Origin of the sequence: Nonomuraea mangrovi (genome assembly GCF_042681425.1) — a bacterium.
Classification (GTDB): domain Bacteria; phylum Actinomycetota; class Actinomycetes; order Streptosporangiales; family Streptosporangiaceae; genus Nonomuraea; species Nonomuraea mangrovi.
The window spans coordinates 112,676-228,018 of the sequence record NZ_JBHUFV010000080.1 but is presented as its reverse complement, the minus strand read 5'-3'; the positions used below and the strand labels follow the sequence as shown (position 1 = coordinate 228,018).

General features: G+C 68.9%; 92 protein-coding genes and 2 pseudogenes (2 of these 94 running past the window's edge). 57 read left to right on the top strand and 37 right to left on the bottom strand.

What is annotated here, in order from left to right; genetic code table 11:
* From ACFSKW_RS48415 to ACFSKW_RS48380, 8 genes are all read left to right on the top strand, one after another.
* Window positions 1–478, top strand: the 3' portion of a protein-coding gene (locus tag ACFSKW_RS48415) for a tetratricopeptide repeat protein (RefSeq protein ID WP_379581471.1). 2,252 nt of this gene lie to the left of the window's left edge; only the last 478 of its 2,730 coding nucleotides appear in the window; the start codon falls outside the window, past its left edge; its stop codon occupies window positions 476–478.
* A 482-nt stretch (window positions 479–960) separates the two neighbouring features.
* Window positions 961–1,089: a hypothetical protein gene (locus tag ACFSKW_RS48410; protein ID WP_379581469.1), complete on the top strand. Its 129-nt coding sequence runs from the start codon at window positions 961–963 to the stop codon at window positions 1,087–1,089.
* A gap of 10 nt (window positions 1,090–1,099) precedes the next feature.
* A complete protein-coding gene (locus ACFSKW_RS48405) occupies window positions 1,100–1,573 on the top strand; it encodes an NUDIX hydrolase (protein WP_379581467.1) in 474 nt (157 codons plus the stop codon).
* 536 nt (window positions 1,574–2,109) lie between these two features.
* Window positions 2,110–3,267, top strand: a complete 1,158-nt coding sequence (locus tag ACFSKW_RS48400) for a serine/threonine-protein kinase (RefSeq protein ID WP_379581465.1) — start codon at window positions 2,110–2,112, stop codon at window positions 3,265–3,267.
* A gap of 104 nt (window positions 3,268–3,371) precedes the next feature.
* Window positions 3,372–6,434: an SNF2-related protein gene (locus ACFSKW_RS48395; RefSeq protein WP_379581463.1), complete on the top strand. Its 3,063-nt coding sequence runs from the start codon at window positions 3,372–3,374 to the stop codon at window positions 6,432–6,434.
* Complete coding sequence (locus ACFSKW_RS48390) at window positions 6,431–11,926, top strand: DNA methyltransferase family protein (RefSeq protein WP_379581461.1); 5,496 nt, start codon at window positions 6,431–6,433, stop codon at window positions 11,924–11,926. Before ACFSKW_RS48395 ends, ACFSKW_RS48390 begins: the two co-directional genes overlap by 4 nt.
* A complete protein-coding gene (locus tag ACFSKW_RS48385; protein ID WP_379581459.1) occupies window positions 11,923–18,627 on the top strand; it encodes a DEAD/DEAH box helicase in 6,705 nt (2,234 codons plus the stop codon). The genes ACFSKW_RS48390 and ACFSKW_RS48385 overlap by 4 nt, the downstream gene beginning before the upstream one ends.
* A complete protein-coding gene (locus ACFSKW_RS48380; protein ID WP_379581457.1) occupies window positions 18,624–20,936 on the top strand; it encodes a UvrD-helicase domain-containing protein in 2,313 nt (770 codons plus the stop codon). The genes ACFSKW_RS48385 and ACFSKW_RS48380 overlap by 4 nt, the downstream gene beginning before the upstream one ends.
* Window positions 20,937–20,995: 59 nt before the next feature.
* Here the strand turns inward: ACFSKW_RS48380 and ACFSKW_RS48375 are convergent, their stop codons facing one another.
* Window positions 20,996–22,063 (bottom strand): hypothetical protein, encoded by a 1,068-nt coding sequence (locus ACFSKW_RS48375; protein WP_379581455.1) that lies wholly within the window; start codon window positions 22,061–22,063, stop codon window positions 20,996–20,998.
* A gap of 141 nt (window positions 22,064–22,204) precedes the next feature.
* A complete protein-coding gene (locus ACFSKW_RS48370; protein ID WP_379581453.1) occupies window positions 22,205–22,648 on the bottom strand; it encodes a hypothetical protein in 444 nt (147 codons plus the stop codon).
* A 190-nt stretch (window positions 22,649–22,838) separates the two neighbouring features.
* Here ACFSKW_RS48370 and ACFSKW_RS48365 point away from each other — a divergent pair, with 190 nt between their 5' ends.
* Together ACFSKW_RS48365 and ACFSKW_RS48360 are read left to right on the top strand one after the other, a co-directional pair.
* The gene (locus ACFSKW_RS48365; protein WP_379581451.1) at window positions 22,839–24,431 is read left to right on the top strand and encodes a competence protein CoiA family protein; all 1,593 of its coding nucleotides are present in this window, start codon (window positions 22,839–22,841) and stop codon (window positions 24,429–24,431) included.
* A 609-nt stretch (window positions 24,432–25,040) separates the two neighbouring features.
* Window positions 25,041–25,373 carry a hypothetical protein gene (locus tag ACFSKW_RS48360; protein ID WP_379581449.1) on the top strand — a complete coding sequence of 111 codons (333 nt, stop codon included), beginning with the start codon at window positions 25,041–25,043 and terminating at the stop codon, window positions 25,371–25,373.
* Window positions 25,374–27,318: 1,945 nt separating this feature from the next.
* Here ACFSKW_RS48360 and ACFSKW_RS48355 read toward each other — a convergent pair.
* Both ACFSKW_RS48355 and ACFSKW_RS48350 read right to left on the bottom strand, forming a co-directional pair.
* The gene (locus ACFSKW_RS48355) at window positions 27,319–27,876 is read right to left on the bottom strand and encodes a DUF2637 domain-containing protein (protein ID WP_379581447.1); all 558 of its coding nucleotides are present in this window, start codon (window positions 27,874–27,876) and stop codon (window positions 27,319–27,321) included.
* Between the two features lie 620 nt (window positions 27,877–28,496).
* A complete protein-coding gene (locus tag ACFSKW_RS48350; protein WP_379581445.1) occupies window positions 28,497–29,402 on the bottom strand; it encodes a hypothetical protein in 906 nt (301 codons plus the stop codon).
* 156 nt (window positions 29,403–29,558) lie between these two features.
* On the opposite strand from ACFSKW_RS48350, the gene ACFSKW_RS48345 reads away from it, so the two are divergent.
* On the top strand, window positions 29,559–29,762 hold the full coding sequence (locus ACFSKW_RS48345) for a hypothetical protein (protein WP_379581443.1): 204 nt from the start codon (window positions 29,559–29,561) through the stop codon (window positions 29,760–29,762).
* Window positions 29,763–30,101: 339 nt separating this feature from the next.
* Complete coding sequence (locus ACFSKW_RS48340; RefSeq protein WP_379581441.1) at window positions 30,102–30,692, top strand: hypothetical protein; 591 nt, start codon at window positions 30,102–30,104, stop codon at window positions 30,690–30,692.
* Window positions 30,693–30,963: 271 nt separating this feature from the next.
* On the opposite strand, the gene ACFSKW_RS48335 is transcribed toward ACFSKW_RS48340, so the two are convergent.
* Window positions 30,964–31,851: a phosphorothioated DNA-binding restriction endonuclease gene (locus tag ACFSKW_RS48335; RefSeq protein ID WP_379581439.1), complete on the bottom strand. Its 888-nt coding sequence runs from the start codon at window positions 31,849–31,851 to the stop codon at window positions 30,964–30,966.
* 96 nt (window positions 31,852–31,947) lie between these two features.
* Here ACFSKW_RS48335 and ACFSKW_RS48330 point away from each other — a divergent pair, with 96 nt between their 5' ends.
* Complete coding sequence (locus ACFSKW_RS48330) at window positions 31,948–35,013, top strand: DEAD/DEAH box helicase (RefSeq protein WP_379581437.1); 3,066 nt, start codon at window positions 31,948–31,950, stop codon at window positions 35,011–35,013.
* Window positions 35,014–35,426: 413 nt separating this feature from the next.
* Here ACFSKW_RS48330 and ACFSKW_RS48325 read toward each other — a convergent pair whose 3' ends face one another.
* Entirely contained in the window at window positions 35,427–36,119 is a 693-nt protein-coding gene (locus tag ACFSKW_RS48325) for an NUDIX hydrolase (protein WP_379581435.1), read from the bottom strand.
* Between the two features lie 261 nt (window positions 36,120–36,380).
* Between ACFSKW_RS48325 and ACFSKW_RS48320 the strand changes: the two genes are divergently transcribed.
* On the top strand, window positions 36,381–38,021 hold the full coding sequence (locus ACFSKW_RS48320; RefSeq protein ID WP_379581434.1) for a hypothetical protein: 1,641 nt from the start codon (window positions 36,381–36,383) through the stop codon (window positions 38,019–38,021).
* Complete coding sequence (locus ACFSKW_RS48315) at window positions 38,018–38,908, top strand: 5'-methylthioadenosine/S-adenosylhomocysteine nucleosidase family protein (protein ID WP_379581432.1); 891 nt, start codon at window positions 38,018–38,020, stop codon at window positions 38,906–38,908. The genes ACFSKW_RS48320 and ACFSKW_RS48315 overlap by 4 nt, the downstream gene beginning before the upstream one ends.
* 1 nt (window position 38,909) lies before the next feature.
* Here the strand turns inward: ACFSKW_RS48315 and ACFSKW_RS48310 are convergent, their stop codons facing one another.
* Window positions 38,910–39,443: a hypothetical protein gene (locus tag ACFSKW_RS48310; RefSeq protein ID WP_379581430.1), complete on the bottom strand. Its 534-nt coding sequence runs from the start codon at window positions 39,441–39,443 to the stop codon at window positions 38,910–38,912.
* Between the two features lie 277 nt (window positions 39,444–39,720).
* On the opposite strand from ACFSKW_RS48310, the gene ACFSKW_RS48305 reads away from it, so the two are divergent.
* On the top strand, window positions 39,721–40,680 hold the full coding sequence (locus tag ACFSKW_RS48305; protein ID WP_379581428.1) for a TAXI family TRAP transporter solute-binding subunit: 960 nt from the start codon (window positions 39,721–39,723) through the stop codon (window positions 40,678–40,680).
* A gap of 173 nt (window positions 40,681–40,853) precedes the next feature.
* On the opposite strand, the gene ACFSKW_RS48300 is transcribed toward ACFSKW_RS48305, so the two are convergent.
* A complete protein-coding gene (locus tag ACFSKW_RS48300; protein ID WP_379581426.1) occupies window positions 40,854–42,479 on the bottom strand; it encodes a sensor histidine kinase in 1,626 nt (541 codons plus the stop codon).
* A 6-nt stretch (window positions 42,480–42,485) separates the two neighbouring features.
* Window positions 42,486–43,169, bottom strand: a complete 684-nt coding sequence (locus ACFSKW_RS48295; RefSeq protein WP_379581424.1) for a response regulator transcription factor — start codon at window positions 43,167–43,169, stop codon at window positions 42,486–42,488.
* A 176-nt stretch (window positions 43,170–43,345) separates the two neighbouring features.
* Here ACFSKW_RS48295 and ACFSKW_RS48290 point away from each other — a divergent pair, with 176 nt between their 5' ends.
* From ACFSKW_RS48290 to ACFSKW_RS48260, 7 genes are all read left to right on the top strand, one after another.
* Window positions 43,346–44,383: a tripartite tricarboxylate transporter substrate-binding protein gene (locus ACFSKW_RS48290; RefSeq protein WP_379581422.1), complete on the top strand. Its 1,038-nt coding sequence runs from the start codon at window positions 43,346–43,348 to the stop codon at window positions 44,381–44,383.
* Complete coding sequence (locus ACFSKW_RS48285) at window positions 44,361–44,846, top strand: tripartite tricarboxylate transporter TctB family protein (protein WP_379581420.1); 486 nt, start codon at window positions 44,361–44,363, stop codon at window positions 44,844–44,846. The genes ACFSKW_RS48290 and ACFSKW_RS48285 overlap by 23 nt, the downstream gene beginning before the upstream one ends.
* A gap of 20 nt (window positions 44,847–44,866) precedes the next feature.
* The gene (locus ACFSKW_RS48280; RefSeq protein WP_379581418.1) at window positions 44,867–46,372 is read left to right on the top strand and encodes a tripartite tricarboxylate transporter permease; all 1,506 of its coding nucleotides are present in this window, start codon (window positions 44,867–44,869) and stop codon (window positions 46,370–46,372) included.
* A 52-nt stretch (window positions 46,373–46,424) separates the two neighbouring features.
* Window positions 46,425–47,420 (top strand): NUDIX domain-containing protein, encoded by a 996-nt coding sequence (locus ACFSKW_RS48275; RefSeq protein WP_379581416.1) that lies wholly within the window; start codon window positions 46,425–46,427, stop codon window positions 47,418–47,420.
* A 250-nt stretch (window positions 47,421–47,670) separates the two neighbouring features.
* The gene (locus ACFSKW_RS48270; RefSeq protein WP_379581414.1) at window positions 47,671–48,270 is read left to right on the top strand and encodes a PepSY domain-containing protein; all 600 of its coding nucleotides are present in this window, start codon (window positions 47,671–47,673) and stop codon (window positions 48,268–48,270) included.
* Between the two features lie 371 nt (window positions 48,271–48,641).
* Window positions 48,642–50,321, top strand: coding sequence for a hypothetical protein (locus tag ACFSKW_RS55045; RefSeq protein ID WP_435192418.1), 1,680 nt, complete (start codon window positions 48,642–48,644; stop codon window positions 50,319–50,321).
* Window positions 50,322–50,359: 38 nt separating this feature from the next.
* Window positions 50,360–50,764 carry an HAD family hydrolase gene (locus ACFSKW_RS48260; protein WP_379581412.1) on the top strand — a complete coding sequence of 135 codons (405 nt, stop codon included), beginning with the start codon at window positions 50,360–50,362 and terminating at the stop codon, window positions 50,762–50,764.
* Window positions 50,765–50,940: 176 nt separating this feature from the next.
* Here ACFSKW_RS48260 and ACFSKW_RS48255 read toward each other — a convergent pair whose 3' ends face one another.
* The 5 genes from ACFSKW_RS48255 to ACFSKW_RS48235 are packed head-to-tail and all read right to left on the bottom strand — an operon-like array spanning window position 50,941 to window position 55,615.
* On the bottom strand, window positions 50,941–51,447 hold the full coding sequence (locus ACFSKW_RS48255) for a flavin reductase family protein (RefSeq protein ID WP_379581410.1): 507 nt from the start codon (window positions 51,445–51,447) through the stop codon (window positions 50,941–50,943).
* Window positions 51,444–52,787 (bottom strand): LLM class flavin-dependent oxidoreductase, encoded by a 1,344-nt coding sequence (locus tag ACFSKW_RS48250; protein WP_379581408.1) that lies wholly within the window; start codon window positions 52,785–52,787, stop codon window positions 51,444–51,446. The genes ACFSKW_RS48255 and ACFSKW_RS48250 overlap by 4 nt, the downstream gene beginning before the upstream one ends.
* Window positions 52,784–53,815: an ABC transporter permease gene (locus ACFSKW_RS48245; protein WP_379581406.1), complete on the bottom strand. Its 1,032-nt coding sequence runs from the start codon at window positions 53,813–53,815 to the stop codon at window positions 52,784–52,786. Before ACFSKW_RS48245 ends, ACFSKW_RS48250 begins: the two co-directional genes overlap by 4 nt.
* Window positions 53,808–54,602 (bottom strand): ABC transporter ATP-binding protein, encoded by a 795-nt coding sequence (locus ACFSKW_RS48240; protein WP_379581404.1) that lies wholly within the window; start codon window positions 54,600–54,602, stop codon window positions 53,808–53,810. The genes ACFSKW_RS48245 and ACFSKW_RS48240 overlap by 8 nt, the downstream gene beginning before the upstream one ends.
* On the bottom strand, window positions 54,599–55,615 hold the full coding sequence (locus ACFSKW_RS48235; protein ID WP_379581402.1) for an ABC transporter substrate-binding protein: 1,017 nt from the start codon (window positions 55,613–55,615) through the stop codon (window positions 54,599–54,601). The genes ACFSKW_RS48240 and ACFSKW_RS48235 overlap by 4 nt, the downstream gene beginning before the upstream one ends.
* A 304-nt stretch (window positions 55,616–55,919) precedes the next feature.
* On the opposite strand from ACFSKW_RS48235, the gene ACFSKW_RS48230 reads away from it, so the two are divergent.
* Together ACFSKW_RS48230 and ACFSKW_RS48225 are read left to right on the top strand one after the other, a co-directional pair.
* Window positions 55,920–56,219 (top strand): hypothetical protein, encoded by a 300-nt coding sequence (locus ACFSKW_RS48230; RefSeq protein WP_379581400.1) that lies wholly within the window; start codon window positions 55,920–55,922, stop codon window positions 56,217–56,219.
* A 10-nt stretch (window positions 56,220–56,229) separates the two neighbouring features.
* On the top strand, window positions 56,230–57,180 hold the full coding sequence (locus tag ACFSKW_RS48225) for a sulfotransferase family protein (protein ID WP_379581398.1): 951 nt from the start codon (window positions 56,230–56,232) through the stop codon (window positions 57,178–57,180).
* On the opposite strand, the gene ACFSKW_RS48220 is transcribed toward ACFSKW_RS48225, so the two are convergent.
* A complete protein-coding gene (locus tag ACFSKW_RS48220) occupies window positions 57,181–58,092 on the bottom strand; it encodes a glycoside hydrolase family protein (RefSeq protein ID WP_379581396.1) in 912 nt (303 codons plus the stop codon).
* A 122-nt stretch (window positions 58,093–58,214) separates the two neighbouring features.
* On the opposite strand from ACFSKW_RS48220, the gene ACFSKW_RS48215 reads away from it, so the two are divergent.
* The 5 genes from ACFSKW_RS48215 to ACFSKW_RS48195 all read left to right on the top strand — a co-directional run bounded on the left by ACFSKW_RS48215 (window position 58,215) and on the right by ACFSKW_RS48195 (window position 63,094).
* Window positions 58,215–58,295 (top strand): putative leader peptide, encoded by an 81-nt coding sequence (locus ACFSKW_RS48215; RefSeq protein ID WP_379581480.1) that lies wholly within the window; start codon window positions 58,215–58,217, stop codon window positions 58,293–58,295.
* 61 nt (window positions 58,296–58,356) lie between these two features.
* Entirely contained in the window at window positions 58,357–59,316 is a 960-nt protein-coding gene (locus tag ACFSKW_RS48210; protein ID WP_379581394.1) for a TauD/TfdA dioxygenase family protein, read from the top strand.
* Between the two features lie 132 nt (window positions 59,317–59,448).
* Window positions 59,449–59,583: a hypothetical protein gene (locus tag ACFSKW_RS48205; protein WP_379581392.1), complete on the top strand. Its 135-nt coding sequence runs from the start codon at window positions 59,449–59,451 to the stop codon at window positions 59,581–59,583.
* Window positions 59,583–60,680, top strand: coding sequence for a YeiH family protein (locus ACFSKW_RS48200; protein WP_379581390.1), 1,098 nt, complete (start codon window positions 59,583–59,585; stop codon window positions 60,678–60,680). Before ACFSKW_RS48205 ends, ACFSKW_RS48200 begins: the two co-directional genes overlap by 1 nt.
* A gap of 152 nt (window positions 60,681–60,832) precedes the next feature.
* A complete protein-coding gene (locus tag ACFSKW_RS48195) occupies window positions 60,833–63,094 on the top strand; it encodes an MMPL family transporter (RefSeq protein ID WP_379581388.1) in 2,262 nt (753 codons plus the stop codon).
* Here the strand turns inward: ACFSKW_RS48195 and ACFSKW_RS48190 are convergent.
* The 3 genes and pseudogenes from ACFSKW_RS48190 to ACFSKW_RS48180 all read right to left on the bottom strand — a co-directional run.
* Window positions 63,060–63,785: pseudogene (locus ACFSKW_RS48190) on the bottom strand (SRPBCC domain-containing protein); the annotation flags it as partial. The gene ACFSKW_RS48195 and the pseudogene ACFSKW_RS48190 sit on opposite strands and share 35 nt — an antisense overlap.
* Window positions 63,786–63,789: 4 nt before the next feature.
* The gene (locus ACFSKW_RS48185; protein ID WP_379581386.1) at window positions 63,790–64,347 is read right to left on the bottom strand and encodes a helix-turn-helix domain-containing protein; all 558 of its coding nucleotides are present in this window, start codon (window positions 64,345–64,347) and stop codon (window positions 63,790–63,792) included.
* Between the two features lie 141 nt (window positions 64,348–64,488).
* Window positions 64,489–65,535 (bottom strand): serine hydrolase domain-containing protein, encoded by a 1,047-nt coding sequence (locus tag ACFSKW_RS48180; protein ID WP_379581384.1) that lies wholly within the window; start codon window positions 65,533–65,535, stop codon window positions 64,489–64,491.
* A gap of 215 nt (window positions 65,536–65,750) precedes the next feature.
* Here ACFSKW_RS48180 and ACFSKW_RS48175 point away from each other — a divergent pair, with 215 nt between their 5' ends.
* Both ACFSKW_RS48175 and ACFSKW_RS48170 read left to right on the top strand, forming a co-directional pair.
* Entirely contained in the window at window positions 65,751–66,500 is a 750-nt protein-coding gene (locus ACFSKW_RS48175) for a bestrophin-like domain (RefSeq protein ID WP_379581382.1), read from the top strand.
* A complete protein-coding gene (locus tag ACFSKW_RS48170; RefSeq protein WP_379581380.1) occupies window positions 66,497–67,066 on the top strand; it encodes a hypothetical protein in 570 nt (189 codons plus the stop codon). Before ACFSKW_RS48175 ends, ACFSKW_RS48170 begins: the two co-directional genes overlap by 4 nt.
* On the opposite strand, the gene ACFSKW_RS48165 is transcribed toward ACFSKW_RS48170, so the two are convergent.
* Window positions 67,059–67,976 carry a zinc-binding dehydrogenase gene (locus tag ACFSKW_RS48165; protein ID WP_379581378.1) on the bottom strand — a complete coding sequence of 306 codons (918 nt, stop codon included), beginning with the start codon at window positions 67,974–67,976 and terminating at the stop codon, window positions 67,059–67,061. The genes ACFSKW_RS48170 and ACFSKW_RS48165 overlap by 8 nt on opposite strands.
* A gap of 77 nt (window positions 67,977–68,053) precedes the next feature.
* On the opposite strand from ACFSKW_RS48165, the gene ACFSKW_RS48160 reads away from it, so the two are divergent.
* The 4 genes from ACFSKW_RS48160 to ACFSKW_RS48145 all read left to right on the top strand — a co-directional run bounded on the left by ACFSKW_RS48160 (window position 68,054) and on the right by ACFSKW_RS48145 (window position 74,361).
* Window positions 68,054–69,127, top strand: a complete 1,074-nt coding sequence (locus ACFSKW_RS48160; RefSeq protein ID WP_379581376.1) for a winged helix DNA-binding domain-containing protein — start codon at window positions 68,054–68,056, stop codon at window positions 69,125–69,127.
* A 36-nt stretch (window positions 69,128–69,163) separates the two neighbouring features.
* Window positions 69,164–70,420: an NAD(P)/FAD-dependent oxidoreductase gene (locus ACFSKW_RS48155; RefSeq protein WP_379581374.1), complete on the top strand. Its 1,257-nt coding sequence runs from the start codon at window positions 69,164–69,166 to the stop codon at window positions 70,418–70,420.
* A gap of 74 nt (window positions 70,421–70,494) precedes the next feature.
* Entirely contained in the window at window positions 70,495–71,637 is a 1,143-nt protein-coding gene (locus ACFSKW_RS48150) for an amidohydrolase family protein (RefSeq protein ID WP_379581372.1), read from the top strand.
* 63 nt (window positions 71,638–71,700) lie between these two features.
* A complete protein-coding gene (locus ACFSKW_RS48145) occupies window positions 71,701–74,361 on the top strand; it encodes an AfsR/SARP family transcriptional regulator (RefSeq protein WP_379581370.1) in 2,661 nt (886 codons plus the stop codon).
* On the opposite strand, the gene ACFSKW_RS48140 is transcribed toward ACFSKW_RS48145, so the two are convergent.
* Complete coding sequence (locus ACFSKW_RS48140) at window positions 74,335–75,627, bottom strand: FAD-dependent monooxygenase (protein WP_379581368.1); 1,293 nt, start codon at window positions 75,625–75,627, stop codon at window positions 74,335–74,337. The two genes, ACFSKW_RS48145 and ACFSKW_RS48140, sit on opposite strands and share 27 nt — an antisense overlap.
* A gap of 65 nt (window positions 75,628–75,692) precedes the next feature.
* Here ACFSKW_RS48140 and ACFSKW_RS48135 point away from each other — a divergent pair, with 65 nt between their 5' ends.
* The 3 genes from ACFSKW_RS48135 to ACFSKW_RS48125 all read left to right on the top strand — a co-directional run bounded on the left by ACFSKW_RS48135 (window position 75,693) and on the right by ACFSKW_RS48125 (window position 78,271).
* On the top strand, window positions 75,693–76,190 hold the full coding sequence (locus tag ACFSKW_RS48135) for an isochorismatase family protein (protein WP_379581366.1): 498 nt from the start codon (window positions 75,693–75,695) through the stop codon (window positions 76,188–76,190).
* A 97-nt stretch (window positions 76,191–76,287) separates the two neighbouring features.
* Window positions 76,288–76,965, top strand: coding sequence for a formylglycine-generating enzyme family protein (locus ACFSKW_RS48130; protein WP_379581364.1), 678 nt, complete (start codon window positions 76,288–76,290; stop codon window positions 76,963–76,965).
* 118 nt (window positions 76,966–77,083) lie between these two features.
* Window positions 77,084–78,271 (top strand): alginate lyase family protein, encoded by a 1,188-nt coding sequence (locus ACFSKW_RS48125; RefSeq protein WP_379581362.1) that lies wholly within the window; start codon window positions 77,084–77,086, stop codon window positions 78,269–78,271.
* 155 nt (window positions 78,272–78,426) lie between these two features.
* On the opposite strand, the gene ACFSKW_RS48120 is transcribed toward ACFSKW_RS48125, so the two are convergent.
* The 6 genes from ACFSKW_RS48120 to ACFSKW_RS48095 are packed head-to-tail and all read right to left on the bottom strand — an operon-like array spanning window position 78,427 to window position 81,217.
* Window positions 78,427–78,756, bottom strand: coding sequence for a hypothetical protein (locus ACFSKW_RS48120; RefSeq protein WP_379581361.1), 330 nt, complete (start codon window positions 78,754–78,756; stop codon window positions 78,427–78,429).
* The gene (locus tag ACFSKW_RS48115) at window positions 78,750–79,271 is read right to left on the bottom strand and encodes a hypothetical protein (RefSeq protein ID WP_379581359.1); all 522 of its coding nucleotides are present in this window, start codon (window positions 79,269–79,271) and stop codon (window positions 78,750–78,752) included. Before ACFSKW_RS48115 ends, ACFSKW_RS48120 begins: the two co-directional genes overlap by 7 nt.
* Window positions 79,272–79,325: 54 nt before the next feature.
* A complete protein-coding gene (locus ACFSKW_RS48110) occupies window positions 79,326–79,481 on the bottom strand; it encodes a hypothetical protein (protein WP_379581358.1) in 156 nt (51 codons plus the stop codon).
* Window positions 79,478–80,014: a hypothetical protein gene (locus tag ACFSKW_RS48105; protein ID WP_379581356.1), complete on the bottom strand. Its 537-nt coding sequence runs from the start codon at window positions 80,012–80,014 to the stop codon at window positions 79,478–79,480. Before ACFSKW_RS48105 ends, ACFSKW_RS48110 begins: the two co-directional genes overlap by 4 nt.
* Window positions 80,004–80,519, bottom strand: coding sequence for a hypothetical protein (locus tag ACFSKW_RS48100; RefSeq protein ID WP_379581354.1), 516 nt, complete (start codon window positions 80,517–80,519; stop codon window positions 80,004–80,006). Before ACFSKW_RS48100 ends, ACFSKW_RS48105 begins: the two co-directional genes overlap by 11 nt.
* Window positions 80,516–81,217, bottom strand: a complete 702-nt coding sequence (locus ACFSKW_RS48095; protein WP_379581352.1) for a hypothetical protein — start codon at window positions 81,215–81,217, stop codon at window positions 80,516–80,518. The genes ACFSKW_RS48100 and ACFSKW_RS48095 overlap by 4 nt, the downstream gene beginning before the upstream one ends.
* Before the next feature lie 236 nt (window positions 81,218–81,453).
* Here ACFSKW_RS48095 and ACFSKW_RS48090 point away from each other — a divergent pair, with 236 nt between their 5' ends.
* Complete coding sequence (locus ACFSKW_RS48090) at window positions 81,454–81,987, top strand: hypothetical protein (RefSeq protein WP_379581350.1); 534 nt, start codon at window positions 81,454–81,456, stop codon at window positions 81,985–81,987.
* Window positions 81,988–82,023: 36 nt separating this feature from the next.
* Here the strand turns inward: ACFSKW_RS48090 and ACFSKW_RS48085 are convergent, their stop codons facing one another.
* Window positions 82,024–82,911, bottom strand: coding sequence for a phosphotransferase enzyme family protein (locus ACFSKW_RS48085; protein ID WP_379581348.1), 888 nt, complete (start codon window positions 82,909–82,911; stop codon window positions 82,024–82,026).
* A 222-nt stretch (window positions 82,912–83,133) separates the two neighbouring features.
* Here ACFSKW_RS48085 and ACFSKW_RS48080 point away from each other — a divergent pair, with 222 nt between their 5' ends.
* A complete protein-coding gene (locus ACFSKW_RS48080) occupies window positions 83,134–84,168 on the top strand; it encodes a fatty acid desaturase family protein (RefSeq protein WP_379581346.1) in 1,035 nt (344 codons plus the stop codon).
* Here ACFSKW_RS48080 and ACFSKW_RS48075 read toward each other — a convergent pair.
* Window positions 84,142–84,354: a hypothetical protein gene (locus ACFSKW_RS48075; RefSeq protein WP_379581344.1), complete on the bottom strand. Its 213-nt coding sequence runs from the start codon at window positions 84,352–84,354 to the stop codon at window positions 84,142–84,144. The two genes, ACFSKW_RS48080 and ACFSKW_RS48075, sit on opposite strands and share 27 nt — an antisense overlap.
* Window positions 84,351–85,505, bottom strand: a complete 1,155-nt coding sequence (locus ACFSKW_RS48070) for an MFS transporter (protein WP_379581342.1) — start codon at window positions 85,503–85,505, stop codon at window positions 84,351–84,353. Before ACFSKW_RS48070 ends, ACFSKW_RS48075 begins: the two co-directional genes overlap by 4 nt.
* Window positions 85,506–85,565: 60 nt before the next feature.
* On the opposite strand from ACFSKW_RS48070, the gene ACFSKW_RS48065 reads away from it, so the two are divergent.
* The 8 genes from ACFSKW_RS48065 to ACFSKW_RS48030 all read left to right on the top strand — a co-directional run bounded on the left by ACFSKW_RS48065 (window position 85,566) and on the right by ACFSKW_RS48030 (window position 95,722).
* Window positions 85,566–89,102, top strand: a complete 3,537-nt coding sequence (locus ACFSKW_RS48065) for a nitrate reductase subunit alpha (protein ID WP_379581340.1) — start codon at window positions 85,566–85,568, stop codon at window positions 89,100–89,102.
* On the top strand, window positions 89,102–90,676 hold the full coding sequence (gene narH, locus ACFSKW_RS48060) for a nitrate reductase subunit beta (protein ID WP_379581338.1): 1,575 nt from the start codon (window positions 89,102–89,104) through the stop codon (window positions 90,674–90,676). The genes ACFSKW_RS48065 and narH overlap by 1 nt, the downstream gene beginning before the upstream one ends.
* A complete protein-coding gene (gene narJ / locus ACFSKW_RS48055; protein WP_379581336.1) occupies window positions 90,673–91,227 on the top strand; it encodes a nitrate reductase molybdenum cofactor assembly chaperone in 555 nt (184 codons plus the stop codon). The genes narH and narJ overlap by 4 nt, the downstream gene beginning before the upstream one ends.
* The gene (gene narI, locus ACFSKW_RS48050) at window positions 91,224–91,913 is read left to right on the top strand and encodes a respiratory nitrate reductase subunit gamma (RefSeq protein WP_379581334.1); all 690 of its coding nucleotides are present in this window, start codon (window positions 91,224–91,226) and stop codon (window positions 91,911–91,913) included. The genes narJ and narI overlap by 4 nt, the downstream gene beginning before the upstream one ends.
* The gene (locus ACFSKW_RS48045; RefSeq protein WP_379581333.1) at window positions 91,910–92,995 is read left to right on the top strand and encodes a sensor histidine kinase; all 1,086 of its coding nucleotides are present in this window, start codon (window positions 91,910–91,912) and stop codon (window positions 92,993–92,995) included. The genes narI and ACFSKW_RS48045 overlap by 4 nt, the downstream gene beginning before the upstream one ends.
* Window positions 92,992–93,660, top strand: coding sequence for a response regulator (locus ACFSKW_RS48040; RefSeq protein WP_379581331.1), 669 nt, complete (start codon window positions 92,992–92,994; stop codon window positions 93,658–93,660). Before ACFSKW_RS48045 ends, ACFSKW_RS48040 begins: the two co-directional genes overlap by 4 nt.
* A gap of 64 nt (window positions 93,661–93,724) precedes the next feature.
* Window positions 93,725–94,975, top strand: coding sequence for a cytochrome ubiquinol oxidase subunit I (locus tag ACFSKW_RS48035; protein WP_379581330.1), 1,251 nt, complete (start codon window positions 93,725–93,727; stop codon window positions 94,973–94,975).
* 9 nt (window positions 94,976–94,984) lie between these two features.
* Window positions 94,985–95,722 carry a cytochrome d ubiquinol oxidase subunit II gene (locus tag ACFSKW_RS48030; protein WP_379581328.1) on the top strand — a complete coding sequence of 246 codons (738 nt, stop codon included), beginning with the start codon at window positions 94,985–94,987 and terminating at the stop codon, window positions 95,720–95,722.
* A gap of 169 nt (window positions 95,723–95,891) precedes the next feature.
* Here the strand turns inward: ACFSKW_RS48030 and ACFSKW_RS48025 are convergent, their stop codons facing one another.
* The gene (locus tag ACFSKW_RS48025; RefSeq protein WP_379581326.1) at window positions 95,892–96,608 is read right to left on the bottom strand and encodes an SDR family NAD(P)-dependent oxidoreductase; all 717 of its coding nucleotides are present in this window, start codon (window positions 96,606–96,608) and stop codon (window positions 95,892–95,894) included.
* Between the two features lie 66 nt (window positions 96,609–96,674).
* On the opposite strand from ACFSKW_RS48025, the gene ACFSKW_RS48020 reads away from it, so the two are divergent.
* The gene (locus ACFSKW_RS48020) at window positions 96,675–97,238 is read left to right on the top strand and encodes a TetR/AcrR family transcriptional regulator (protein WP_379581324.1); all 564 of its coding nucleotides are present in this window, start codon (window positions 96,675–96,677) and stop codon (window positions 97,236–97,238) included.
* Here the strand turns inward: ACFSKW_RS48020 and ACFSKW_RS48015 are convergent.
* Window positions 97,225–98,886 carry an alpha-amylase family protein gene (locus ACFSKW_RS48015; RefSeq protein ID WP_379581322.1) on the bottom strand — a complete coding sequence of 554 codons (1,662 nt, stop codon included), beginning with the start codon at window positions 98,884–98,886 and terminating at the stop codon, window positions 97,225–97,227. The genes ACFSKW_RS48020 and ACFSKW_RS48015 overlap by 14 nt on opposite strands.
* Window positions 98,887–98,922: 36 nt before the next feature.
* On the opposite strand from ACFSKW_RS48015, the gene ACFSKW_RS48010 reads away from it, so the two are divergent.
* Together ACFSKW_RS48010 and secD are read left to right on the top strand one after the other, a co-directional pair.
* Window positions 98,923–99,267, top strand: a complete 345-nt coding sequence (locus tag ACFSKW_RS48010; protein ID WP_379581320.1) for a hypothetical protein — start codon at window positions 98,923–98,925, stop codon at window positions 99,265–99,267.
* Between the two features lie 28 nt (window positions 99,268–99,295).
* The gene (gene secD / locus ACFSKW_RS48005) at window positions 99,296–101,506 is read left to right on the top strand and encodes a protein translocase subunit SecD (RefSeq protein ID WP_379581318.1); all 2,211 of its coding nucleotides are present in this window, start codon (window positions 99,296–99,298) and stop codon (window positions 101,504–101,506) included.
* Window positions 101,507–101,556: 50 nt separating this feature from the next.
* Here secD and ACFSKW_RS48000 read toward each other — a convergent pair whose 3' ends face one another.
* A complete protein-coding gene (locus ACFSKW_RS48000; RefSeq protein WP_379581316.1) occupies window positions 101,557–102,318 on the bottom strand; it encodes a tyrosine-protein phosphatase in 762 nt (253 codons plus the stop codon).
* Window positions 102,319–102,475: 157 nt separating this feature from the next.
* On the opposite strand from ACFSKW_RS48000, the gene ACFSKW_RS47995 reads away from it, so the two are divergent.
* Complete coding sequence (locus ACFSKW_RS47995) at window positions 102,476–102,673, top strand: EF-hand domain-containing protein (RefSeq protein WP_379581314.1); 198 nt, start codon at window positions 102,476–102,478, stop codon at window positions 102,671–102,673.
* 68 nt (window positions 102,674–102,741) lie between these two features.
* Complete coding sequence (locus tag ACFSKW_RS47990; protein WP_379581312.1) at window positions 102,742–103,935, top strand: PucR family transcriptional regulator; 1,194 nt, start codon at window positions 102,742–102,744, stop codon at window positions 103,933–103,935.
* On the opposite strand, the gene ccrA is transcribed toward ACFSKW_RS47990, so the two are convergent.
* Window positions 103,901–105,226 (bottom strand): crotonyl-CoA carboxylase/reductase, encoded by a 1,326-nt coding sequence (gene ccrA / locus ACFSKW_RS47985; protein ID WP_379581310.1) that lies wholly within the window; start codon window positions 105,224–105,226, stop codon window positions 103,901–103,903. The genes ACFSKW_RS47990 and ccrA overlap by 35 nt on opposite strands.
* A 170-nt stretch (window positions 105,227–105,396) precedes the next feature.
* On the opposite strand from ccrA, the pseudogene ACFSKW_RS47980 reads away from it, so the two are divergent.
* Window positions 105,397–105,807: pseudogene (locus ACFSKW_RS47980) on the top strand (RNA-guided endonuclease TnpB family protein); the annotation flags it as partial.
* Window positions 105,808–105,932: 125 nt separating this feature from the next.
* On the opposite strand, the gene ACFSKW_RS47975 reads toward ACFSKW_RS47980, so the two are convergent.
* Window positions 105,933–112,052, bottom strand: coding sequence for an SDR family NAD(P)-dependent oxidoreductase (locus tag ACFSKW_RS47975; RefSeq protein ID WP_379581309.1), 6,120 nt, complete (start codon window positions 112,050–112,052; stop codon window positions 105,933–105,935).
* A gap of 227 nt (window positions 112,053–112,279) precedes the next feature.
* On the opposite strand from ACFSKW_RS47975, the gene ACFSKW_RS47970 reads away from it, so the two are divergent.
* On the top strand, window positions 112,280–113,698 hold the full coding sequence (locus ACFSKW_RS47970) for an alpha/beta hydrolase (RefSeq protein WP_379581308.1): 1,419 nt from the start codon (window positions 112,280–112,282) through the stop codon (window positions 113,696–113,698).
* A 10-nt stretch (window positions 113,699–113,708) separates the two neighbouring features.
* A complete protein-coding gene (locus tag ACFSKW_RS47965; RefSeq protein WP_379581307.1) occupies window positions 113,709–114,314 on the top strand; it encodes a TetR family transcriptional regulator in 606 nt (201 codons plus the stop codon).
* Here the strand turns inward: ACFSKW_RS47965 and ACFSKW_RS47960 are convergent.
* The 3 genes in view from ACFSKW_RS47960 to ACFSKW_RS47950 are tightly spaced (at most 40 nt apart) and all read right to left on the bottom strand, a layout consistent with a single transcriptional unit that may run on beyond the window.
* Window positions 114,283–114,576, bottom strand: coding sequence for a DUF6204 family protein (locus tag ACFSKW_RS47960; protein ID WP_379581306.1), 294 nt, complete (start codon window positions 114,574–114,576; stop codon window positions 114,283–114,285). The genes ACFSKW_RS47965 and ACFSKW_RS47960 overlap by 32 nt on opposite strands.
* Entirely contained in the window at window positions 114,558–115,202 is a 645-nt protein-coding gene (locus ACFSKW_RS47955) for a TetR/AcrR family transcriptional regulator (RefSeq protein WP_379581305.1), read from the bottom strand. Before ACFSKW_RS47955 ends, ACFSKW_RS47960 begins: the two co-directional genes overlap by 19 nt.
* Before the next feature lie 40 nt (window positions 115,203–115,242).
* Window positions 115,243–115,343, bottom strand: the 3' portion of a protein-coding gene (locus ACFSKW_RS47950) for a hypothetical protein (protein WP_379581304.1). 1,186 nt of this gene lie beyond the right edge of the window; 101 of the gene's 1,287 nt are visible here — the last part of the coding sequence; its start codon lies beyond the right edge, outside the window; the stop codon is at window positions 115,243–115,245.

Here is a 115,343-nt window from a genome sequence, read left to right as displayed (position 1 = left end):
GCATGAAGCCACGCTGACCGAGCGATCACGATTCCTGGGCCCTGACCACCCCGATACCTTGGCGAGTGGTCATAACCTCGCGCACGCCTACCAAGCTGCAGGCCGGCTGGACGAGGCCATCACGTTGTATGAGGCGACACTCGCAGCGCGGGAGCGACTACTGGACCCTGCACATCCCCACACTCTGACTAACCGCAACAACCTCGCTTACGCCTATTACGATGCCGGGCGCCTCAATGAGGCGATGAAGCTGTTCGAAGCGATGGTCTGCGAGTTTGAGCAGGTCTTGGGTCTCGGTCATCGCGATACTCTGACAAGCCGTCACAACCTTGCAGTCATTTACCAGGCCATAGGACACCTGGACAAGGCAATCCTCCTAGATGAGACAGCTCTGATCGAGTGCGAGCGCATCTTGGGCCCCAACCACACCCTCACGCAAACTGTGCGTGTCCAGCTAGATCGTGCCCGCGGCGGCTGAGGTCATTGAAGCAGCGTCGAATACCCGTGGATCCCGTTGCAGCCGACCTCGGATTTACAGGGGCCAGGTTGCCCCTCGTCGAAAACCCGGCCTGCAGATACCGTCCAACGCTTAGGTAAGCGGGGTGGCAGCCCTACTCCGGAACGAACTACGGGCCGTGCCGCTCAGACAGAGCGGTTGCTCAGCCAAGCTCGCCTGCCGCCCCGGCGTGCTTTATCCACTGGCCCCTTCGAGCACTGCGTGAGAACTGGGTAGCGATGACGGCCCGAGGGAAGACTTCCGTCCGGGCTGCGATTGGCCAGCGCCCATCGCCAGGCCGCTCGGCGAAGATCTCGAAGGTCGCCGCTCATCTCGGTCCCGGCCCTCTGTCCGCGGTGCCGTTGGTGACGTCCGCACGCACCCCGGCCCGCAGAACGCGCCCGCGTCGCTCCGGAAGACTGACCAGCCGGGGAACGTTCCGCGGGGTGCATCAAGGTGTCAGCGTGGCGCGTGACACGGTCCGCAAGGCCATGCGTCAGCTCCGCGAAGAAGGCTTGCTCTACACCGTGCCCAATCTGGGCAGCTTCGTCAGCTTGCCCGATGGCCAGGAGGTCCAGGCCGACGCCGAGTAGGCTCGCGCCCATGGCACGACGGATCGACTTCTACGACGACCCGAACGCCCCCACCCCGAACAGTCTCGTCCCCTCCGTGAACGTCGTGGTCGCCAACGAGGCTGGAGACATTCTCCTGATCAGACGCTCCGACAACGACAACTGGGCCGTCCCAGGCGGGGCCGTCGACCTTGGCGAGTCGATCCCGGTGGCAGCCGTACGGGAGACGCTGGAGGAGACCGGGATCACGTGCGAGATCACCGGCATCGTCGGGACATACACCGATCCGAGGCACGTCATCCTGTACACCAGCAACGGCGAGGTCCGGCAAGAGTTCTCCATCGTTCTCACGGCCCGAGCAGTCGGCGGGAAGCCGACGCCGAGTGACGAGTCACGCGAGGTCAGATGGATTCCAAAGGCCGAGATCGAGCACTACCGGATGGATCGCTCGATGCAGGTGAGGATCGGTCATTACATGCTGGGCAGCAGCCCCTACATCGGATGAACGCCCCGACCACATCAGGGTGTCAAGCATCAACCGAGACTTATGCGTCAGACGTCTGCCCAAGAAGCCGCAGGTCAGCCAGATGATAGTCCGTGTCTAGACCCACCTGATGCTTGACGGTTCGGTCCCAGGACATGCTTGACGACGGTCGGCGTGCAGCCCCGGCGGGACCAGGTACAGGCATTGGGCGGCCTCAGCGACTGGCCTGCTTCGTCCTCGAAGCAGATCCACGCATCGCGACGCCTCGACACATATCTACCTCTTCCAGACTTTTGTTAGCTTATATGGCCGACTGTCCTGAATGCGCTACGCGCGCCTCACTTTGATGTAACACTGAGCAACGAAGGACGCGATGTTAGTGATGCCATTGATGACGCCGCAGAGCAGGAGACCGATCCTTTAGACGCCGTAGTGCTCAACCCAGAGAGAAGGCATTGTGAGTCTATAAACCTCAAATTGGAGCCATTAGTCTTGTCGGGTTGCCCGCATCTTGATCACACAGGCATGGGAGGAGCACGAAGTCGCGAATGACAGGGATGCCTGAGCGGATCGGCCGGTACACCGTGGCCAAGGAACTGGGTTCAGGAGGCATGGGAGAGGTCTACCTGGCGTACACCCCGGGCGGCGATCCGGTGGCGGTGAAGCTGATCCGTAGCGACAAGCTTGACCCCCACACGAGGGCGCGCTTCGAGAAGGAAGCCCTGATAGCACGTACTGTGATCGGCACTAACAGGGTGGCGCGCTTCCTCGACGCGGAACCGTTCGCGGAAAGGCCATGGCTGGCCATGGAGTACGTGGCCGGGCGCACGCTCCTGGCGTGTGTGAACCAGGACGGAGTCCTGCCCTTACCGCTGGTTGCCAGCCTGGGCGTGCTACTTACCGAGGGACTAGACGCGGTACATGCCGCGGGGCTGCTGCACCGCGATCTCAAGCCTCAGAACATCATCATGGGCAAGGAAGGCCCCATGATCATCGACTTCGGCCTCAGCGCTTTCATGGATGCCGCACACGAGTCCCTGTCGCACAGCGGCATGATCATCGGCACCATCCGCTGCATGCCGCCAGAGCAGGCCGGCGGCAACCCGAAGGTAACACCCGCAGCGGATGTGTACGCGCTGGGCACTGTTCTGTTGTATGCGGCGACCCGCCACTATCCGTACGACGGAACAGCCTGGGAAGCCATCGCCATGCAGGTGACTAACCCCGATATCCGCCCTAGCCTGAAGGACGTACCTGAGGCGCTCAAGCCGCTGATCTCCTCCATGCTCGCCCACGCTCCTGAGCAGCGGCCAACGCTTGCCACCGTTGCCGAGGAATGCCAGACGTTGCTGAAGTCCGCTGGTCTGAAACCAGCCAATGCACGGCTCGCGTTGATCGCGCGGACGACGGCCGGAGACGTACCAGACGCGGCCAAGGAGCCGCTGTCTCCATCGTTCGAGAAGCTCCTGGAGGGCCAGGGCAAGATCATGGCATCCGGCCCAGACTCACCTCTAGACGGTCTTCGCTTGCATCCTGAGGTCGATGAAACGGAAACGGAAAATGCGAATCAAGAAGATGAAACGCCCAAAACTGTAGAACCGGACACGATCCCGAAAGCGAACGAGAGACCTCGGTCAGCGGATAGACGTCTGCCGGCATCCAAGCGAATTGCAATCGAGCTGCGGGCAGAGTACGCGGTGGATGCCGAACTGTAACAGCGCGCCACTAGTTCCCAGTGGGACATTGACGGATAAGTGCACGAACGGGCTTGGAGCGGTCCCGTACGGCAAGCGGCGATGAAAGGCGTGTCGTGACCCCTGTGGATGAGGAATCGGAGCAGGCGTTGAGCATTGAGGCGGGAACCGTGCACAGGCGGAGCGTGGCACAAGATGCCGAGGAGCCTGACGGAGTCTCGCCGGAGGAGAAGCTGCCTGCCTCGGGCGGATACGCTCCGGGGACTCAAGTCCAGATCCGCGACGAGTTGTGGCTGGTGCGTAAGTGCACCGGCACCGAGCACGACGGGTGGATGGTCGAGGTCTCGGGGATCTCACCGTTCGTCCGTGGCATGGACGCCGTCTTCTACGACCGGCTGGATGCGATCCAGGAGCTGGATCCTCGCGAGACCAAGCTGGTGCCTGACGACTCGCCGAATCACCGCCGATCCCGGCTCTTCCTCGAAGCGATCATCAGGAAGACGTTCCTCCCACAGACCGAGCACGGGCTGGCACTGACGGACAACTTTCTCATGGACCACCAGGTACACCAGCTGCGGCCGGCGGAGTTGGCGCTGTCGATGAAGAACCCGCAGCCGCGAATCCTGATCGCCGACGTGGTGGGCCTCGGTAAGACCCTGGAGATCGGGGTGCTCCTGGCGGAGCTCATCCGACGGGGACGTGGCGAGCGGATCTTGGTGGTGACTCCGCAGCATGTGCTGGAGCAGTTCCAGCGTGAGCTGTGGACCAGGTTCGGGATCCCGCTGGTGCGCCTGGACTCCACCGGTATCCAACGGGTGCAGCAGGAGATCCCCGCAGGGCGCAATCCGTTCGCGTATTTCAAGCGTGTGATCATTTCCATGGACACGCTCAAGGGCGACGTGTACGCACATCACCTGGAGCACACCGAGTGGGACGCCGTGGTCATCGACGAGTCCCACAACCTTGTCAACCGGGGCACGAAGAACAACGCGCTGGCCCGCCTACTGGCACGCAAGACGGACGCTCTCGTGCTGGCCTCGGCAACCCCGCACAACGGCGACGCTCCCTCGTTCGCAGAACTGATCAGGATGCTGGACGAGGCGGCCATCGCCGACCCACGCCAGTACGAGGTTGAAGACCTTAGCCATCTCTACATCCGTCGTACGAAGACTTCGTCCGAGGTCCGGGAATCGCTCCATGGGGCCTGGGCTGATCGTGGTCCGTCGAAGCCCATCTATGCGGCGGCCACCGAGAAGGAGAAGGCGGTCTTCGAGCAACTGGCCACGCGGTGGATCCCCGCTGATTCGTTGACCCCGTCGGTGAGCGAAATCCCACTCGTCCCGTACCGGATATTGAAGTCGTTCCTGTCCTCGCACAAGGCCCTGCTAGAGACGATCAAGACCAGAATCGGGACCCTCGATGCCCCGCCCCGCAAGGCGCCGCACGGTGAGAAGCGGCACAGCGCAACGCGCGAAGCGGCACGAAAGGCAGAGCGGACCGCGCTGGTTGAGTTGCAGCACCTCGCCGAGCAGATTGAAGATCAGGACTCGGCGAAGTTGGCAGCACTGGTGCAGGAACTCCGCTGCATGGGTGTTGGGCCTGGGTCCGACACCCGTGTGGTGGTGTTCTCGGAGAGCATCCCCACCTCGAAGTGGCTGGCTGAGGCCGTGCCCGCCGCCCTCGGATTCCCGCGAACCGCCAGCCCTGATGAGAAGAAGCCCTGGCTGGGGTTCGGTGGAGCGGTGCTGGTCATGCACGGCGAACTGTCCACCGATCAGGAGCAGCAGACCATCGTCGAGAAATTCGGGCTCCGCGACGACCCTGTACGGATTCTGTTCACCGGCGACGTCGCTTCCGAGGGCGTCAACCTGCATCAGCAGTGTCACCTGCTGATCCATTACGACCTGCCGTGGTCCCTGATCCGTATTGAGCAGCGCAACGGCCGTATCGACCGCTACGGGCAGGAGCAGCCGCCTGAATTCCGCGCGCTGATCCTCACCAGTGACGTCCCCTGGCGCACGGACGAGGAGACACGGCAGTCGCGCACTCTGGATGACCGTCTGGTGGGCGAGAAGCTTCTCAAGCGGGAGGAGGAGGCTCACAAGATCGATGGCTCTGCCGAGGCGGTCACTGGGCTGTATCGGGCAAAGGAGGAAGAGACCCGCCTCACCCTGGACCTGATCGCGGGCCGTACGGTCGAGGAGTCCATCAGGGCATCCCGGCAAGGCGGGACGGCCTTTCTTGCCGGGCTTCTGGGCCAGGTGGGCGCGGCCCACGAGCACCCTGAAGTGGCCCGTGCCGTGGTGCCCAAGCTCTTCCGGTCAACAGAGGACTACTTCGAGGAGGCGCTACGCCAGGTCTGCCGCCCCAATCCTGAGGACGTGCTCAGGCTGCGACGCGACGCCGACGGAACCATCGCCTTCGAGCCACCACCGGATTTGCTGTATCGGCTCAAGGCTCTCCCCAAGTCCTACCTTGACGAGCAGCAGATCATGCCGCGCAAGCCCGACATCCCTGGACGGATGCGCATCACCTTCTCCAAGGAACTGGCCGGCAAGCGTTTGAAGGCGGCGCGAGAGACCACCGCTTCCCAGTGGCCGAATGTTTCGTACGTCACCGACGTCCACCCAGTCTTGGACTGGCTCACCGACAAGGTTCTGGTCGAGATCGGCCGGCACCAGGCCCCCGTGCTCGCCGCCACCGTGGACAGCCCGACGTACCTGGTGCAGGGCATCTACTCCAACGCGCTGGGCAAAGCCACCATCGTCGAATGGATGGCTGTCTCCCGCCTTCCTGATGCCGCCATCGTGGAGACGCTGACCGCAGACGTGTTGCAACGCTACGGCGTTGGCCCGAACATGCCCGGCCGCGCCATGCCCCGAGACCTGCACGGTCTCGATGCGCTCGTGCCTGAGGCGATCGATGCCGCGCGGCGGTATCTCATCGCCCTCAAAGACAAATACGACCGGCAGATCGCCGACACACTCGCCCCTTACCGCAAGCGGGTTTCCGAGTGGCGGCAGGAAGCGCTTTTCGCCAGCACTCGTCCGAAGAAGGCGGAGCTCGACCGGACAGCCGAACGACGACTGAAGCTGGTCAAGTCACTGGAGACGGCAGGCGAGCCGATGCTGCGCCTGGTGGCCGTCCTCGAGCCTCACACCGCCGCTGAAGGAGGCACCGCACGATGAGCACCGACTACGACTCCTTCACCAACCGCGGTGAGTACTTCTCGGCGCACTACTTCGCCGAGCAGCTCGGTGCCGACCTGAAGAAGGGCTTGTTCGCCACCTGGGCACTGCGCGAGAGCGACAAGAACTACCCGCACAAGACCCCGCGCGAGCAGCTACGCACCCTGCGCATCCCCTATCTCACGGAAAAGCTCCGCAGCTACTTCGCCGAGGCTGGCGAGGCCGACGCCGAAGACGAAACCCGCGCTGCCACCTACAACAATCCCGAGTGGTCCAAGCGGCTGGCCGAGTGGCATCAAACGGTCCTGCAGGCCCTCGGATATGACACGACCCCGACCGAGCTCATCGTTCACCGTGCCGGCCGCGACCACACTCTCACTGTCGCCTATCACGGCCACGGCATCATCGCTCTTGACTGCGGCTGGTCCGCTGACAACGACGCCGCCCTCGACGCTGACGGCGCCGGACGCCTGCTGTCGCCTCTGCACGTCTCCACCAGCGAGTCGTACACGTCCGGCCAGGCTCTGACCTCGTGGCTGTTCCAGAGCGAGCTCGGGGAAGAAGGCGGTCCGCACCCGCGCTTCATCCTGCTGCTGTGCGGCGGAGTGATCCTTCTCGCCGACCGCCATGCCTGGAACGAAGGCCGCTATCTCGCCGTCAACCTCGACGGTGCGCTAGAACGCAACGACCGCAGCCAACTGGGCGAGCTTTCCACCATCGCTGCCCTGTTCAGCCTCGACATGCTGCGCCCTGGCGAGAACGACCAAAGCCGTGGGATCGATGCCCTGCTCAAGGCCTCTGGCGACAACGCGGTCGGCGTCTCCGGTGAGCTGCGCTATGGCCTGCAGCGCTCAGTTGAGATCATCGCCAACGACGTCCTGCGACGGATGGCCGAGCCGGGAAACAACGTCACCCCCGCCGACCTCGAGAGCCCCAAGATTCCCTTCGCCAGAGAGCTCACCCGCGAAGCGCTGCGCTACCTGTACCGCATCCTTTTCCTGCTGTACGCGGAAGCTCGTCCCGAACTGGGCATCCTCCCCGCCGACGATGGATCGTACGAGGCCGGCTACTCCATGGCCCGCCTGCGGGAGCTCGTGGCGCGTGAGGAGGAACTCGTCGAAGAGGAGGCCAAGACCGGCTTCCATCTGTACGCGTCCCTCGACGTTTTGTTCAACAAGGTCAACTTCGGCCACCGCCCGTACGGCACGGAGCCCGACGACGATCAGCCTGGTGACGACGAGGAGACGCGCCAGGCCAAAGCCGCCCGCCGCAGCGAGGACCGCGGTCTGCGTTTCGAACCTCTCCGCAGCGAGCTCTTCGAACCGACCGCCATCCGGCTCATCGGCACCGGCATGCTGGACCCGCGCTCCGATGAGGACGATGAACCACGCTGGCTCGACCTGCGCCTGCGCAACGAGGCCCTTCACGAGGTGCTTCGGCTGCTCACCATGAAGAAGGGCAAGCGCGGCGAGCGCGGCGGCTTCATCTCCTACCGGAACCTCGGCATCAACCAGCTCGGCGCCGTCTACGAGGGATTGATGTCCTACACCGGCATCATCGCGAACGAAGAGCTATGCGAAGTGGCCAGGGGCGGCGATCCTGATCAGGGCTCCTGGCTCATCCCCTTGCACAAGCAGGACCAGTACCCCGACAAGACCCTCGTTCACTACAACGAGGCGGACGCGCGCAAGGGCTTGCGCGGTCCCAAGAAGTACGACAAGGGCTCCTTCGTCTACCGGCTTGCCGGCCGTGCGCGAGAAACCTCCGCCTCGTACTACACCCCGGAGTCCCTGACCAAAGTTACCGTCGAGCTCACCCTCAAGAACCGTCTTGACCAGGAGCGAGACGAGAACGGCGAGGTCATCGAAACGCGGGCGTCGGAGCTGCTGAAGTACAAGATCTGCGAACCGGCGCTTGGCTCAGGCGCGTTCCTCAACGAGGCCATCAATCAGGTCGCAGACGAATATCTGCGCCGCCGCCAGAAAGAACTTGGCATCACCATCCCGACGGCCGATGCCATCACCGAAAAGCAGAGGGTCAAGGCGTACATCGCTCTGCACAACGCCTATGGGGTCGACCTGAACGCCACCGGTGTCGAGTTGGCCGAGGTGTCGTTGTGGCTCAACACCATGCACCCTGGCATGCAAGCGCCATGGTTCGGCCTGCACCTGCGCCGCGGCAACTCACTGATCGGCGCTCGCCGCGCGGTCTACGCGGGCGACGATGTCGCGGACAAGGAGAAGACGTGGCTGAAGGCCAAAAGCGGCCTCTCACCGACGCCGTTGCCTTTCTCGCAGGACGGCGAGCCGCCGTCACTGCCCGACGACGCCGTCCACCAGTTCCTGCTGCCGAACCCTGGCTGGGCCGCAGTCGCAGGCTGGGCAGAAGCCAAGGAACTTGCTAAGGAGGGCGTCGAACGACTCGCCGCCTGGAAGAAGGGCATCCTCCAGCGCCCCCAGCGCAGCACCGCGCATCTCAACAAGGACGGCAGTCCCAAGCGCGATCCCAAGACCAAGCAGCCGAAGCAGGAGGCGACCTCGCAGTTCACGCGGCTGCGGGACGCCGCCCTGCGGGTCGAGTTCCTCTGGTCGGCCGTCGTCAAGCGCATGGAACTGTCCGAGAAGGAGATCGCGCGCCGGATCAAGATATGGCAGGCCACTCCGGAGGATCCTGAGTACGCCTTCCTCCAGAACCCCGACCAGGCGGTGCCGAAGGAGAAGGTGCTGGAGGACCTCTTCAACGCCGTCGACACCCCGTACTGGCGGCTCAAGACGGTCATGGACGCCTGGTGTGCCCTGTGGTTCTGGCCGACCGACAAGGCCGGGCTGCTAGACGGGACCGACGGCGAGTACGCGGCACGCATGGTGGTCGAGGATGCGGACGATCTCCGTGAAGTGCTCGGCGAGAAGCGCGTTATCCAGGACACACCCCAGCCGTCGGCTGCTCCGGTGCCGAAGTCCGAGCCACGCTTCGTTGAAGCGGTGGCCTTGTTCGCCATAGGGCCTGAACAGGCCACCATTTGGGACATCGAACCATCAGCGGATGACGACGTGGTCGTGGAATTGCAGAAGGTCGGGTCGACGGGGACGAAGAAGGCGGCGAAACCAAGGACACCGGAAAGACGAAAGAAGGTCCCGCTCAAGGACCTCGACGACTGGCTGGAGTTCCTGGAGGCCATGCTGGGGCGGGCTGATGTGCCGCCAGGAACCCTCCTCGACACCTTCAAGAGCCTCGACGAGCTGAAGACGTTCGAAGAGACGATTCCGCACTTCCTGGGCATGGACTTCGGCGACCCGGAGGACCGGTTCCCATGGCTGGGGACAGTGCGCAACATCGCGGAGGAGCAGGGCTTCCTGCACTGGGAGCTGGAGTTCGCCCTCATCTTCGCGCGCGATGGCGGCTTCGACCTCCAGGTAGGTAATCCGCCCTGGGTTCGGCCGGAGTGGAAGGATAACTCCGTTCTCGCAGAGTACGAGCCGTGGTTCATGCTCACGGAGAAGCCATCGGCTACAGAGAAAAAGCGCCGGCGGAACGACGAGCTCGGGAAACCTCACGTGGCTGCCTATCTACTAGCTGAGATGACCGTGACCGCCACCATCGCCGACTATCTTTCGGCCTCGCAGGTATATCCACTCATCTCGGGAAGCCAGCCGGATCTTTATCGCGCCTTCATGTGCCAGGCTTGGGACCATACCGCACCTCATGGGAGCGTCGGCCTCATCCACCCGGACACGCACTTCAACGGCGACAAGAATACCGCCTTGAGGGAAGCGGCGTACCGACGACTGCGCGTACACGCAGACTTTGTCAATGCTGGCAACCGGTTCTTTCCGCCCCCGGTCGGCCGATCCAGTCACTTCGGCGTGCACATCTATGGGGACTTCGGCGAGATCTCCTTTGACCATCTGTCCTGGCTCTTCTCGGTCGACTCGCTGCGTCTCTCGGCCGTTCACGATGGCAGCGGTGACGCACCCGGGGTCAAGTTCCAGGGCGGCTGGAACGAGCGACCTCACAAGCAGCGCGTTATCCATGTCACCCCGTACACCCTGGCCCGGTGGCAGCAGCTCTCAGGAGAAAAGGACGTACCAGCCGAGCAGGCTCGGCTACTTACACCAGTGAGCAGAGCGGAAGACCCGGCCATCGACGCATTGGCCGCGTATCCATTGCGGCTTGGTGCACTTGATCCTCAGATCACTGCAGGGTTCCATGAGGGCGACGCGAAGAAGGCCAAATTCGGTCCTGGCAAGGACACTCCGCTCATCGAATACAACAAGAACCAGGAAGGACGCGAAGACTATCGAGCAGATTCTTGGGACGAAGTCATCCTCAAAGGCCCGCAGTTCGGTGTGGCAAACCCACTGTTCAAACAGCCAAGTCAGGGCGGCGGCGAGGTGCGCGGCCTCGATCACAAGAAAATCGCGTCGGACGCGATTCCGGAGTCCGAATACCGGCGTGCTGCAGACGAAAATACGTACTATGCCTCTCAAGAGCGGTGGGTCGATCACCGGGTTGTTGCGCGCCTGAGAGCGAGCGATGACGGGATAGCCGATGCACGGCGGCAGATAGCGCAGGATGCGCAGATTTCTGAGGAGCAGGTGACGCAGGCAATGATCGATACCGTCCTGGAGCGGCAAGCGCTTCGACGGTATGTCGCCTTTCATCGACTTGTTTGGCGTCAGATGATTGCGCCTGACACTGAGCGAGCGTTCTATGTCGCCGTCATACCTCCTGGAGCAGCACACATTCACGGTGTGCGTAGCGGGTGGGCTTCCGATGACCGCAGCACGGTTCTCTTGGCAGGTTTCTGGGCGGCCTTGCCGATCGACTATCTGTTGCGTGTCTCCGGCACTACGAATCTGGACGTTACTCAAGCGCGACGTCTGCCTGCGCCTGCGGCCAACCACCCTCTCGCCTCGAGCCTTCTCCTGCGCATCCTCCGCCTTAACTGTCTTACCACTGCATACGCTGGCCTATGGGGCGAGCTCTATGATCCCGAGTGGGTCGCACACGAACCGTGGGCACGCGTCTGGAAGGGCATGAAGACGCAGCTCCATGCCGTGACTCCCAACTGGCAGCACAGCACACCTCTCCGTTCTGAGCGCGCCCGTCGCGCTGCCCTGATTGAGATCGATGCACTCGTCGCAGTTTGGCTCGGTATCGACGCCGACACTCTCATCACCATGTATCGGGCACGGTTTCCGATCATGCAGGACTTCGACCTCGTGACTTGGTTTGACGCCCACGAGCGGAAGATCGCTGGCGATCGGTACACCTACGGCCACGGCCAAACCAAGGACCATTGGAACCAGTTCGAAGCGTATTTGAACGACCCGGATCACACAGCCGTCCCCGACGGTTACACCGCCCCCTTCCACAAGGCGGACCGGGAGACGGAGATGCGAGAGGCGCACGTTGTCTTCAAAAAGCGCCTCGACAATGCGATCGCCCGTGGTGAGTGGGACCCCGTCAAGCAGGAGGTGCCGAAGCCGTGAGGCCGACGCTTCAGGCGCGGGCGCTCAAGGAGAGCCTGCTGCAGTACCTGTCGACGACATACGCCCTCAGCGACGAGGGCGCACGCGAGGCGCTTCATCGGTTCCTCGGGGATGAAACGTCCGGGATGTTCCGGGGGCCTTATCTGCGGATCCGCACGCCCTTCACGGTCGGCGGAGAAGAGTGGCGCGAGCATCTGGAGTGGCGGCGTGAGGGGTTCACGCCCTACGCCCACCAGGCGGAGGCGTTCGCTCGGCTGACGTCAGCGAACGGGCACACGCCACAGCCGACCCTGATCACCACAGGCACAGGCTCGGGAAAGACGGAATCGTTCCTCTATCCAGTGCTCGATCACTGCCGCCGGCAGCGAGAGGCGGGGAAGGCCGGCGTCAAGGCGGTGTTCCTGTACCCGATGAACGCGCTCGCGACCGACCAAGCTCAGCGCATCAACGACTTACTGACGCAGAACAGCGAGCTGCGCAAGCTGTGGGCCGGCCTGTACATCGGGGATCGGGCGGGTACGCAGTACGAGAAGGTGCGTACGCGGCGCCACGACATGCAGTTGTCACCGCCGGACATATTGATCACCAACTACAAGATGCTGGACCTGCTGCTGCAGCGCGAGGACGACGCCCCTCTGTGGCGGGAGGCGGACATCCAATACGTCGTGGTGGATGAGTTCCATACGTACGACGGCGCGCAGGGCAGCGATGTGGCGATGCTGCTGCGTCGGCTCGCGTCCGCGGTCGGCATGTCCGAGAAGGGGCGTCCGCTGGGACGCATCTGCCCGGTGGCGACGTCGGCGACTCTCGCATCAGGCACGGACGATGACGGAGCCAAACGCCTCCTGGAGGTGGCGACCGACGTCTTCGGCACGGAGTTCACCGCAGAGTCGATCATCAAGGAGAATCGGCTACCAGTGGAGGAATTCATTCCGCTCACGGGCGTGTCGATGCAGCGGCTGCCGACGCCGGACGAACTGCTCGCTCTGCCCGATCCCACGTCCGGCAAGGAAGCGCTGCTCGATCTCATCGAGGCCGTGACCGGCGTCCGCGACGATGACCCGTTCCAGCTCGGTGACAACTTGAAGCAGCACCTGTTCACTCGGGCAGCGATGCAGGCACTGGACGATGAGCTGAAGACCAGCGCCGAGGTACTGGACATGATGTGGCGTGCGGGTGCCGCCGGCTGGGCGGAAGCGGTGGCCCTGCAGCCGGAGAAGGCCGCGGAGGCGCTGGCCCGATTCGTGGCGCTGCTGTCGTACGCACGTGACCCCGAGTCGCCGCCGGGCGAGCAACGCCCTCTGGTCCATGTCGAAGTGCATCAGTGGGCCCGGTCGGTGTCGCGGCTCCTGCGCGGCGTGCTCCCGTGGCCCAAGGCGGAGTTCCGCTGGGACGTGGCGGGCATGGCCGACGCCAGCGCGACGGACAACGAGCGTATGGCACCGGTGACCACGGCCACATCGGGCCAGAGCGCCAATCTCTTCCTGCCGGCCGTGTACTGCCGGGACTGCGGTCGGTCGGGCTGGGCGGTGTTCTCACCGGAGAGCGACGACCATGATGTGCAGTTCAACACCTTCAAGATCCGGCGTGCTTCGCTCGGGCAGGACAAAGCCCGGGTACGGAACCTGATCGCGGCTACCGATCGGGAAGCGGGGGAAGGCGCCTGGAGAGGACCGATCTCCGCCGATGCCCGGAGGGTCAACGCCAGCACGTCGACTCAAGGGGGCGGTGTGCTGATGGTCCTGGACGGCGCGCGCAAACGCCTGCGGCTGCCGGATCCGCTCAATGACTACTCCACAGACACCAAGGAACCGCGGCTGACAGCGCGCGACTCCGCTTTCGTGCTGGTTCACTTCGGCGGCACGGTGGCGAACACCGCGGCCCAGCAAGACTGGTGCCCGGCGTGTGGAGCGCGCAACGCGATTCGCTACCTCGGTACCGGTTCCGCCGCGATGGCGGCGGCCTCGATCACGCAGCTGTTCACGGGCGGAGAGCTCGACAAGAAACTGCGCGAGGACAGAACCCTGATGTTCAACGACTCGGTGCAGGACGCCGCGCACCGAGCCGGCTTCGTGGCCAACCGCTCGTACACGTTCTCGCTGCGTGCGTTGCTGGCCGAACACCTGCGCCACGACGAGCCGACGGCGCTCAACGACCTCATCGCGAACGTCGTCGAGGCCACCACGGACAAGGACACCCTCGCTGCGGTAGTGCCGCCGGATCTGCACGTCTACAAGGGCGTCGAACGGCTGCTGTCAGGTCAGGGACGTGGCGGCACCATTGCGACGTGGCGGCTGATCGGACAGCGCCTCGCCTTCGAGGCTTTGATGGAATTCGGATTCCGCTCCCGCAACGGCCGGACTCTCGAGTTGACCCGGACCGCCGCCGCGCACGTGAGGATCGACGATCCGGCGGCCGTGGTGGCTCTGATCAGGCGCATCCACGAGGAGTCCGTACAGGACAAGGTGCCATTGATCGCCCAAGACGACGCACGATACCTGGCGTTCGTACGGATCTTCCTGGAGCGTCTCCGAACGCGAGGCTCGGTCGCCCACAAGTGGCTCAGCAAGTACGTGGACGAAGCCGGCACCAGCCGCTACTTCATCTGGGGCAAGCGCGAGCCTGGGATGAAGGCGTTCCCCACCCGGGTCGCGGCACCGCTGTTTCTGCTGAACCAGACGAAAACAGGCAGCGAGTTCGACTTCGCCACCGGGCGGCTGTCCTGGTACGAGCGGTGGGCCGGACGCTGCCTGGACCTGCCGCGAGAGATGGCGCCGGAGTTCTGGTCCAGACTTCTACCCGAACTGGCCGCACTCGGTCTGCTCGCGGTGCGGACCCCGCGCGACACCTCATTGCGTGTCTACGGTCTCAAACCCGGCAATATCGAGGCCCAACTGCTCGACGACGACCAAGTACGGCAGGCGTACGTGCGCTGTCCCGTGTGTTTCTGGGAGCAGACCGTTCACCCGTCGCTACTGGATCAGTGGCGCGAGCAACCCTGCCCCTCATACCGATGTGGAAGCGGCCGTCTGGTCGCCGGCGACCGGCCCGAGGCACTGGGGAAACACCACCGCGACCGCGACTACACCCGCGATTACTACCGGCGCCTGTACCGGGTCGCCGGCACGTATCAGGTCGTCACCGCCGAGCACACCGGCATGCTGACGCGTCCGCAGCGCGAAAGGGTGGAGCAGGCATTCAAACAGGGTGGGGGCTTCAAGGACCCCAACGTGCTCTCCTGCACTCCGACCCTGGAGCTGGGCATCGACATCGGCGAACTGTCCGCAGTCGTGCTGGCCGCACTGCCACGCCGCCCCGCCTCGTACGCTCAGCAGATCGGACGGGCAGGACGTCGTACGGGTAACGCGTTCTTGCTGACGATTCCCGACCGGAGACGTCGTGACCTGTACTTCCTGGAGCGTCCCAAGGATCTGATTGCCGGCACCATCGTGCCGCCGGGTTGCTACCTGTCGGCCATCGAGATCTTGCGCCGTCAATATCTGGCCCATCTACTCGACCTGGCCGCCGCTGGGCGACTGATACGTCCCGATGGCATCGCACTTCGCGCGCTTCCGCGTAGGGCACCCCATTTGTTCGGCCCGTCCGGTTATCTGGTCGATCTGGTGGAGGTGGCACTCGCCCACGGCGAGGAACTGGCAGTGGGATTTCTGGAGCTGTTCCCCACCGGCGTCAACGAGTCAGCTAAGGCCGATCTGCGCGCATATGCCACCCATGGCCTGCGAGCCGCAGTCGAGGAGGCTGAGAAGGAGTGGTTCCGCGGCGAGAAAGCACTACGCGCCCGACTGCACGAGATCGACGAGGCCCACGACGAGCTCCACGACTCCGACCCGGACCAGGCACGGCAGAAGGCCGAGCTGGACGCCGAGCGGCGCGGGGTGGGGCGGCATCTGATGAACCTGGGCGAGACCCCTGCACAGACCGCGCTGTGTGATCTGGGGCTGCTGCCGAACTATGCGCTGATCGACTCCACGACCACGCTGTCAGCGACCCTGTACGGCGAGGAGGGAGTGGATCCCGCGACCAGCAGGCCGATCTACACCTCCGACACCTACACGTACGAGCGCCCCCGGAGCATCGCACTGCAGGAACTGGCCCCTGGCAACACCTTCTACGTCAACGGCTACAAGCACGAGATCAGCGGCCTGGAGATCGCCACCGGTGGCCGGCAGGAGTGGCGGACCTGGCGGGTGTGCCCAGCCTGCGGTTACGTACGGACCGAGAACGCCAAAGACGACCGCTCGCCCTGCCCACGCTGCAAGGGCGACAACATCGCTGATGATGGATCGTGTCTGTTCCAGGTCATCGAACCCGCCACCGTCACCTCGCGCGACAAGCGGGAAGACGCCCGGATCCGCGACGACAAGGACGACCGGGACCGCCGCTTCTACACGGTCGTGGACGCCGTGGACATTCCACTGGAAGACATCGAGCACGGCTCGTGGCGGCACGATCATCAGACGTTCGGCATCGACTACTGCCGGCGGACCATGATTAGACGGATCAACGTCGGGCCGGTGCGCTACGACGCCCCAGCGCGCGACGACTTCGCCGGACATCACGTCCGGCTCAATCCCTTCCATGTGTGCACCGCGTGCGGGGCGGCCAGTGCGGACGGGCGGCCGGTCTTCAATCGCCATAACGACGAACTGGACTCTCTGGCAGCCCGCAGCGGGCGGCTCAAGCACCACCGTCCGTGGTGCCCGCTACGCCGCGGCAAGAAAAGCGACGCCAAGGAGGAACGAGTACTCCTCGCTCACCAATTGCAGACCGAGGCCCTGCGAGTGCTGCTTCCCGCGGCCACCGCAGACGTGGATTCCAAAGTCCACTCCTTCAGGGCCGCCCTGCGGCTCGGCGTGGACCTGCATTTCGGCGGCGACCCGCAGCACCTGGCAACCACAGTGGCGTCCATGCCCGACCTCGAGACCGGGGAGCGCCGCTGGTTCCTGGTGCTCTTCGACTCCCTGCCCGGCGGAACCGGCTACCTGGACCGGCTCCGCGACAGCGACGCCTTCCGTGACACCCTGACGGCAGCGTACGAAATGCTGAAGGACTGCCCGTGCGCAGAGGAGCAGCGCCGAGCCTGCCACCGATGCCTGCACCGCTACACTCCTGAGCCCTTCCAGGACATCGTCTCGCGCCAGTCAGCGCTGACAATGCTGGAGTCCCTGCTGTTCACGAAAGACGGCGAGCCTGGTTGGAATACCAGCGACGTTGACCACACTGGACTGGTCGGCCTGGACGCGCAGGTGGAATCCGATCTGGAAGCCCGCTTCCTGTCCGCCCTGCGCGACTGGGTGAAGATCACCGGCGATGCCTCCCTGGACGAGGACGGCCACTCCAGCGGGCATTTGCGCTTCACCGACAGCTCCGGTGTGACGCACTGGCGGTTGACCGCACAGCAGCGGGTCCAAGGCGGTGTCAGCGACTTCACCTTCACCCGGGTCGATGGCCCGGTGCAGAGCGTCAAGGTGTATCTCGAGGGTTTCCGATTCCACGCCAGCCGCGAGCACAACCGGATCGCCACTGACGCGGCGAAACGCACGCTCCTGCGAGCCAGCGGGAACATCGTTTTTCAGATCACGTGGGCCGACATCGACCTGTTCGAGCAGTTGCCGACCCACACGAGGCCGGTCTGGCCGCCGTACGCAGGTGGTGCGCAGGATCAGGCCAAGTCGGCATACGAGCAGTACGGCGGGCAGCGCGCGCACGTCGCCAGCTCCATCTTCACCAACCCCATTGCCACCCTGATCGCCTACCTCCGCAACCCGGATCCGACCCGCTGGGCCCGCCTGGCGTCGGCCCTGGTCACCGGACTCACACGCCAGCCGGACACCAGCGCGGTCGCCACGGCCGGACGGCGCAGCGAACTCGTCGCGGCCCTGCGCGGCCAGCTGGCGGCTTCCTCTCCTGGCGCACGTCACGACAAACCGGATGCGGCTGGTATCGGACCCGTTCACGTCTTTCGCACGCAGGACGACACCGGTCTGCCCATCGTGTTCGCCGTGGACGCCGCCGATCCGGAGGCTCTGAAGTGGACTGCGCTGACGATCCTCGACGACAGCGACACCGTGTTGGACACCGACGAGCACAAGGAACGCTGGCGGTCTTGGCTTTATTGGACCAACCTCACTCAGTTCCTGTCCCTGGCCGGCGGTGACGGCGTTCAGATCGCAGCCAGCCAGGCCGCGGACTTCCAGGTGCAGGTGCTGGCGGTATGCGGCGGACTCGGCGAACTTGACTCGCTCGTCGAAGCGCCCGGCAGTGCGACCGAGCCGACCGCCCGAGACAACGCCTCGGCCGCCGAAGCCGCCGCGGCCCAGGCAATCCGCGATGCCGTCTGGGACGAGGACATTCTGGAGATCTTGCGAGAAGAGCCCAACGAGGCACCGGATCTGATCCGCCTCGCCGAGACGCTTGCCGACTGCGGAAAGCAGGCCCCCGTCTTCGGTTATGAGCTGGGCACCAGCCGCTGGCTAGCTGAATTCGCCTGGCATAGCGTCCATGGTGTCAAGGTTGCCGTGGTCTCCGCTCACCAAGGAAATGATGACGACGAAGCGCGGCGGCGCGATGCCGCGTACATCGAGGAAGGCTGGATCGTGCGCACGGCCGCCGAATGGCTCACCCACCTCGACGAACTGCTGGAGAAGCTCCCCGACGTGAAAGAAGGCATTTCTCGATGACCGCCCGGCTCAGCCTGTACCGCAAAGCCGAACAGGAGCTGTACAAGCTCGACCGCTCGGTCAAATCCCAGTTCTACGACTTCTGCCACAATTTCCGGGAGAATCCTGACCGCCCAGGGCTCAGAAAGAAAAAGCTCAAGGGCGACTCTCGCGTCTGGTCAGCCCGGGTTGACCACGACCACCGAGCCCTGCTCACCCCCACCGGCGTCGACGCGGACGGCATTGAGAGCTGGCTGATCATCGCCGTCCGCCACCGCAAACACGTCTACGAAGAGCTCCAGGTGGCGGTCAACCGCGTCACCGGTGAGATCGAATTCGTCGACCTCGCCGTCGTCGGCGACAGCGCCCTGCGCAGAGCCGGCATAACCCTCACCCCCGCAGAGCCGGAGAAGCAGACTCCCGAGCCTGCTTCGGCGCCGGAGCCCGAGCCCGAGCCCGAGGTGCCGGCACTGCTAGCCGCGTACGACGCCGAGCAACTGCACGAACTCGGCGTCGCTGACCAGCTGATCGAGCTTGCGCTCACTGTGACCACCAGTGCTGAACTCGACCAACTCCTTGAAGGCGCTCCCCTGCTTTCGAAGGACGTTCTCTATGGCCTCGCCGCCGGAATGGACATCGAGGAAGTACGCAAGGAGATCACGGCACCGGTTGAGCTCGACGAGCGGCCCGATCCCAACGACTTCGCCACAGCGCTCAGCCGGACCAAGGTGACCACGGTCGACAAGGATCTACGCGACATCATCGAAGAAGGCGACTTCCGCGTTTGGAAAGTCTTCCTCCACCCCACGCAGGAGCGCCTCGTCCGCCGCCACTACAACGGCCCCGCCCGGGTCTCCGGCGGCCCCGGCACCGGCAAGACCATCGTCGCCCTGCACCGCGTCAAGCATCTCGTCGAACAGTTGCCTGTCGGCCAAAGCAAGCAGATCCTGCTGACCACCTTCACCAAGAACCTCACCACCGACCTTCGCCAGCGGCTCGCCTCCCTCATCGAACCCGCACTTCTTGCCCGCATCGACATCGCCCACATCGACCAGCTCGCCGCACGCGTCCTGGGCGAGAACACCGCCCCTGGACGTGCCAAGCAGCGTGTCTACGACCATGTGGCGCTGAACGAGATGCGCCAGCTCCTGGCCGAGCTGGGAGATCGGCGGTGGGAGGTCGACTTCCTTTTCGAAGAGTGGGAACAGGTCATCCTCGGCCAGTCGGTCTCCACCCGCTCCGAGTACTTCAAAGCCCGCAGGGCAGGCCGCGGACAGGCGCTGACCCGTCCTGAACGCAACCACATCTGGAAGCTCATCGAGCAGTTCACCGCCCGCCTCGACCGGCTCGGAGTCGAAACCTGGGGTCAGGCCGCCGAGCGTGCCGCCCGCTTCGAGATCGAACGCGCGTCAAGGGTTCGCAACCGCCGCAAGGACATAGAGGAGAGAGGCGGAAAGGAGACCATCCACCAAGACAACAACTCCGGCATGAGATACCTCGATTACCGCTACCGGCACATCGTCGTCGACGAGGCCCAGGACCTGCGCCCCGCTCATTGGAAGATGCTGCGCGCCATGGCCGACCCTGACCTGCCTGATGACCTGTTCATCGCCGGCGACACCCACCAGCGCATCTACGATCACCAAGTCGCGCTCGGCGCTCTCGGCATCAACATCCGTGGCCGCGCCTCCCGCTTGACCCTGAGCTACCGCACGACCAAGGAGATCCTCACTGAGGCTCTCCACGTCGTACAGCCGAAGGGCAAGGACAGGAAGGTCTCCTACGATGACCTCGACGAAGGCACCGACACCTTGGCCGGATACCGCTCCATCCTTCATGGTCCCAAACCCGACTTCGTCGGCTACGACACATGGGAAGGGGAACTCACCGGCCTTGCCGCCACTCTGAAAGCCTGGCGCGAGGACCTGTCCACCGACGACAACGGTGCACCCCTCGACCCCAGCGGACGCATCGCCGTTTGCGTCGCCGACCGAGACCTGGTCAACCAGACCATGTACTACCTGGCCACCAAGGCGGACATCACCTGCGCCGAGCTCACCAAGGACGGCCCCAAGGGGGACGGTGAGGTCCACGTCGGCACCATGCACCGCTTCAAGGGTCTGGAGTACCAGCGGCTTGCCGTCGTCGGCGTCAGTGATGGCATCATCCCGCGCACCAGCGTCATCGAGCGTCACCGCATAGAAGACCCGGTTCGATACGAGCGCGAGCAGCGCAAGGCTCGCTCGCTGCTCTTCGTCGCCGCCACTCGCGCCCGGGACGCCCTGACCGTCAGCTGGCACGGCAGACCCAGCCCGTACCTCCCTCTCTGAACCCGCCATGCGCTCCGGCGTCGTATCCCTGCGCCGCCGGACGGAGCCAGGCATTCTTGTTACGTCATGACTCCGGATCGGGACAGCGAACCCGCCTCGTACCGCAACTGGTAGGTGCGCACACCCCCGCCGTTCACGCGATAAAGCGTGATCGCGGATAGGAACTTCTCCTTGACCTGCACCGTACGACGGCGCTCCTGCTCCCCGATGCTGCTGATCCACTCCTCGATGTGCTCCGGGAGCTTGAAGGTCAATTCGTAGGTGCCCACGGCATCGACAGGTGACAGCGTCCACTCCGCCGTAGCTCCCATGCCACGCCGCTTGATCCGCACCGTGTGATCCGGCCTGTCCTCCGCGTACTCCAGAAACCGCCGGTGATCATCCGAGGCGAGCGGCAGAATGAACGGCGCGGAAGGAAAACCCAGCAGCAACTCAGCTTCGCTACGCCGCCGCAGCACGGTTGCGAATTCAGTAACCGCTGCACTGGCCGCCTGCTTGAACTTTCCGTCCGCCACGACAGTGGGAGGCAACAGATCCAGCGGAGACGTCTCCAGCGCCCGCCGCAGCTCCGCACGCATCCAGGTCACCGGAAACCGAGCCGGCTTCGTCAGGTGCTTTTGCGCCACGGACAAGGTCGACGCCGTGGCTCCAATATGACCAAGCAGCCAGGCGAAGGAGGCGCCGGAGAGGTCCACCAGGGAGATCTGGTGAGCGAGCGCGTACTTCTGGGCGTCCGCAGTGAAGCCACTCGCGGAGAACAGAGCATACGAGTACTTATACCTCTGGCGCGGCCCCATCCCCTGGTCCGTCATGAAGTTCTCGTTCACGTCGTGCACCACACCGTGAGCATTCCGTACGATCTCCAGGCCGCACCGGTCCTGATAGTACTTCGCCTCGAGGAACAGCCGCACCGGCATGGAGAACGCCGGCGTGAACGTGAATTCCCCGAGCGCGTCTACTTGATGGAGCGCACCCCGTCCGCGTACCCGAAGTGTCTCCCCCTCCGTGACCAACTCCACGGGGTCCTGGCTCTCGTGAACGAGCAGCCGGTAACCGCTTGAGCGCAGCAGCCAGGCCAGCGACTCTTCAAGCAGGTAGCCCCGCAAAGCAGAATCTTTGATCGCCATTATCCTCCTCCCCGTGAGCGGCTCACGCGCAGTTCGACGAGCAGCGGATCACGTACGAGCTGGTCCTGCACGCCGTGAACCGAGTCACGTGCGCGGACTGTGAGCACGTCGTCATCCCCTGCCGAGGCAAGCGCCATCGCGTTATTCGCGCTCGGCATGCTGTTCAGACAGAGTCGGGACACCTGCTCTGGGCGAATAGTGGTCGTACAGTCCGTTGAGTTGGCCCACCCAGAACTCCTCCTTCTGCCGAGCCGACGGCTTGCGTGGAAGAAGCCCGAGATCGGCGGCAAGGCTGTAGAAGCCGCTGCCCGCATCGTTCCCGTCCAGGTAGATCACCAGCGCCGAGATCATCAGCCCACTCGCTGGACGATTCTGCTCCACGATTCGGCCGAGCAGGTACCCCATAGCGGCTCGTTCGTCTTGTCGGCCGAAGTCGAACCCAGAAATCTGGGTTCGACGCTCGAGTGCGGTGTTCAACTCCGTGTACGACGTTGTCTTTCGCAGCCGTGCGCGTTCGATCAGAAACTTCAGCCCGGCTTCTGTGAGCTGCTCCCAGGTCTCGTCGTCACGACCGTACAAAGACATCTCATCGCCTCCGCATAGAGAGTAGCGGGATCCCCTCGAGCGCCGCAGGAAGAGCTCAGCACCGATCGGGTTATGTGTGGAATGTCGAGACGAGGGGACCGACACTTGAATACGAGTGCGGCGACCTGTTGGTGGTTGCCACGATCTTGTACTCTTTTCGCACTGTCGGTCCTCCTCTCGGCTGGTGTTGATGACGGACAAGCGTAAGGTCCAGACCGCGGTTCTCGGCTCGCTCGATTCGCACGAGCCGATCCTGATGCCCTTCGAACGGGCTGACGCAATCCTCCTCCGTTCGAAATACAGCGCACGCCGATTCTTCAGCGGCGAGTGGCTTGGCGGTTGCGGAAGAGAGCTCTATACCCGGATCGGGTCCACGCGGGTGCCCCACTTCGCGCATCACCCCGAAGGTTCCGATGAGCCCGTCACCTGTAGGCGCTCAAGCAATGACGAAGCGAGTGCGGATCACCTTTACATCCGGCGGGCGCTTGTGGGATGGCTAAGGCGGCACGGTCATCAAGTCAGGGCGGTGGTGCTGGAGGGAACGGTGCCCCGCCAGGGCGGAACCTGTACCGGCATGACGATCGAGACCACTGCTGGTCTGCTGATCGCTGTCGCCCTCCGCGACGATCTTCGGAGGGACCCCCAGCGTTACTGGCCGAAACGCGACGAAGAGCTTCGCCGACGACGCAAGAGGGTCGAGTGGCTGTTCGGCCCGCACGTCACCCTTGCCAGGCAGATGATCAAACGAACAGGTTACGCATTCACCGTGACCTGCCGGAACGAGGGCCTTCATCGCACCGTCCAGGTCGGGCTCAAGGAAGGCGGCAAGATCCCGAACTGGGTCGATCTCGCTGACTGCAAGATCGATGAAAAGGGGCGCTTGTGGACCCCACCGCTAGCCGAGATGCTCTGCCGCAGCACTCTCCAGGGCGACAAGGCAATCGTGGAGTCGCCGTCTCCGGCCACAGAGGAACAGCAGCGAGCGGAAGCGCCGATCACAGGCCTTCCGCTGAGCGTGAACCTTCTGACGATCCTGCCTCGGATAGCGAATGGCCAGACCATCGAGGCCGACATCACCTGCCCTGTCGCCGCCCTCCCGACCGAGGTGGTTCAGGTAAGGCTTCCCGAAGCGCTGTGCGGCTTGAGTGTCGGACGCCCTTACCAGATAGTGGGTCCAGCGCTCGGCGTCGCCGAAAGCCGCCCGGACGGAGGCAACCTCACTTGGACGATCCACGCTCAGGCTTTATCGCCCCTGTTCCGCGACGAACCCCAGGTAGAAGCTGACAAGGAGCAGGCCCCCAAGCTTTCGGATTGGAACAAGGCGATGGCCATGCTCGCGGAACTGAAACAGGTGCGGCTCTCCTCCGACGATGCAACATCGGCCAAACTACGAGCGGAGCTAGAGGAGCTAATCCCCCAACTCACTCGACGGCAGCAGATACAGGCCCGGAAACAGTTCGACGTGGGTACGCAAGTTCGCGGGCCGCAGGTGGCTCCGAAGCCAGCGAAGAAGAGGCGGACCAGTGTCAGTCAAACTCGCGCAGCGAAGAGGGCGAACGCTGCAGAGGAAGTCCACAGGAATCAGGCATCCATACTCTTTGAGATGATCAAACGCGCTGATTCTCAGGGTAATCATCGAGAGGCCAAGGCACTGTACGAGGCTCTGAGACGCTTCCTGGACGGCCTGCCAGCCGATGAATATCGAGAACAGCGCGACCAGCTTGCGCGCTACAGGAGGCAGCTGTCCGGCACCTCGGCCAAGAGGCGTGCCAACGGCCTTTAGTATTCACCCGTCGTCGATCCAGTCGCAGGCCGCCCAGCGTGCCGGTGCAAGGCGGAGTGCCGCCGCCTCCGTCGGCGACCATGAGCAGGCCGGTGGGGTCGGATATGGCGCCTGCAGAAAACTACTCCGCCCAGGGGCATCGGTCTGCGAGCGCAGGAAGTCAGCCCACGTGGTGGACGCCCGCTCAGGTGCCGGATCAAGCCCTTCCTGTTGGAGGATCTCCCAGACCGTCGACGCAGCGGCCTTGATGCCGAGCGTGGTGAGCTCACCGTGCACCCGCCGATATCCCCGCGGGGGATTTCACGAACCAGGCGCACGATGAGGACACGGATAGAGCGGCCTGTGGGCGGGCGACCTCGCCCATTCGGCCGACAGCTACGGGCATGACGCCGTTTCATCAGATCGCGATGCCAGCGCAGGACGGTATCCGGCCGGATGAGAAGCCGGAGCTGGCGCAGAATTTCGCGGGGCAGCGATGTAAGGAGCGCGGCGAGAGATGCCCGGTCCTCCGGGGCGAATCTCACCCTGGTCGTGCCGAGCTGCCGTTCAAGCTCCTCCGACCACACCGAGCCGGCCTACCGCTGGCTCCCCACCAGACCGGGTGCTTTGATGCTCGGCTCCGCCAAGACATTCGCCATCATGGGCGGTCCAGGGTCGGGTAAGACCACCCTCGCGGTGTCGATCGTGCTGGAGCGCCTGTCGGCCCGCGCAGCGGACGAGCCGGTGCCGGTCCTGATTCCCGCCGTCACCTGGGATCCTTTCGTCGAGGGCCTGAAGACCTGGATCGAACGTCAGCTCCGCGAGAGGGGCGGTCGATCCCCCATCCCGACGCGCACGCCACCGCGTGGCTTGGCTTCGTGGCTCGCCACCTCGATCGTCTCGGCACCAGCGACTTCGCCTGGTGGCGGCTCGACCTGGCGCTGCGGCCCGCGGTGCGCCTAGCCATGGTAGGCGTGCTGTGGCTCGCCCATCTGGCAGTGGCCTTCCTGGTGACAGGCGCACCTGTGGCGGATCTGCTGTTGCCCGCCTCGGCCACTGCCATCGTGCTGGCCCGGGGAGCGCTGATCGCGCCACGCTCGCCAGCGCCCAAGCGGTTGTACTCGGCGTGGAGTTTCGCCGGGAGTATGCGGAGCCAGGCGTGGCGCGCGCTGCTAACCGTCGTGGTGTCCGCCGGGTTCTTGGGGCTGGCCGGGGCAGTATCCGACGTGGAGCGCATCCAGGCGTGGGTACTCGTGGGGGTGAGCGTGCTCTGGGCGACGATATGGGGTCGCTACTTGCCAGCCGCATACCGCCTCGGTGGCGTACGAGTTGCTCCTCGACTTGGTGTTCCAGGCGTGGTGTCGGAGCATAGCCACACCGAGAGCGGCAACAACCGCCTTTCGGCAGCCCGTGAGCTCTCCCGCCGTGGCCGTTCGTATTTGCTCATCTGAGGTGACCCGTGGACGGCTACCCGTTCCCATGCACTGAAACACCACTTGATCGGCGGCGATTGGAACGCCTCTAGCTCCAGGAGCTGTTCGGAGCGCGATCCCCGTGTCCCCCCGCTACACGGTCCGGGTGCCCGAAGCCGCCTGCGCCTGCCTGTGCATCACGCCGCCAGCCGCACCACCGGTGCTGCTCGACCCGCCAAGGTTATCAGAGATCAAGCCGCGAAACCTTTACTCCATTTCCACCAAACACTAACCAAACTTCACGCCATTCTTGCCTACTAGAAACAGCGGCTCGATGGCTTCATTAAAGGATGGCGGACTTCCTAGAGCTCATGGGACAGCTCTTTTCGATCTTCGCTAGATGGCTTGATACGGTCAGTCCAATACCTTGGCCGCTTATCTTGGCTTTTCTATTCTTACCATTCATGGTGATACTTCGGGTCGCGCTATGGATACTCAGAGGCAGGGTTTGGCCTGTAACATGTAAGTACTATCACACGCAGCAGGCACGCTTGGACAAGCCTTGCAGGACTCCAGTTCCCGGCGAGTGGAAGTACTGCAGGCACCACAAGAAGCCTGGCCGCAGAATGTCAGACGGACATGTAATTCTGGACATTCCACGGTGGCAACAAAAAGCAAGAAATGGTCAGTATGTAGACCGCGCGGACATCAGAGGAGTCGGTTTCATCTCCCTTATGTCCAGCCGCGAAACCTTCCTCTTCTATAAGGGGATCGCCAAGCGCCCAAGGCTGCTATGGAGAAGACGACGCGAGCTACTGGCCAGCTGGCGCGCCGGAGCACGCCGGTTCCGCACGTTACGCCCGAGAGACCTCATCCCCAGGCGCTCATCAGCGGAGGAGGCTCCAATCGGGGTCGCAGACCGTATGCCGAGGGTTGTCCGCGCCACCCGACTCACACTCGTCGCCTTCGCCAGCGGGCTCGTCTTGGTCGGCGCCTCCGTAATTTCTGCAGGCGGCTGGCGAGTCGGGTATCAATATGCCGCAGCGACGGCCTTCGTACTGGCCTGGCAAGCAATCCGATTCGGCGTGTGGAAGGATCCAGCGGAAGAGAAGCACTGGGTACGTGCCACTCTCATCGGCACCACAAAAGCGATGGGACTGTTATTGAGCGTGGCACTTGCAGGTGCCTTGATCACACAGCTAGACGATGCTGCCGAAAAGGGGTCCCAGACTGCTCAGGCCTCGCAGGACGCCACCCTCATCGTGTTTGTTACAGCAACCTGCCACCCATGCGATTACATCTCAAGGAGGCCAACCACGTCGTCTACTTCCCGGGCACTTAGCTAACCGCCGAGATCGGCGGAGACGCCAGTTCTCTTGAGGCGCTTGATCGGCTCAGCACGCCAGGCCGACCGAACTTGGCGAACACTTTGACGGCTCGCTTCTTGAGGAACCGCCAGTCGCGCTGATGGCGGCGCATCCTCGACAGAGCGGTGCTCAGCCTAGTTCGCCTGCCACCCCGGCATGCTTGATCCAACGGCCCCATCGGGCACTACGCGAGAACTGGGTAGCGATAGCGGCCCCCGAAGGAAGAATTCCCTCCGGGCTGCGATTGGCGAGCGCCCACCGCCAGGCCGTCCGGTGCAGATCTTGAATGTCGCCACTCATTCCGCGATCCACGTTCGGCTCGCACGGGGTATCCGTCTCCCGAATAGCGTGATGCTGCCGGATCTGGCCCATCAGCATCTCGTAGGCGCCGATCAATGCGAACGACGGCCACGCGGCGATGATTCGGGCGATCAGCGTCGCATCGGCGACTGCCACGTTGGCACCAAGGCTGGCCAGGCTGCCAACGATCAGAAGAAGCCACGCCAGCGCCCCTCCCCGGCGACCGTACCGGCTCGCCAGCAGTATGGACATCGACGAGGCCACGATCATGCCATCCACCGCGAGTGGGATCAGCATCGCCCCGAGCCCGCTCTCGCCGTGACGGAGCGCCAGCTCATGCATATGCCGGTACGACACCACGGCGGCAATTCCCGCGACCAGCACCACGGACGAGGTAGTCGTCCATCGAATCCAACGATCGACCGTCGAAGACAAGGAAGAACTCATCGGTCCGCACCACCCTTGACCACCTCAGCGCGCACTTCAACGACAAGACGACCGCACGAAACCGCAGGTGGAAATGCCGTAGTTTTGCTGTGTGCCCTGCCGGGGGCACACAGCAGGTCTGCGGCACGGCCGCCCGCGACCAGCGGGCGGCTGTTTTCGTTGTTTGGGATGAGTTCTGCCATCGTGGCGGCTTCTTCGACTGTTTAGGCGTCGAGAGTGACTCTGATCGGGGCGACGTTGACGCGATCGTCGTAGCGGATCTCCAGATGGAGGCCGCGAACAGCTTGCGCTGCAGAGGGTCGGGGAGTTCGGCGAGCCTGGTCTGGAGCATCGGTATCTTGTCGAGCAGAACGACTTGGTGATCGCGGGCGGGCAGGTTCGCCTCGGCCTGCGCCACTTCCTCAGCCTTACTGCGACGGTCGGCCTCCAGTTCTGTGAAGCGCGCGCTTGCAGGCGCCGCCAGAACTCCGGTCAGCGTCCATGTCCTCGATCTGAGCGATAAGGCGGTCTTGTTTCTTGACGAGGTCCGCGATTGTCCATCCCACCCCGCCTCGGCCTGATCAGGCGGAGGGGAAGTGCAGCCTGAGGTGCTCCATGCCGAACACTCGCCGCATCTCCCCCTTGATGAGGACCGGCTCCAACACGGCGAACACCCGCTCGATCGCGGCCTCACCGTAGTCGTCGAGCGTCGGAGTGGCCCGCAGGAACAGCGCACCACCAGGCAGCTCTTCGACCTCGTCGAAGGCGCCCGTGGCCGTAAGGGCCGCTGGACCGCCCAGCCGCGCCCCCAGCGCGCCTGCGCATACGGTAACCCAGGAGTAGCCGCGGAGCTCGAGATCACAACGCGGGACGGTGACGACGTCCACAGCGCCGAGCGCGGTTTCCAGGGGCGTCTCGTCGGTGAGGCAGTCATCGGTGACGTGGCCGTAGCAGGCGCCGTTGATCGCAGCCCGCCTCTTCAGTGCCTCCGCCCAGCGCCGCTGGGCGTCAGGCGAATGTCGGGAGCCGGTGACTGGCACCGCCTCCGTTTTGAGCTTGACCCACGTGTCAGCGTCCCCTTCTATGGCGGAGACAGTGATCCACACAGTGCCCTTTCCCGGAAAGCCTCGCTCGTCGAGCGGAGTAACGATGTGCTCCACTATGTGAGGGCGTCGCTGGAGCGCACGGGCGACCGCCCGCAGGCTCTTCTCCGAATACGGCATGGCGGCGGAGAAAGGGCGCGCACGTGCCGGCTTGACGCGGAACTGCGCCCACAGGCCGCCTGGCTCTCGACTGGGCGTACGGCCCGTCCCGTCGGCGAGGGCGGCGGGGTTCATCTGGAGGCCGCGGACAAGGAGCGACTCCAGGTCCGGGACGAAGTCGGCCAGGGCGCCCGCCAGCCAATCCGACGCCACATCGGCGTAGTGGCGGTCCGACTTCGCGCGAATGACTAGTTCGGCGGACAGACTGTTGGAACCGAGCGTCACTTCTCCCCTTTGGGCCACCAGCCTAGCGGCCCGCCGAAGGCGCCGGCGGGCCGCGCTACCTCAGTAGGCCAGCCCCGGCGGCTGGTAGGAGCCGAAGCTGAGGATGGTCAGGGCGACGCGCACCCGGAGAACGAGACCCAGCTGACCGTGCCCACCGTGATGCTCACGGAGCAGGAGGGCACCCAGCTGGCTGAGCGGTCGCGCCACCGGCCCGTCACGGTGACCGCCAAGGGCATCGTGGCCAGCCCGTACGTCTACGACCTCTACCTGAGCGAGAACGGCCAGGTCAGCGACCACCCCACGTACGTAGCCAGACACGCTCGCTCGCTCGCGTCGACACCGCCTTCCACGCCCAGTTGACGGACGACATCGCGCTGTCCGAAGTCAGATATGGATGGATGCCCTGGGAGACCGCGTCATGGGATGTGAACAGGCCGATGCCCCGGGCACCGCGCCAGCGGACCGACTACGTCACTCCAGGCCCTGAGGCGGAATGGAGCACGCTCACCGACATGCCGGAACGGCCGTACAACGGCGTCATCCCCGAAGAAGAGCAGGGACTGATGTCGGTCGTCGGCGCGAGGCGCGGCTACTGGGCGGGTGAGCGGGTCGCGCACAGCTATTTCAAGCAGCCGACGGCGCCCGGGTTCCCGGTGGACTCACCGACGACTCGGCAGGGGCGACGTACTCAGCGTCGAGATGCGCGCCTTCGTGGACGCGCAGGGGAACGTCGGAAGCACGTCGACCGACCCGTTCGAGCACGGCTTCGCGTCGGATTGGCGCATCTACAAAGGCGACGAGCTGATCGCCGGGACAGCTCTGGGCGACTCTGGACGGATCTGGGTGGAGCCCCAGCGTGCCAGGTATCGGATCGAGTACGCGATCGAGAACCATTCGACATGGGCACGCCTGTCCACTAGGACCAAGACGGTGTGGGCGTTCGACTCGGAGCACGTCGAGGGCGACCCGCTCGTGCTGCCGCTGCTGGCCGTCTCGTACGACGCTCTGGTGGACCTGCGCAACCGCGCCGCCTCCACCAAGCTCGGCCTGACCATGGCTCATCAGCCTGGCGCGAAGCAGAGCACGATCAGGGATGTCACGCTCGAGACGTCGTCCGACGACGGCAAGACATGGCGTTCCGCCCGCCAGTTGCGCGACATGGGCCACGGCGCGTACGAGGCCACCATCGAGCGGCCCTCGTCGGGCCTGGTCTCGCTACGCGTCACGGCATCCGACACGGAGGGCGCCACGATCACGCAGGAGGTGATCCGGGCGTACGGCATGCGCTGACGGGCCCGGGCGCTCCTCTCTGGGGAGGGGCGCCTGGTTTTGCTGGACTACCTGCTCGGCGCGCTCACCGCCGTCGCCGCCCGCCGCCTCGCCGCCACCGATCACTACGGGCGGGCCGCAGTAGGGACGGCTGGATCCGTGCGGAACGGTGTAAGGGCATGCTGATGTCGACGGCCGACAGCCATATCCATCAGCCTCCGTGGTGATCAGCGTGCCCCCGCGCCACGCACGACGGTGAATACCTCTCTGTACGTGCCAACGGCCCGATACCTCAGCCGCGGGCGGGCGTGCGGAAGACCTGGCGGCCGTGCCAGTCGATGTGGTCCGGATCGACCGTGGCCAGGCCCGGCTGGGGCTCTCGCGCCGGGCGACCGGCCAGGGCGAGGACCATGTTGCGGGAGGCTTCTGATCGGCCTACGAACTTGGCTGAGACGGCGATGGTCCGGCCCGTGGTCAGTCCCAGGACGCCCTTGTCGAACAGCTTGTGGTGGATCGCGCACAGGCACAGCCCGTTGGCCAACTCATCGGGGCCGTCAAAGGCCCACCAACGTACGTGCGCCGCGTCTAGGCCAACCGCCGCGCCGTCCAGCCAGCCTTCGTAGGAGCAGAACGCGCAGCAGTACTCGTATGCCATGAGTACCCGGTCGCGAAAGCCCGGGTCACGGCGTACGGCCAGCGGTGTTCTGAGCTCCCCGTCGGTTTCGAGCCTCTCCAGGTCCAGGCCGGCAAGCATGCACAGGTCCGTATGCAGGGAGGGGGCGAAGTTGGCATCGAGGATGTAGCGGGCGATCCGGCCCAGCAGCCCGGGCTCCTCCGCCAGCGCGCGGGCCAGGTCGGGGTGGAGGCGGCCGCTGGCCTGGCTGTCGCGCAACCGGCCCAACTCTGGACCTGGGCTGCCCGGGCCGTGGCGGGTGTCGACCAGCCACAGGCCGTCGCTCGTCAGGTGGTGGAACGGGTAGCCCGGGCTGGTGTCGCGGGGCGGGCCGTACTCCTTGAGCAATTTCTTGAGCTCAGCCTCGGCGGCGCTGAACGGGATGGGGCGGTTACCGTGCCGCTGGAAATGGCCCAGCACGTACAGGAGGAGGAGCGGCTTGTGCGGTGCTCGCTCGCCGCCTCTGGTCCAGCGCCGGATCTCGGCGACCCGCTCGATCCAGTCCACGGTCGGCAGTGTAGGACGATCTTCCCGCCGCGTCAGGACAGACGGTCGTTGACTTTCGCATATCACCGTAGCCGGCCACACCCTATAGTCGCCGAGGTGAGCGATCTTCAGCCGGGCATCTACCAACATCTGATTACCCGTGAGGTAGACGCCCTCCTGCAAGCGGTATCTGATCGCGAGCTGATCGACCGGCGATCATTGGACATCGCCGACTCACACGAGACCTTGGCCAGGCATCTTGCCGCGCTCACTCGTCGTGCACTGCGTTCCGTACGGGGTGACAGCGATGCCGTGCGGCTGGCCAGGCAGGTAGAGATCGTCAACCGGGTCGCCGACCTCATCGGCGACCTGGTGCCCGAGGCCGCCTCCCCCGAGGAACTCGTGGAGGCCGCCGAGGAACTGCTGGGCGTCGCCAGGAGCCGCGACGCGGCCGGCCAGGTACGGTTCCCCGCGCGTCCGGTGATCCCCCTCACTGGCAGCGCGTTGCTGGTCAACGGCAGGGGGCAGCCGGAGATTGGCCATGAGCTCAAGCGCGAGCTGGCCTCCGCCGATCACGTGGATCTGCTCTGCGCATTCGTGAAGTGGAACGGCGTACGGGTACTGGCGGAGGCGATCGAAGAATTTCTGGCGCGTGGCGGCCGGCTGAGGGTGGTGACCACCACGTATATCGGCGCCACTGACCGCCTCGCGCTAGACCGGCTGGTGGCCATGGGGGCCGAGGTCCGCGTCTCCTATGACACCCGGATGACGAGACTGCATGCGAAGGCATGGCTGTTCCATCGGGGCAGCGGCTTGTCCACCGCCTATGTGGGCTCCTCCAACCTGTCGCAAACCGCCCTCAGCCATGGACTCGAGTGGAACGTACGACTCGCTCAAGCTGAACAGCCCCACCTGATCGACACGTTCATCGCCACGTTCGACGACTACTGGGGCGATCCGTCGTTCGAGCCCTATGATCCGGCGCAGGATGCCGAGCGGCTCGACCGTGCCCTGTCCGCTGAGCGGGCCGAAGGCCGGGTGGTTGTCCTCGATTTCGCGCGCGTCGACGTTCGGCCCTACTCCTATCAGCGTGAGATCCTCGACGAGCTCGACGCCGAACGGCAGATTCATGGTCGGTGGCGAAACTTGGTCGTCATGGCCACGGGTACTGGCAAGACGGTGGTCGCCGCGCTGGACTATCGGCGGCTGCGTGCGGCTGGGCAGGCGGATTCGCTGCTGTTCGTCGCCCATCGTGCGGAGATTCTGCGGCAGAGCCTGCTTACGTTCCGGCAGGTGATGCGGGATGAGACGTTCGGCGAGCTGTACGTTGACGGCGCTCGCCCCGAGCGATGGCGTCACGTGTTCGCCTCCGTCCAGTCGTTGCACGCCAACCCGCTGCCGGAGCCGGACAGGTTCGACATAGTGATTGTGGACGAGTTCCACCATGCCGAGGCCTCGACGTACCGGCGCCTGCTGTCGGCGGTACGGCCGAAGGTGCTGCTGGGGCTGACCGCGACGCCGGAACGCGCCGACGGCCAGGACATCAAGCACTGGTTCGATGGCCGGATCGCCACCGAACTACGCTTGTGGGAGGCACTGGAGCGAGGGCTCCTGGCCCCGTTCCAATATTTCGGCGTCCACGACGGCACTGACCTGCGCCAGGTTGGCTGGCGGCGGGGCCAAGGGTATGACGCGGGCCAGCTCTCGAACGTCTACACCGGTAACGACCGTCGCGTCGCCGTGGTGTTGGAGACGTTGCAGCGCAAGATCGGCGATGTGGGGCGGATGCGGGCCATCGGCTTCTGCGTAAGCATCGACCACGCCCGGTTCATGGCCGACCACTTCACCCGAGCCGGGCTTCCCTCGGTGGCTGTTACCGCGCAGAGTCCGGCGGGCGAACGTTCCCAGGCACTACGAGACCTAAGAGACCGGCGGATCAACGCCGTGTTCACCGTTGACCTCTTCAACGAGGGCGTCGACGTTCCGGAGATCGACACCGTGCTCTTCCTGCGCCCCACTGACAGCGCCACCATCTTCCTTCAGCAGCTCGGGCGGGGCTTGCGACTGGCCGCCGATAAACCATGCCTGACCGTGCTCGACTTCGTCGGCCATCAGCACAAGCAATTCCGCTTCGACCGGCGCTATCGCGCTCTCACCGGTGCCAGCCGTACCGGAATCGCACGGGAGATCGAGCAAGGTTTCCCGACCCTGCCCGCCGGCTGCGTGATCGACCTAGACCGTGATGTGCGCCGGCTGGTCCTCGAGAACGTCCGACAAGCGCTCAGCCTGAATTGGCGCGATCTGGCGCGCGAGCTCCGCGACCTCGGAGATGTCAGCATGTCCACGTTTCTGCAGGAGACAGGGCTGGACGTGGAGGATCTCTATCGGCGCCGTCAGGGCTGGGCCTCCCTACGGCATACCGCGGGTCTAGAAGCTGCATCCCCTGACGAAGGACTCGGACGGGCTTTCGGCAGAATGCTGCATATTGACGACGTCGAGCGTCTCGCCTTCCTAACCGAGGTTCTGTCCAGCCGAACTCCCCAGTCCCCGCGCGAGCTCCGTCTCATGGCCATGCTGGATGCGATGTTGTGGGGTGGCAGCGAGCCAGCCTCCGGGATGGAAGCCCGGCTCGCGAAGCTCACGGGTGGCCGCGCCGCGGAGCTCGAGGAGTTGGCGGACGTCCTCCGCTCGGGAATCCGTCACGTGGCCCCGCCTTTGGATCCTGTCGTGCCGTTGCACGTCCATGCGCGATACAGCAAGAACGAGGTGCTAGCCGCCTTCGGCATCGACAAGCCCGCGCATATGCGGGAAGGGGTCAAGTATGTCGAGGAGCACCGGGCGGACCTGTTCTTCGTCACCATCGACAAGTCCGAGAACCACTACTCGCCCACCACGCTCTACCATGATCGGGCGATCAGCGATGAGCTGTTCCAGTGGGAGTCGCAGAGCACTCTGCGGTCCTCTACCGCCACTGCTCGCCGCTATCTGACGGGCGCGTCCACGATTCATCTCCTGATCCGGCAGTCCAAGCGCGATGAAGGGCTGGGGGCTCCGCCGTACACCTACGCCGGTCCCATGCGATACGTGAGCCACGACGGTGAACGACCCATCAGGTTCGTTTGGCGCCTGGACCACCCCCTCCCGCCCGAGGTGTTCCACTACGCCAAGGTCACTGCGGGCTGAGCCGACAGCGTGGTTCGCTGCGCCGCGCGCAGCGGTCATCCACAGGCAGACACAAATTCGGCAATTGGCATCGAGGATGCGCGTTACGTAGGAGCCATTCCTTACCGCCAGTTACTCCTGGCGGCGCGCTCGCCTAATTGAACGATCGCGCCGACTCTATGGGAGGCCCCCTGGTCGCTGAGAGTCGATATGGGGGCGGACCAGTGCCTGCTCGGGCGCAGGCACCGGCCTGCGTTGCCGCGCACGCCAAGCTAGCCCGTGCCCGCCGTCGGGATCCTCGACACCAAGGCGTGGACGACACCCCCTCCTGGCCATGCTTCCGACTGAAGCCGGCGACGCTGACGACCTCCTTTGCCCCACTGAACGAGCTTCCGTTCACCGCCCGTCGCCTCGCTCGGTGCGCCTGAGCTGCGTTATGCAGCGCCGTATGGGTGAGCAACCTCGCTTGATCGCAGCAACGGGGGAACCAGCAGTGATGCCCGCCCTCTTCGGTACAGGGCTGCGGGCCGGCCGACTTCGGGAATGCGACGCCCGCCTGTGGGCTCGAGGAAGCCCTCTGAACGTGTCACCTTTCTGCGGAAGTTGCTGGGGTCGAGTTGAAATCCCCACACTGCTTCGTAGATGCGGCGGAGCTCGGCGACGGTGAAAAGTTCGGGGCAGAAGGCGGCGGCTACGGTGGTGTGCTCGAGCTGTGATCGGGCTCGTTCCAGCCCGTCACGCACAATCACAGCGTGGTCGAAGGCCAGCGGCGCATCACCGTCAAGGGCTTCCGAAACTGGCGTCCAGCGCGCTCCGGCGGCATCGGTGCCCGCGGCAGGTATCGGTAGGTCAGGACCGAGTGCCAGGTATGCCACGGTGATGATCCTGCCGCGGGGGTCGCGTGCCGGGTCGCTATAGGCGTGCAGTTGCTCCAGGTGCAGATTGCGGCCGTCGAGGGCGGTCTCCTCTAGCAGTTCCCGTAGCGCGGCCTCACTCAGAGTCTCGCCATCGCGGACGAATCCACCCGGTAGCGCCGCGCACCCGCGGTATGGGTCATTGCCTCGTTCGACCAGCAAGACCTGTAGCTGCCCCTGGCGGACAGTAAAGATCACGAGGTCCACCGTCACAGCGACCGTTGCTGGCGGGCGTCGGCCAGCTCTTTCTCTTACCACCACAAATCCTCATTAAAGGTCATATTGACTTTAACTCGCAACGTGCTTATGGTCAGCTTGACCTTAATAGGGGCGTAGGAGGGCAGCATGGCCCGGTCCGGGGCGACACTACGTGAACACCGACACGGCGGCGCCTTAAGGAAAGACGCGGCTACCAGGCATCTCTGTGCGGGCGTGTACCTCGATCCCGCCTTTCGCAGGACGGTTCTCCGCCAGGTGTACAACGACACCGCTCACATGATCGCGCCGTCGTACGGCTTCGACCTCATCCCCGTCGTACGACATGCCTGGCGGGCCTGGCTCCTTTACACGACACAGCATCTGTGCGTCCTGGTGATGCTCGCCGTCAACCCGTCAGTCGCAATCGTCGTCGTCAGCGCGCTCTGCTTCTGGTGCCTGTTTCGCGTGATGATCAAGAGCGCCCTGATAGTTCTCCCGCTCTGGGCCAAGGCCGTCATAGATAGGTTGTTACATCGGCCAAGATGGTTAAGCGACTCCGACGATCTCCGTGAGCATGTACGCCTGCTGCGTCTCAGCGGCCTGGGATGCATCGCACTCATCATGACACTGCCCATGGTGGCGGGATTCGCTCACGTTTCACTGGACCAGATGACGCGATCGACGGCATTTGTCGGACTACTCATCGTCATCGTGGTGGGCGCAAGAGCGGCGATCCAGCAGATATCCCTCAACTTCATGCACTGGGCAGGCCGGCTAAGGCCGCAGAAGCTCACGCTGCGGCAACTCGCCATCGATGATCAGCAATCTCACCCCTATGTCGTCTACCGGAGACCATCGCCACCGGAGCCCGAAGAGGAACCGGAGCGCTTTACGTTCAAGCGGATCGATGAGGAGCAGCAGAGCCCTTTCGTAGGCAGTGGCCAACTTGTGCACAGGTGGCTTCCCCCGCTCACTGTCCAGCTTTTGAAGTCTCAGCCCCTCGGGAACGGGGACGATCACAGCAAGCACGCGTCAATGGAAGTGCTGGAGTATCCGAAACCTCCGTTCGAAGCCCACGAGCTCGTCGCTCACCTGAAGAAGGCGATGGCCCCCATGGGGGACGTCGAAGATCCGACCGGCCTGCGCGGGTTCACCGTTCATGATCGGCTGTACATCGCTGAACCCGACGTTGAGCCCAGCCCCGAGTGGCTCAGGAAGCGGCCGACCCAGAACCAGATCGACGAGAGGATCGATGATCCCTATGACGCCGTCCACCACTTCCTGGAGATCGGCGCCACCGCCACTGGAGAGCTTGTCACCACGGTTTTCCTACGGGTGACCGTCAAAGGCCGGGCACTCAGTCTCGACTTCGCCGCCTGCGCCCTTACGCGCACTCCGGCCGAGTATCAGGTGCTCAACGCCTTCGCCGAGACCGGGGCGAGCGCGGTGCTGCGCTCCACGTTACGGGTGCTGCTCAACCTTCCCGCCGAAGTGGCGAGGATATGGCATCTGGCCGTAGCTCTTCAGCTCATGATCGGTGCCATGCGAGCCCACAAAAACCGCATGCTCAAGCCCCGGCGGGGGATGGCCATCGCCGCCCAGGTCAGCATCCGGGAAGAGAAGGCGACCCCATGGGAGCATGCACAGCTGGACGAGGTCACGATCCACGACCACATGAAGCTCATCGAGCAGCGCTTGCTCAAGGCCACCGAGGATTTCCTCGAGTCGCGCGAGGTCGATACCTCCGCTTTCAAAAGGAGAGCGACCAGCATCATCAACACGGGCGTACTCAACATGGGCGGCAAGACCGAGATCAAGCAGTCGGCCGTAGGTGTCAACGCCCAGGTTCGGACCGACTCCCGGGAACCCGACAAGGGCACCGAACAAGCCCCAGCCAGCGAAGGAGGCCAGCGATGAGCGGCAACAGCGGCATCGCAAACTACGGGGGTCGCATGGAGATCAGCCAGTCCGCCGTCGGTCACGGGGCATCGGTCACAGTATCGGCCGATCCAGAGAATCCCCCGCAGCACGCCAGTCACGCCGATGTCGGAGTGATCACGATCACTCCTGAGGAGGCGAACGCCGTCCGCAACATCCTCGGCTTACGACCGACCCGCAACGGCGATCTCCCGTTCTACGAGGGCACTGTGCACATTCGGGACACAACCATCCGAATCGCCGCATTCCGCGCCCTCTCTCAAGGGCAGCGATCGGCAGTCATGGCCTTCGACCACCTTCGGCGACACTACAACCCCGCCGTGATCGTACTGACGGGCATCGGTGGCGGCATCCATGCGAAAGCCGCAGTCGGTGACGTCGTCGTGGCGACCCGAGTCGTCTACTACGACCTACGCAAGGAAACTCCCTACGGAACCCGACGCAGAGGCGAGGAGCGGGAAGCGCCTTCGGCTGTAGGTCATGCCGTGAACTCTTTCTTCACCGATCACGGCGAGCCGGCCACATTCCAGGCCGCTCACGATAACGGGGACACTCGCGACTTCCTGGTCCGTACCGGGCCCATCGGGTCCGGGGAGACGGTGATCGCAGACGCGGAATCTGAGATCGTCCGCTATTTAAAGGCCTATAACGACAAGGTGCTGGCAGTCGAGATGGAGGCCGGTGGGCTCACCCAAGCGTTCCATGAGCAGGATGGGCCCCAAGCCGTACGCGGCTGGGTCGTTGTGCGTGGAATCTCCGACGACGCCAGCGAAAGCAAGAACGATGCCTGCCGGGACATCGCCGCGCGGCACGCGGCGACGGTCCTGCGCAGCCTGCTCCCCTACCTCCCGGTCTGCGGCCCGTAAATCAGAGGTAGTAGATCACCAGAATGGTGAGGGCGATGCTCAGCGCTGTGAAGCCCAGCGTTCTGGGCTGCTGGGCGGCCTCTTTCCGTGAGGAGATCACCAGGACGGCGCCCACGGCCAGCGCCGCCAGCAGGTGCAGGCCGTACCACATGGGGATGGGCAGTTTTCCGAGGATGGTCCCGGACAGCAGGTCGTCGGCGGCTCCGTAGCCGGAGAGTCCGGTGAGCAGACCCAGGCCCAGTACTGCGAGGGCGTAGCGGAACCGGCCGAGCAGAGCCCAAAGAATCGTTCCCACGACGAGCAGGACAGAGGAGGTGTGGTGCAGTTGTCGGATGTGCAGGCCGCCACGCACGTCGAAGCTGAGACTCAGGATCGAGTTGTAGGCAGCGCTCATGGGAGTGCCCCGGAGGGGCTCGTAGAAGCCGTCGTAGGCCACCGTCTGGCCGCTGGGCACGTAGTGGAAGGCCAGGAAGCCTCCGGTGAGCAGGACGATCGCGAAACAGTAGATCAGCATCTCGCCCACTAACTGCCTCACGCGCTCCATTCGGCATATCTCACCACAACGGCCAGAAGCCGGCCCGGCGATTGGGGCCCGACCGCGCGAGAAGGAGAGGAACGGAAGCGTTGGTCCTGCCGCTGCATACGTGATCGCGAAGAGGACCGCTTCTTCGGCTCTACTGAGGATCGCTGTGTCATACGGCCATCTCGTTGCTTTCAGGCAGGTGTCCCGGTCCCCTCTCTTGACGGCCTTCGGCGGCGGGGCTGCTTCACGGTGGCCTGTCATCGGCGGCCGACGTCCGTATCATCTCGGCATGGTGCCGAACCTGGAGTTACGGCTCAGCCGGCGGGCGGTGCTTCTGGCCGCCGGAGGGCTGCTCGTCGGTTGCTCCGGGCAGCCCGAGATCGGCAAGGTTCACCTGCGGCTGGCCACCGGGCCGGCGGGGGCGGTGTACCGGCGCATCGGCGGTTCGCTGGCCGAGCACATCTCCGAGCAGGTGCCGGGTGCCACGGTGGTCACCGTGCCGAGCGGGGCGTCCACCGACAACATCCGGATGCTCAGGGCCGGCGAGGTGCACCTGGGGCTGACGAGCCTGGACGCGCTGATCACGTCCGACGGCAGCGCGCCCGAGGGGCTCTCGGCGATATGCCGGCTCTACGACAGTCACCTGCATCTCGTGGTCATGGCCGGTTCGGCGATCGACGAGTTCCGGGACCTCGAGGGCAAGCGCGTATCCCTCGGTGCCCGCGACTCGGGCACGGAGTTCACGTCGTTGCGGGTTCTGAAGCTCGGCTTGGTGAACGCCGACGGCCGGTACCTCAGTCAGGCCGCGTCGGCGGCGGCACTGCGCGACGGTGAGATCGACGCGATGTTCTCCTTGACCGGCGTCCCGACACCCGCCGTCATGGAGCTGGCGCAGCGGCATCCGATCCGGCTGATCCCGTTGGTCGCGCAGGCGGACGCGCTCTTCACGGCGTTCCCTGGTCCCTACGCACCGGCCATGATCCCCACGACGGCCTACGCGGGCGTCCCTGCCACCCGTACCGTCGCTGTGCCGAACGTGCTTCTCGTGCGCGACGACCTGCCCGATGACCTGGTCCACGCCATCACCGGCACGATCTTCACGCATACCGGCTCGATCACCTCCGGGGGCCGCGACGACGCCGAAGCCGTTCCCGAGGCGTGGCAGATCAACGTGCGTACCGGGATCTCCACGGCGCCGATCCCGCTCCATCCGGGTGCGGCCGCCTGGTTCCGCGACCGCAAGCGCTGACCCGAGCCCTGGACCCGAGCGCTGACCCAAGCCCTGGCCCGAGCCCTGGCCCCAAGCACTGACCCGAGCCCTGGACCCAAGCACTAACCCAAGCGCTGACCCGCGTGCCGATCCGGGCGCTCATCCAAGCGCCGACCCGAGCCAGTGACAGGCAGGCGACGGAGCCCGGGGCCTCAGACGGACGGCGACGCCTCCCGCGGAACGACCGGTAACGCGACCACGGCGGCGAGTCCGTGTCCGGACCCGTCGGGACGCGGCAGGCCGTCCTCCAGCCGCAGCTCGCCCCCGGCCGCCCCGACCAGGTCGGCGCAGATCGCCAGTCCCAGGCCGGTTCCGGGCACGTTCTGGTGCCGCGGCGACCGCCAGAACCGCCGGAGCGCCTGGGCCCGCTCGGACGCGTCGATCCCCTGACCGTCGTCACGGACAGCGATCGTGACCACCCCTCCGGCCACGGAGGCCTCGCCGGGTTCACAGCCGGAGGCCGCAGGGGCGTCGCCGGGTCCACAGCCGGAGGCCGCAGAAGCGTCGCCGGGTCCAAAAACGGAGGCCGCAGAGGCGTCGCCAAGTCCACAACCGGAGACCCCAGAGGCCTCGCCGGGTCCACAACCGGAGGCCGCGGAGGCGTCGCCGGGTCCGGCACTCGCTCCACCGGGGACGGCACGGGCGGTCACCTCCACCACCTGGGCGTCCGACAGCCGTAACGCGTTGCTGATCAGCTCGTCCAGGATGCTGCCCAGTCCCCCCGACGGCTCCAGCAGCCGCAGCCCCGGCGGTACGTCGACCGCCAGTGTCTGCCCGGCCGTCGCCGTCAACGCCCGCCACCGGTCCACCCGGGTCGCCAGCACCGCGTCGAGATCCACCGGCGACGTCGTCCTGATGTTCTCCATCCGCGCACTGGCCTGCAGCGAGTTCAGCATCCGCTGCATCGCCTTCAGCTCGTCGACGGCGACGTCGTACATTTGCCGCCCGTCGCCGGCCGCGCGCAGATGCGGGCCCAGGCTCTCCACCGCGAGCCGGAGGCTGGTCAGCGGATTGCGCAACTGATGCGAGGCGTCGGACACGAACGCCCGCTGCCGCTGTACGGCGTTCTCGACCGCGTCCATCATGGTGTTGAACGACTCCGCCAGTCGCCGCAGCTCGACAGGGCCGGCCTCGGCGTCCGCCCGGGTGGTGAGGTCGCCCTGGGAGATCCGCGCGCTCGCCGCGTCCAGCTCCCGCACCGGCCGCAGCACCCACGCCGACACCGGCCAGGCGACGGCCACCAGCGCGATCAACGGCAGCAGCCCGAGCCCGGCGAGCCGGGCCCATCGCACGAGGATGCGATGGCGTGTCTTCGACAGGTCGGAGATCGTCACGACGGCGCCGACGACCTCGCTGTCCCGGCCCACCGGTTCCGCGACCACGAGTGCGGAGTCGTCCCACGGCGCCCATTCCCCGGACGGTTCTGACCTCGCCCCGGCCAGCGCCGCGGTCACGATCCGGGGCAACGCCGGCTCGGCCCGCGCCGCCTCCTGGTACGCACCTGCCGGTCCGAGCAGCACCGCGCCCGACGTGTCGATCACCGCGACCGGGATGCCGTACAGCTCGCGGTAGCGCGCCAGCTCCTGGTGGAGCGCCTCGGTCCGCCCGGTCGACAGCGCGGTCTCGGCCAGCGACGCGAACCGGCCGACGTCGTTGAGCCGGTCGACGTAGGTCTCCTGCATCTCCCGCTCGGCCACGGTGACGCCGAGCGGGAGACCGAGGGCCGCGACGAGCAGCACCGCGAGGGGCACCAGGACGACGAGCAGGCGATGGCGCACGGCGCGTCAGCCGATCAGCTCCGGCCGGTCGGCCAGGAGCCGATAGCCGACCCCGTGGATCGTGCGGATGAGCACGGCCGGCCCGAGCTTGTGCCGCAGTGCCGCGATGTGGGTGTCCAGGGTGCGACTCGAGGACTCCCAGGTCGCGCCCCAGATCTGGTCGAGGATGACGTCGCGGCTCACCACGTTCGGCGCCCGCCGGGCCAGCAGCAGGAGCAGCTCGAACTCCTTGCGGGTCAGCGTCACGGGCGTGCCGTCGACGGCGACTTCACGGGTGCCGACGCCGATCCGCATCGGGCCGAGGAGGAGCGGCTCGTCCGGGTGACTCAGGGCACGAGCCACCCGGGTACGCCGCAGGACGGCGTCGATCCGGGCGAGCAACTCCGGGACGCCGAACGGCTTCACGATGTAGTCGTCGGCGCCGGCGCGCAGGCCACGGACCCGCTCGTGCTCCTCCGAGCGTGCTGTCACGGCGATGACGGCGGTCTCCGGGCGGTCACGCAGCTTGCGGATCACGTCGAGTCCGTCGCCGTCGGGCAGACCCAGGTCGACGAGGACCACATCGGACGGGGCGGCACGCACGGCCTCCGCGGCGGTGGCGACGCGGTGGACCTCGAAGCCCGCCTGGGCCAGGACGGTCACCAGACCCCGCGCCACGCGGTCGTCATCCTCGATGATGGTGATCCGCATACCGGCGGATTGTACGGCCCGGATCGACGCCCGCGTCAGCCCTGCAGTTCTTGGGATTCTCCTGACATCCAGCGCATTCCTTGGGATTCCCCTGACACCATCCGCGTCCCTGCCAGCCGAGACTGAGGCCGAGCACTCACCGACACATGCGCATGCGCTGACGAGGAGGCCGCCATATGAGAACGATCAGCAGGTACCGGGCCGCCACACGGATGATCGCCGCGATCGGCGTCGTATCGCTCGTCGCCGCCTGCTCCGGCAACGGAGGCACCACCGGCGCGGGCGCCACCGGCGGAGGCGAGGCCGGAGGCTATCCGGACCAGAACATCACGTTCGTCGTACCGTTCAGCGCGGGCGGCCCGACGGACACCGTCACTCGCATGATCGCCGAGCCGATGGCCGCCAAGCTCGGCACCAAGATCGTCGTCCAGAACGTCGAGGGCGCGGGCGGAACGGTCGGCGCCGGCGAGGTCGCGCGGGCCCAGCCCGACGGCTACACCGTGCTCATGCACCACATCGGCATGTCGACGGCGCCCGCCCTGTACAAGAACCTGGGTTACAAGCCGCTCGAGAGCTTCGAGATGGTCGGGCTCGTCACCGAGGTGCCGATGACGATCGTCGCCCGCAAGGACTTCGCGCCCGCGACGCTCCAGGACCTCGTCACCTACGTGAAGGCGAACGCCGGCAAGGTCACGCTGGCCAACGCCGGCATCGGCGCCGCGTCCCACCTGTGCGGCCTGCTGTTCCAGACCGCCGCCGGTGTCAAGCTCCAGGAGGTTCCGTACGAAGGCACCGGCCCCGCGCTGACGGACCTCGTCGGCGGGCAGGTCGACTTCATGTGCGACCAGACGACCAACACCAGCGGCCAGATCTCCGCGGGCGAGGTGAAGGCGTATGCGGTCACCACGCCGGAGCGGGTGAAGAGCCTGCCCGACCTGCCCACCACGGCCGAGGCCGGGCTGCCCAAGCTCCAGGTCAGCGTGTGGCACGGTCTCTACGTCCCGGCCGGTACGCCGCAGGAGGTCGTCCAGAAGCTGTCCGAGGCGCTGAAGGTGGCGCTGGCCGACCAGAAGGTCGTCGACCAGATGGCCAAGCTCGGCACCGCGCCGGTCCCGGCCGAGAACGCGACCCCGCAGGCGCATCGGGCCAAGCTCCAGGAGCAGCTGGGCACCTGGGCGAAGGTCATCGCCGATGCCGGCGTCAAGGCCTCCTGAGGTGGAGCGCCGCCGGTCCTTCCCTGACGTCCTCGCCGGGGGGATCTTCGTCCTGATCGGTGGCGCGTTCGTGGTGGGGTCGCTCGGCTACGAGCTGGGCACCCCGCTGCGGATGGGCCCCGGCGCCTTCCCGCTGCTGGTCGGCGCGATCGTGGCCGCCCTGGGCCTGGCGATCGTCATCAAGGGGCTCATCGCGGGCGAGGTGGTCTCGTTCGGGCCGATCCCCTGGCGTGCGGTCGTCTTCATCGTGCTCGCGGTCCTGTTCTTCGGATTCACCGTCCGGGGCCTCGGATTCGTACCGACGTCGGCGGTGACCGCCCTGCTCACCACGCTGGCCGGCTCGCGCGTACGGCCGCTCACGGCCGTGGCCGTGGCCGCCGGGCTGACCGTGGCCAGCACTCTGATCTTCGTCGTCGGACTTCAGCTGCGGATCCCGCTATGGGGCCCGTGGCTGGGGTTCTGACGCGGCATCCGGATTGAGGCATGGAACTTCTCGACAACCTCGCGCTGGGCTTCTCGACCGCCCTCCTGGTTCAGAACGTCCTCTACTGCTTCGTGGGAGTGCTGCTCGGGACGGCGGTCGGCGTGCTGCCCGGCATCGGTCCGACGGCGACGGTGGCGATGCTGCTGCCGATCACGTTCAGCTTCGAGCCGGTGACGGCGCTGATCATGCTGGCCGGTATCTATTACGGCGCGCAGTACGGCGGCTCGACGACCGCCATCCTGATCAACTTGCCCGGTGAGTCTTCGGCGGCGGTCACCGCGCTCGACGGGCACGAGATGGCCCGGCACGGCCGGGCCGGCGCGGCGCTGGCGGCCGCCGCGATCGGATCCTTCATCGCGGGTACGGTGGCCACCGTCGTACTGGCCGTCGCGGCCCCGCCGCTGGCCCGCGTCGCGTTGAAGTTCGGCCCGGCCGAATACTTCTCGCTGGTACTGCTCGGCCTGATCGTGTCGATCACGCTGGCGCGTGGCTCGGCGCTCAAGGCACTGGCGATGATCGCGCTCGGCGTCCTGCTCGGCACGGTCGGCCAGGACATCTACACCGGCACGCCCCGGTTCGTGTTCGAACAGCGCGAGCTGTACGGCGGCATCGACTTCGTGTCGGTCGCCGTCGGCATGTTCGGGGTGGCCGAGATCCTGCGCAACCTGGAGAACGAGCAGACCCGCACCGCGATCGTCAGCAAGGTGAAGAACCTCTGGCCGACCCGCGAGGACCGGCGCCGGATGGTCGGCCCGATCCTGCGGGGTACCGGTCTCGGCGCCGCGCTCGGCGTCCTGCCCGGCGGTGGCCACGTGCTGGCCTCGTTCACCTCGTACGCCGTCGAGAAGCGGATCTCGAAGCGGCAGCAGGAGTTCGGGCGCGGCGCGATCGAGGGCGTGGCGGGCCCCGAGTCGGCCAACAACGCCGCCGCGCAGACGTCGTTCATCCCGCTGCTCACCCTGGGACTGCCCGCCCACCCGGTGATGGCACTGATGGTCGGCGCGTTCATCGTCCACGGCATCACCCCAGGCCCGAACGTGATCACCGACGAACCGGCGCTGTTCTGGGGCCTGATCGCGTCGATGTGGATCGGCAACGTGCTGCTCGTGCTGCTGAACCTGCCGCTGATCGGCGTCTGGGTGCGCATGCTGCGCATACCGTACCAGGTGCTGTTCCCAATGATCATCCTGTTCGCCGCGATCGGCACGTACTCCCTGGGGTTCAACGCGTACGACGTCTACGCGATCGTGTTCTTCGGGCTCCTGGGCTACATCCTGATCAAGTGCGGCTGCGAGCCGGCGCCGCTTCTGCTCGGCTTCGTCCTCGGGCCCCTGCTTGAGGAGAACCTGCGGCGGGCGCTCATCATCTCCCGCGGCGACCCGTCGGTCTTCCTGACCCGCCCGATCTCCGCGGTGCTCCTGGCGCTGGCGGTGGCGGCGCTCGTCGTCGCCGTCCTCCCGACGATCCGCAAGCGCCGCGAGGTCGTGTTCGCGGAGGAGGAGTAGGAAGGTCGATCTCTCACGAATCCTGTCGGCCGTGACGCGTATCGTCCCCACCGTGCCTGATGTGATCGCTCGTCCCACCGCCCGCGTCCTGCTCGTCGACGACCACCATCGGATCCTGCTGTTCCACGGGCAGGGTCCGACCAGGAATCCCGATGTCGCCTGGTTCACCCCAGGCGGCGGAGTCCAGGCAGGCGAGGACCTCGCGGTGGCCGCGGCCCGCGAGTTGCGCGAAGAGACCGGCCTCGAGGTCAGCCCTGAGTCTCTCGGCCAGGTGGTGGCGACCAGTGAAGGCCATTGGGTCGCCGATGACGACACCATCTACTACGCCACTGACAGCTACTTCTTCCTGCGCGTCCCCGAGCTGACCGTCAACGTCGAGGAGATGGAGGAGCTCGAACGCTCGCTGCTCAACGCGTACCGCTGGTGGAGCCTGGACGAGCTCAAGGCGAGCACCGGCAGGCTCGTCCCGATGAACCTGCCGGCCCTGCTCGAACCACTGCTCAGGGGTGAGCTTCCGGACGAGCCGATCGTCATCGCCTGGCACCGTCCCGCGCCGGTCGTCCGGGTCGCCGCCCGTGTCATCCTCGCCGACGCCAAGGACCGTGTCCTGCTCTATCGGGCCCCGCGCGCCGCCAGGAACGGCGGCCACGCCTGGTTCACCCCCGGCGGCGGCCTCCACCCCGGCGAGGCGCCCGCCGCCGCGGCCGCCCGTGAACTGCGTGAAGAGATCGGCTACCGGGTCGGCCCCGACGCGCTCGGCCCGGCCGTGGCGCTCAATGCCGGGTTGTGGGTCCGCGACGACGGTGTCCTCATGCGCTCCGAGCACCACTTCTTCTTCCACCGCGTCCCCGACCTGGAGATCAACACCTCCGGTATGGAGGACTACGAGCGTTCCCAGCTCGACGCCTTCCGCTGGTGGGGCCTGGACGAGTTGCGCGACACGACCGAGCAGATCCTCCCCTTCCACCTGCCCGACCTGACGGAGCGCCTGCTCAACGCAGACATCCCGACCGAGCCGGTCTTCATGTCCTGGGATTGGCCTGACTGATCCGCTCCCCCGGACCGGCCGACACGACGCTGACCGGAATCTCCAGGAACGGCCTGCGCCAACCCGGTGATCTCCGCCTGGTCAGCGTCAGCCGTACGAGAAACCGAGATACCGCAGCTCCGCGTTCGATCCAGTCCACGACCCGCCCGGCCGCACCGGCCGGAGCCGCAGGTGAGGCCCGACAGAGGTCTGGACCAAATTGTCCGACTTCCGGGCGTGCCTTTATGGAGTTTCGGGCAGCGTCCTCAGTATGAATGGTGGAAAACGGACAAAGGCCATCATCAGCGCCGTCTTCGCCTGCTCGGCCCTGCTCGCGGCCGCGGCCTGCGGGAGCGCCGACACCCAGTCCAGCGCCGTCAAGGCGGCGCCCGCCGGACTCATGTCACCGTCCGGGATGCCGGCCGACCCCAGCCAGGAACCCGGCGGCATGGCGGACCTCGGGAAGGTCGGCGCCGCGGCCATGGCCGCCGTCGAGGGCTCCACGATCCTCTCGGTCCAGGCGGAGAACGACGGCCAGCTCTGGGAGGTCCAGCTGGCCGGACCCGACGGGACAGAGCGTGTACTGGAAGTGGACTCCTCAGGAAAGGTCGTCTCGGAACCCCGCGTCAAGGTCACCGGCGAAGGGGAAAAGGAAAGGGTCATGGGCATCATCAAGGATGCCAAGGTCACCTTCCAGGACGCGGTGGAGAAGGTGTCCTCCGCGATGCCGGAAGGCAAGATCGCCCATCTGAGCCTGGACAGGTACAGCGACGACACGCTCGTCTGGGACGGCGACATCGTCTCCCCTGACGGCGCCTGGCAGGGGGTCAAGGTCGACGCCAAGACCGGCACCGTGACCAAGGAAGGCTAGAGAGTCCAAGCCCGCGTTCGCCTCATTTGGGGTCCGTGAGAAGCGCGCTGATCGCGTGCAGGGCAGGAACAGGCTCGATCCGCTTGGCGCCAAGGGCCGACCGTTGGCGATGTCGGCCGGTGGGCGGTGACCTTCCGCATCCGGGATGAGCCGGCCGGGGCCGGGGTGGTGGTGAACGCGAAGCGGTTTGTACACCCAATTTTCGCGATCTTGACACGTTTGTCACGCCAATGCATAACATGTATGTAGAGGCGATCGACCCCCATCGCAGTGGAGGCACCCCCATGCCGCCAGACCCGCCAGGACCGTCGAAGCCGTGGTACGCGTGGGCGGACGGCCCCGAGCCGGCTCGTGAGTGGCCGGCTCCGAAGGTGGATGTCGACGTCGACCGCACCCGGTTGAAGACGATCGGCGCCGCGATGCAGGCGGACGTGGGTGCCGAACCGGGGCCGGATCTGGAGTTCGGCGTCGACGAGTTCGGCGGGCTTCCCGCTCGTTTCCGCTGGCTCCTGCTGGACGATTTCGCGGAATGGTCCTGGTGGAGCTCGATGCAGGCGGTCCGGTCCGCTCTCGTCAGGATCGACGAGGCGCTCAAGCAGGGCGCGACGGCCGTTCACCACAGCTACGGCGATCTCGGCGGCCTGCTGTTCGCCACCGGCGTGAACTACGACAGGGCCTTGGAGCTCCTCGAAGGCAATCTCGTGCTCTTGGACAGGTCGGTCAACGGCATGGGGGTCCGGCACGAAACCGTCCTCACCAGGGAGCCGTGGAAGGACGAGGACGTGTCCCAGTACGACGCGTCGTACGTCAAGCAGTTCCTCGACTCCGTCGATCCGCGGAAGCTGGCCGCCCAGGGGACGCTCTGCTCGGATCTGGCGATGTGGTTCTCCGAGCTCCAGTGGAGCGTCGAGGGACGGGCCCGCGAGCTGGCGGGCGCGTGGAAGGGACCGACGTCCGAGATCGCGCTCGAGGGTATGCGCAAGGTGCACGCGACCTGCGGAGCCCTGGCTTATGCGAGCGGGCGGACCGGGGAGACGATCAGCTGGCTCGCCGGGGTGCTGCAGCAGTACCAGACGGGTTTCGAGAGCATCGTCGAGCTCGGCGACTGGGAGCTCGACGACGATCTGGCCGCGCTGGTGCTGCCCACCGGAGGCAGCGCGCACGACCGGGCCCGCGACCTGCTGCGGGAGCTGAACGTCCAGCTGGCCATCGCTCACGGCATGCTCCCCGGGGAGGTCGAGACGCTGCTTCCCGGCATCGTCGACGGGTCGGGGTCGTTGAGCTGGCACAGGGAGGACGGTCTCAAGGACGACAGCTCGTACTGGGGGTTCCTGGAGCTCGACTTCCAGCATCAGCGCGAGGACGCGGCGCGCGACCGCGAGAGCGGGGCGGCCGGCGGGCTGGGCTACTGGGTGCCGCCGGTCGGCATGGCCATGGGGAGCCCGCCCGCGTCCGGCGGGGGATCACGGGCGGCGGCGCCCCCTCGCGGGGGGAGCCGCGGGATGGGCTCACTTGTGGGCGAGGCGGCGTACGGGAATCACGAGCGCCAGGATCGAGGCCAGGTCGAACCGCGCGTACGCCCGCAGCCCCCACGAGATCAGCGTGAACGCGGCGAAGGCGACCGGCGCGGCTACCGCCATGAGTTCGTCGCCGAGCGCCAGGTGGGAGGCGGCCGACCCGGTGCAGACGAAGAGGAGCCCGGCGTACGCCCACTCCTTCAGCCTGGGAAGGCCGGGGACGAGCAGCGCGAGCACCCCGAGCGCCTTCCGGACGCCCAGGATGCTGAGCAGGTAGGCGGGGTAGCCGAGGTGGACGAAGGTGTCGAGGACGTAGGGGGTTCGCAGGAGGTCCCACCCGGCCCCGACCGCGGACTCGACGATGACGGGGAGCGTGGCGAGTCAGTAGACGCCGGTGCGGATCAGGGCGGAGGCTCGGCGGGTGGCGGTGATGCTCATGGGGTTCATCTCCTTCTCGATCGTCACCTGGATGACGACGCGCGACAGGAGAGTGTGACCGACCGGACCCGCGGCGTGGGGGATGGCGGCCACTGAGCGAGTGGTTCCGGCCGCCTAGGGGCTACCGGGAGCGGATGCCGTCCCTGGTGCGGTGCTTTCCCGGGGTGCTGGAGGGGCTGGCGGAGCTGCGGGCCGACGGGTGGCGGGTGGGTGTCGTCACCAACGGGGCGGCCGACAACCAGGTGGGCAAGCTGGAGCGGACAGGGCTGATGGACGCGCTGGACGGTTACGCGGTTTCGGGGGCGGAGGGCATCCGCAAGCCGGAGGCGGGGCTGTTCGAGATCGCGGCGCGCAGGTGCGGGGTGAGCATGGCCGGGGGCGGGTGGATGGTCGGCGACAACCTGGTGGCCGATGTGGGTGGAGGGCGGGCCGCGGGCCTGCGGACGGTGTGGGTCGGCGGGCCGTCCGGCCGCGGGTGCGAGGCGGATCACGTCGCGACGGACGCGGTCGCGGCCATGGCGACCATCCGCCGCGGGTGACGGACGCGGCAGGGGCCCACCGCTCCAGGAGAGCGGCGGGCCCGAAGCCGCGCGGTGCACAAAAGCCCGGGGTGGCCGGGAGTCAAGGGATCGGCGGGAAGTCAGGGGTCTGCGGGGAGTCAAGAGGTGTGGGCGGGAGTCAACCGGTGGGCGGGGAGTCAGGGTCCGGCGAGGAGTCAGGGGTGGGCGGTGAACCGGCCGAAGGCGCCCTGGTGGTACAGGAGCGGGCGGCCGGGATGGTGGACGTCCACCTCGGCTACCAGGCCCACGACCAGGATGTGGTCGCCCACGTCCACCCTCTCGTACGGCAGGCAGATCAGGTGCGCGGAGACGTCCGAGAGCAGCGGCGCCCCCAGCTCCCCCGCCCGCCAACTGGTCGGCTCGGCGAACCTGTCGATGCCCTTGCGGGCGAACCGCGTGGCCAGTTCCGACTGCTCGCTGGTCAGCACGTTGACCGCGAAGTGGTCGGCCGTGGCCAGCCACGGCCAGGTCGTCGAGGCCCTGTCCACGTAGAAGGACACGAGGGGCGGCTCGAGGCTCACCGACGTGAACGACGTGGCCGTCAGCCCGACGGGCACTCCCCCGTTCTGCGCGGTGATCACCACGACGCCCGCGGCGTGGACGGCCAGCGCCTGCCTGAACCGGTCGGCGTTCACCGCGCGGTCGGGCATGGTGTCGGTCATGAGGCCACCACCACGTCGAGCTCCCGGTCGGGTTCGGCCGCGTATCGTGACGAGGGCCGGGTCAGCCCGTAGTTCTCCCTCAGCGTGCCGCCTTCGTACTCGGTCCTGAACAACCCTCTGGCCTGGAGTTCGGGCACGACGTGGTCGACGAAGTCCTCGAGCCCTCGGGGCAGGATCGGCGGCATGATGTTGAAGCCGTCCGCCGCGCCGTAGTCGAACCATTCCTGCAGTTCGTCGGCGATCTGCTCGGGCGTGCCCGCCACCACCCTGTGGCCGCGCCCGCCGGCCAGGCGGGACAGCAGCTGCCGTACGGTGAGCCGCTCGCGCCTGGCCAGCTCGACGACGAGCTTGCGCCTGCTCTGGGCTCCCTCGGTCTCGACGCCGACGTCGGGGAGGGGCTTGTCGAGGGCGTCCTCCTTCAGGTCGACGCCGATGAGGGTGGCCAGCTGGCTGAGCCCGTAGGCGGGGATGATCAGGTCTTCGAGCTCCTTCTCCAGGCGGTGTGCCTCCTCCTCGGTGGAGCCGATGATCGGGGAGATGCCGGGCAGGACGAGCAGTTCCTCCTGGCGCCTGCCGTAGGCGCGCAGGCGGTTCCTGAGGTCGATGGAGAACTCGCGCGCCTCCCCCAGCGTCTGCTGGGCGGTGAAGACGGCCTCGGCGTGGCGGGCGGCGAAGTCCTTGCCGTCCTCGGACGAGCCGGCCTGGACCAGCAGCGGCCTGCCCTGCGGGGTGCGGGAGGTGTTGAGCGGGCCGCGGACGCTGAAGTGCGCTCCCTCGTGCTCGATCGGGTGGATCTTTCCGAGGTCGGCGTAGGTGCCGCCGGCGCGGTCGGAGAGGACGGCGTCGTCCTCCCAGCTGTCCCAGAGCTTGCCGACGACGTCGAGGAACTCGGTGGCCCTGGCGTAGCGCTCGGCGTGCGGCGGTCGTTCGATGCCGAAGTTGTGCGCCTCGGCCTCGCCGGCGGAGGTGACGATGTTCCAGCCCGCCCTGCCGCGGCTGATGTGGTCGAGCGAGGCGAACTTGCGCGCCACGTGGAAGGGCTCGTTGTACGTCGTGGACACGGTGGCGATCAGGCCGACGTGCTCGGTGACGACGGCGAGCGCCGACAGCAGCGTCAGCGGTTCGAGCCCGCCGAGCGCGTTGTGCCTGACGTTGCCCCACAGGGCGAGGCCGTCGGCGAGGAACACCGAGTCGAGCTTGCCGCGTTCGGCGATCCTGGCGAGGTTCTGGTAGTGGCGGACGTCGGTGAGCCTGGCCGGCTCCGCGCTCGGGTGGCGCCATGCCGCCTCGTGGTGGCCGACACCCATGAGGAAGGCGTTGAGGTGCAGGTGTCTGGTCATGTGGTCCTCCAGGTCGAGAAGCGGCGCTCCACGCTGACCAGGAGCTGGTTGAACAGCAGGCCGATGGCGGAGATCGTGATGATGCCGGCGTACATGTCGTGGATGCGGAAGCTGGACTGCGATGCCTGGATGAGGTAGCCGAGGCCGGCCTTGGCCCCGACCATCTCGGCGAAGAGCAGGACGAGGATCGAGTACGCGCCGGCCAGCCGTACGCCGGTGAAGATGGTCGGGACGGCGGCGGGCAGGATCACCTTCTGGAACAGCCGGAACGGGCCGAGGCCCATCGACCGCGCCGACTTGATCAGCAGGGGTTCGACGGTCTTCACGCCGCTGATCGTGTTGAGCAGGATGGGCCACGAGCAGGCGTAGAGGACGAATGTGATCTTGGTGGTCTCGCCGATGCCGAGGATCAGCGTGAACACCGGCAGCAGCGCGACGGCCGAGGTGTTGCGGAACAGCTCCAGCACGGGGCTGAGGAAGGCGGCCACGGGCCGGTACCAGCCGATCGCCAGGCCCAGCGGGATGGCCAGCGCGATGGCCAGGGCGAATCCGGCGAACGAGCGCAGCAGCGAGGCGCCGAGGTGCTCGCCGAGCTGCCCCGTGACCAGCAGGTCGTATCCGGCGGCCAGGTTCTCCGACAGCGGCGGGACGAACACCCTGTCGACGACGCCCGCTCGGGGCAGCGCCTCCCAGAGGGCGAGCAGCAGGACGATCGCGGCCGACCGTTCGACCGCCGTGGTCAGCGGCCTGGGCAGGAGCGGACGGCGGGCGCGCGGGGGCGGCGGGGGTTCCTCACCCTCGACGTCGTCGTCGGGCAGGTCGTACCAGTGCGTGTCGCCGGGGAACGGATCCTGCGGCTCGGCGGTCCCCGCCTCCACACCTGGGGCGGCCGGTGGCGCCTTCGCGTCCGAGGCGGCCGGCGCGACCCTCGTCCCCGGACGGGTCGCCGGCGCCTTCGTGTCCGGCGCGGCAGAGGCCGCCCTCGTCTCCGGGCGGGACGGCGGCGCCTTCGTCTCCAGCTCAGCCAACGGAGCTCGCCTCCTCGCGGCGGGCGGCGGCGACCTCGTCGCGCAGCAGGGTCCAGATGTGGTGGCGGTACTCGCCGAAGCGCGCCTCGGCTCGCAGGTCGCCTTCGCGGGAGCCGAACTCGATGGCGAGCGTCTCCTTGATGCGCCCGGGGCGTGAGGTCATGACCGCGACCCGCTGGCCGAGGTAGACGGCCTCGTCGATCCCGTGCGTGATGAACACGATCGTCTTGCCGGTCTTCTCCCAGATGTGCAGCAACTCCTCCTGGAGCGACTCGCGGGTCTGCGCGTCCAGGGCGGCGAACGGCTCGTCCATCAGCAGCACGTCGGGGTCGAAGGCCAGGCTGCGGGCGATGGCCACGCGCTGGCGCATGCCGCCGGACAGCTCGTGCGGGTAGCGGTCCTCGAACCCGGCGAGCCCGACCAGGTCCAGGTAGTGCCTGGCCCGCTCGGCGCGTTCCTTCTTCGGCACGGCCTTGGCCTCCAGGCCGAACTCGACGTTGCCGGTGGCGGTCCGCCAGGGGAAGAGCGCGTACTGCTGGAAGACGATCCCCCTGTCGAGCCCCGGGCCCGTGATGGGCACGCCGTCGATGAGGATCCGCCCGGAGGTCGGCCGGGTCAGGCCGGCGATCAGGTCGAGCAGCGTGGACTTGCCGCAGCCGCTCGGCCCCACCAGCGTGAGGAACTCGCCGGCGCGGATGTCGAGGTCGATGCCCTCCAGCGCGGTGAACGGCCGGTCGGAGTCCCTGACGTCGAACACCTTGCCCACGTTCTGGATGGCGATCTTCATGAGGCGCTCCCGTTGGCGTAGGGGTTGTAGGCGTTGGTGTAGAGGTCGGACACCTTGACCTGGCCGGGCCGCAACTCGCCCTCGCGCTCCAGCCAGTCGATCCAGGTCTGGAACTCCTTGTCGGCGATCACGCCGCCCTTGCCCGCGATCCCCGAGCTCTTCCAGAACGTCACGGCCGTGGCGTCCTCGCTGCGCCCGCGCTTGGCGATGATCTTCTTGAAGGTGGCGACGACCTCCTGCCGGGGATGGGTCTGCGTCCAGTGCACGGCCTTGGCGAACGCCTCGACGAAGGTCCTGGTCGTGCGGGGGTTGCCGGCGACGAAGTCGTCACGCAGGACGACGGAGCCCGCGGTGAACGGCCCGAACAGGCCGACGTCGGTGAACAGCGGGCGCAGCCCTCCACGCTGCAGCGCCTTGTCCTTGAGGATCCCGCCGAGCGTCCCCACGTCGAGCTGGCCCTGGCGGATGGCCTGCTCGGTGTTGACGGGCGGGATGACGACGAGCTCGACCTGCTTGATCTCCTCGGGGGTCAGTCCCTCGCGCTTGAGGTACTCCTTGATGACCGCCTCGTGGTGCGCGCCGAGGGTGTTGACTCCGATCTTCTTGCCGATCAGATCGCGGGCGGTCCTGATCGGACTGTCGTCGGCCACGTAGTAGCCGCTGAAGCTCTGCTCGTCGGAGCCGTAGTAGCCGACGACGGCCTTGATCGGCGCCTTGGCCGCCTTGAGCTTGATGATCGCGCCGTTGAAGGCGCCGCCGATGTCGGTCTGGCCCGTGGCGACCGACTGGATGTCCTGGGGGCCGCTGGTGGTGTTGCCGACCCACTTGAGCTTGATGTCGCCGAGGTAGCCGAGCTCCTCCGCGAGCTCGGGGAAGGTGACGGCGCCCGCGCTTCCCTGGTAGCGCAGCTCGGTGGTCTCGGCGCCGTCCTTGGTGGCCGCGCCTTGGGCCGACGCGCAGCCGGCCAGCAGGGCCAGCAGGGCGTACGGCAGGGCATGTCTGATCTTGGTCAAGGGAGTGTCCTCACGAGAGCACGGCGTCACGCCAGCGGGCGGGCACGCCGGATGAGAGTTCGTCGGTGGATCGCGCGGGCGCCTTCGGCCACGCGGGAGGGAACGGCGAGTGATCGGCTCTGTGATCAGCGACACTGCGCGCTGGCGACGTGGCCGTAGTCCACGTGCGGGCGTCTGGTCAGGTAGTGGCCCTGCCTCATGTCTGGGAACCTACGCGCTCGAGCGCCCTAAGTAAATATTTCCTACTGGTTTTACATGAATAATTACCCATTGACCTTGTAGGGATTTGGGGGATGCTGGACTCATGGCACTCTGGACCCCCGATCCCACCTTCTATCCCTCGCCCCGAGACGCCGCCGCCGCACCGGCCGAACGGCTCGCCTACGTCGCAGCCTTCGACCGCCGCGCGCAACGGCCCGACTCCGGGGGCCTGGGGATGGCCGCGCTGCACACGCCGGCGATGTTCGCCGTCGCGGGGGCGGTCGCGCTGGTCGTCTTCGAGGTCGTGGGCCTGACCGTGCTGCGCAGAGCGTGGTTCGACGTCGACAGGATGTGGGCCGTCGCGCTGGTGGGCGCGGGCGTGCTCACCCTCGCGCAGGCATAGGGGGTCGGTCATGAGCCTGCCGGACTTCCTCGTCATCGGCGCCCCGAAGACCGGGACGACCGCGCTGCACACCGCGCTGCAACGCCATCCCGACCTCTACCTGTCCGCGGTGAAGGAGCCCAAGCACTTCCTGACCGACGGCCCGCCTCCGGCGAGGGGCGGCCCCGGCGACGCGGAGACCTACCGCGAGCACGTCTGGCGACGCGAAGACTACGAGGCCCTGTTCGCCGCGGCGCCGCCTGGCACGCTGCGCGGCGAGTCGACGCCCTTCTACCTCTACGACCTGGACGCCCAGCGGCGCATCCGCGCCGCCGTCCCGCACGCCAGGCTCATCGTGATCCTGCGCGATCCCGTCGAGCGCGCCCACTCCAACTGGACGCACCTGTGGTCGGCGGGCCTCGAACCCGTCGGCGACGTGGTGCGCGCCTGCGCGCAGGAGCGGCGGCGGATCGCCGCGGGCTGGGCGCACTTCTGGCACTACGTCGGCCTCGGCAGGTACGGCGAGCAGCTGTCGCACCTGTTCACGCTCTTCCCGCGCGAGCAGGTGCTGACCTTCCGCTACCGGGATCTCGTCGACAGGCCCGCGCAGACCCTCGACCTGATCTGCGGCTTCCTCGGGGTCCGCGCCGGCCTGCTCACAGAGGTGCCCAGGGAGAACGTGACCGCCCATCCGCAGGCGAGCCCCCGGCACACGCTGCTGTCGGCCTTCAGGAGGCGGCTGCCGGGGACGCTGGCCGAGCCGCTGGAGAACAGGCTCCAGCAGCGCGGCAAGTCGCGCCGCCCGCTCACGTGGGAGCAGCGGCGCGAGCTCATCCCCTACTTCGCCGACGACGTCGCCCTGCTCCAGCGGGTGACGGGCGACGACTTCGGCGACTGGCTCAGGCCGCGCGAACGCTCGGGCGGCCTGGTCGGCACCCGCCCCGACGGGCAGCGGCAGGCGAGGAACGGGAGGTCGACCTGATCAGCGCAGTTCGGTGAGCAGCTCGTGGGAGCCGTCCGGCCTGGTGAACTCGTAGTACATCCGGGTGCGCCCGTCGGGCAGGTCCACCAGGTCGAGGTAGCGCAGGCCGCCGCCGGCGTGCGGAGAGGCGGCGACCGGCATGGTCCCCATGGGCGTCAGCGCGGCGGGGTCGGTCCCCTCGGCGATGCCCGTGCGCTCCTCGTAGTTCTCCGCCGCGCTCGCGCGCCCGTCGTAGAAGGCCCGCACGCCGCCGCCGGTGAAGCGGACGGCGCTGACCCTGACGCCGCGGCCGTCCCACGCGCCGTGGCGGCCGCTGAGCGCGGTGCCGTGCCACGTCCATGCCAGGCCGTCGGGGCTGGTGGCGTAGTCGGTGACCATCCTGTCCTCCTCGCCGGGGTCGGCGAGCGGGTGGCACGAGGCCCACAGGTGCCAGGTCCCGCCGTGCCGTACGATCACCGGGTCCTTCACCCCCGTCTTGGGGTCGCCGGGCAGGACGGTCATGCGGGAGCGCGGGTCGAAGTCCGCCGGGTCGGCGGCCTCGAGCACCTCCACCCGCCAGTGCTTGGTGCCGGGAGTGGCGCAGCTCAGGTACAGCCGCCAGCCGCCCCCTGGCAGGCGGACCAGGGCGGGGCGTTCCAGCGACTCCGCGTCCATCTGCTCGCTGCTGATCGTGGTGAGCGTCTCGAAGCGCTCGCCGTCCGCGGAACGGGCGACGACGACCGCGTAGCCGCGGCCCTCACCCAGCGGACGCCTGAGCCGGTAGGCGAGATAGATCAGCCCGTCGTCGGCGGCGGCGCTGGGCGCGCCGGCCCAGTGTCCCTCCCCTGCGACCGGGGGCGTCGCCGCGACCGCCGCGCGGCCGGGGGCGGGAACCAGCGCCTCGATGTGGCGGGCGTCCTGATTGATCGACATGTGCTCGACGGTAGGCCTCGATACGGGGCTCGGCATGGCCTTTCACCTTCTCTTGGCTCGCGGCGCAGAGTTTCATGTATTCCCTATTGACTTCATGGGGAATATAGCCGAGTGTCAAGGGTGTGATCTACAGCGAGCTTCTGGTCGCTCGCCTCCACGTCGATCTCATGCGGCAGGCGAGCGCCCTCTGTGCCTGGCGGTGACCTCGGGTCCCGCTCCCCTTCTCCCCGGTACAGACCGCCCTACGCCCATGGAGGCCACGTCATGCCATCGACCACGTCCACCCTCGACATCCGCCGCGTCGCGGGACACATCGGCGCCGAGATCCTCGGCGTCGACCTCTCCCACCCGCTCGACCCCTCCACGGTCGAGGAGATCAGGCAGGCCCTGCTCGCCCACAAGGTCGTGTTCTTCCGCGGCCAGACCCTCGACCACGCCGGCCAGATCGCCTTCGCCCGCCGGTTCGGCGCGCTCACTCACGCCCACCCGCACGAGGACGCGCCGCCGGAGGAGTTCCCTCAGATCCTGACCATCGACCCGCGCCGCTACGAGGAGCGCTACGGGCCCGACTACCGCGAGCTGTACCGCAGGCGCCAGTACTCGTACTACTCGGGCTGGCACACCGACGTCACCGCCGCCGTCAACCCGCCGGCCGCCTCGCTCCTGCGCGCGGAGACCGTCCCCGCGTTCGGCGGCGACACCCAGTGGACCAACCTGGTGGCCGCCTACGAGGGGCTGTCCGAGCCGCTCAGGGCCTTCGTCGACGGACTCAGGGCCGAACACCGCTTCCTCGCGGGCTACCGGCCCACCGACGAGGACGGGAAGCTCGTCAAGCGGATCAACGACAACCTGCTCGTCTCGATCCACCCGGTGGTCAGGGTGCACCCCGAGACCGGGGAGCGGGCGCTGTTCGTCAATCCGGGCTTCACCGACCACATCGTCGGCCTGTCCGCCCAGGAGAGCCGCCGGATCCTGGAGCTGCTGTACGAGCAGATCACCAGGCCCGAGTACACCGTCCGCTTCCGCTGGCAGCCGGGCAGCCTGGCCTTCTGGGACAACAGGGCCACCGCGCACCTGGCGCCGTCCGACCTGGACCACTTGGACGTCCAGCGCACCCTGCACCGCGTCACGCTGATCGGCGACCGGCCCGTCGGACCTGACGGGTTCGTCTCCGAGATCGTCGCAGGCCGCGAGTTCACCGCCGAGTCCCTCGTCGTCGCCTGACGGGACGGACTCCTCACGGGGCGGGGCGTTGGGAGGCGCCCCGCCCCCGGCTCAGGCGGGGACGCGAGCCCCGCTCCGGCGCGGGCGGGGACGCGAACCGCCCCCGCTCACCCCCCAAGAAAGGCGCATCCCATGAGCGAGCACGAGACGACGACCGAGGGCGAGAGCCGCGCCGCCCTCAGTGAGGACTGGGCCGCCACGATCGTGGGCCTGGCACTCCTCCTGCTGGTCATCGCGGGAGTGATCCCCACGGGGGTGATCCCGTGATGAGCACCACCCGCGCCCCCTCCGCGACCGCCACCTGGGTGTGGCCCTCCGCCGGCGTCCTGACCGTGCTGGTCCTGGCCGCGGCGACCAGGTTCCTGGAGAAGAACGTCCCGGTCTGGTGGTCGGGCTCCGACCTGGCCAAGGCCGTCGAGTACCCCGTCTACGCCATCGCGCTCGGCCTGCTCGGCAACGCGGTCCTGACCGCCACGGGGCTCAGGGACCGCCTCGCGGGCGGCTTCCGCACCGAGTTCTTCATCAAGACGGGACTGGTCCTGCTCGGCGCCTCGATCAACCTCAAGGTGATCGTCACCGCCGCGGGGCCCGCCGTCATCCAGGGCGTCGTGCTCATCAGCACGGTGTTCCTGTTCACGTGGTGGCTGGGCGGCAGGCTCGGCCTGGACGACAAGCTGCGCGCCCTGCTGTCGGCCGCCGTGTCGATCTGCGGCGTCAGCGCGGCCATCGCCGCCGCGGGCGCCGTGCAGGCGAGGCGGGAGCAGCTCGCCTACAGCGCCAGCCTGGTGATCGCCTTCGCCCTCCCGTCGATCTTCGTCCTGCCGGCTCTGGCCACGGCGCTCGGCCTGAGCCCGGAGGTGGCGGGCGCGTGGATCGGCGGCAACATCGACACGACCGCGGCGGTGACGGCCGCCGGCGCCCTCGCCGGTGAGGACGCGCTGGCGGTCGCCACCATCGTGAAGGTCACGCAGAACGCCCTCATCGGCGTGGTCGTCGTGGCGCTGACGGCCTGGTTCGCCTTCCGCGTCGAGCGCCGCGCCGACGCCGCCAGGCCCGGCGCGATCGAGCTCTGGCGGCGCTTCCCCAAGTTCGTGCTGGGGTTCGTGGCCGCCTCCGTCATCGCCACCTGGTACCTCTCCTCCGTCCCCGCCGCCGAGGGCAAGGCGGTCATCGCTGTGGCCAACGACCTGCGGGTGTGGTTCCTCATCCTTGCCTTCGTCAGCATCGGCCTGGAGTTCCGCGTGGCCTCGCTGCGGGAGGCGGGCTGGCGCCCCGTCGGCGTGTTCGCCGCGGCCACCGTGGTGAACGTGGTGGTCGCGCTGGGGCTCGCCGTCCTGCTGTTCAGCGGGTTCAGCGCCGGTTAGGCCCCGCCTGACGGCGGGCCGAGGGCTCCCGGTCGCGAGGCGCTCGCGCGGCCCGGCGACAGGCGGGAGGGGCGCCGGCCGCGTTGACAAATACGAGCGAACACTTGTATTACTCGAACACGAGCAGTCTATCGTGTTTCGGGGAGTGAGTCGTGGGTGCATTTCTCGTACGGCGCCGCCGTCTCGTCATGGTGCTGGCGCTGCTGGCCACGCTGGCCATGGCGGCGCTCGCGGCCGGCACCGTGAACGCGCTGTCGCTGGCCAGATTCGAGGCGCCGGGGTCGGAGTCCGACAGGGCAGGGGCGGAGCTGGCCGAGCGGTTCCATACGGGGAGCGTGGACCTGATCCTGCTCGTCACCGCGGTGGACGGCACGGTCGACGACCCGGCGGTGGCCGCGGCAGGACGGGAGCTGACCAGGCGGGTGGGCGCGTTCGAGGGCGTGGCGGAGGCGGCCTCCTACTGGACCCGCGGCAACCCCGCCACGCTGCGCGACGAGAAGGGCACGCGGGCGCTGGTCGTGGCCCGCATCCCGGGCGACGCGAACGTGGTCCGCTCGCGCATCCTGCCCGCCCTGGTGCCCGAGGTCACCAGGGGCAACGAGGTGATCTCGGTGCGGTCGGGCGGCGGCGAGGAGGTGTTCAGGCAGACGGTCCCCCAGGCCAGGCAGGATTTCCTGCGAGCCGAGATGATCATCTTTCCGCTGGTCTTCGTGCTGCTGTGGGCGTACTCGCGCAGGGTGCTCGGCGCCCTGCTGCCGATCATGGTCGGCGTGTTCGCGATGGTGGCGACGCTGGCACTGCTGCGCGGCGTGCTTCTCTTCACCGACGTCTCGACGTTCGCGCTGAACATCACCCTGGCCATGGGGCTGGCGCTGGGCATCGACTACTCGCTGTTCGTCATGGCCCGCTTCCGCGAGGAGGTACGGCACGGCCGCTCCCACCACGACGCCGTCGTGACGGCAGTCGCGAGGGCAGGCCGTACGGTGCTCTTCAGCGGGATGACGGTCGCGGCGTCGCTGGCGGTGCTGCTGGCGCTGCCCTTCGACTTCCTGCGTTCCTTCGCCTACGCGGGGATCGCGGTGGTCGTCGGCGGGGTGGTGGGCGCGGTGGTGGTGCTGCCCGCCGTCCTGGCCGCCGTGGGCGCGCGGGTGATCCCGCGCCATGACAGGGGCGAGCGCGCCGTCGGGTTCTGGCACGCGGTGGCGGGAAGGGTGATGCGCAGGCCCGTCCTGTACGGCGGCGCCGCCACGCTCGTGCTGCTGCTGCTCGGCTCGCCGTTCCTCGGGCTGAACTTCGGCGTGGCCGACGACAGGATCCTGCCGCCGAGCGCGCCCGCCAGGCAGACACAGGAGATCATCAGAGCGGAGTTCCCCGCCGAGGAGACCGACGCGCTCCAGGTGGTGTCCACGGGCCCGTCGACGGGCCCGGTCGCCGTCGTCGCCGGCTACGCCGCCGCGCTGTCACGGCTCGAAGGCGTCGCGCAGGTCGACTCGGCCGCCGGCTCCTACGTCAGAGGGTCGCGCGTGGGCGACGGCGACCCCGCCAGGTTCCGCGGCGGTGAGGGTACCTGGCTGTCGGTCGTGCCCACCGCCGCGCAGATGGAGGGCGACCCGATCGAGCTCGTCTCGCGGGTGCGCGCCGCGCCCGCGCCTTTCGAGGTGCTGGTTGGCGGCTACACGGCCGAGCTCGCCGACTACCGCGCCTCCATCGTGGACCGGCTGCCGCTGCTGATCGGGCTGATGTTCGCGGTCACGTTCGTGGTGCTCTTCCTGATGACAGGCAGCGTGCTGATCCCGCTGAAGGCGACCGTGCTGAACCTGCTGAGCATGGCGGTGATGTTCGGCGCGATCGTGTGGGTCTACCAGGAGGGCAACCTGTCGGGCCTGCTCGGGTTCACGCCGACAGGAAGCATCGACCCGAGCATCCCGATCCTGATGTTCTGCGTCGCCTACGGGCTGTCCATGGACTACGAGGTCTTCCTGATCTCCAGGATCAGGGAGGAGTACGCCAGGAGCGGCGACACCGTCGCCGCGGTCGCGACGGGCCTGCAGCGCGGAGCGCCCCTCATCACCGCCGCGGGGGCCATTCTCGCGCTCTCGTTCGCCGTGTACGCGACGGCGGGCGTGGTGTTCGTGCAGATGCTGGGAGTCGGGATGGCGGTGGCGATCCTCGTCGACTCCACGATCATCAGGGCCGTCATGGTGCCGGCGTTCATGCGGCTGGCCGGGGCGGCCAACTGGTGGGCGCCCCGGCCGTTGCGCCGCCTTCACACGGCGCTCACGCGGCCTCGACCCAGATCGGACGCCAGTCGGGCAGCTCGTGGTAGCGACGCAGCTCCGCCAGACCCGACAGCCAGCCGCCCCATGCCGCGTGCGGCGGACGAGCCTCGTCGAAGCCCGACTGGACGAACGTGAGCCTGGTCTTGCCGCCGGACTCGGCAAGCTCCCAGCTGGAGATGCCGGGCGAGCCCCAGTCGACCGACATCGCGCGGCCCTCGACCAGGTCGATGACCTTGGCGGGGTCGGGGTTGTCGAAGCCGCCCATGGCCCAGCGGCCGCCGACGACGGGCTCGATCTCGATGAGGTAGCCGAACCAGCGGGTGGCCTCCTCGCCGTCGGTCAGCGAGCGGTAGAGGGCCGGCATGGGGGCGTCGATGACGATCTCCTCCCGCATGGTGGCCGAGGTGTAGTCGACCTTGGGCGTGAGCTCGCGGCCCTCGACGTGGTCGACGAGGTTGGCCAGCGACAGGCACCAGAACGTCTGCAGCGCGCCCCTGATGCTGGCCCCCGTGATGACGTCCTGGAAGTCGAAGTGGCTCTGCTTCAGGGTGACGATCGTCGAGTCGGGGCTCTCCTCCTCGACGGAGAGCTCGGTGGTGGTGGCCTCGCCGTCGAGCGTCCACTCCAGGCGCAGGCTGTGGTCGTCGGCGTGCAGCACCCGCTGGTGCGGGGCGTCGCCCTCGGGAGTGTGGCGGCCCCAGAACGCGAAGCGGTTCGGCAGGTCCACCTCGACGTGCTCGGCGAACCACGCGCGCAGGGACTCGGGGTCGGTCATCGCCTGCCACACCTGCTTGGCGGGGGCGGCGACGCGGACACGGAGGATCATCGGCTCAGTCATCGGTCTCTCCCTTGGGGTAGCAGGCCACGGCCAGCTTGAAGGCGTCGCCCTCGGCGCCGCCGTATCGGGTGAAGAGGTCCTGCAGCGCGCCACGCAGGTCGTCCATGAACTCCTGGCGACGCTCGGGCGGCACCCTGATCTCGCCCGAGACGCCGACGGACGGCAGCTCGGGCCTGTTGCGGTCCAGCGCGGCGATGTCGGCCTGGACTTCCTCCATCAGGTCGAGGAGGTAGCCCAGCGACAGCTCGTCCTGCGTCCTCCTCAGGCCGATGCGCCCGACGAGGCGGGGCGAGAGCCAGTACGAGCGGGCGGTGGCCTGGTAGATGCCTTCGCTGATGCCGCGCACCTTGCGCTCGGACACCTGCTCGACCAGCCCCGCCTCCACCAGCCTCTTGACGTGGTAGTAGACGCGTTGCGGGGTCTGGGAGAGCTGGGCGGCGACCTCGGTGCAGGTGCGCGGCTCCGCCAGTTGCCGCAGCACCTCGATGCGCTGCGGCTTGAGCAGGGCCTCGGCCTGCTCGATCTGATCCAGGTACAGGACGTCTCTCATCGCAAAAACAATGTTGTACGTAAAAATTGTGCTTGTCAATGGGCCGCGCGGATGCGGCGAACCGTCGGAGGGGTGGCGCTCGGCTCCCCGGCCGGGGGCCCGATCGCCCGATGGTTCGGCGTCACGGGCCCCGTGGTCGCGCTAGGCGGGGAGCAGCGGAAGGATCCGGCCGACCGTGCTCGCGTCGGCGAAGGAGAAGCGGGTCTTCGTCAGCGCGAACGCCAGCCCCGACGCGGTGTCGGCGAAGGCCGCGCTGCCGTTGACGCCGACCATGCCGAACGAGGTCTCGGGAGACGAGCCGTCGGGACGGCCCGCCGCGTAGCCGAGCGCCCACGTGACGGGGTTGCCCATCAGCTGGTCGGTGCCGGTGAAGGCGGGCGAGGTCACCTCGCGCAGGTGCTCGGGCGTCAGCAGGCGCACGCCGTCCACCTCGCCCAGCAGGGCGGCGTACATCCGGGCGACGGCGCGCGCGGAGAAGGTGCCGCCCGCCGGGATGTCGGCGGTGAGCACGTCGGCCCTGTTGGCGTAGGCGGCGTCGGGCAGGAGCGCTCGGGGCGTGCCGGGGAAGTCGCCCATGGCCTCCAGCAGGGCGGCGTTGCCCGGAGCGTCGTCGAGAAGGGCCACCCTGCCGAGCGCGGCGGCGGGGACGCCGAGGAAGAGCTCGTCGGCGACGCCGAGCGGCTCGGCGATCTCCTCACGGAGCACCTGCGAGATCGGCCTGCCCGTGGCCCTGCGGACGACCTCGCCGAGGATCCAGCCGAACGTCTGCGCGTGGTAGCCGGTCTTCGTGCCCGGTTCCCACCACGGGACGGAGGCGGCGATGCCGCGGCACATCGTGTCCCAGTCGCACAGGTCCTCGACCGTCGTCCCGTCCGGTACGGCGGGCACGCCCACCGTGTGGGTGAGCGCGTGCCGTACGGTGGCGGCGGACTTGCCGTGCGCGCCGAACTCCGGCCACAGCGCGGCGATGGGGGTGTCGTAGGACAGCGCCCCTCGCGCCACGAGCACGTGGACGACGGTGGCGGTGACGGCCTTGCCGGTGGAGGCGCTGTAGACGAGGGCGGAGGGGGCGACGCCGCCGGCCGTGGCGTCGAGGAGGAGCTCGCCGTGCCGGTAGACGACGACCTGGACGCCGCCTTCCACGCCGGACGCGGCCAGCGAGTCGATGGTCTGCTGGATGCCGTTCACGCGGACTCCTCCTCCCCCTTCGCCTCGTCGACCATCCGGGCGAGCTCGTCGCGTCGCTCCTCGGCGAGCGTGTCCCAGGTCTCCGGATTCGCGTAGATCATCCGTAGGTATTTCATGCCCCTGAGTCGGAACGGGGCCGCGCGTCCTCGACACGCCGCCGAGAAATTCTTTGCGTGTTCGCGACGTGACACTCGGTAGTCACTAGAGTCGGCGTCATGCTTGCCCTGATTGCCGCCGTGGCGGCCGCCGTCGCCGTGGTCGCGCTCACCGCGTTCCTGTTCAGGAAGCTCGGCACCGAGGACCGCGACCCTGGAGGACCGTCGACCGGCCACGCGGGAGCGATGCTGTCGGCGCTGTTCCTGCTGGTGTTCGCGATCGCCATCATCGTGCCATGGACCACGGCCGACGCCGCCCGCCAGAACACCTTCGCCGAGGGCCAGGCGGCGGTGGAGACCTACTGGGCGGCGGGCGACCTGCCCGAGGCCGACCAGCTGTGGGTACGGCAGAGCCTGCGCGACTACGTGCAGTTCGTCGTGCGCGACGAGTGGCCGCTGATGGCGGAGGGCCGGATGTCGCCCGAGGGCGGGGCGCGGCTCGACGCGCTGCGGACGCGGGTCGACGCCGCCCAGCTCGACGACGACACCAAGGCGCTGGTGCTCGACAAGGTCGAGGAGCTGTCCGCGGCGCGCAGCCGCAGGGCCGCCGACGCGGGCACCACTCCCCCCGCAGGGCTGCTCGGGCTGACCGTGCTGACCGGCGTCGTCGTCATCATCTTCCCGTTCCTCGCCGGCGCCAGGCCGCGCGGGCTGACGCTGGTGCCGTTGATGGCGATGGCGGGCATGCTCGGTGTCGGGGTGTACCTGACCTGGGACATCTCGCGCGCCTTCGATGGGGCTCTGGCGGTCGGGCCCGAGGCGTTGCGGACCGTGCTGCAGGAGTTCCAGCGGATCGCGGGGGGCGCGTGAGGGCGGCGGCGCTGCTGGTGGGGGCGGTCCTCTGCCTCGGCGCTGCCCTGCCCGCCGACCCCGGGCCCGTGGAGGTGGAGGTGGGCGAGAGCGTCCACGTGGAAGCGCCGGGGGCAGGTGACGGCGGGGCCGAGGTGAACGTGTCGGTCGGCGTGTGCGTCACCGTGGCAGGCCTGGTGGTCGAGGTGGGCGGAGGGTGCCTTCCGCCGCCGGAGCCGACCCCCGAGCCGCCCACACCCACGCCCAAGTCGCCCGAGCCGGTGCCCGAGCCGACGCCGAAACCCCGGCCGGAGCCCGAACCGACACCCGGGCCGAACCGGCCGCGGAGCGAACCGGCCAGGCCCGCGCCACGGCCGCAACCGGTCCTGCCCGTGCGGGCGCGGCCACCGGTCAGGACACCCGAGGCCACGCCCACACCGGCGAAGCCGCCCTCCCCGCGCGTCCTGGCGCGGCCCGAGGAGCCGGAGCCGCAGCGGCGCAACCCGATGCGGTCGGTGTTGTTCCTGGTCGTGCTGACCACGGTGATCGCTTCCACCACCGCGGTCGCGTTCGGCGCGGTCAGATGACCAGCAGGGTCTTTCCCGTGGTCTGGCGGGCCTCGATCGCCCTGTGCGCCGAGGCCGCCTCCTCCAGCGGGTAGGTCTGTCCGATCGTGGGCACCAGCCGTCCCTCCGCGGCCAGCTCCAGCGCCCTGGCCACCAGCCTGCGCAGTTCCTGCGGGCTGGGCGGCCCTCCGCGCTCGATGACGGTGATCGGCAGGCCGTCCGACCTCGACCACGACCCGCTCGCCATGCCGTACATGCTCGCCCTGCCGCCGGGGCGGAGCGCGGTCAGCGCCTCGGTGCCCACGTCGCCGCCGACCCCGTCGAAGACCACGTCGACCTCGAGGGAGCGCGCCCAGCCCTCGGCCGAGTAGTCGACGAAGGAGCCGTGGCGCTCCACGAGCGCGCGCTTGCCGCGCGCGGCTCCGACCACCTCGGCGCCCGAGGCGGCGGCGAGCTGCAGGAGCAGGCCGCCGACGCCGCCGCCCGCCGCGAGCACCAGCACCCGCTCGCCCGGTTCGATCTCCGCCTGCTCGTGGAGCATGACCGCGGTGCGCCCGTCGGCCAGCAGCGCCACCGCGTCCTCCAGTGCCACCCCTTCCGGCACGGGCACCGCGTCGGCGGCGGAGGCCACGGCCAGCGAGGCGTATCCGCCGACGCCGCCGGTCGTCGTCACCACCGTGGTCCCGACCAGGCCGGGGTCGACGCCGTCCCCCACGGCCACGATCACGCCGCCGACACCGTTGCCCGGCGTGCGGGGCAGCGCCGGCGGCGCGAACGGGCCGGTCCCCGCCCGCACCTGCGTCTCCACGAAGGTGATGCTCGCGAACGCCACCCGCACCAGCACCTGGCCCTCGCCCGGTACCGGGTCGTCAACCGTGCGCGCCCGCAACACCTCGGGGCCGCCGAACTCTTCCATCACGATCGCTCTCATCCCCCCACTATAACGGAGCGATTCACTCCGGAAGAATGCGGAACGAAACGTGCCGCAATGGCTCCTACGCTGAGGCCATGAACTGGAACGCCCGCCGCCTCGAACGCCACTTCCCCCAGCAGGGCACCCCCGCCGACGTCGTGGCCGCCATGTGCGGCGCCCACGCGCAGATCCTGTCCGCGGCCGAGCTGTCGGTCAGCCTCCGCCTGCCCGGCACCTCCAGGGTGGACGTCCGCGAGGCGCTGTGGACCGAGCGCAGCCTGACCAAGACGTTCGGCCCGCGCGGCACCGTCCATCTGCTCCCCACCGCCGACCTCGCCATGTGGACAGGAGCGCTCTCGTCGCTCCCTTCGGGGCGCGTCGACCTGCTCACCCCCGACCAGATCGAGCAGGTCGTCGTGGCTGTGGGCATCGCGCTCAAGGACCAGGCGCTCACCATCGACGAACTCGACGAGGCGGTCACCGCGATCGCGGGCCCGTGGGCGGGCGACCGCGTCATGGACGCCTTCCAGACCAAGTGGCCGCGCTGGCGTCAGGCCACGCACCTGGCCGCGCACAGGGGCGTGCTCGCGTTCGGGCCCAATCGCGGGCGCAAGGTCACCTACACCAACCCCGGCGTACGTCCCGCCGACAGCGAGAGCGCGCAGGCCGAGCTGCTCAAGGCCTACCTCCACTCCTACGGCCCCTCCACGCCGCAGTACTTCGCCAGGTGGCTGTCCGCCCCCGTCACCTGGGCGGCCGACGTGTTCGGCAGGGCCGCCCTGGACCGGGTGGAGGGCGGCTGGGTGAACGCGGGCGACACCGAGGCGCCCGACGAGCCGGCCAGGGGCGTGCGGCTCCTGCCGTACTTCGACGCCTTCGTGGTCGGCTCCCACCCGCGCGAGCAGCTCTTCCCCGGCAGGGCGTGGGACCGCGCGCTGGCGAGAAGCCAGGCGGGCAACTACCCCGTGCTGCTGATCGACGGGATCGTGGCGGGCGTGTGGCACCAGCGCCGCTCCGGCAAGCGGCTCACCGTCACCGTCGAGCCGCTCGACGAGCTGACCTCGAAGCAGCTGGCCGAGCTCGACCAGCAGGTCGGCAGGATCGGGGAGATCCTGGAGGCCACCCCCAGCCTGACGATCGGAAAGATCTCGGTCGGACCGCACGCGTAACTGTCACAAAGGCCAGGGCCGTCACGTCATATGGGTATGAGCGCGAAGAAGATCCTGATCATCGGCGGCGGCTACGTCGGCATGTACACCGCGCGGCACCTGCGCAGGATGCTGCGCGCGGGTGAGGCCGAGATCACGGTGGTCGACCCCAAGGACTACATGACCTACCAGCCGTTCCTCGCCGAGGCCGCGGGCGGCGCGATCGAGCCGCGGCACGTCGTCGCCCCGCTGCACAGGGTGCTGAAGGGCGTGCGGGTGCTGACGGGCCGCGTCACCGGCCTCGACCACGATGCGAGGACGGCCGTCTTCGAGCCCGCGCGGGGTCCCGCGCGCACGCTCGGCTACGACATCCTGGTCATGGCCACCGGCTCGATCACCAGGACGCTGCCGCTGCCGGGGCTGGCCGAGCACGGCATGGGATTCAAGACGCTCGGCGAGGCCGTCCAGCTGCGCGACCACGTGCTCGCCCAGCTCGACGTCGCCGCCTCGACCGACGACGACGCCGTACGGCGGGCGGCGCTCGCCTTCGTCGTCGTGGGCGGCGGGTTCGCGGGGGTGGAGGCGCTGGCCGAGCTGCAGGCGATGGCCGAGGACGCGGCGAAGGAACACGGGCTCGACCCTGCGGAGCTGCGCTGGATCCTGGTGGAGGCGACCGGCGGCATCCTGCCCGAGCTCGACGGCCGCCTCGGCGCGTGGACGGTCAGGACGCTGACAGGGCGCGGCGTCGAGGTACGGCTCGGCACCACCCTCGACTCGGCCGTCGACGGGCACGTCGCGCTCAGCGACGGCACCGAGCTGGACGCCGGCACCCTGGTCTGGGCGGCCGGCGGCAGGCCGAACCCGCTCGCGGCGGCCAGCGGGCTGCCCGTCGACCGGCTCGGCAGGATCGAGACGACGGAGTTCCTGAACGTGCGCGACATCAGGCACGCCTTCGCCGCAGGCGACGGCGCGGCGGTGCCGGACCTGACCAGGCCAGGGCAGTTCACCGCGCCCAACGCCCAGCACGCGATGCGGCAGGCCAAGGTGCTGGCGCGCAACGTGGTGGCGGACGTGCGAGGGGAGCCGCTCAGGCCGTACCGGCACGCCTACCTCGGCTCGGTCGCAGGACTGGGGCACCGGCAGGGGGTGGCGCAGATCCACCGGGTGCGGCTGACGGGGCTGCTCGGGTGGCTGGCCCACCGCGGCTACCACCTGCTGGTGGTGCCGACGATGGGACAGCGGGTGCGGGTGCTGGCGGGGTGGCTGCTGTCGGGACTCTTCCACCGCGAGAACGTCCGCCTCGACGCCCGGTGAACCCGCGACGTGGGGCGGCCCGCTGAGTATGGGCTACTCATGACGGACGCCCGACGCGCCGCCACATTGGCACCATGCCAGCCATACGCGCACGCCGTCTCTTCGACGGCAGGGAACTGCTGGGCGAGCGGGTGGTCCACGTCGAGGACGGAAGGATCGCCGCCGTCGCCGACCGGGGCGTGGCCGATCTCGACCTCGGCGACGTCACTCTCCTGCCGGGGCTCATCGACTGTCACGTCCACCTGGTGTTCGACGCCGGCGTCGACCCCGTCGCCGGCCTTGCAGGGGCCACCGACGAGGAGCTGCTCGACAGGATGCGGGACGCGGCGGCCGCCACGCTCGCCGCGGGCGTCACCACCGTCAGGGATCTGGGCGACCGGAACTTCCTGGCTCTCCGGCTCGCCAGGAAGCTGAGCGTCATCGAGGGTCCCGAGATCCTCGCCGCGGGACCGCCGATCACGACCACGAAGGGCCACTGCTGGTTCCTCGGCGGTGAGGCCGACGGCGTCGACGGGGTGCGAGCGGCCGTCAGGGAGCGGGCGCGGCGCGGAGCGCACGTGGTGAAGATGATGGTGACCGGCGGCGAGATGACCCCGGGCACCCACTCTCACCTGCGCCAGTACGGCTTGGCGGAGTTACGCGCCGCCGTGGAGGAGGCCCACGCGCACGGCCTGCCGATCGCCGCCCACGCGCACGCGGGCGCGGGCATCGCCGACGCGCTCGCGGCCGGATTCGACACCATCGAGCACTGCTCGTTCCTCACCGAGGACTCGGCCGAGCCCGACCCCGCGATCATCGCCCGGCTGGCCGCCTCCGACGTGATCGTCTCCGTCACCGCGGGCATGGTTCCCAGCGACCAGCCGCCCCCGCCCGGCATCGCCCGGCGGATTCCCGGGATCCTGCAGTCGCTCAGGGCGCTGTACGCGGCGGGCGTGCCGTTCGTGATCGGGAGCGACGCGGGGATCGGGCCGATCAAACCCCACGGGGTCCTGCCGCACGGGCCCGCGATGCTGGTCGGCCTCGGCTACGCCCCCCTCGACACGCTGCGCGCTGTCACCTCGCAGGCGGCGCGCGCCTGCCGGGTGGCCGACAGGAAGGGCAGCATCATGGCCGGGTTCGACGCGGACCTGCTGGCCGTCGAGGGCGACCCGCTGGCCGACGTGACGGCGCTGCTGCGTCCGGTGGCGGTGTTCAGGATGGGCAGGCGGGTCAGGTGAGCGCCGCCCTCTCATCGCCGCCCTGGTGACACCGTAGTCCTGCCGGCACGTTTAGATGTGCGTATGCGCATCGGGATCCTCGGCCCTCTCCAGATCTCAGGGGCCGGGGTCTCCGGCACCCGGCTGCGCGCGCTGCTGGTCAGGCTGGCCCTCGACCCCGGCCGGGTGGTGACGGCCGAGCGGCTGGTCGACGACCTGTGGCAGGACGGCGCGCCCGAGCACCCGACGAGCGCGCTGCAGTCCCTCGTCTCGCGCGCCCGCAGGGAGGCGCCGGGCCTGATCGTCACGCATCCGTCCGGCTACCTCCTCGACGTGCGGGCCGACGACGTCGACGCGTGGCGGTTCGAGCGGCTGGCGCGCGAGGGCGCGGCCGAGGAGGCGCTGTCGCTCTGGCGCGGTACGGCGCTCGCCGACGCCGCCGGCATGCCCTTCGCCGTCGCCACCGCCGCCCACCTGGAGGAGCTGCGCCTGGCCACGCTCGCGAGGCGGATCGCCGGGGACCTGGCGCGGGGAGCCGACGTGACGGCCGAGCTCGAGGGGCTGGTCGCCGCGCATCCGCTGCGGGAGCCGTACCACGCGCTGCTGGTGCGGGCGCTGCTGGCGGACGGCAGGCGGGCGGAGGCGCTCGAGGTGTTCGAGCGGGTCAGGCGGCGGCTGGCCGACGAACTCGGCATGGACCCGGGGCGCGAGCTGCTCGACGCCTACGAGGCGGCGCTGCGCGATTCGCCTGGCTCGTCGCTGCCGGCCCAGCTGACCACCTTCGTCGGGCGGGAGGCGGACGTGGCCAGGGTCCGGGAGCTGCTCGGCGTCGCCAGGCTGGTCACGCTGACAGGTCCCGGCGGCGCGGGGAAGACGCGGCTGGCGATCGAGACCGCCGCCACGCTCAGGGTGCCCGACGGCGTGTGGCTGGTCCCGCTCGCGCCCGTGTCCGACGTGCTGACGGCGCTGTCGAGCGCGGTCAAGGCCGCCGATCCCGTGGCGGCGCTGCGCGGCACCTCACCGGTGATCGTGCTCGACAACTGCGAACACGTGATCGACCAGGCCGCCGACGTCGCATCGCGGCTGCTGACCGAGGTGCCGGGTCTGCGCATCATCGCCACCAGCAGGGAGCCGCTGGATGTGACGGGCGAGCACCTGCACACCGTGCCGCCGCTGGACGCCGCCGCGGCCGTCCACTTGTTCAGTGACAGGGCCGCGGCGGCCAGAGCGGGACTGGACCTGTCGGCCGCCGCCGACATCTGCCGCGAGCTCGACGGCATCCCGCTGGCGATCGAGCTGGCGGCGGCGCGGCTGCGCACCCTGTCTCCCTCGCTCCTGGCCGCCCAGCTCGGCGACCGGTTGTCGCTGCGCGGCAGCCGTACGGCCGAGCCACGGCACCGGACGCTGCGCGCGGTGATCGACTGGAGCTGGGAGCTGCTGTCTCCCGACGAGCGGCGGCTGCTGGCCAGGATGTCGGTCTTCTCCGGCGGGGCCACCTACGAGGCGGTGCTGGAGGTGTGCGGGCCCGGAGTCGAGTCGCTGGTGGACAAGTCGCTGGTGACGGTGCAGGGCGAGCGCTACACGATGCTGGAGACGGTACGGCGTTACGCCGCGGAGAAGCTCGACGACCCTTCGGTCGTGGCGGCCCACGCCCGCTACTACACCGCGCTGGCCGAGCGGGCCGACTCCTTCCTCAGGACGGACGCGCAGCTCGACTGGCTCGCCGTGCTCGACGCCGAGCAGGCCAACCTCGACGCCGCCCTCGACCGGTCGGGCGATCCGCTCAGGCTCTTCCTCGCCAGGATCTGGCTGTGGATCATGCGGGGCAGACGACGGGAGGCGCAGGCGTGGGCGGCCAGGATGCCCGAGGCGGAGGGCCTGGCCCACGAGCTGTGCGCGGCGATCACCGGCGGCGTGCCAGGACCCGCGCTGCTGGAGTCGGACCATCCGGCGACCCTGGCGTGGTGGGGCCTGACCGGCGCGCCGGCCGCGCCCGACGGCGTCATGGCGGAGGCGAGAAGGTCCCTGGCCAGGCTGGGCGATCACCCGGACCCGTGGACCAGGGCGACGGTGCGGCTGATGGCGGGCCTCGTCGAGTTCGAGTACGGCACGCCCGGCGCGGCCGACTCCCCGCTGGAGGCCGCCCTCGAAGGCTTCGAGCGGACCGGCGACAGGTGGGGGAAGGCCATGACCCTGACCTGGCTCTCCCTCGCCGCGGAGAACCGCGGCGAGACCGCCCGCGCGCTGTCCTTCGCCACCGAGTCCGTACGGCACGCCACGGCGATCGGCGGCATGGAGGCGATCCCCGGCCCCGTGATGCTGCGGGTGCGCCTGGCCCAGCTGCACGCCAGGCTCGGCAGGTTCGACGAGGCCGAGGCCTCGCTCGACCAGACGTGGGAGGCCGCCGAGTCCGATCCGGTGGCCCGCGCCCGCGTCCTGCACGTCCGCGGCGAGATCGCGCGGCGCAAGGGCGACCAGAAGACCGCCGTCGACCTGCTGCGTGAGGCGCTGACGCTCGTAGAGGGCGCACCCAGACAGCTGGTCGCGCTCATCCACATGGAGCTGGCGACGGCGTCGGGCTCGCGCGCCCACGTGGACGCGGCGCTGGAGCTCACGGCGGACGGCGACGACAAGACCGTCAGGGCGACCGTGCTGGAGGGCGCGGCGGCGTGGCTGCCGGGCTCCGAGGCCGCCGCTCTGCGGGCGGAGGCCACGCGGCTACGCGGTCTCGACCCCGAGCCGTGACAGGTAGTCCCGCACGCCCGCCTCGTCGCCGTCGTAGCCGACGTAGCCGTCGGGCCTGACGAGCAGCACGCCCTTCTGGCCCTCCGGCGCGGGCAGCACGCGCACGGCGTCGCCGTACCGCTCGGAGGTGTCGGCGAGCAGGGTGAACCTGCCGCCGCCGTACACGCCGGGCACCCGCTCGCCCCCGCGGGGGCCGACCGACAGCGGGCCGTACCAGTAGCCGAGGTTGAGCTGCTGCGTCTCCTCGTCGCGCTTGAGGTCCGCCTCCCTGAGCAGGCGCGTGCTCAGCCCCAGCACGTGCTCGGCGATCGGCATGCGCTCCTGCTCGTAGCTGTCGAGCAGGACGTCGGAGCCGACGGCCAGCTTCCAGCCGAGGTTGTAGGCGTCCTGCACGCCGGTGTTCAGCCCCTGGCCGCCGGCGGGCGAGTGGACGTGCGCCGCGTCCCCCGCGAGGAACACCCTGCCCACCCTGAACCGCTCGGCCATCCTGATGTTGACCCGGTACTCCGACCGCCACACCACTTCCGTCAGCTTCACCCCCGCATGCGTGTCGAGGATCCGCTGCAGGTCGTCCTCTCCCGTGTAGGGCGCGGTGAGCTGGAAGACGTCGGTGCCCGGCAGCGGGCACAGCGCCACGTGCAGCGTCCGGGCGGCCATGTCGCCCCACAGGTGCCAGTGGTCCCTGTCGACGTCAGGCGTCTTCACGTCGGCCAGCAGCATCCGCTCGCTCTCGAACGTCTCACCCGCGAACCCGACGCCCAGGGCCTTGCGCACGGTGCTGCGCCCGCCGTCCGCGCCGACCAGGTAGGCGCAGCTGACCCGCTCGCCGTTCGACAGCGTCGCCGTGACACCCTCGGCGTCCTGCTCGAAACCGGTGACCTCGATCCCCAGCTCCACCTCGTGCCCGAGCTCGGCCAGCCGGTCCCTGAGGATCCGCTCGGTGCGCCATTGCGGCTGCATGATCAGCTCCGGGTACGGCACGCTCTCGCTGGGCTCCTTCGGCTCCTGCATGCGGCCCTCCCAGATCACCTGCCCGTCCTTGTAGGAGCGCAGCAGCGGGTAGGCGGCGCCCGTCGCCAGGATCTCGTCGATGACGCCCATGTCGTGGAAGACCTCGAGCGTGCGCGGCTGCAGGCCCTTGCCCCTCGCTCCCTCGGGGTGGACCGGCGACTTCTCCACGATGCGGAGGTCGACGCCGCGGCGGGCCAGCTCGATGGCCAGGGTCAGCCCGGTCGGCCCGGAGCCGACGATGAGAACGTGTGTCATGCCGATCACGGTGCACGGTGCCGCTGCCATATCGCTGTCACGGCCGCATTCGATAAGGTGTTCGCATGCTTCTGCTCATCGACGTCCAGCGGAACATGCTGGAGCCGCCCGTCCCCGTCCCCGCGTGGGAGAGCGTGTCCGCGGCCATCGCCACCCTGCTCGACCGGGCCCGTACGGCGGGCGAGCCCGTGGCGTGGGTGCGCAACGCCGGCGGCCCCGACGACGCCGACGCGCCGGGCACGCCCGGATGGGAGCTGGTCCACCGGCCGCTCGACGGCGAGCCCGTCATCGACAAGGTGCTCCCCGACGCCTTCGCCAACACCGACCTGGGCGACCTCCTGTTCCCCGCCAGCCACCTGGTCGTGGCGGGCATGCAGAGCGAGTGGTGCGTGCGCGAGACCGCGCTGACCGCGCTGGCCCTCGGCCACGAGGTGACGCTCGTCAGCGGGGCCCACGCGACCCACGACGACGGCAGGCCCGCGCACGAGATCTCGCGGGAGGTGGAGCAGGAGCTGGTGTCGTCCGGTGCCCGGACGGCCCGGGTCGACGAGATCACCTTCTGACCGCTTGAGGCCCGTGGCGGGGCGTGGCGGCTGGAACGCCGTCCGTATCATGGGCGCGACGACCTTGTGGTCGCCCCCGGACCGAGAGGCGCGCCGCGTGCACCCACTGACCGACGACCCGTCGGTTCCCTCGATGGTCGCCATCCCCGGTGGCGCCGTGGACCTGCGGGACGACCGGCGCGGCACCGCGTGGCGGGCCGAGGTCGCCCCCTTCCTGCTGGGGCGGTACCCGGTCACCCAGGCCCTCCACCGTGCCGCCACCGGAGCCGCCCCCTCCGCGAGCGGCGCCTCGCCCGTCACCGACGTCAGCTGGCTCGACGCGGTCGAGGTGTGCAACCGCCTGTCGGCCCTGTCAGGACTGGACCAGGTCTACTCCCGCGGCCCGGAGAGCGGGCAGGTGATCTGCGACTGGGCGGCCGACGGCTACCGCCTGCCGACCGAGGCGGAGTGGCAGTACGCCTGCAAGGCGGGGACCAGCGGCTACCGCTACGGGGAACTCGACGACATCGCCTGGTACGCGGACAACTCCGGCGAGCGGGTGCACGACGTCGGCGGCAAGGCGCCCAACCCGTGGGGGCTGCACGACATGCTGGGCAACGTCTGGGAGTGGTGCTGGGACCTGTACGACGAGGAGGTCTACGGCTCCTACCGCATCTTCCGCGGCGGGAGCTGGGCGGAGCAGGCGCGGGGCTGCGGAGCGTCCGTGCGTCGCCGCAGCCACCCCACGTTCGCGATCGACGACCTCGGCTTCCGGCTCGCGCGAACCGTGTCCTGAGCGCCTCCGCGCGATTGGGTTAGGAAACTTTCCTAAAATTATTGACGGGAGCTCCGACCCTTCGGTGGGATGGGCGCGTCAGGGCACGACACCCCTCGGACGTGAAGGATCTCCCGCCATGCGTCTACGCCTCGCCCTCACCGTCGTCTTATCCGCCGCCACTCTCACGGCCGCCCTCCAGGCCTCCGCCGCCGGCCATGCCGCGGCCGCCGGGCGGGCGGGTGCGGCGGCGCCGTTCAACCATCCAGGTGTGCTGGTGAGCAGGGCGCAGCTCGACTTCGTCGGCGCCAACCTCGGCAACGAACCGTGGAAGTCGGCCTGGAGCGCCCTGCGCGCCCACTCCTTCGCATCCCTGTCGTACACGCCCAAGCCGCGCGCCGTCGTCGAGTGCGGCCCGAGCTCCAACCCCAACCACGGCTGCTCCGACGAGCGCAACGACGCCATGGCCGCCTACGCGCACGCGCTCCAGTGGTATCTGACCAAGGACGACCGCCACGCGAAGAAGGCCGTGCAGATCATGGACGCCTGGTCGGCCGTGATCTCCTCGCACACCGGGCACAACGCGCCGCTGCAGACCGGCTGGTCGGGCGCGTCGTTCTCGCGGGCCGCCGAGCTGATCAAGCACACCTACGGCGGCTGGTCGAACGCCGGCAGGTTCGCCACCGCCCTGCGCGAGGTCTACCTCCCAACCGTCGTCAACGGCAGCGCCAACACCAACGGCAACTGGGAGCTGATCATGACGGACGCGGCGATCGGGATCGCCGTCTTCCTCGACGATCGAGCGTCGTTCGACAAGGCCGTCCAGCTGTGGCGCAACCGGCTGCCCGCCTACGTCTACCTGAAGACGGACGGCGCCTATCCGAAGTCGCGACCGGGCAGCAAGTACGACACCAGGGACGAGATCATCGGCTACTGGCACGGCCAGACCACGTTCGTGGACGGCCTGGCCCAGGAGACGTGCAGGGACTTCGGGCACACGGGCTGGGGCATCGCGGCCGCAGCGCACGTCGCCGAGACCGCCCGCCACCAGGGGCTCGACCTGTACGCCGAGGGCAAGGACAGGCTGCGCCACGCGATGGGCTTCCACGCGGGACTGCAACTGGGCGAGCCGGTGCCGTCGTGGCTGTGCGGCGGCTCGGTGACGCCGGGCCTCGGGCCCACGTTCGAGGTGGGCTACAACGCGCTGCACAAGCGGATGGGCATCGGCATGTCGCGCACGCAGCGCCTGGTCGAGCAGGGCCGTCCGGCCGGAGTCAGCCACTTCCTCGGCTGGGAGACCCTCACCCACGCGGAGAATCCCCACTAGCGGGGTGACCGCGAGCGGCGAGCCGGTCGCGGTCGGCGTCTCCGTCGTTTACACAGGAGCGGCGTTTTCGAAAGGGCGCGGAAAGGGGAAAGCGAAAAGAAGGAAAGCGGGAAAGGCCGAGGAAAGGTCGGGGAAAGAACGAGGCGGCGAACCCGTCAACCGTCTTTCGACCGGTTGCGGGTCCTCATGATGCGTACGGCCAGCCGTACCGCGGCCAGGCGGCGGCCGGGGGCGACCAGCAGCGCTCCGCGCCACATCAGCCGGAGTCCGCTCAGCAGTTCGGCCTCGCCGTCCGGCCCGAGCGCGATCGCCAGCGGCCTGGCGCACGGCACCGTGCCACGCAGCGAGGGGTACTGCCGCTCCAGGTTCGGGTCGCGGCAGGAGCGGACGAGCACGGGCGGGGCCATCACGCCGGACAGGGCCGACGCGATGGCCGAACATCCGCCGCACCCGCTGTCGTAGATGACGACGAGTGCTTTCACCATCCGGCCGTCCACAGGCCGAGCAGCAGGGAGGCGATGGTCCCCACCGCGGTCGCGACGGCCAGCAGTCGCTGGTTGTCGAACCAGAGCTCGGTCCACTCCCCGTCGTCGCTGTGGAAGATGCTCGCCGCCGCCATGATCCAGCGCGCCGCCGCGAAACCCGCCGCGGCCGCCATCGCCCCGGAGAACGGGACGGCGAGCACCAGCGACACGAGCACCAGGTGGGGTAGGGCCGAGGGAGAGTACGTGCGCATGCCCGTCCCCATCTCGAACCCGAACTGGATGCCGCCCAGCACCCGGCCGCGGCCGAGCACGTGCTCGGGCACGAGCCGCTTGTTCTCCGGGACCGTCAGCGTGATCAGGCCCGCCTCACGCAGGAACACGACCCCTGCCAGCAGGGCCAGCAGCCCCAGGCGGAGGGACGGCGGCAGCAGCGCCTGGAACACGCCGCCGATCGTCGCGGCGACGACGGCGACGCTGGAAGCGCCGAGAAGCAGGCCCACACCGAAGTAGGCCAACGCACCGGAACCGCGCCAGACCGACGCGCTCAGCAGGAAAGCCGAGTTGTGGCTTCAAGTGCTGCCGGAGTTGGCGTAGCCGGCGTTGAGTCCCGCCCAGAGGAACAGGAGGACGGCAGGGCCCTTCACCGCCCATGGAACGGCGGCGCCCAGCACGATGGGCACCGCGATCACCGCGGGGTGAAGGCCCAGCCGGCGCAGTGCGATCACAGGCGGCACATGGCGATCGTCAGGCCGGTGTAGCTGTCGCCGTCGTTCCAGCGGACGAAGGTGCTCGCGTCGGAGCACCGGTAGGTGGTGCCGGAAGAGGTCCACCGCCAGGCGTTACGCCTGGCGCAGGTGGTGACGCGGGTGGAGGTGTAGCCCTCGTCGTGGTAGCCGCGCCACCCCTCGAAGTGGCGTCCCCTGGTGCCCGACGAGCAGGGGTAGCTGCCCATCCGCCAGCCGCCGAAGCAGACCCTCTTGTTGTCCACCCACCAGTTGTTGGCACCCTCGCCGTATCCGTTGGGGTAGCCGTCCCTGCAGTTGGAGGCGGTCCACTCCGAGGTCGGGCCCGCGGCGCGAGCGGCCCGCCGGGACAGGACCCACTCGAACGGCACGAGCGTGGCGGAGATCGCGCCGACCACGAGACCCCGCATCACGGTCCGGCGGGAGAGCGGGGAGTCGGGGATGAGACTACGGACGAGGCTCGGGGACGCGCCCTCGGGCGCGGTCTCGGCCGAAGGGATGAGATCAAGGCGCATGGCTGCTCCCGGAGGTCGAAAGGGAGGGGAAGAGTTCGGCGAACAGAGTCGGCAGGTCGGTGTCGGCGTAGACGAACCGCCGGTCCGTGACCTGTCCCTCGGCGTCGACCGCGTACACGCAGGGGGTGTATCCCTCGTAGAGCGCGGTCCACAGCTCGGGATCGGCCAGCTTCTCGACGGGGCCGTCGAACTTCTGGGCCGAGTCCGCGTGGGAGAACACGGCGACGACACGGGTCGCGGCCGGCGGCGCGGCCGCGGCGGCGCTCCAGACGCCCTGGCAGATGGAGCAGTTGGCGTCCAGCATCAGGACGAGCGTGCCGTCCTGTCCCTTGGCGGGCCTGAGCGCCTGTGGCACCTCCCGCACCTCGTCGTCGAGCCGGGCGTTGCCCGGCTTCAGCACGGTCTGCTCCATGATCCGGAGCCGGGCGTAGACCGCCCCCACCGCGAGGATGGCGAAGACCGACAGGAGCAGGGCCAGCAGGGCCAGAGCGGTGGCGAGGCTCACCCGCCCCACACGGCCTTGAGGCCTGCCAGGACGGCGGCGGCCTTGTCGTGCTCCTCCGTGTTCCTGAGCTGTGCGGACTCGGCGGCCCGCCGGTGGAAGACGACTTCGGTGATGGAGGTGGCGTTGGCCATGATGTACCGCCACTCGAAGGGGGTGCCCTTCACCGCCTCGGCCTGCTCGGGGTCGAGCTCCAGCGGCTCCTTCCACACCTCGGCGTCGCCCTGGGTCGCGCCCTTCCAGGTGGGGAGTTCCTCCCTCGCGCCGCGAGCGTCCTTGATCATCACAACCAGGCGCTCGCTGGAACCGATGATCACGGTGGTGGACTGCTGGAGGTTCGCCACGGGGTCGGCCGAGACCAGCCGCGCCCCCTCGGGGGAGTCGGCGAAGGTCAGGTTCGCCACCAGGCGGTTCAGTACGGCACGGCGGGGCGCGGGGCCGCCGAACCAGGTGGTCGCCTCGTTGTGGGGGCCGGCCCAGACCAGGCAGCTGTTGCTGCGGTCGGCCGCCTCGTACAGCACCAGGTCGAAGCCCGAGCGGCGGAAGGTCTCGACCCGGCCGCCGGGGAAGATCTTCCTCGGGATCACGTCCCGCTGGCCGGCCGGGGCCAGATCGAAGCTCTGGACCAGCGCGGCGCCCGCGAAGCGGGTGTGGCCGTGCCAGCTCAGCGCGTCCGCCTCGGGAGGCAGCGTGATGTCCACGCGGGCTCCATCGGGAGCTAACCGCACAATTTGCGAAAGAGTCGCGACCACGGGTCCCCTTAGTTTGTGGGTCACAAGATCCTTCATAGTGTTGGAGTGCGGGCTGCTGATCGTCAAGGATTTTCGGAAATCCGTAAATAGCACAAGAATCAATTAAATTTCGTACGACTTCGGCGTGTAATGGATTCATGACTCGCACACGTTCTTTCTTTCTCGCCTTACTCCTCACCTTTCTCGTGACAGCGACTCCCGCCTTGGCGAAAGGCGTCGACAAGGGAGTTCTCACCGGCCCAGGCCTGTCCGGCCCCCTCAGGATCGAGCCGGGCGACGAGAGGTCGTCGGCGAGCCTGGACCTGATCCGCGAAGGCTCCGGCGTCAACCCGGCGTTGATCGCCGAGCTGCCCGGCGAGTTCCTCGCCGGTCCCCCGCCCGGCGAGCTCGGGCCGCGCTACCGGCTGGCCTGGCACCTGCCCGAGGACGACTCCGAGATCGTCCAGGACCTCTACCCGTACGCCCCTGGCGCGCCGGTCGTGCACACCCCGGCCCAGAAGCACGTCGTCAGGGCCGGATGGCGGCAGGCTCCCGCCTTCCTCAAGGACGCGCTGGTGGGCATCGGCCTGCCCCGCGAGGCGCCTGCCGCCTGGTGGACGTCGTGGTGGTGGGCGGCGGCGCCCGCGGCGGTCATCGCGACCGCCGGGGCCGTGGTGATCCTGCGCCGCCGGTCGGCCGGAGCCGGAGCGGGCGCTCGACGACCCACCCCTTCCGCCTGACCGCGGCGCGCGGCGACGGTCGGCCGTCCGGCGTCGTCAGGGGGTCAGGTCGTGGAAGAGGGCCACCCGCTGGTGGAAGTAGTCGAGGTCGTCCTCGTCGTGCGCGACCCCGGCGGCGACCGCCTTGTGGAAGTAGGCGTATTCGCGGCGCAGCTTGTGCCTGACCAGCTGCGCCAGCTCCTCCTCCGTCAGCGGGGACGCGGTGCCGCCGGCCTCCAGGTACGCGTCCACGAACTCCTTGCTCGGGCCGAGCTCGTCGTCGCCCCATTCCAGGGCGGCGGCGGCCAGCTCGACCTCGGGGGCGCCGACGAACGCCTCGTCCCAGTCGAGGACCGCGACGATCGTGCCGTCGCTGGTGAGGGTGTTGCCCGTGTAGTAGTCGCCGTGGAGCGGGTGCCTGACGTGGTGACTCCGGTGGAACTCGGCCAGCCACCGGTCCAGGGCGGGATCGGCGAGCCCGGCCGCGTCGTGGGGCGGCTCGCCGTACAGGCCCGACTCCTGGAAGGCGGGCGCGGGGCGCGGGCCTGGGCGGGCGGAGGCCAGCGCGGCGTGCAGGCGGGCGAGCAGGCGCGCGCCCTGGACGCGGTGTTCAGGCAGGTCGGAGTCGGGCCAGTCACCCTCGATGTACGGCCAGAGCGAGATCGGGCGGCCGTCGACCCTGATGACGGTGTCGCCGCCGGAGGTGGGGACGGGGGCGACGGCCTCGGCCAGGTGGGCGGCGGCGTGGCGGGCGACGGCGTGGCACCACTCGGATTCGGCGCTGGTGCGCGACGCGGGGCCGACGCGGACGACATGGTCGCCGAGGAGGTAGGCCGCCGACTCCTCGCCCCCGTACAGGCGCCGTCCGCCGTCGCAGGAGACGCCCCAGGTGGTGCTGACGGCTCGGCGGACGGCGTCGGTGAGCGGGGTGTCGGCGTAGATCACCTCTCCAGTCTGGCCGACACTCCCGGCCGGGGCGCAGGAGCGACCGGGGCAAGAGCAGGCTAGGGTCCAGGACGAAAGGTTCTCCGGCGAACGGGCTCGGGGGAACGGGCTCGGGGAGGAGCGAGTCAAGGGATCACACCCTCACCGAACTGACGATCTATTGCCCCCGTATGGGGTGGCACGTCAGGGTGGGGCCATTGTCCGACGCTCATGAGGAGCCCCGTGACCGACGTACCCGTCACCGTCGAAGCCCGAGGCAGCGACTTCGCCCGACTGGCACGCAAGATCAACGAAGCCGGCCTGCTCGACAGGCGGCCCCTTTACTACACCCTTCGCCTCAGCCTGGTAGGCGTCGCCTTCTTCGGGGGGTGGGCGGCGTTCGTCCTGCTGGGCGACTCCTGGTGGCAGATGCTCGTCGCCTTCGTGCTCGCCGTGGCCTTCTCCCAGGTCGCGCTGGCCGCGCACGATCTCGCGCACCGGCAGGTGTTCCGCAATCGCAAGCCGAGCGAGTTCGCGGGGCGTCTCGTCGGCAACCTGCTCATCGGCATGAGCTACGGCTGGTGGACCGACAAGCACACCCGCCACCACGCCAACCCGAACCATGAGGACCACGATCCCGACGTGTCTCCCGCGGTGATCGTCTGGTCGGCCGATCAGGTGGAGCGCGTCGGCGGCCTGCCGAGGTTCGTGGCGCGCTGGCAGGCGTTCCTGTTCTTCCCGCTGCTCACGTTCGAGGGCTGGCACCTGCACGTGGCCAGTTTCAAGGCGCTGCGCAACAGGTCGATGAAGCGCCGCGGGCTGGAGGGAGCGCTGCTGGTGCTGCATTTCGTGCTGTACTTCGGCTTGATCTTCAGCGTGCTGCCCTTCGGCAAGGCCGTGGCGTTCGCGCTGGTGCACCAGGCGGTGTTCGGGGTGTATCTCGGGTGCACGTTCGCGCCCAACCACAAGGGCATGCCCATGATCACCGCCGAGGACGAGCTCGACTTCCTCCGCAAGCAGGTGCTGACCTCGCGCAACGTGCGCGGCGGCTGGATGGTGGACGTGGCTCTCGGCGGACTCAACTACCAGATCGAGCACCATCTGTTTCCGAACATGCCCACGCCCAACCTGCGCAAGGCGCAGCCGATCGTGCGAGCGCACTGCGCGGAGCTCGGGGTGGAGTACCTGGAGTCGGGCCTGGTCAGCTCGTACGGCCAGGCGCTCCGCCACCTCTACGAGGTGGGCGAGCCCCTAAGGAAGGCCAAGGCGGTCGCGTAGGCTGTCGCGTCTGGTCTCGAGCTCGGCGATCAGCGCGTCCTGCTCGTCGGCCATGCTCAGCATCGCCGCCCTCTCGACGGCGTCGGTCGCGCCCATGTCGCTGATCTGACTGCGCAACTCGGCGTTCGCGGACTTCAGCTTCGCCAGGTCCTCTTCGAGCTGGCGAAGCTCTTCCTGTGTGCTCATTCCGATCCCCTACCCGAGCGGAATGCCTTCAATGTGTAGACCCACGCGGCCAGCGCGGTGAGCGCCAGCAGCAGGAAGCCGATCGTGTAGGCGCCGGTGGCCGTGTAGACGGCGCCCATGACCAGGGGAGGGAAGTAGCCGCCGAGCCCGCCCGCCGCGCCGACCAGCCCGGTCACCGTGCCGACGCGTGAGGGTTCGACGAGCTTGGCGACGAGGGCGAAGACGCCGCCGGTGCCGAGTCCGAGGAAGAAGGCGATCGCGACGAAGCTGACGCCCGCGGGCACCTCGAGCGGCGGCTTGAAGGCGAGGACGGCGGCCAGCACCGCCGTACCCGCGAAGGAGGCCAGCAGCACGCGCACGGGGCCGACCTTGTCGGACAGGGCGCCGCCGACCGGCCTGGCGATCACGGCAGCGATGGAGAAACCCGCCGTGCGCAGCCCCGCGTCGGTCTGGGCGAAGTCGTAGACGTTCTGCAGCAGGGTCGGCAGGTAGGTGGAGAAGGCGACGAAGCCGCCGAACGCGACGGCGTACAGGGCCGCGCACTGCCAGGTCGCCCTGATCCTCGTGGCGTCGCGCATGCGGGGCAGGGCGGGCTCGGTCGAGGGTGTCCACGCGGGCGAGTTCCTGCCGGCCAGCAGCATGATGACGCCCATCGCCGCGAGCATGGCGGCCATGAGCAGGTGGGTCGGGGCGCGGCCGAGGCCCTCGACCAGACGGGGGGTCAGGAACGCCGACAGCGCGGTGCCGCCCATGCCCGCGCCGAACAGCCCGGTGGCGAAGCCGCGCCGCGCGGGCTCGTACCAGGCGTTGACGAACGGGATGCCGACGGCGAAGGAGGTGCCGCCGACGCCCAGAAGGAACCCCCAGAACAGCAGCGCGCCGTAGGAGTCCGACCAGCCGACGAACAGGACGGGCACGATCGTGACGAAGCAGATCACCGCGAACATCAGCCGCCCGCCGAGCCTGTCGGCCAGCATGCCGACGGGGATCCGGCCGAGCGAGCCCACCAGCACGGGGATGGCCACCAGCATCGAGGTCTCGGTGGGAGACAGCCCGAGTTGCCTGCTGTAGGTGCCGGACAAAGGTGCGATGAGGTTCCACGCCCAGAACGTGACGGCGAACGCGATCGTGGCCAGAACCAGGTTGACCATTTGACCTTTGTACATACGCTCTGTGTAGCAGATGGATACTCTATGTGATGAAGTTGGGGTATGACCCAGGCGGAAGATCTCCTACTCAAGACCGGCAGATTCTTCCGCAGGTCGGTCACCAGCGACGATCTGCGGACGGTCTACCTGTCGGGAGGCCGCGAGGGCGACGCCTTCTACCGCGACCGGTGGAGCCACGACAAGGTCGTCCGCTCGACCCACGGCGTCAACTGCACCGGCTCCTGCTCGTGGAAGGTCTACGTCAAGGACGGCATCATCACCTGGGAGACCCAGCAGACCGACTACCCGAGCGTGGGTCCCGACCGTCCCGAGTACGAGCCGCGCGGCTGCCCGCGCGGCGCCGCCTTCTCCTGGTACACCTACTCCCCGACCAGGATCCGCTACCCGTACGCCAGGGGCGTCCTCGTCGAGATGTACGCCCAGGCCCGCACGAGGGGCCTCGACCCCGTCCAGGCCTGGGCCGAGATCACCAGCGATCCGGACAGCAGGGAGAGGTACCAGAAGGCCCGCGGCAGGGGCGGTCTGGTCAGGATCACCTGGCACCTGGCGACGGAGATGATCGCCGCCGCGCACGTGCACACCATCAAGACCTACGGCCCGGACAGGATCGCGGGCTTCTCCCCTATCCCGGCGATGTCGATGGTGTCCCACGCGATCGGCTCGCGGTTCGTCTCGCTGATCGGCGGGACCATGCTGTCGTTCTACGACTGGTACGCCGACCTGCCCGTCGCCTCCCCTCAGGTGTTCGGCGACCAGACCGACGTGCCCGAGTCGGCCGACTGGTGGGACGCCGCCTACCTGATGCTGTGGGGCGCGAACGTCCCCGTGACCCGCACACCCGACACCCACTGGATGGCCGAGGCCCGCTACCGGGGCCAGAAGGTCGTCGTGGTCGCGCCCGACTACAACGACGCGGCCACGTTCGCCGACGAGTTCCTGGCGGTGAACCCCGGCACCGACGGCGCGCTGGCCATGGCCATGGGGCACGTGCTGCTCAAGGAGTTCTTCGTCGACCGGCAGGTGCCGTACTTCGTCGACTACGTCAGCCGCTTCACCGACCTGCCCTTCCTCGTACGGCTGGCCGAGCGCGACGGCGCTCACGTACCCGACAAGTTCCTCACCGCCGCCGACCTGGGCTCCACGGACGAGGCCGCCGAGTGGAAGACCGTCTTCCTCGACGCCGCGGGCGAGCCCGTCGTGCCCAACGGGTCGGTCGGCTTCCGGTGGACGGACTCCGGCAAGGGCAGGTGGAACCTCAGGCTGGACACCACGCCGCTGCTCACCCTCCTCGGCGGGGAGCGGGCCGAGGTCCTGCTTCCCCGTTTCGACCAGGACGGCGTGCTCCGCAGGGGCGTACCTGTGCGGCGGGTGGGCGGGCATCTGGTCACGACCGTGTTCGACCTCATGCTCGCGCAGTACGGGGTCGGGAGGGAGGGGCTGCCCGGCCGCTGGCCCGAAGGCTACGACGACGGGGCCGAGCCGTACACGCCTGCCTGGCAGGAGCCGATCACGGGAGTGCCGGCGCGGCGGGCGGTGAAGATCGTGAGGGAGCTGGCGCAGACGGCGGAGGCGACCAGAGGGCGCTGCATGATCGTGCTCGGTGCCGGCACCACGCAGTGGTTCCACGGTGACACGATCTACCGCTCGTTCCTGACGCTGCTGCTGCTCACCGGCTGCCAGGGCGTCAACGGCGGCGGCTGGGCGCACTACGTCGGGCAGGAGAAGTGCCGCACGCAGACGGGCTGGGCGCAGCTCGCGGGGGCGCTGGACTGGTCGAGGCCGCCGAGGCAGACGCCCGCCACGCCGTTCTGGTACCTGCACACGGGCCAGTGGCGCTACGACAGGTTCGACGCGGGCGAGCTGTGCTCGCCGCTGGGCCCGGGCAGGTTCAGGGGGCTGCACACGGCCGATCTGGTGGCGCAGGCGGTGCGCAACGGGTGGATGCCGATGGCGCCCGCCTTCGACCGCAACCCGCTCGACCTGGGCGACGCCGAGGACCCGGTGGCCTTCACCAGGACCGAACTGCGGGAGGGCAGGCTGCGTTACGCGGCCGAGGATCCCGAGGATCCGCGCAACTGGCCGCGGGTGGTGACGATCTGGCGTTCCAACCTGCTGGGCTCCTCGGCCAAGGGCAACGAGTACTTCCTGCACCACCTGCTCGGGGCCGTCTCCAACCTGCCCGAGCCCGACCACGAGGCGGCCAGGGGCAAGCTCGACCTGCTGCTCACGCTCGACTTCAGGATGACCTCAACCACGCTGTTCTCCGACATCGTGCTGCCCGCCGCGACCTGGTACGAGAAGCACGACCTGTCGTCGACCGACATGCACCCGTTCGTGCATGCCTTCAACCCGGCGATCAGCCCGCCGTGGGAGACCAAGACCGACTTCGCGGCCTTCCACGCGATCGCCTCGGCCTTCAGCGAGCTGGCCGCCGGGCATCTCGGCGTGCGCAGGGACGTGGTCGCTGTGCCGTACCAGCACGACACGCCCGGCGAGACCGCCCAGCCGGGAGGGCGCGCGCCCGCGGAGGTGACGCCCGCCCTGGTGGTGGTGGAACGCGACTACGGCGCGGTCGCGGCGAAGCTCGGCGCGCTGGGACCGCTGGCGGAGAAGGCGGGGCTGCCGGTGAAGGGGCTGGCCTTCACCCCCGACAAGGAGGTGGAGTGGCTCGGGCAGCGCAACGGGCTCGCCGCCCACGGCCTGACCAAGGGACGGCCGCTGCTCGACACCGACTCGAAGGCGTGCGAGGCCATCCTGGCGCTGTCGGGCACGTCGAACGGCCGGCTGGCCGCCCAGGGCTTCGAGCGGCTGGCCGAGCGGACCGGCACCGACCTGTCACAGCTGGCCAACCGCCACCACAGGATCGTCTTCTCCGACACCCAGAGCAGGCCGCAGCACGTGGCCGCCAGCCCCGAGTGGTCGGGCAAGGAGTCGCGCGAGCGGCGCTACTCCCCATTCACGATCAACGTCGAGCACGACAAGCCGTGGCACACGCTGACCGGGCGGATGCACTTCTTCCTCGACCACGACTGGATGCACGAGTACGGCGAGGCGCTGCCCGTCTACCGGCCGCCGCTCGACATGGCGGCCCTGTTCGGAGAGCGGGAGCGGGGCGACGGCGACCTGCTGGTGGTCCGTTACCTGACGCCCCACTCCAAGTGGTCGATCCACTCGGAGTACCAGGACAACCTGCTGATGCTCACGCTGTCGCGCGGCGGCCCGACGATCTGGATGTCGGTGGAGGACGCGGCCAGGATCGGCGTCGCCGACAACGACTGGGTCGAGGCGGTCAACCGCAACGGCGTGGTCGTGGCCAGGGCCGTCGTCTCCCTCCGGATGCCGAAGGGCACGGTGTACATGTACCACGCGCAGGAGCGCGTCATCGACGTGCCGAAGAGCGAGGCCACCGGGCGCAGGGGCGGCATCCACAACTCGCTGACCAGGGTGCTGATCAAACCCACCCACATGATCGGCGGCTACGCGCAGCTCTCCTACGGCTTCAACTATCTCGGCCCGACCGGTAACCAGCGCGACGAGATCACCATGATCCGCCGCCGTTCCCAGGAGGTGGCGTACTGATGCGCGTCATGGCCCAGATCGCCATGGTCATGAACCTGGACAAGTGCATCGGATGCCACACCTGCTCGGTCACCTGCAAGCAGACCTGGACCAACAGGGCGGGCGTTGAGTACGTCTGGTTCAACAACGTCGAGACCCGTCCTGGGCAGGGCTACCCCCGCAGGTACGAGGACCAGGAGCGCTGGCGGGGCGGCTGGGTGATCGACGCCAAGGGCAGGCTCAAGCCACGCGCGGGCGGCAGGCTGCGCAAGCTGCTCGGCATCTTCGCCAACCCGCTGATGCCCGCCATCGACGACTACTACGAGCCGTGGACCTACGACTACGAGAACCTCACCAGGGCTCCCCTGTCGGACGACGTCCCCGTGGCCACCCCCCGCTCGCTCATCAGCGACCAGCCCACCACCGTGCGCTGGAGCGCCAACTGGGACGACGACCTCGGCGGCGACCCCTCGCCCGATCCCATCCTCGACAGGCTCGAGCGGAAGGTGAAGCTCGACTTCGAGAACGCGTTCATGTTCTACCTGCCGCGCATCTGCGAGCACTGCCTCAATCCTTCGTGCGTCGCCTCGTGCCCCTCGGGCGCGTTGTACAAGCGGGTCGAGGACGGGATCGTGCTCGTCGACCAGGACAGGTGCAGGGGCTGGCGGATGTGCGTGACCGGTTGCCCGTACAAGAAGGTGTACTTCAACCACAAGACCGGCAAGGCCGAGAAGTGCACGTTCTGCTACCCGCGCGTCGAGGTGGGCCTGCCCACGGTCTGCTCCGAGACGTGCGTGGGACGGCTGCGCTACCTCGGGGTGATGCTCTACGACGCCGACCGGGTGTCGGAGGTGGCCGCGACGGCGAACGAGAAGGACCTCTACGAGGCGCAGCTGTCGCTGTTCGTCGATCCCGACGATCCCGCCGTCGCCGGGTCGGGCCTGCCCGACGACTGGATCGAGGCGGCCCGCAGGTCGCCCGTCCGCGACCTGATCGTGAGGTACCGGCTGGCGCTGCCCCTGCATCCGGAGTACCGGACGCTGCCGATGGTCTGGTACGTCCCCCCGCTGTCGCCCGTCGTGGACGCCCTCTCCTGCACCGGCAACGACGGCGAGGACGCGGGCAACCTGTTCGCCGCGATCGAGTCGCTGCGCATCCCCGTCGACTACCTCGCCGAGCTGTTCACCGCGGGCGACCCCGTCCCGGTGACGGCGGCGCTGCGCCGCCTGGCGGCCATGCGCTCGTACATGCGCGCGGTCAACCTCGGCGCCGAGCCACCCGACGTCGGCCTGCCCGCCGAGGACCTGCACGGCATGTACCGGCTGCTGGCACTGGCCAAGTACGAGGAGCGCTACGTCATCCCCACCGCGTACGGCGTCACGCCCGGCGCGGTCGACGAGATCGGCTGCAGCCTCGACTACGACGGAGGACCCGGAGAGCAGGGCCCCTTCGGCGAGACGTCAGGGCGTCCCGTGCCGGTGTCGATCGAGAACTTCCACAGCCTCAAGCACCGCCAGACCAGCGAGAAGATCAGCCACGACCGCAGCACCTCCCTCAACTGGGACGGCAAGGGCACGCCACCGGAGCACCTATGAACCTCGCCGTCGTGCGTCAGGCCGCCGCGCATCTGCTCGCCTACCCCGACGAACGGTTCTGGGACAGGCTGCCGCTCGTCCGCGAGGTCGCCGGGCCGTCCTTCCCCGCCTTCCTCGCCGAGGTCGAGCGGATGGGCGCGGGGAGGCTGGCCGCCCACTACGTGGAGACGTTCGACCTCCAGCGGCGCTGCTGCCTCTACCTGACCTACTACGCCGACGGCGACACGCGGCGGCGTGGCGAGTCGCTGACCCGGCTGAAAGCGCGTTACCGGGCGGCCGGATGGGAGCTCTGCGACGACGAACTGCCCGACTTCCTGCCCGTCGTGCTGGAGTTCGCGGCCCTCGACCCTGCGGGCGAGGAGGTGCTGAAGGAACATCGGGCCGCGCTGGAGCTGCTGAGGACGGCGCTGCGGGAGGCCGGCTCGCCGTACGAGTCGGTGATCTCCGTGGTGTGCGGCACGCTGCCCGCCGCCACCCCGGCCGAGCTCCTGCGGGCCGAGCGGCTGGCCGCGCAGGGGCCTCCGGCCGAGTCGGTGGGGGTGTACCGGTGACCTGGGGCGAGACCGCGCTGTGGATCGTCTGTCCGTATCTGACGCTGGTGGTGCTGATCGGCGGGCTGATCTGGCGCCACAGGTACGACAGGTTCGGCTGGACCACCCGGTCCTCGCAGCTGTACGAGAGCAGGCTGCTGCGGATCGGCAGCCCGCTGTTCCACTTCGGCCTGCTCGTCGTCATCCTCGGCCATGTGATCGGCCTGCTGATCCCCGAGTCGTGGACGGACGCGCTGGGCGTCTCCGAGCGCCTCTACCACGTCGGCGCGCTGGCCGGCGGGGTGGTCGCGGGCTTCTGCACGCTGGCGGGCATCGCGCTGCTGATCTTCAGGCGGCGACGGACCGGTCCCGTCTTCATCGCGACCACCAGGAACGACAAGACGATGTACGTCGTGCTGGTGGCCGCGATCGTGGCAGGGCTGCTCACGACCGTGCTCAGCGTGTTCGACCACGAGACCGACTACAGGACCACGGTCTCGCCGTGGTTCAGGAGTATCTTCGTCCTCCAGCCCGACGCCGCCGCGATGACCGGGGCGAGCTGGGCCTACAAGCTGCACGCGCTGATCGGGATGCTGCTGTTCGCGCTGTTCCCCTTCACCAGGCTGGTGCACGCCTTCTCCGCGCCGATCGGCTATCTGTTCAGGCCGTACATCGTCTACAGGAGCCGCGACAGAATGGACGCATGAAAGTGACGGTCGGCGTGGTCGCGGTCATCCTGCTGGGCACCGTGGCGACCGCGCTGTTCAGGTCCGGCGTCAGCCCGAACGCGCTGGACGTCGTCCTGCCGCTGGCGGCGTGCGGGGCGCTGCTGTTCAGGCGGAGGCATCCCGTCGCCGCGCTGCTCATCGTGATGATCGCCACCGCGGTCTACTACCCGTTCGCCCGCCTCGACGGGCCGCTGATCATCGCCCCCATGCTCGCCCTCTACACCGCCGCCGACCTGGGCCACCTGGTGGCCGCCTGCACGGTCGCCGCCGCGGCCCTGCTGGGCATGGGCGTGGGCGAGAGCGGCAGCGTCAGGCACGTCGACGACAGCCTGTTCCTCATGATCACCGGCTGGATGGTGGCCGCGGTGGCGGCGGGCGGCGTGACCCGCAACAGGCGTGCCTACCTCCACGAGGTCGAGCAGCGGGCCGCCGAGGCCGAGCACAGCAAGGAAGAGGAGGCCAGGCGCAGGGAGACGGAGGAGCGGCTGCGGATCGCGCGCGAACTGCACGACGTGCTCGGCCACAACATCTCGTTGATCAACGTACAGGCGGGGGCGGCGCTCCACGGCATCAGGAAGCGGCCCGAGGACGCCGAGGAAGCGCTCCGGGCGATCAAACAGACCAGCAAGGAGACGCTGCGCGAGCTGCGCAGCACGCTCGGAGTGCTGCGCCAGGTCGACGAGGACGCGCCGACCTCCCCCACGGCGAGCCTGCGGCGGCTCGACGAGCTGGTGCGCCGTACCGGCCTCGACGTCTCCACCCAGGTGGCCTACGGTGATCCGCCCGTCGAGGTGGACCTGGCCGCCGCGCGGATCGTCTCCGAGGCGCTGACCAACGTCTCCCGCCATTCGTCCGCGGGAAGCGCACGACTCACGATCACCGAAGAATCCGGAAAAATGGTCATCACGGTAGAAGACGATGGCCCCTCCGTCGTCTTCACGGGAGGAAGCGGGTACGGCGTGCAGGGAATGAAGGAGAGGGCGGCCGCCCTGGGCGGCGCGCTGGAGGCGGGGCCGCGCCCCGAGGGCGGTTACCGCGTCGTCGCCGAGCTGCCACTGTGATCCGCCTCCTGCTGGCCGACGACCAGACGCTGGTGCGGGCCGGGTTCCGCTCGATCCTGTCCGACGAGGACGACTTCGAGGTGGTCGGCGAGGCCGCCAACGGCGTCGAGGCCGTGGACAAGACCCGCGAGCTGCGCCCCGACGTGGTGCTCATGGACATCAGGATGCCCGAGCTCGACGGGCTGGAGGCCGGGCGCAGGATCGTCACCGACCCGCGCCTCGCGAGCACGAAGGTGATCATCCTGACCACCTTCGACCTCGACGACTACGTGTACGGCGCGCTCAAGGCGGGCGCCAGCGGGTTCCTGGTGAAGGACACCGAGCCCGCCGAGCTCATCCACGCCGTCAGGGTGGTGGCCAGAGGCGACGCGCTCATCAGCCCCTCGATCACCCGCAGGCTCATCGCCGAGTTCGCCGGCCGGGTCAAGCGTCCCGCGCCGGGCCCGGAGCTCAACTCGCTGACCGAACGCGAACGCGAGGTGCTCGAACTGGTCGCGCACGGCCTGTCGAACGACGAGATCGCCACCCGCCTCGTGCTCAGCCCCGCGACCGCCAAGACGCACGTCAGCCGCATCATGACCAAGCTGAACGTCCGCGACAGGGCACAGCTGGTCGTCATGTCCTACGAGGCCGGTCTCATCACCCCCGGATGGCTTACACCCTAGGGAGTACCCGTCACACAACCACGGGCTGACGCCGTGACGCATGCCGTACCGGGATGGTCATGGCATGGAAACGGTAGACCTGGCCCGCCTGCAGTTCGCGCTGACCGCGGGGGCGCACTTCCTCTTCGTCGCGTTGACCCTCGGGCTCGCCACGCTGGTGGCGGTCCTGCAGACCAGGGCGACGCTGACCCGCAGCCCTTTGCACATGCGGATGGTGCGGTTCTGGGGCCAGCTCTACATCATCAACTACGCCATGGGCATCGTGACCGGGCTGGTGATGGAGTTCCAGTTCGGGATGTCGTGGAGCGGGTTGACGCACTTCGCGGGCAACGTGTTCGGCGCCGCCCTGGCCATCGAGACGCTGGTGGCCTTCTTCGTCGAGTCCACGTTCCTCGGGCTGTGGATCTTCGGGTGGGACCGGCTCAGCAGGTGGGCGCACCTGGCGCTGATCTGGATCGTGACGCTGACCGCCTACGCCAGCGCCTTCTGGATCCTGATCGCCAACGGCTTTCTGCAGAACCCGGTCGGCCACCAGATCGTGGACGGCGTGCTGCGGCTCACCGACTTCGGCGCGCTGCTCGCCAACCCCGCCTCGCTGGTCGCCTTCGGGCACGTCCTCGGCGGCGCGATGATCGTCGGCGGCTTCTTCATGGCCGGAGTCAGCGCCTACCACCTGCGTAGGCGCACCCACGAGCAGGAGTTCTTCCGCAAGTCGCTGAGGATCGGCGTCGGCCTCGCCCTCCCGGCCACGCTGGTCACCGCGGCCTTCGGCGGCATGGGCTTCGAGACCCTCCAGCCGGGCAAGGCGGCGGCCTGGTCGGGCGGCGCGGCCGACCTCGCCAAGGTGCAGGCCGACATGGTGGCGCGCTTCGGACCAGGCGACTACCTGCCGCCCGTCGACCTCGTGCGGACCGCGGGCGTCACGATGATGCTGCTGTTCGCCGTCATGCTCTTCTTCTCGGCGGCGAGCTTCCTGCTGATGCTGTTCAGGCCCGCCGTGCGCGGCCTGCGGATCTGGCACTGGCTGCTGACGGCGATGATCCCCGTCCCGTTCGTCACCATGCTGGCGGGGTGGGTCTTCCGCGAGGTGGGCCGCCAGCCATGGGCGGTGTACGGCCTGCTGACCACGGCGGAGGCGATGTCCCCGCTCAGCGCCACGGAGATGCGCGTCTCCCTGATCGCCTTCAGCGCGGTGTTCGGACTGCTGATCCTCGTCAACTACTGGCTGCTGGCCAGGACCGCCAAGCGAGGGCCGGACGCCGTCGCCCTGGGCAGCCGCCCGATCGAGACCCCCGCTCCCGTTCTGACCTTCTGAGGAACCACCATGGAGATCTTCATCCTGGCCTTCTTCGCCGTCGGGTACTTCGTGCTCGCGGGGGCCGACATCGGGGTGGGCATGCTGCTGCCGTACCTCGGGAGGACCACCACCGAGCGCAGGACCGTCATCGCCGCGATCGCGCCCTTCTTCCTGGGCAACGAGGTGTGGCTGGTGGCGCTGGCGGGCGTGCTCGCCGGACTGTTCCCCGAACTGGAGGGCGAGCTGCTGGCCGGCAACTACCTGGCCCTGGTGGCGCTGCTGGTCAGCTGGATCGTCCGCGACATGGGGCTGTGGCTGCGCGGCAGGGTGCAGGGGCCGCGGTGGCAGGCGGGCTGGGACGGGGCGATCGTCGCCGGCTCGTGGGGGCTCGCGCTGGCCTGGGGTGCGATCTTCACGCAGATCCTGCCGGTGCCGATCGTGGCCGCGCTCGTGGTGGCGCTGCTGTTCGCGACGCACGGGCTGGCGTTCGCCGGGCTGCGGCTGACGGGGGACCTGCGTGAGCGGGCCGTACTGCTGACCGGGGGGTCGGGCGAGGGACGCACGTACGCGCTGACGGCGGCGGCGCTGACCGGGATCGTGCTGCTGACCGGGGCGGATCTGGAACTGGCGGCCTCGGCGGCGGACGCGGCGACGCTGGCGCTGCTCGTGCCGGTGACGCTGGTGCTGATGCCGCTGCTGGTGGCGGCCCAGGGCCTGGTCTGGTGGACCTTCCGCGGCCGGGTGACCGGCCCGTCGTACCTGTGATCCGGCCTCGGTCCGGCGGCTCGCGCGCGGGAGCCGCCGGGGATCAGGCGAGGATGAAGTCGCGGATCAGGGTGGTGATCTCCGCGGGGCGTTCGAGGAGCACGACGTCCCACCTGGTGGGTGTAGTTGGAGAGGGGGTCGGCGGCTGTGCCGTACAGCAGGACGAGGTTCACAGGTTCCCTCCGCCGGTGGCGTCGATCGTGGTGCCGGTGATGAACGAGGCCTGTGGCGAGGCGAGGAAGCCGATCGTGTCCGCGATCTCCTCGGGCCTGCCGACCCTGTTGACCGCGTGGCGGGAGGCGGCGTAGGCCCTGCCGCCTTCGTCCAGCCATGAGGCGTTCGCGTCCGTGTCGATGATCCCGGGTGCCACGTTGTTGACGGTGATCCCGCGGGGTCCCAGCTCCTTGGCGAGGGCGAGGGTGAAGGTCTGCACCGCGCCCTTCGTCATCGCGTAGGCGATGCCCTCGGGGTAGGCGATCCTGGCCGCCCCCGAGGTCACGTTGATGATCCGCCCTCCCGAGGGGATGAGCGGGAGCAGCCGCTGGGTGAGGAAGAACAGGTCGCGCACGTTCACCGCGAAGACCCGCTCGTACTCCTCCGGCGTCACCTCCGACAGCGGCTTCGGCAAGGGCAGGCCCGCGTTGTTGACCAGCACGTCGAGGGACGTCACCTCGGCCGCCAGCGCCGGGATGGCCTCCGGTGAGCCCAGGGCGGCCCGCACCGCGACGGCGCTGCCGCCGTCCTTCTCGATCGACGACACCACCTCCTCGGCCGCCGACGTGTCGGCGGCGTAGTTCACCACGACGTGGAAACCGTCACGCGCGAGCCGCAGTGCGGCCGCCCTGCCGATCCCCCTGCTCGCACCCGTCACAAGGGCAGTCCTCATCCCTCACACCTTTCTTTAGCGATCGATACAGAAACAGTAACATAGCGATCGCTATAGAATGGGTCCATGGCACGACAGCGGTCCTTCGACAGGGACGAGGCACTGGAGAGCGCGCTGCGGGAGTTCTGGCGGCACGGCTACGAGGCGACCTCGGTCGCGAGCCTCACCCAGGTGATGGGCATCCGCCCGCCCAGCCTGTACGCCGCCTTCGGCGACAAGCGGACCCTCTTCGAGGAGACGGTCACCCGCTACCAGCGAACCCACGGCGCGTTCGCCACGCGGGCGCTGGCCGAGGAGCCCACCGGGCGCGAGGCGGTCGAACGGCTGCTGCTGGAGGCGGCCGAGCAGTACAGCGACCCCTCGCACCCGCCCGGCTGCCTGATCATCTCGGCGGCGGTGAACTGCGGGCCCGAGTCGGCCGAGGTCGAGGAATGGCTGCGCGGGTTCAGGCAGGCGACCAAGAAGGCGCTGGAGGCCAGGATCGGGGGACCCGACGCGCCCGCCCTCGCCACCTTCTACGCCTCGGTGATCCAGGGCATGTCCACCCAGGCCCGCGACGGCGCCACCCGCGAGGAACTGGAGCGGGTGGCACGCCTGGCGATGCTGGCCTATCCCGCTACTGAGCGGTGATCGCGGCGTCCTCGGGCGGCATGTCCTTGCGCGGGGTCGCGCGCAGCCAGCGGCAGCCGTGCGGTCCCATCGCCAGCCGTACCCTGCCGTCGGCGACCTCCATCGTCTCGTCGGACAGCAGGTCGGTGAGCACGCGGCCGTCCAGATCCTTCAGCCCGAGTTCGACCTCGGTCGCGGCGTCGGACAGGTTGTGGACGGCCACCACGGCCGCGTCCGCGGCGTCGCAGCGGTGCGCGAAGACGGCGGGGTGGCCGGTCTTCAGCACCGAGTTCTCGCCCCAGGCCAGCTCAGGGCATTCCCTGTAGCGCTCGATGAGCAGCTGGAACCAGCGCAGCAGCGAGTCGGGATCGCGCTTCTGGTCGGCGACGTTGACCCGGTCGGGCCCGAAGGTTCCCGCGGGCATCGTGCGTGCCGGGGTCGCGTCGCTGAATCCTCCGTCCCGTGACCACTGCATCGGGGTCCTGACCGCCATCCTGCCCTCTTCGTCGAGGTTCTCCCCCATGCCGATCTCCTCGCCATAGAAGATCACCGGGGTGCCGGGCATGGACAGCAGCAGGCTGTAGGCCATCTTGATACGGCGCAGGTCGCCGCCGAGCATGGAGGGCAGCCTTCGGCGCAGACCCCTGCCGTAGATCTGCATGTCCTTCTCGGGGCCGAAGGCGTCGAAGACCTCCTGCCGTTCCTCGTCGCTGAGCTTGTCGAGAGTCAGCTCGTCATGGTTGCGGAGGAAGGTCCCCCACTGGCTGTCCTTGGGCGACTCGGGGCGGGCCCGCAACGCCTCGGCGATCGGCTCAGCCTCGCACCTGGCCAGCGCCAGCCAGGCGCGCTGCATGAGGAGGAAGTCGAAGCACATCGTGAGCTGGTCGCCGTTGCCGTTGCCGAAGTAGGCGATGAGGTCCTTGTAGGGCAGGTTGACCTCACCCAGCAGGATCGAACCCCCCTCGCGCCTGTTCATGAAGGCGCGCAGGTCGGCCAGGAAGGCGTGCGGGTCCGGCAGCTTGTCGCCCACGTTCTCGATGAGGAACGGCACCGCGTCCACCCTGAACCCCGACAGGCCCAGCTCCATCCAGAAGCCGAGGATGCGGGCGATCTCGTCGCGGACCTCGGGATTGGCGACGTTGAGATCCGGCTGGAACGTGTAGAAGCTGTGCAGGTAGTACTGGCCGGTCTTCTCGTCGAGTTCCCAGAGCGAGTCCTCCTTGTCGGGGAAGACGATCGCGCCGGGGTCGTCGGGCTCCGGCGTGTCGCTCCAGACATACCAGTCGCGGTACTTCGAGTCCTTGCTCGACCGCGACTCCCTGAACCACGGGTGCTGGTCGGAGGTGTGGTTGACGACCAGGTCGGCGATCACCCGGATCCCCCTGTCCTTCGCGGTCCGCATGAACTCCACGAAGTCGCCGAGGGTGCCGAGCCGGGGGTCGACACTGTAGAAGTCGACGATGTCGTAGCCGTCGTCCTTGTTCGGGGTCGGGAAGAACGGCATGAGCCACAGGCAGGTGATGCCCAGGCTGTGCAGGTAGTCGATCTGCTGGGTGAGCCCGCGGAAATCGCCGATGCCGTCGCCGTCGCCGTCCTTGTAGGTCTCGACGTCGAGGCAGTAGATCACCGCGTTCTTCCACCAGAGATCGCTGGTATAGGTCAGCCGCATCCACCTTCGCTACCCGGGCGGGCGTAAGGTGAACGCGTGCGGACCAGGTTGCCCGCTGCGCTGCTGCTCCTGCTGTCCACACTCTTCCTGGCCGGCGGGTCCACTCCGCCTGCCTCCGTCACGGCCGCCGTCCACGCCCAGATCGCCAGGGCGGCCGATCATCACCAGGTCCTGCCCGACCCCGCCAGGCCGCACGTCCATGCGGGCAAGGGCGTCCACGCCGTGGGCGGTGGCGGCCTCGCCGTGCTCACGGCCGGTCCGCCGTACGGCACGCACGCCCGTCTCGCGACCGCCGTCGCCCCCCGGCCGCGGGCGCTCGGCGGCGAGCACCACAGGAGAGCGCCCGCCCGCGCGCCTCCGCCCTCCACACCGCTCACCTGATCCCCTGTAAGAGCCTTGTGGAGGACCCATGTCCCGTGCGCCGTTGTGGCGCGCGGTGGCGGCGCTTGCCGTCATCGCGACTTCGTTGTTCCTAGCCTTGACCATGCCGCCGCGCCTCGGCCTCGACCTGCGCGGCGGCACCCAACTCGTCTTCGAGACCCAGGACTCGCCCACCGTGAAGGCCGACGCCGCGGCCACCGACCGGACGCTGGAGGTGCTCCACCGCAGGGCGGACGCACTGGGCGTGGTCGACCCGACCCTCGTCCGCTCGGGCGAGAAGCGCATCATCGTCGAGCTGCCCGGCGTGCTCGACCCGCGCAGAGCCGCCGAGGTGATCGGAAGGACCGCGCAGCTCTCCTTCCACGCCGTCCTCGGCGACGACGGCCAGACCCGCGACGAGGACGGCAGGCCGCTCCGCCTCGGGCCTGCCGTGATCGGCGGCGACGGCGTCACCGACGCGGCGGCGCGCACCGACCCGCAACGCGGGGCGGCCTGGTTCGTCACCGTCGACTTCCGCGAGACGGGGCCGTGGCAGAAGCTGACCGGCGCCGCCGCCTGCGAACCCGTCGGCGACCCCAAGCGCAGGGTCGCCATCGTGCTCGACGACAAGGTCATCTCTTCACCGCAGGTGAACGAGGGGACGCCGTGCCGTACGGGCATGCCGGGCGGATCGACCGACATCACCGGCTCCTTCACCCCCGAGGAGGCGCAGAACCTCGCGGTGCTGATCAAGGGCGGCTCGCTTCCCGTGCCGATGAAGATCGTCGAGCAGCGGACGGTCGGCCCGACGCTCGGCGCCGAGGCCATCACCGCCAGCGCCCAGGCCGCCGTCGTCGGCGTGGTCCTGACGGGCGCGTTCATCATCCTCGTCTACCGGGTGGTCGGTCTGCTCGCCGCGGTCGCGCTGGTGAGCTACGGCCTCATCTCCTACGCCGCGCTGACCGCCCTCGGCGCGACGCTCACCCTCCCCGGCCTCGCGGGCTTCGTGCTGGCGATCGGCATGGCCGTCGACGCCAACGTGCTGGTCTTCGAACGAGCCAGGGAGGAGTACGGCAGAGCTGGCCTGAGGGCCGCGCTCGACCAGGGGTTCAGGAAGGCGTGGAGCGCGATCGCCGACTCGAACATCACCACGCTGCTCGCCGCCGGCCTGCTGTTCTGGCTGGCGTCGGGCCCGGTCAAGGGGTTCGGCGTGACACTGTCGATCGGCGTGCTGGCCTCCCTTGTCTCGGCCCTGCTCATCACCAGGGCGCTCACCCAGTGGATCATCGGCAGGGTCCCGCCGCGGATCTCCGGCATCGGCTCGATCGGCAGGATGCGCACCTGGCTGACCGCCCGCAACCCCTTCGTCATGCGGCACGCCAGGCGTTGGCTCGTCGGCGCGGCGGTGCTCGTCGTGATCGCGGTCGCCGGGCTCGTCTCGCGGGGGCTGAACTTCGGGGTCGAGTTCACCGGAGGACGGCTCGTCGAGTTCACGACGGCCACGCCGGTGAGCGCGGACGCGGCCAGGGCCGCGGTCTCCGGCGCGGGGTTCCCCAACGCGGTCGTGCAGAGCTCGAACGAGGCGATCTCGGTGCGGACCGGACAGATCGGGGCCGACGACGTCGACCGGATCCAGCGGGCGCTCGGCGGGCAGGCCACCAAGGTGCGCGACGAGCTCATCGGGCCCTCCCTCGGTGAGGAACTGCGGCGCAACGCGCTGATCGCGCTGGGCGTCGCGCTGGCGGCGCAGCTGGTCTACCTGGCGGCCAGGTTCCGGTGGACGTTCGGCGCGGCGGCCGTTCTGGCGCTGCTGGTGGACACGGCGGCGGTCGTGGGGGCCTTCGCGTGGTTCGGCAAGCCGATCGACGGGGTCTTCCTCGCGGCGATGCTGACGATCGTCGGGTACTCGGTGAACGACAAGGTGGTGGTCTTCGACAGGGTGCGCGAGCTGTGGGCGGCCCAGCGGAAGGCGCCGTTCGCCCAGGTGGTCAACCAGGCGATCCTGCAGACCGTGCCGCGGACGGTGAACACCGGGCTGGGCGCGCTGTTCATCCTGGCCGCGCTGGCGGTGTTCGGCGGCGACTCGCTGCGCGACTTCGCGATCGCGTTGCTGATCGGGATCGTGGTGGGCACCCTGTCGTCGTCGCTGGTGGCGGGGCCGTTGGCGATCGTGTTCGAACGGCACAGCAAGCAGCCCCCGCCGTCCCCGCCCGCCCGCCGTGCCCCCCGCTCCCGCGAGGGCTCGGGCGCGGTCGTCTGACGGGCCCCGGCCCCGCTCCCGTCCGGGGGGCGGGGCCGGTCGGGGGCGGGTCAGTTCAGGTACAGGTCCTTGAGCGCGGCCAGGTCGCGGTCCGTGAGGCCGAGGGCCTCACGGACGTATCCGTCCATGTCACCGTGGACGGCGGCGACGGTGTCGAAGGCGGTGTTCAGGTACGGCTCGCGCACCTCCAGCAGCGGCCGCACGACCTCGACGGCGATCCCCGTGCCTTCGAGCATCCCGTAGATCCTGCTCGCCGCCTCCGCCAGGTGATCGTTGCTGAGCAGGTAGTCGGCCATGACCGTCCGCTTGTCGACGCCCAGGACGGTGAGCAGCAGCGCGACGCCCCATCCTGTGCGGTCCTTGCCCGCCGTGCAGTGCATGAGGGTGCCCGGCCTGGACAGCGCGCGCATCAGGTCGCCGAAGGCGGCGTGCGCGTCGGGCTCGATCACCATGCCGCGGTAGACCGCGGCGAGGAACCCCTCGGAGGTCTCGGGCGAGGTCAGCGAGGCCACGAGCGAGGGGTCCTCGAACAGGGCGGCGATGTCGGCGCCGTGGCCGCCCTGCCGCTGCACGTCGAGCACCAGGTAGTCGACGCCGTCCGGGATCCGGTCAGGCTGGGCGGCGCGCTCGCTCGCCGTGCGGAGATCGCAGACCAGGCGCACCCCGCGTGCGGTCAGCGCCTCCTGGTCGGCGGGGGTGAGCTGGTCGAGCGCGCCGGACCGGAAGGCGAGCCCGGTGCGGACCTTCCTGCCGTCGGCGGTGAGCTGACCACCGATGTCCCGCAGGTTGGGCGCGGACGCGATGAAGTCCATGAAACCCGACGATAGCCGTAGAGCGGTCGGGCGGCGCGGGAGCGGGGTGTCGGCTCCCGCGCCGATCGGCACGCCCGTGATCACCGGTATGGGCGCTGGTCGTCTCCTTTGACCGAGTGAGCGGCGATGGGCGGTAAATGGGACTAACCTCTCGCCCATGAGTGACTACGCGATCACGTTCGACCTCGTCGACGGCAACAACGACGGTCTGATCTCCGCCGAGGAGCTGGTCCGCCTGATGGAGGTGCTCGGCCAGCCCATCACCCTCGAAGCCGCGCAGGCGGGCGTCGCCAGGCTGGACCGTGACGGCGACGGCCTGATCTCGCTGGAGGAGTTCGGCTCCTTCATCCAATAGTTATAAAAACAAGCACTTGCTCTACGCAACCCCTGTCAGTTAAGTAACAAGTGGCGACGGGAGGGGTCATGGGCATCAAGGGTGACGGGAGCGACGGGCGCCGCCTCTGGGAGTCCGTTCCCTCCGGCATCGTGCACGCGTTGCGCCCCGGTATCGGCAGGCTCTCCGACGAGGTGATCGAGGAGATCCAGACCCGGATCCCCGAGTACGCGAGGCCGTCTGACGAGATCTACATCAAGGTCGTGCGGATGGCGGTCGAGGAGGCCATCGGCCGCTTCCTCGACCGCATCGAGGACCCCGACACCCCGTGGGATCCCGAACCGTTCCGCATGATCGGCAGGGGCGAGGCCGCCGAGGGCCGCAACCTCGAACCGCTCCAGACCGCCATGCGCCTGGGTGCGAGAGTCGGCTGGCGGCGGCTGACAGAGCTGGCCGAACCGCTCGGCCTGTCGCCCCAGTCGCTCTACGACCTCGGGGAGGCGATCTTCGTCTACCTCGACCAGCTGGCCGACGCGGCCGCCCAGGGCTTCGACGAGGCCAGGGCCCACGCGGCGGGCGAGATGGAGCGCCGCCGCCACCGCCTGCTCGACCTGCTGCTCTCCCAGCCGTCCGCCGGCGCGGAGGCGATCGCCGACCTGGCCAAGGCGGCGGGCTGGCGGCTGCCCAGGACCGTCGCGGGCGTCGCGCTCGACGACCAGAACGGCACCCCCTCCCTTCCCCCCGACGTCCTGGTCGGGCTCGAACGGCCGCAGCCGTGCCTGCTCGTCCCCGACCCCAACGGGCCGGGGCAGCCCCAGATGCTCGAGAAGAGCCTGCGCGGATGGCGGGCCGCGGTCGGCCCCGCCGTACCGCTGAACAGGGCGGCCGTCTCGCTGCAATGGGCGGAAGAGGCGCTGGACCTGGCCCGCAGAGGGGTGCTCCCCGGAGCCCGCGGGCCGCTGCGCTGCGCCGACCACATGGCGACGCTGATCGTCTTCAAGGACGAGGACCTGGTCGGCGCGCTGGCGCAGGCCAGGCTCGCGCCGCTCGCCCACCTGCGCAAGTCGCAGCAGGACCGGCTGGCCGAGACGCTGCTGGCCTGGCTGAGGTACGGCAGAGGCGCCGGCGAGGTGGCCGCCAGGCTGCACGTCCACCCGCAGACCGTCCGCTACCGGCTGCGCCAGCTCGAGGAACTGTACGGCGAGCAGCTCGGCGACCCCGACATCCGCTTCGAGCTGGAGATCGTCCTCAGGGCGCGACAGGCCAGGAGCGGAACAGCCTGAGGTTCGGCTCGCCGACACGCTCCCGCAGCGCACGGTCCTCGATGCCCAGGTCCTCCTCCGGCGCCAGGCAGAGCACCCCGACCTTGCCGACGTGCTCGTTCGTCTGCACGGCACGCGCCGCGTCGCCCGCCCGCTCCAGCGGGTAGACCCGCGACAGCGTCGGATGGATCATCCCGAGCGAGATGAGGCGGTTGACCTCGGCGCACTCCAGGTAGTTCGCGCCGTGCGAGCCGATGATCCGCTTGAGCCTCATCCACAGGTGCCTGTTGTCGTAGGCGTGCTCGAACCCGCTGGACGAACCGCAGGTCACCACCGAGCCGCCCTTCCTCGCGACGTACACCGACGCGCCGAACGTCTCCTTGCCCGTGTGCTCGAACACGATCGCGGGGTCCTCGCCGACCAGCCTGCGCACCTCGGCCCCCAGCCTGCGCCATGCCTTCTCGTCGTCCAGGTGCTCGAACTGGGTGCGGTCCAGGATGTGCTCGCACCCCATCCTGCGCAGCAGTTCGGCCTTCTCCCGCGAGCTGACCACGCCGACGGGGATGCCTCCGCCGTTCTTGACGAGCTGCACGCCGTACGCGCCGAGGCCGCCGGTCGCGCCCCACAGCAGCACCACGTCACCCTGCTTCATCCGCGAGCCGTGCTCGCCGACCAGCATGCGGTAGGCGGTGGACGCGCACAGCATGTTGCACGCGGCCTCCTCCCAGCTCAGGTGGGCCGGCTTCGGCAGCAGCTGCGTCGCCTTCACCACCGCGAACTCCGCGAGCCCGCCGAAGTTCGTCTCGAATCCCCACGCCCGCAGGTCGTTCCCCAGCATGGAGTCGTGGTGGGTGACGGGGTCCTCGCCGTCCACGTACGCGGGGCTCGTCACCACCCTGTCGCCGATCCGCCAGCGCTGTACCGCCGCGCCCTTCCTGACGATCACGCCGGACGCGTCCGAGCCGAGCACGTGCGTGTCGAGGTCGTGGCGCGGATCGGTCCTGCCGAAGCGCTCGAGGAAGGCGAACGTCGGGATCGGCTCGAACATCGCCGACCAGACGGTGTTGAAGTTGATCGCGCTGGCCATGACCGCGACAAGGACCTCGTCCGGGGCCAGCCGGGGCATGGGGACCTCGCCCACGTGCAGCGACCTGCGCACGTCCTTGTCCACCCCGTTCACGCCGTGCGGCGTCCTGCCGAACATGCCGACCTCGTCCTTGCGGATGTAGGCGGCGGTGTAGGTCGAGGGGAGCGGAGTGTGCTCGAGCTCTTCGGGATCCGCGCCCTCGATCACTGCCTCTGCCAGCGTCATCAGATACCTCCGGGGAAACCCCCGCCTTCGGGCGGGGAGGAATCGGACCCCTGCGGAGCGGGACAGGGGCGGGCGATTCGCCGCCAGGCGGACCGCCATATCGAACAAACGCACGATTCTCGCCTGATGGTGGCAGTAGCATGTGGGGTGTGGCGCAGTCGCCGGTCGGCACGAACGTGGGCGCGGACGCGGGCATCAGCGCGCTGGTGACGCTCTCCACCGGCGAGAAGATCGTCAACCCGAAGCATGAACGCCGTGACCGGCTTGTTCGCGAGAACCAAGTGATCGCCGTGGAGGATCTGACCGTCCGCAACATGGTCCGCAACCATTCGCTGGCGCGCGCCATCTCGGACGCGTCCTGGCGGGAACTGCGCTCCATGCTGGAGTACAAGGCCATCTGGTACGGGCGTGAGCTGGTGGTGGTCGACCGCTGGTTCCCCTCCTCCAAGCTGTGTTCCGCGTGCGGAGCGCTGCAGGCCAGGGTGCCGCTGAACGTCCGCGACTGGGTGTGCGCCTGTGGCGCACACCACGACCGTGACGTCAATGCCGCCAAGAATGTGCTCGCCGCCGGGCTGGCGGAGAGCTGAAACGCCTGTGGAGCTGGTGTAAGACCTCAACGAGAGTCCTCTCGGGCGGGCAACTGGCCGTGAAGCAGGAACCCTCACGGGTGACCGTGGGAATCCCCCTCGTTGACGAGGGGAGAATGTCAAAGGAGACCTCTCAGGTGTGCGGCGACGATCTCTACATGTGGGGGGTCGAGCAGGTTGAGATGGTGCGACCCGTGCACGGGGACGATCTCCAGGTTCTTCGCGAACGGCGCGAAGCCTCGGGCGGGATCGTCGGTGTGCGCGTAGCGGACGTCCTCCACGGCCCACGGGGTCGGCTCGGTGGAGCGGTAGAGGACGACCCTTCCCTGGTACGGCCCGCACTGGTAGCGCTCGATGGCCAGGGTGTCCTGGTGGGAGGTGCGCTGGTGGCGCAGGATGGCGGGGCTCAGTCCGGTCAGGACGCCCGACGCCTCGATGCGCGCCTCGGTGAGGGCCAGCTGTTCGCTCTCGCCGAGCTCCGCCAGCTCGTCGTAGGTCAGGGAGATGGCGGCGCCGTAGGTGTCGCGGAGGTACTGGGAGAAGTCGGCGTACCTCCGGGCGTGGACGCGGGTGAGCGCGGCGGGGTCGAGCGGGGCGGGAAGCCCTGAGTCGATCATCGCGACCAGCTCGACGGCGTCGCCGAGCAGCCTGGCGATCTCGAAGGCCATGATCCCGCCGAACGACCAGCCGCCGATCCGGTAGGGGGCGGGACAGGTGCCGGTGATGGCCTCGGCGTAGGCGGCGGCCCGCTCGGGGATGCCGTCCGCCCCCTCCACCCGTTCCAGCCCGAACACCGGCGTGCCGAGAAGGGACGCGAGCCTGAGATAGACGCCCGTCGTCCCGCCCGCGGGGTGCGCGAGGAACAACGGCCCGCGGTGCGCGCCGGGCGGGGCGAGCCCGGCCGTCAGCGGCCTGACGATCCCCCGCCCTGCCTCCTTCTCGTCCAGGTTCCGCACCCCGTCGGCGACCTCGGCCACGGTCACGCCGGCCACCCTGCGCCCCACCTCGCGCTCCAGGGCGGGCAGGACCTCGGCCGGGACCGCCTCGTTCACTCCGAGTACCCGCCCGACCACCTCCCCCGCCACTCTGACCACCAGCCGTTCGGCCGCGTCTCTCGGTCCCATCTCGACCGGCCCGGCCCTCTCGACGCCCAGTTCGGCCGCCAGCGCCCGCACGACCCCGTCGAGAGTGCCGCCTCTGAGCAGCAGCCCCGCGGGCAGTGCCACCCCGAAGTCGTGCTCGAACGAGCCGCGCAACCGCGTCGCCGCCAGCGAGTCCAGCCCCAGATCCGTCAGCACCGTGCCGCCCGGCGCATCCCCGGACTCCTCCAGCCATCGGGCGTCGAGCCCGAGCACGCCCGCCACCCGCTCCCGCACCCGCGCGCCGATCACCCGCAGCGCCTCCTCGGGCGCCAGCTCCCCCAGGTCGGGCCGCCGATCCCCCGCGCCCTCCACCACCATGGAGAAGTACGGCATGCGCCCCACCCCTGGGAACACCGCCGTCGCCTTCGCAGGGTCGAGCCTGACCACGCCCGCCGACAGCCCTCTTCGCAGCAGAGCCTCCAGCGCCTCGATCCCCTCCTCCGGAGTGAGCGGCACGACGGCGGGCAGCGGGTTCGCCCCCGCCCACGTTCCCCACGCGATCGACACCGCCGGCGCGCCCTCCGCCCTGCGGAGATCGCACAGCGCGTCCAGATACGCGTTCGCCATCACGTAGGCGGCCTGCCCCGGCGAGCCCAGCAGCGACGCGGCCGACGAGAACGCCACCCACCAGTCGAGGTCGTGGCCCCGCGTCGCCTCGTCCAGCCGCCGCCCGCCCGTCGCCTTGGCCGCCCACACCCGTTCGATCGAGGCTCGCGTCAGGTCCGCGACCAGGCTGTCGTCCAGCGCTCCCGCCGCGTGGACGACCCCGCACAGCCGCAGCCCGCCCTCGGTCGCCGCCGCCACCAGCCGCGCTGCCGTACCCTCCGCGGCCAGATCCCCCGTGACCACCTCGACGGCCGGGAGCCCGGCGAGGTGCGCGGCGGCCTCGGCCGACGGCCCCGAACGGCCGTTCACCACGACCCTCCCCGCTCCTCTCTCGGCCAGCCAGCGGGCGACCAGGAGTCCGAGCGTGCCGTAGCCTCCGGTGATCAGGTAGCCGCCGCCCTCGCGCACCACGGCAGGGACGCCACGATGGCGGGCGGGTTCGGGGAGCTCGGCGCGGCGAAGCCGGGCGGCGTAGCGGACGCCGCCGCGCCAGGCCACCTCGTCGTCATCGGAGTCGCAGGCCAGCTCCCGCGCGAGCGCCGAAAGGTCGTCGACGTCGATCAGGCTGGCCCGGAGCTCGGGATGTTCCAGGGCCAGCACCCTGATCACGCCACGCAGCGAGGCGGCCGCCGGCTCGCCGGGCTCGCCCGCGACGACGGCCTGCGCTCGCTCGGTGACGATCCTCAGCCGCCTGCCGCCGGCCATCCGCGCCAGATCCAGCAGGACGCTCGCCGGGTCGGGGTTCACGGGCACGAGCAGGAGCGGGTCGCCCTCCGGCCCCGCGGGCAGGAACGAGGCCAGGCGGCCGGCCCGCGGATCCCCCTCATCGGCCAGGATGAGCCATTCGCGGGCCGGCGCCACCTGGTCGTCCGCCAGCGGGGCCGGTGTCCAGAGCCGTTCGACGAGCTTGTCCGCCAGCCGTACCGGAACGCCCGCCTCCTGGATCTCTCGCGTCTCGATTCCCTCACAAGACCCGTCTACACGGAAAAGCCCGATTCTTTCCCGCGCGTCGGCAGAGCCGCCTTCGCCGGCCGAGCCGTACATCTTCCACACGCCCGCCGCGTCCTTCGCGTGCACCTCGACGCGCCCGCCCACGCGCGTGACGGTGACCCGTGCCGGCAACGGCAGCAGCGCGTACAGCGCGACGTCCTCGACGACGTCCCCGCCAGACGCCGCCAGCGCCAGCCGCGCGACCGCCTCCACCGGCAGCACGGCGACGCCCTGCCTGTGCCAGGTCGCCTCGTCCAGGTGCCACGGCGCCTCGGACAGGTCGTCGAGCACGGGGGACCAGCTGTCACCTGCGGGAGTCTCCACGTGCGCGCCCAGCACCGGGTGCCCGCCCGCGGTACGCGGCCGCTCGGCCACCCAGTGCCGCTCCCTCCGCCAACGCGGCCGCGGCACGTCCACCACCCGGCCGTCCAGGCACGGCGGCACGGCGGCCGCCACCCTGGCGACCTGCTCCTCGAACCCCTTCACCCCAGGACCCCGCTCGCCGGACCCGCCCTCGCCCTGCCCATCGGGAGCGGGACCCGCGCCGGAGGAAGGGGGCCTGGCGATCGAATGGGTCACCAGCACGCTCCGCGGGAGGCTGTCCCTGAGCGGCGCGGCCAGCACGGGATGCGGCCCGATCTCGGTGAAGACCGTGTGCCCGTCCTCCGCCGCGGCTCGCACCGCCTGCATGAGCCGTACGGGACGCCTGATCCCCGCCGCCCAGTAGGCGGGCTCGAACGTCGGCGTCTCCCGCGGATCGTCGAGCACCGTCGAGTAGAACGGGATCGAGGGCTTGCGGGGGTTGATCGGCTCCAGCTCGGCCCTCAGCAACGGCTGCAGGGGCCTGACCTGGGGCGAGTGCCCCGCGCCCTCCGCCGTCAGCACCCGCGCGTACCGCCCGCTCGCCCCCACCTCCGCCGCGAACCGCGCCATGCCGTCAGCGTCGCCCGTGACCACGGTCTGCGCCGGCGAGGAGTGCACGGCGACGTGAAGTCCCGCCGGCACCTCCTCGGCGGCGACCTCCAGCACCGCCATCGACCCGCCTCCGCCCAGCGAGCCCAGCAGCCGCGCCCTCCTGCAGATCACCCTGACCCCGTCGTGCAGCCCGAGCCCGCCGGCGACGACCGCCGCGGCGACCTCGCCCATGGAGTGCCCGATGACGGCCGCGGGCCGGATCCCGTAGGCGGTCCACAGCCTGCTGAGGGCGATCTGCACGGCGAAGATCATCGGTTGTAGGTGGGCGACGCCGCTCGCCTCCCTGTCGTGCGGGTCGATGCCGCCCTCCGCCTTGAGCAGCGGCGCCAGCTCGTCGACGGCCTCCCTGAAGACGGGCTCGGCGGCGTAGAGGTCGCGCACCATGCCCGGCCACTGCGCGCCGTACCCGCTGAAGACCCACACCGGGCCCTTGCCGCCCGCGGGCCCTGGTTCGACGGTCGCGAGCGCGCGGACCAGCTCGTCGGCGGTCCTCCCCACGACCGCCGCGCCCACCCTGCCCCTGCCCGCCCGCCTCGCCAGCGTGTACGCGACGTCCCCCAGCCAGGCGCCGCTGTCCGGGGAACCGCCGCTCGGGTCCCGGTGGGTGGTGAGCCAGGCGGCCAGGTCGGCGGCCTGCTCCCTGACCCGGTCGGCCGAGGTGTCGCTCAGCACGAGAACCCGGGCCGGTGGCGTGCCGGTCGTGCGGCTTCCCTCGCTGAGCACCCGGGCCGGCGGCGTCCCGGTCGCCCGGGTGCTCTCGCCGAGCACTCGGGCGCGCGGCGTGCCGGTCGCGCGGGCCAGGGTCGCGGGCTCGTGGTGGGCGTCCAGGACGATGTGCGCGTTGGTGCCGCCGAAGCCGAACGACGACACCCCCGCCCGGGCGTCGGGACGGGGCCACGGGGTCGGTTCGGTGACCAGCGTGAGGGATTCCCAGGGGACGTGCGGGTTCGGCGTGTGGACGTGCAGGCTGGGCGGGATGAGGCCGTGGTGGAGCGACAGCACCGACTTGATGAAGCCCGTCACCCCCGCCGCGGCCTCCAGGTGGCCGAGGTTGGTCTTCACCGAGCCGATCAGGACGGGGCAGGGGAGCGCGGCGGCGATGGCGCGGGCCTCGATCGGGTCGCCGAGGAAGGTGCCGGTGCCGTGGGCCTCGATGTGGTCGGGGCCCCTGTCGAGGTCGGCGTAGACGCCCCGGAGCAGGTCCCGCTGGGCGTCGGGGTTGGGGGCGACGAGCCCGTTCGAGCGGCCGTCCTGATTGACGGCGGACGCGGTGACCACCGCGAGGACCCTGTCGTTGTCGCGGAGGGCGTCGGACAGGCGCTTGAGCACGACGGCGCCGCAGCCCTCGGCCCTCACCATCCCGTCGGCGGACGCGTCGAACGCCTTGCACCTGCCGTCCGGCGCGGTGCCGCCCGCCTGGTCGAAGGCCATGGTGACGACCGGGGACAGCAGCAGGTTCACGCCCGCCGCCAGAGCGAGGTCGCTCTCACCCGCCCGGAGGCTGTTCACCGCCAGATGGATGGCGACGAGGGACGACGAGCACGCGGTGTCGACGGCCATCGAGGGTCCGCGCAGGTCCAGCAGGTACGACAGCCGGTTCGCGGCGATGCTGAAGGCGGCGCCCGTGGCGGTCCAGGCCTCCACGGAGGCGGGGTCGGCGGTGGTGAGGTGGGCGTACTCGTTGCCGGAGATGCCGACGAAGCAGGCGGTACGGCTGCCGCGTAACGAGCGAGGGGCGATACCGCCGTGCTCGAACGCGTCCCACGCCGTTTCGAGGAGGAGGCGCTGCTGGGGGTCCATCGTGGCGGCCTCGCCCGGTGGGATGCCGAAGAACTCGGCGTCGAATCCCTCGATGTCGTCGAGGAAGCCGCCGTGCCTGGTCGTGCGGCGCAGGGCTTCCGCGGTGCGGGCCGTGCCGTCGTCGAACCGTTCCCACCTGCCTTCGGGCACCGTCCGTACGGCGTCGCGGCCGTGGACGAGGAGATCCCAGAACGCCTCGGGCCCTTCGGCGCCCGGCAGGCGGCACCCGACCCCGACCACCGCGATCGGCTCGGGCGCACGGCCTTGGACCGGATGGGGACGTGCCTCGTGCGAGCGGCCCTCGACCAGGTGGTACCCGTCGGACGAGCGGCCCTCGACCAGGTGGTACGCGCCGGACGAGCGGCCCTCGACCGAGTGGTGGTGCGGGTAGGACGAACGGCCCTCGACCGGGTGGGGGCGGGGGCCGGACGGACGGCCGCCCGTCGGGTGCGGCTCGGGTGCACGATCGTCCGCCAGGTCGGAAAGCGGGCCGGGTGAGGAGAGGGCGGCGGCGAGCCGGTTGATCGTCGGGTGTTCCCACACCAGGGTCGGCGGCAGCTCCCGCCCGACCAGCTCGGCCAGCTCCCCCGCGATCCCCATCGCGTCCCTGGAGGACAGTCCGTACTCCTCCAGCGGCCGGTCGGGGTCCACGTCGTCCGTGGCACACCGGGAGGAGATCCGTTCCGTGAGGAAGCGGCGGATCTCGCCGTCACCGAGTACGTCCATGGGTTCTCCCATGCTGCCGGGGGTGATCGGCCAACCTACCCATACGAACCGTTCGAGAGCAGCCCGTAGCGGAACATTCCTCCGGTTCGTTTTGTCACGCCGGTGATAATTGTCCGGAGAGCGCAAGCCGCAGCGCCTTTTCGTTGCCTCCGGTGATAGCTGCCACGCGCCGCCAGGCCCTAGCCTCGCCTGCACGCTGAGGACGGCTGAGGACGGTGACGGGCATCATGCGATCCAGGGGCTTGCTGGCGGTGGCACTGGCGTCGGTGCTGGTCATGGGCGCGGCGGCCGGTCCCGCGGCTGCTGATCCGAACTGGTCGCTGGTGCCGGAGGGCGACGGCGAGCCCAGGAAGGCGGAGCCCGCCAAGACCGAGCGACCGGCCAGGCAGGGCCAGGCCGACGTGCCCGGTCAGCCGGGCGAGGTGCCGCCGCAGGGGGACACCGGCGACAACCCCTTCCTCGACGACCCGAACGGGCGGCCGACCAAGGCTCCCCAGCCGCAGCCGACCCTGCCCGACCGGCCGCCCGCCCGGCAACCGGCCCGACAGCCGGACCAGCGGGGGACCGGCCCGAAGGACGCCGGCGACCCCCGCTACGCGCCGGGTCAGCCGGCGCTGAAGGGCCCGGCGAGGGTGGTCAGGGAGCGCCGGCTCGGCCCGCGCATGATGGACGTCCTCATCTCCTCGCCGTCCGTCGGCCGGATGACTCCCGTCCGTCTGCTGCTCCCCCACGGCTGGTCCGCATCCGCCAAGCGCACCTGGCCCGTCCTCTACCTCCTGCACGGCGGCGCCGACAACTACACCGCCTGGACCCGCATGACCGATGTCGTCTCCTTCACCGAGAACGTCGACGCGATCATCGTCATGCCGGAGGCGGGCAGAGCCGGCAACTACTCCGACTGGTACAACGGCGGGCGTGGCGGCAGCCCCGCCTGGGCGCGATTCCACACGCAGGAGGTGCGGCGGCTCCTGGAGATCGGCTACCGCGCCGGCACGCGCAGGGCGATCGCGGGCCTGTCGATGGGCGCCTACGGGGCGGTGAAGTACGCCGCGCAGAATCCCGGCATGTTCGGGTTCGTCGGCGCGTTCAGCGGCATCATGGCGACGGAGCTGCCCGGCATCCCGCAGATCATCCAGAACGCCCAGCTCAGCGAGGGCCAGGACCCGAACGCGCTGTGGGGCGACCCGACGAGGAACAAGGACGTCTGGGCGGCCAACGACCCGGTCGTGCTCGCCCCCAACCTCAAGGGCACGGCCATCTACATGTCGAGCGGCACCAACAGCTTCGCCGGCCCGCTGGACCCGCCCGGCTCACCGTGGCACCCCGCCCACCTGGGCGAGCCCATCTCCGCGTACACGGCCAAGGCGCTGAGCAGGCGGCTGGACGCGCTCGGCATCAAGCACACCATGAACATGTACGGCAACGGCACCCACACCTGGCCGTACTGGAACAGGGAGTTCAAGAACTCCTTCCCGATGGCCCTGCGCGCGCTCGGCCTGAAGGGCGGCGGCGACCCCACGGTGGCGACGATGAGGGACGAGCGCGAGTGGGAGTACGACACCCCGCTGCCGCCGATCACACCGCCCGACGCCGTGCAGCCGGCCCCGCTGCCGCTCGGCGTCGTGAACTGGACGCTGCAGCAGTGACACTTGATCCATGAACCTGCGCGACCGCAAGAAGGAGCGAACGCGGCAGCTGCTGTCCGAGACCGCGATCGCGATGTTCCTCGCCGAGGGTTTCGACCAGGTGGCGGTCGCCGACATCGCGGCGGCGGCGGAGGTGTCGAAGCCGACGCTGTTCAGGTACTTCACCTCCAAGGAGGACCTGGTCCTGCACCGCTTCGCCGACCATCAGGGCGAGCACGCCAGGGTGGTCGCCGCCCGGGATCCGGGTGAGACGCCGCTGGCAGCCCTGCACCGGCACTTCCGGGAGGGGCTGCGGGCGCGCGATCCCGTCACCGGGCTCTGCGACGTGCCCGAGGTGCTCGCCTTCTACCGGCTGGTGTTCGGCACGCCGAGTCTGTCCGCCCGCCTGGCGGAGTATCGTGCGGCCGACGCGGCCTCGCTGTCCGGCGCGCTCGGCGGCCCCGCGCCGCGCCTGGTGGCCGCCCAGGTGATCGCGGTCGTCGACGTGCTCGCCCACGACAACGTCGCGGCCGTCTCGGCCGGCCGTACGGCCGACGAGGTCTTCCCGGAGGCGGCCGAGGCCGCCGACGCCGCCTTCGACCTGCTCAGCCGCGGCGCCGCAGGGCGCGGCTACTGATCTCTGTCAGGTTCGTGACGCCGATCGTCTCGTTCTTGAACGGGTAGGAGAGCGCGTCGAGGGCGGCGATCTGGGCCTCGGTGTCGTCGTCCGCCTCGGTCTGGAAGCGGAAGGTGAACCAGCTCACCGACTCGTCGTAGGCGAGCGAGCCGCGCTCGCTGAAGCCGATCTCGCAGGCGTCGACCCGGGAGCGCAGCGTCTCGTGCTGCACGTCGGTGAGGCCGTCGAACCTGGCCCTGATGATCACTCGGTAGGTGTCCATGCCGAATCTCTCGTCGCGTAGGTGAGTACCCGGGCGCCGAGCAGGCTCTCGATGGTGTCGAGCCGCTCCAGCGTCGCCGTGGCGATGGCGGAGGGGTCCTGCCCCTCGGCGGTGCGCCTGCCGATCTCGCGCAGGACGTGGGCGTGAACCCAGCCGAGCTGCTCGGCGACCAGCGACGGCGTCGGATCACCAGGCTCGGCGCCGCCCTCCTCCGCCAGGACGCGGGCCAGCTCGTCGACCATCTGCTCGGCCAGGCCCGCCAGCCTCGCGCTCAGGGTCGGCGCGGCACGCGCCATCTCCACGAAGCGGCCGAACCCCTCGGTCAGCCCGATGCTCCTGTCGCGGCGGCGCAGCTCGTCGCGCAGCGTGGCGAGGATGGCGCCGGCCGCCGACGATCCCGCCGGCCGCCCGCGCACGATGGCGGCGAGCCTGTCCCTGGAGACGGGCGGGATGACCAGATCCTCTTTGACCTTGAAGTAGTTGTAGACGGTGTTGACCGACACGTCGGCCGCCGCGGCCACTTCGGCGATCGTGACCTGGTCGAATCCGCGCTCGACGAAGAGCCGGAGCGCCACCTCGGCGATGTGGCGCTTGGTCTCCAGCTTCTTGCGTTCGCGCAGGCTCACACGATGGAGTCTATGCCAAATTTGGAGTGGACTCCAAAAATTAGGCGGCGGCCAGGTAGACCTGCCCGAACACCTCGGCGTACTTCTTCAGGTCGGTCGCCACGTCCACCTCGGGCGTCGCGGGGTTGTAGAGCGTGGCCA

Excerpts from the sequence above, each read along its gene's own strand:
- ACFSKW_RS48015 (WP_379581322.1), bottom strand. The coding sequence starts at position 98,886 with ATGCGGCTGACCTATACCAGCGATCTCTGGTGGAAGAACGCGGTGATC.
- ACFSKW_RS48360 (WP_379581449.1), top strand. The coding sequence starts at position 25,041 with ATGCTCGGCTCCGCCAAGACATTCGCCATCATGGGCGGTCCAGGGTCG.
- ACFSKW_RS48025 (WP_379581326.1), bottom strand. The coding sequence starts at position 96,608 with ATGAGGACTGCCCTTGTGACGGGTGCGAGCAGGGGGATCGGCAGGGCG.
- ACFSKW_RS48315 (WP_379581432.1), top strand. The coding sequence starts at position 38,018 with ATGAGCGGCAACAGCGGCATCGCAAACTACGGGGGTCGCATGGAGATC.
- ACFSKW_RS48285 (WP_379581420.1), top strand. The coding sequence starts at position 44,361 with ATGCCGGCGTCAAGGCCTCCTGAGGTGGAGCGCCGCCGGTCCTTCCCT.
- ACFSKW_RS48255 (WP_379581410.1), bottom strand. The coding sequence starts at position 51,447 with ATGACCGACACCATGCCCGACCGCGCGGTGAACGCCGACCGGTTCAGG.
- ACFSKW_RS48240 (WP_379581404.1), bottom strand. The coding sequence starts at position 54,602 with ATGAAGATCGCCATCCAGAACGTGGGCAAGGTGTTCGACGTCAGGGAC.
- ACFSKW_RS48075 (WP_379581344.1), bottom strand. The coding sequence starts at position 84,354 with ATGAGCACACAGGAAGAGCTTCGCCAGCTCGAAGAGGACCTGGCGAAG.
- ACFSKW_RS48200 (WP_379581390.1), top strand. The coding sequence starts at position 59,583 with ATGAGCACCACCCGCGCCCCCTCCGCGACCGCCACCTGGGTGTGGCCC.
- ACFSKW_RS48220 (WP_379581396.1), bottom strand. The coding sequence starts at position 58,092 with ATGTCGATCAATCAGGACGCCCGCCACATCGAGGCGCTGGTTCCCGCC.
- ACFSKW_RS48205 (WP_379581392.1), top strand. The coding sequence starts at position 59,449 with ATGAGCGAGCACGAGACGACGACCGAGGGCGAGAGCCGCGCCGCCCTC.
- ACFSKW_RS47960 (WP_379581306.1), bottom strand. The coding sequence starts at position 114,576 with ATGGACACCTACCGAGTGATCATCAGGGCCAGGTTCGACGGCCTCACC.
- ACFSKW_RS48185 (WP_379581386.1), bottom strand. The coding sequence starts at position 64,347 with ATGAGAGACGTCCTGTACCTGGATCAGATCGAGCAGGCCGAGGCCCTG.
- ACFSKW_RS48370 (WP_379581453.1), bottom strand. The coding sequence starts at position 22,648 with ATGTCTTTGTACGGTCGTGACGACGAGACCTGGGAGCAGCTCACAGAA.
- ACFSKW_RS47970 (WP_379581308.1), top strand. The coding sequence starts at position 112,280 with ATGCGATCCAGGGGCTTGCTGGCGGTGGCACTGGCGTCGGTGCTGGTC.
- ACFSKW_RS47995 (WP_379581314.1), top strand. The coding sequence starts at position 102,476 with ATGAGTGACTACGCGATCACGTTCGACCTCGTCGACGGCAACAACGAC.
- ACFSKW_RS48140 (WP_379581368.1), bottom strand. The coding sequence starts at position 75,627 with ATGACACACGTTCTCATCGTCGGCTCCGGGCCGACCGGGCTGACCCTG.
- ACFSKW_RS47965 (WP_379581307.1), top strand. The coding sequence starts at position 113,709 with ATGAACCTGCGCGACCGCAAGAAGGAGCGAACGCGGCAGCTGCTGTCC.
- ACFSKW_RS48000 (WP_379581316.1), bottom strand. The coding sequence starts at position 102,318 with ATGGACTTCATCGCGTCCGCGCCCAACCTGCGGGACATCGGTGGTCAG.
- ACFSKW_RS48210 (WP_379581394.1), top strand. The coding sequence starts at position 58,357 with ATGCCATCGACCACGTCCACCCTCGACATCCGCCGCGTCGCGGGACAC.
- ACFSKW_RS48070 (WP_379581342.1), bottom strand. The coding sequence starts at position 85,505 with ATGGTCAACCTGGTTCTGGCCACGATCGCGTTCGCCGTCACGTTCTGG.
- ACFSKW_RS48145 (WP_379581370.1), top strand. The coding sequence starts at position 71,701 with ATGCGCATCGGGATCCTCGGCCCTCTCCAGATCTCAGGGGCCGGGGTC.
- ACFSKW_RS48405 (WP_379581467.1), top strand. The coding sequence starts at position 1,100 with ATGGCACGACGGATCGACTTCTACGACGACCCGAACGCCCCCACCCCG.
- ACFSKW_RS48105 (WP_379581356.1), bottom strand. The coding sequence starts at position 80,014 with ATGCGCCTTGATCTCATCCCTTCGGCCGAGACCGCGCCCGAGGGCGCG.
- ACFSKW_RS48260 (WP_379581412.1), top strand. The coding sequence starts at position 50,360 with ATGCCGTCCCTGGTGCGGTGCTTTCCCGGGGTGCTGGAGGGGCTGGCG.
- ACFSKW_RS48270 (WP_379581414.1), top strand. The coding sequence starts at position 47,671 with ATGAATGGTGGAAAACGGACAAAGGCCATCATCAGCGCCGTCTTCGCC.
- ACFSKW_RS48380 (WP_379581457.1), top strand. The coding sequence starts at position 18,624 with ATGACCGCCCGGCTCAGCCTGTACCGCAAAGCCGAACAGGAGCTGTAC.
- ACFSKW_RS48150 (WP_379581372.1), top strand. The coding sequence starts at position 70,495 with ATGCCAGCCATACGCGCACGCCGTCTCTTCGACGGCAGGGAACTGCTG.
- ACFSKW_RS48400 (WP_379581465.1), top strand. The coding sequence starts at position 2,110 with ATGCCTGAGCGGATCGGCCGGTACACCGTGGCCAAGGAACTGGGTTCA.
- ACFSKW_RS48160 (WP_379581376.1), top strand. The coding sequence starts at position 68,054 with ATGAACTGGAACGCCCGCCGCCTCGAACGCCACTTCCCCCAGCAGGGC.
- ACFSKW_RS48280 (WP_379581418.1), top strand. The coding sequence starts at position 44,867 with ATGGAACTTCTCGACAACCTCGCGCTGGGCTTCTCGACCGCCCTCCTG.
- ACFSKW_RS48065 (WP_379581340.1), top strand. The coding sequence starts at position 85,566 with ATGACCCAGGCGGAAGATCTCCTACTCAAGACCGGCAGATTCTTCCGC.
- ACFSKW_RS48305 (WP_379581428.1), top strand. The coding sequence starts at position 39,721 with ATGGTGCCGAACCTGGAGTTACGGCTCAGCCGGCGGGCGGTGCTTCTG.
- ACFSKW_RS48175 (WP_379581382.1), top strand. The coding sequence starts at position 65,751 with ATGCTTGCCCTGATTGCCGCCGTGGCGGCCGCCGTCGCCGTGGTCGCG.
- secD (WP_379581318.1), top strand. The coding sequence starts at position 99,296 with ATGTCCCGTGCGCCGTTGTGGCGCGCGGTGGCGGCGCTTGCCGTCATC.
- ACFSKW_RS47975 (WP_379581309.1), bottom strand. The coding sequence starts at position 112,052 with ATGGACGTACTCGGTGACGGCGAGATCCGCCGCTTCCTCACGGAACGG.
- ACFSKW_RS48120 (WP_379581361.1), bottom strand. The coding sequence starts at position 78,756 with ATGGTGAAAGCACTCGTCGTCATCTACGACAGCGGGTGCGGCGGATGT.
- ACFSKW_RS48125 (WP_379581362.1), top strand. The coding sequence starts at position 77,084 with ATGCGTCTACGCCTCGCCCTCACCGTCGTCTTATCCGCCGCCACTCTC.
- ACFSKW_RS48035 (WP_379581330.1), top strand. The coding sequence starts at position 93,725 with ATGGAAACGGTAGACCTGGCCCGCCTGCAGTTCGCGCTGACCGCGGGG.
- ACFSKW_RS48250 (WP_379581408.1), bottom strand. The coding sequence starts at position 52,787 with ATGACCAGACACCTGCACCTCAACGCCTTCCTCATGGGTGTCGGCCAC.
- ACFSKW_RS48045 (WP_379581333.1), top strand. The coding sequence starts at position 91,910 with ATGAAAGTGACGGTCGGCGTGGTCGCGGTCATCCTGCTGGGCACCGTG.
- ccrA (WP_379581310.1), bottom strand. The coding sequence starts at position 105,226 with ATGACGCTGGCAGAGGCAGTGATCGAGGGCGCGGATCCCGAAGAGCTC.
- ACFSKW_RS48230 (WP_379581400.1), top strand. The coding sequence starts at position 55,920 with ATGGCACTCTGGACCCCCGATCCCACCTTCTATCCCTCGCCCCGAGAC.
- ACFSKW_RS48225 (WP_379581398.1), top strand. The coding sequence starts at position 56,230 with ATGAGCCTGCCGGACTTCCTCGTCATCGGCGCCCCGAAGACCGGGACG.
- ACFSKW_RS48020 (WP_379581324.1), top strand. The coding sequence starts at position 96,675 with ATGGCACGACAGCGGTCCTTCGACAGGGACGAGGCACTGGAGAGCGCG.
- ACFSKW_RS48290 (WP_379581422.1), top strand. The coding sequence starts at position 43,346 with ATGAGAACGATCAGCAGGTACCGGGCCGCCACACGGATGATCGCCGCG.
- ACFSKW_RS48295 (WP_379581424.1), bottom strand. The coding sequence starts at position 43,169 with ATGCGGATCACCATCATCGAGGATGACGACCGCGTGGCGCGGGGTCTG.
- ACFSKW_RS48340 (WP_379581441.1), top strand. The coding sequence starts at position 30,102 with ATGCGCGCCTTCGTGGACGCGCAGGGGAACGTCGGAAGCACGTCGACC.
- ACFSKW_RS48155 (WP_379581374.1), top strand. The coding sequence starts at position 69,164 with ATGAGCGCGAAGAAGATCCTGATCATCGGCGGCGGCTACGTCGGCATG.
- ACFSKW_RS48135 (WP_379581366.1), top strand. The coding sequence starts at position 75,693 with ATGCTTCTGCTCATCGACGTCCAGCGGAACATGCTGGAGCCGCCCGTC.
- narH (WP_379581338.1), top strand. The coding sequence starts at position 89,102 with ATGCGCGTCATGGCCCAGATCGCCATGGTCATGAACCTGGACAAGTGC.
- ACFSKW_RS48365 (WP_379581451.1), top strand. The coding sequence starts at position 22,839 with ATGACGGACAAGCGTAAGGTCCAGACCGCGGTTCTCGGCTCGCTCGAT.
- ACFSKW_RS47990 (WP_379581312.1), top strand. The coding sequence starts at position 102,742 with ATGGGCATCAAGGGTGACGGGAGCGACGGGCGCCGCCTCTGGGAGTCC.
- ACFSKW_RS48390 (WP_379581461.1), top strand. The coding sequence starts at position 6,431 with ATGAGCACCGACTACGACTCCTTCACCAACCGCGGTGAGTACTTCTCG.
- ACFSKW_RS48165 (WP_379581378.1), bottom strand. The coding sequence starts at position 67,976 with ATGAGAGCGATCGTGATGGAAGAGTTCGGCGGCCCCGAGGTGTTGCGG.
- ACFSKW_RS48030 (WP_379581328.1), top strand. The coding sequence starts at position 94,985 with ATGGAGATCTTCATCCTGGCCTTCTTCGCCGTCGGGTACTTCGTGCTC.
- narJ (WP_379581336.1), top strand. The coding sequence starts at position 90,673 with ATGAACCTCGCCGTCGTGCGTCAGGCCGCCGCGCATCTGCTCGCCTAC.
- ACFSKW_RS48375 (WP_379581455.1), bottom strand. The coding sequence starts at position 22,063 with ATGGCGATCAAAGATTCTGCTTTGCGGGGCTACCTGCTTGAAGAGTCG.